The sequence below is a fragment of the Caballeronia sp. ATUFL_F2_KS9A genome, from assembly GCF_023630765.1.
Classification (GTDB): domain Bacteria; phylum Pseudomonadota; class Gammaproteobacteria; order Burkholderiales; family Burkholderiaceae; genus Caballeronia; species Caballeronia zhejiangensis.
Window position 1 is genome coordinate 57,672 of record NZ_JALQEK010000007.1, and the last position, 105,367, is coordinate 163,038.

General features: G+C 63.8%; 92 protein-coding genes, 7 tRNA genes and 1 pseudogene (1 of these 100 running past the window's edge). 39 read left to right on the forward strand and 61 right to left on the reverse strand.

Going from position 1 to position 105,367, the window contains the following annotated elements; translation table 11 throughout:
- The 4 genes from NCS67_RS07255 to NCS67_RS07270 all read left to right on the forward strand — a co-directional run.
- Positions 1 to 4,776, forward strand: partial view of an alpha-2-macroglobulin family protein gene (locus NCS67_RS07255; RefSeq protein WP_250434836.1) — the 3' portion only. It extends 1,248 nt beyond the left edge of the window; only the last 4,776 of its 6,024 coding nucleotides appear in the window; its start codon lies beyond the left edge, outside the window; the stop codon is at positions 4,774 to 4,776.
- Between the two features lie 4 nt (positions 4,777 to 4,780).
- On the forward strand, positions 4,781 to 6,994 hold the full coding sequence (gene pbpC, locus NCS67_RS07260) for a penicillin-binding protein 1C (protein ID WP_250434837.1): 2,214 nt from the start codon (positions 4,781 to 4,783) through the stop codon (positions 6,992 to 6,994).
- Positions 6,995 to 7,200: 206 nt separating this feature from the next.
- On the forward strand, positions 7,201 to 7,785 hold the full coding sequence (locus NCS67_RS07265) for a ComEA family DNA-binding protein (protein ID WP_175982271.1): 585 nt from the start codon (positions 7,201 to 7,203) through the stop codon (positions 7,783 to 7,785).
- Positions 7,786 to 7,938: 153 nt separating this feature from the next.
- A complete protein-coding gene (locus NCS67_RS07270) occupies positions 7,939 to 8,400 on the forward strand; it encodes a YidB family protein (RefSeq protein WP_008349311.1) in 462 nt (153 codons plus the stop codon).
- A 63-nt stretch (positions 8,401 to 8,463) separates the two neighbouring features.
- On the opposite strand, the gene NCS67_RS07275 is transcribed toward NCS67_RS07270, so the two are convergent.
- The 4 genes from NCS67_RS07275 to NCS67_RS07290 all read right to left on the reverse strand — a co-directional run bounded on the left by NCS67_RS07275 (position 8,464) and on the right by NCS67_RS07290 (position 13,609).
- The gene (locus NCS67_RS07275) at positions 8,464 to 9,810 is read right to left on the reverse strand and encodes a HipA domain-containing protein (RefSeq protein ID WP_008349309.1); all 1,347 of its coding nucleotides are present in this window, start codon (positions 9,808 to 9,810) and stop codon (positions 8,464 to 8,466) included.
- Positions 9,800 to 10,117 (reverse strand): helix-turn-helix domain-containing protein, encoded by a 318-nt coding sequence (locus tag NCS67_RS07280; protein WP_008349308.1) that lies wholly within the window; start codon positions 10,115 to 10,117, stop codon positions 9,800 to 9,802. Before NCS67_RS07280 ends, NCS67_RS07275 begins: the two co-directional genes overlap by 11 nt.
- A 210-nt stretch (positions 10,118 to 10,327) precedes the next feature.
- Positions 10,328 to 12,925, reverse strand: coding sequence for an ATP-dependent chaperone ClpB (clpB, locus tag NCS67_RS07285; RefSeq protein WP_250434838.1), 2,598 nt, complete (start codon positions 12,923 to 12,925; stop codon positions 10,328 to 10,330).
- A gap of 174 nt (positions 12,926 to 13,099) precedes the next feature.
- Positions 13,100 to 13,609, reverse strand: coding sequence for an Rrf2 family transcriptional regulator (locus NCS67_RS07290; protein WP_250434839.1), 510 nt, complete (start codon positions 13,607 to 13,609; stop codon positions 13,100 to 13,102).
- A gap of 290 nt (positions 13,610 to 13,899) precedes the next feature.
- On the opposite strand from NCS67_RS07290, the gene NCS67_RS07295 reads away from it, so the two are divergent.
- Positions 13,900 to 14,445 carry a group III truncated hemoglobin gene (locus NCS67_RS07295; protein WP_250434840.1) on the forward strand — a complete coding sequence of 182 codons (546 nt, stop codon included), beginning with the start codon at positions 13,900 to 13,902 and terminating at the stop codon, positions 14,443 to 14,445.
- A 6-nt stretch (positions 14,446 to 14,451) separates the two neighbouring features.
- Here the strand turns inward: NCS67_RS07295 and moaE are convergent, their stop codons facing one another.
- From moaE to NCS67_RS07310, 3 genes are read right to left on the reverse strand one after another with little or no spacing between them, the layout of a single operon-like run.
- Entirely contained in the window at positions 14,452 to 14,916 is a 465-nt protein-coding gene (moaE, locus tag NCS67_RS07300; protein WP_250434841.1) for a molybdopterin synthase catalytic subunit MoaE, read from the reverse strand.
- Between the two features lies 1 nt (position 14,917).
- Positions 14,918 to 15,175 carry a molybdopterin converting factor subunit 1 gene (gene moaD / locus NCS67_RS07305; RefSeq protein WP_008349297.1) on the reverse strand — a complete coding sequence of 86 codons (258 nt, stop codon included), beginning with the start codon at positions 15,173 to 15,175 and terminating at the stop codon, positions 14,918 to 14,920.
- 4 nt (positions 15,176 to 15,179) lie between these two features.
- Positions 15,180 to 16,409 carry a molybdopterin molybdotransferase MoeA gene (locus tag NCS67_RS07310; protein WP_350029131.1) on the reverse strand — a complete coding sequence of 410 codons (1,230 nt, stop codon included), beginning with the start codon at positions 16,407 to 16,409 and terminating at the stop codon, positions 15,180 to 15,182.
- A gap of 243 nt (positions 16,410 to 16,652) precedes the next feature.
- Here NCS67_RS07310 and NCS67_RS07315 point away from each other — a divergent pair, with 243 nt between their 5' ends.
- From NCS67_RS07315 to NCS67_RS07340, 6 genes are all read left to right on the forward strand, one after another.
- On the forward strand, positions 16,653 to 17,198 hold the full coding sequence (locus NCS67_RS07315; RefSeq protein WP_008349294.1) for an NUDIX hydrolase: 546 nt from the start codon (positions 16,653 to 16,655) through the stop codon (positions 17,196 to 17,198).
- A gap of 48 nt (positions 17,199 to 17,246) precedes the next feature.
- Positions 17,247 to 17,978 (forward strand): leucyl/phenylalanyl-tRNA--protein transferase, encoded by a 732-nt coding sequence (gene aat / locus NCS67_RS07320; protein WP_008349292.1) that lies wholly within the window; start codon positions 17,247 to 17,249, stop codon positions 17,976 to 17,978.
- A gap of 112 nt (positions 17,979 to 18,090) precedes the next feature.
- Complete coding sequence (locus NCS67_RS07325) at positions 18,091 to 18,918, forward strand: arginyltransferase (RefSeq protein WP_033536383.1); 828 nt, start codon at positions 18,091 to 18,093, stop codon at positions 18,916 to 18,918.
- A 96-nt stretch (positions 18,919 to 19,014) separates the two neighbouring features.
- Positions 19,015 to 20,037 carry a quinone-dependent dihydroorotate dehydrogenase gene (locus NCS67_RS07330; RefSeq protein ID WP_250434843.1) on the forward strand — a complete coding sequence of 341 codons (1,023 nt, stop codon included), beginning with the start codon at positions 19,015 to 19,017 and terminating at the stop codon, positions 20,035 to 20,037.
- Positions 20,038 to 20,150: 113 nt separating this feature from the next.
- Positions 20,151 to 20,951 carry a cystine ABC transporter substrate-binding protein gene (locus NCS67_RS07335; RefSeq protein ID WP_008349288.1) on the forward strand — a complete coding sequence of 267 codons (801 nt, stop codon included), beginning with the start codon at positions 20,151 to 20,153 and terminating at the stop codon, positions 20,949 to 20,951.
- A 125-nt stretch (positions 20,952 to 21,076) separates the two neighbouring features.
- Positions 21,077 to 21,736, forward strand: coding sequence for an amino acid ABC transporter permease (locus NCS67_RS07340; RefSeq protein ID WP_034473185.1), 660 nt, complete (start codon positions 21,077 to 21,079; stop codon positions 21,734 to 21,736).
- A gap of 35 nt (positions 21,737 to 21,771) precedes the next feature.
- Here NCS67_RS07340 and NCS67_RS07345 read toward each other — a convergent pair whose 3' ends face one another.
- The 4 genes from NCS67_RS07345 to NCS67_RS07360 all read right to left on the reverse strand — a co-directional run bounded on the left by NCS67_RS07345 (position 21,772) and on the right by NCS67_RS07360 (position 26,064).
- Positions 21,772 to 22,764, reverse strand: coding sequence for a Gfo/Idh/MocA family protein (locus NCS67_RS07345; RefSeq protein WP_250434844.1), 993 nt, complete (start codon positions 22,762 to 22,764; stop codon positions 21,772 to 21,774).
- 146 nt (positions 22,765 to 22,910) lie between these two features.
- A complete protein-coding gene (locus NCS67_RS07350; RefSeq protein WP_008349281.1) occupies positions 22,911 to 23,663 on the reverse strand; it encodes a FadR/GntR family transcriptional regulator in 753 nt (250 codons plus the stop codon).
- Between the two features lie 483 nt (positions 23,664 to 24,146).
- Positions 24,147 to 25,298 (reverse strand): glycosyltransferase family 4 protein, encoded by a 1,152-nt coding sequence (locus tag NCS67_RS07355; RefSeq protein ID WP_250434845.1) that lies wholly within the window; start codon positions 25,296 to 25,298, stop codon positions 24,147 to 24,149.
- A gap of 232 nt (positions 25,299 to 25,530) precedes the next feature.
- Positions 25,531 to 26,064 carry a GNAT family N-acetyltransferase gene (locus NCS67_RS07360; RefSeq protein WP_008349278.1) on the reverse strand — a complete coding sequence of 178 codons (534 nt, stop codon included), beginning with the start codon at positions 26,062 to 26,064 and terminating at the stop codon, positions 25,531 to 25,533.
- Positions 26,065 to 26,442: 378 nt separating this feature from the next.
- Between NCS67_RS07360 and NCS67_RS07365 the strand changes: the two genes are divergently transcribed.
- From NCS67_RS07365 to NCS67_RS07375, 3 genes are all read left to right on the forward strand, one after another.
- Positions 26,443 to 27,471, forward strand: coding sequence for a DUF1839 family protein (locus tag NCS67_RS07365; RefSeq protein WP_051079023.1), 1,029 nt, complete (start codon positions 26,443 to 26,445; stop codon positions 27,469 to 27,471).
- Between the two features lie 1,017 nt (positions 27,472 to 28,488).
- Positions 28,489 to 29,235 (forward strand): Crp/Fnr family transcriptional regulator, encoded by a 747-nt coding sequence (locus NCS67_RS07370; RefSeq protein WP_008349275.1) that lies wholly within the window; start codon positions 28,489 to 28,491, stop codon positions 29,233 to 29,235.
- A 33-nt stretch (positions 29,236 to 29,268) separates the two neighbouring features.
- Complete coding sequence (locus NCS67_RS07375; protein ID WP_034473220.1) at positions 29,269 to 30,690, forward strand: undecaprenyl-phosphate glucose phosphotransferase; 1,422 nt, start codon at positions 29,269 to 29,271, stop codon at positions 30,688 to 30,690.
- 69 nt (positions 30,691 to 30,759) lie between these two features.
- Here NCS67_RS07375 and rpiA read toward each other — a convergent pair whose 3' ends face one another.
- The 7 genes and pseudogenes from rpiA to rnr form a co-directional block, all read right to left on the reverse strand.
- Entirely contained in the window at positions 30,760 to 31,449 is a 690-nt protein-coding gene (gene rpiA, locus NCS67_RS07380) for a ribose-5-phosphate isomerase RpiA (RefSeq protein WP_008349271.1), read from the reverse strand.
- A 66-nt stretch (positions 31,450 to 31,515) separates the two neighbouring features.
- A complete protein-coding gene (locus NCS67_RS07385) occupies positions 31,516 to 31,911 on the reverse strand; it encodes a SirB2 family protein (RefSeq protein WP_008349269.1) in 396 nt (131 codons plus the stop codon).
- On the reverse strand, positions 31,908 to 32,675 hold the full coding sequence (locus tag NCS67_RS07390) for an N-acetylmuramoyl-L-alanine amidase (protein ID WP_250434873.1): 768 nt from the start codon (positions 32,673 to 32,675) through the stop codon (positions 31,908 to 31,910). Before NCS67_RS07390 ends, NCS67_RS07385 begins: the two co-directional genes overlap by 4 nt.
- 68 nt (positions 32,676 to 32,743) lie before the next feature.
- A complete protein-coding gene (locus NCS67_RS07395; protein WP_239295301.1) occupies positions 32,744 to 33,001 on the reverse strand; it encodes an HNH endonuclease signature motif containing protein in 258 nt (85 codons plus the stop codon).
- A gap of 327 nt (positions 33,002 to 33,328) precedes the next feature.
- Positions 33,329 to 33,544 (reverse strand): annotated as a pseudogene (locus tag NCS67_RS32090) (ScoMcrA-related endonuclease); the annotation flags it as partial.
- A gap of 22 nt (positions 33,545 to 33,566) precedes the next feature.
- The gene (gene rlmB, locus NCS67_RS07405; protein ID WP_008349264.1) at positions 33,567 to 34,310 is read right to left on the reverse strand and encodes a 23S rRNA (guanosine(2251)-2'-O)-methyltransferase RlmB; all 744 of its coding nucleotides are present in this window, start codon (positions 34,308 to 34,310) and stop codon (positions 33,567 to 33,569) included.
- Positions 34,311 to 34,413: 103 nt separating this feature from the next.
- Positions 34,414 to 36,876, reverse strand: a complete 2,463-nt coding sequence (gene rnr / locus NCS67_RS07410) for a ribonuclease R (protein ID WP_008349262.1) — start codon at positions 36,874 to 36,876, stop codon at positions 34,414 to 34,416.
- A 280-nt stretch (positions 36,877 to 37,156) separates the two neighbouring features.
- On the opposite strand from rnr, the gene NCS67_RS07415 reads away from it, so the two are divergent.
- Positions 37,157 to 37,243: transfer RNA gene (locus NCS67_RS07415), tRNA-Leu, on the forward strand.
- A 137-nt stretch (positions 37,244 to 37,380) separates the two neighbouring features.
- A tRNA-Leu gene (locus tag NCS67_RS07420) sits at positions 37,381 to 37,467 on the forward strand.
- A gap of 333 nt (positions 37,468 to 37,800) precedes the next feature.
- Here NCS67_RS07420 and NCS67_RS32000 read toward each other — a convergent pair.
- Together NCS67_RS32000 and NCS67_RS07430 are read right to left on the reverse strand one after the other, a co-directional pair.
- The gene (locus NCS67_RS32000) at positions 37,801 to 38,232 is read right to left on the reverse strand and encodes a helix-turn-helix domain-containing protein (RefSeq protein WP_250434847.1); all 432 of its coding nucleotides are present in this window, start codon (positions 38,230 to 38,232) and stop codon (positions 37,801 to 37,803) included.
- Positions 38,233 to 38,495: 263 nt separating this feature from the next.
- The gene (locus NCS67_RS07430) at positions 38,496 to 38,924 is read right to left on the reverse strand and encodes a hypothetical protein (protein ID WP_250434848.1); all 429 of its coding nucleotides are present in this window, start codon (positions 38,922 to 38,924) and stop codon (positions 38,496 to 38,498) included.
- A 356-nt stretch (positions 38,925 to 39,280) separates the two neighbouring features.
- Between NCS67_RS07430 and NCS67_RS07435 the strand changes: the two genes are divergently transcribed.
- The 9 genes from NCS67_RS07435 to NCS67_RS07475 all read left to right on the forward strand — a co-directional run bounded on the left by NCS67_RS07435 (position 39,281) and on the right by NCS67_RS07475 (position 50,014).
- The gene (locus NCS67_RS07435) at positions 39,281 to 41,773 is read left to right on the forward strand and encodes an acyl-CoA dehydrogenase (RefSeq protein WP_250434849.1); all 2,493 of its coding nucleotides are present in this window, start codon (positions 39,281 to 39,283) and stop codon (positions 41,771 to 41,773) included.
- 54 nt (positions 41,774 to 41,827) lie between these two features.
- Positions 41,828 to 43,255, forward strand: coding sequence for a 3-oxoacyl-ACP reductase (locus tag NCS67_RS07440; protein WP_034473190.1), 1,428 nt, complete (start codon positions 41,828 to 41,830; stop codon positions 43,253 to 43,255).
- A 14-nt stretch (positions 43,256 to 43,269) separates the two neighbouring features.
- Positions 43,270 to 44,175 carry a MaoC/PaaZ C-terminal domain-containing protein gene (locus NCS67_RS07445; RefSeq protein WP_008349253.1) on the forward strand — a complete coding sequence of 302 codons (906 nt, stop codon included), beginning with the start codon at positions 43,270 to 43,272 and terminating at the stop codon, positions 44,173 to 44,175.
- On the forward strand, positions 44,172 to 45,467 hold the full coding sequence (locus NCS67_RS07450) for an acetyl-CoA C-acetyltransferase (protein WP_250434851.1): 1,296 nt from the start codon (positions 44,172 to 44,174) through the stop codon (positions 45,465 to 45,467). Before NCS67_RS07445 ends, NCS67_RS07450 begins: the two co-directional genes overlap by 4 nt.
- 44 nt (positions 45,468 to 45,511) lie before the next feature.
- Positions 45,512 to 47,254: an AMP-binding protein gene (locus tag NCS67_RS07455; RefSeq protein ID WP_250434853.1), complete on the forward strand. Its 1,743-nt coding sequence runs from the start codon at positions 45,512 to 45,514 to the stop codon at positions 47,252 to 47,254.
- A 17-nt stretch (positions 47,255 to 47,271) separates the two neighbouring features.
- Positions 47,272 to 48,141, forward strand: coding sequence for a DUF1571 domain-containing protein (locus tag NCS67_RS07460; RefSeq protein WP_250434854.1), 870 nt, complete (start codon positions 47,272 to 47,274; stop codon positions 48,139 to 48,141).
- A 194-nt stretch (positions 48,142 to 48,335) separates the two neighbouring features.
- A complete protein-coding gene (locus tag NCS67_RS07465) occupies positions 48,336 to 48,578 on the forward strand; it encodes a hypothetical protein (RefSeq protein ID WP_008349248.1) in 243 nt (80 codons plus the stop codon).
- 95 nt (positions 48,579 to 48,673) lie between these two features.
- On the forward strand, positions 48,674 to 49,462 hold the full coding sequence (surE, locus tag NCS67_RS07470; RefSeq protein WP_250434855.1) for a 5'/3'-nucleotidase SurE: 789 nt from the start codon (positions 48,674 to 48,676) through the stop codon (positions 49,460 to 49,462).
- 90 nt (positions 49,463 to 49,552) lie between these two features.
- Positions 49,553 to 50,014, forward strand: a complete 462-nt coding sequence (locus NCS67_RS07475; protein ID WP_175982295.1) for a DUF2147 domain-containing protein — start codon at positions 49,553 to 49,555, stop codon at positions 50,012 to 50,014.
- Between the two features lie 78 nt (positions 50,015 to 50,092).
- Here the strand turns inward: NCS67_RS07475 and NCS67_RS07480 are convergent, their stop codons facing one another.
- The 6 genes from NCS67_RS07480 to typA all read right to left on the reverse strand — a co-directional run bounded on the left by NCS67_RS07480 (position 50,093) and on the right by typA (position 59,737).
- Entirely contained in the window at positions 50,093 to 50,485 is a 393-nt protein-coding gene (locus NCS67_RS07480) for a transposase (protein WP_250434856.1), read from the reverse strand.
- Between the two features lie 143 nt (positions 50,486 to 50,628).
- The gene (gene zapE, locus NCS67_RS07485) at positions 50,629 to 51,726 is read right to left on the reverse strand and encodes a cell division protein ZapE (RefSeq protein WP_034473201.1); all 1,098 of its coding nucleotides are present in this window, start codon (positions 51,724 to 51,726) and stop codon (positions 50,629 to 50,631) included.
- 82 nt (positions 51,727 to 51,808) lie between these two features.
- On the reverse strand, positions 51,809 to 53,239 hold the full coding sequence (lpdA, locus tag NCS67_RS07490) for a dihydrolipoyl dehydrogenase (RefSeq protein ID WP_008349243.1): 1,431 nt from the start codon (positions 53,237 to 53,239) through the stop codon (positions 51,809 to 51,811).
- Positions 53,240 to 53,328: 89 nt separating this feature from the next.
- The gene (odhB, locus tag NCS67_RS07495) at positions 53,329 to 54,633 is read right to left on the reverse strand and encodes a 2-oxoglutarate dehydrogenase complex dihydrolipoyllysine-residue succinyltransferase (protein WP_008349242.1); all 1,305 of its coding nucleotides are present in this window, start codon (positions 54,631 to 54,633) and stop codon (positions 53,329 to 53,331) included.
- Between the two features lie 84 nt (positions 54,634 to 54,717).
- Positions 54,718 to 57,576, reverse strand: a complete 2,859-nt coding sequence (locus NCS67_RS07500; RefSeq protein ID WP_008349241.1) for a 2-oxoglutarate dehydrogenase E1 component — start codon at positions 57,574 to 57,576, stop codon at positions 54,718 to 54,720.
- 334 nt (positions 57,577 to 57,910) lie between these two features.
- Positions 57,911 to 59,737, reverse strand: a complete 1,827-nt coding sequence (gene typA, locus NCS67_RS07505) for a translational GTPase TypA (protein ID WP_008349240.1) — start codon at positions 59,735 to 59,737, stop codon at positions 57,911 to 57,913.
- 341 nt (positions 59,738 to 60,078) lie between these two features.
- On the opposite strand from typA, the gene NCS67_RS07510 reads away from it, so the two are divergent.
- The 4 genes from NCS67_RS07510 to NCS67_RS07525 all read left to right on the forward strand — a co-directional run bounded on the left by NCS67_RS07510 (position 60,079) and on the right by NCS67_RS07525 (position 65,083).
- Complete coding sequence (locus NCS67_RS07510; RefSeq protein WP_008349239.1) at positions 60,079 to 60,594, forward strand: MarR family winged helix-turn-helix transcriptional regulator; 516 nt, start codon at positions 60,079 to 60,081, stop codon at positions 60,592 to 60,594.
- A gap of 75 nt (positions 60,595 to 60,669) precedes the next feature.
- Positions 60,670 to 62,196, forward strand: a complete 1,527-nt coding sequence (locus NCS67_RS07515) for an efflux transporter outer membrane subunit (RefSeq protein WP_250434857.1) — start codon at positions 60,670 to 60,672, stop codon at positions 62,194 to 62,196.
- A 51-nt stretch (positions 62,197 to 62,247) separates the two neighbouring features.
- Positions 62,248 to 63,510, forward strand: a complete 1,263-nt coding sequence (locus tag NCS67_RS07520) for an HlyD family secretion protein (RefSeq protein WP_250434858.1) — start codon at positions 62,248 to 62,250, stop codon at positions 63,508 to 63,510.
- A 13-nt stretch (positions 63,511 to 63,523) separates the two neighbouring features.
- Entirely contained in the window at positions 63,524 to 65,083 is a 1,560-nt protein-coding gene (locus tag NCS67_RS07525; RefSeq protein WP_034473204.1) for a DHA2 family efflux MFS transporter permease subunit, read from the forward strand.
- Positions 65,084 to 65,138: 55 nt separating this feature from the next.
- On the opposite strand, the gene truB is transcribed toward NCS67_RS07525, so the two are convergent.
- The 9 genes from truB to NCS67_RS07570 form a co-directional block, all read right to left on the reverse strand.
- The gene (gene truB / locus NCS67_RS07530) at positions 65,139 to 66,062 is read right to left on the reverse strand and encodes a tRNA pseudouridine(55) synthase TruB (protein WP_008349234.1); all 924 of its coding nucleotides are present in this window, start codon (positions 66,060 to 66,062) and stop codon (positions 65,139 to 65,141) included.
- A complete protein-coding gene (gene rbfA, locus NCS67_RS07535) occupies positions 66,063 to 66,440 on the reverse strand; it encodes a 30S ribosome-binding factor RbfA (RefSeq protein ID WP_008349233.1) in 378 nt (125 codons plus the stop codon). It abuts the gene before it with no gap.
- A gap of 94 nt (positions 66,441 to 66,534) precedes the next feature.
- Entirely contained in the window at positions 66,535 to 69,516 is a 2,982-nt protein-coding gene (infB, locus tag NCS67_RS07540; RefSeq protein ID WP_033536385.1) for a translation initiation factor IF-2, read from the reverse strand.
- A gap of 93 nt (positions 69,517 to 69,609) precedes the next feature.
- On the reverse strand, positions 69,610 to 71,085 hold the full coding sequence (nusA, locus tag NCS67_RS07545; RefSeq protein WP_008349231.1) for a transcription termination factor NusA: 1,476 nt from the start codon (positions 71,083 to 71,085) through the stop codon (positions 69,610 to 69,612).
- The gene (gene rimP / locus NCS67_RS07550; RefSeq protein WP_008349230.1) at positions 71,082 to 71,540 is read right to left on the reverse strand and encodes a ribosome maturation factor RimP; all 459 of its coding nucleotides are present in this window, start codon (positions 71,538 to 71,540) and stop codon (positions 71,082 to 71,084) included. The genes nusA and rimP overlap by 4 nt, the downstream gene beginning before the upstream one ends.
- Before the next feature lie 385 nt (positions 71,541 to 71,925).
- Positions 71,926 to 73,815, reverse strand: coding sequence for a 23S rRNA pseudouridine(2605) synthase RluB (gene rluB, locus NCS67_RS07555; RefSeq protein ID WP_250434859.1), 1,890 nt, complete (start codon positions 73,813 to 73,815; stop codon positions 71,926 to 71,928).
- A gap of 131 nt (positions 73,816 to 73,946) precedes the next feature.
- Positions 73,947 to 74,906, reverse strand: coding sequence for an SMC-Scp complex subunit ScpB (gene scpB / locus NCS67_RS07560; RefSeq protein ID WP_008349227.1), 960 nt, complete (start codon positions 74,904 to 74,906; stop codon positions 73,947 to 73,949).
- A 352-nt stretch (positions 74,907 to 75,258) separates the two neighbouring features.
- Positions 75,259 to 76,494 (reverse strand): pyridoxal phosphate-dependent aminotransferase, encoded by a 1,236-nt coding sequence (locus tag NCS67_RS07565; protein WP_250434860.1) that lies wholly within the window; start codon positions 76,492 to 76,494, stop codon positions 75,259 to 75,261.
- Between the two features lie 72 nt (positions 76,495 to 76,566).
- Positions 76,567 to 77,469, reverse strand: a complete 903-nt coding sequence (locus tag NCS67_RS07570) for a LysR family transcriptional regulator (protein ID WP_008349225.1) — start codon at positions 77,467 to 77,469, stop codon at positions 76,567 to 76,569.
- Between the two features lie 424 nt (positions 77,470 to 77,893).
- Between NCS67_RS07570 and NCS67_RS07575 the strand changes: the two genes are divergently transcribed.
- Both NCS67_RS07575 and NCS67_RS07580 read left to right on the forward strand, forming a co-directional pair.
- The gene (locus NCS67_RS07575; RefSeq protein WP_008349224.1) at positions 77,894 to 78,295 is read left to right on the forward strand and encodes a transposase; all 402 of its coding nucleotides are present in this window, start codon (positions 77,894 to 77,896) and stop codon (positions 78,293 to 78,295) included.
- A gap of 248 nt (positions 78,296 to 78,543) precedes the next feature.
- Positions 78,544 to 78,801 carry a hypothetical protein gene (locus NCS67_RS07580; protein WP_008349223.1) on the forward strand — a complete coding sequence of 86 codons (258 nt, stop codon included), beginning with the start codon at positions 78,544 to 78,546 and terminating at the stop codon, positions 78,799 to 78,801.
- Positions 78,802 to 79,049: 248 nt separating this feature from the next.
- Here the strand turns inward: NCS67_RS07580 and NCS67_RS07585 are convergent, their stop codons facing one another.
- Entirely contained in the window at positions 79,050 to 79,361 is a 312-nt protein-coding gene (locus NCS67_RS07585) for a hypothetical protein (protein ID WP_008349222.1), read from the reverse strand.
- A 354-nt stretch (positions 79,362 to 79,715) separates the two neighbouring features.
- On the opposite strand from NCS67_RS07585, the gene NCS67_RS07590 reads away from it, so the two are divergent.
- Both NCS67_RS07590 and NCS67_RS07595 read left to right on the forward strand, forming a co-directional pair.
- The gene (locus NCS67_RS07590; protein WP_235366243.1) at positions 79,716 to 80,351 is read left to right on the forward strand and encodes a YdcF family protein; all 636 of its coding nucleotides are present in this window, start codon (positions 79,716 to 79,718) and stop codon (positions 80,349 to 80,351) included.
- Between the two features lie 269 nt (positions 80,352 to 80,620).
- Complete coding sequence (locus NCS67_RS07595) at positions 80,621 to 80,863, forward strand: hypothetical protein (RefSeq protein ID WP_008349220.1); 243 nt, start codon at positions 80,621 to 80,623, stop codon at positions 80,861 to 80,863.
- Between the two features lie 100 nt (positions 80,864 to 80,963).
- On the opposite strand, the gene NCS67_RS07600 is transcribed toward NCS67_RS07595, so the two are convergent.
- Positions 80,964 to 81,380 carry a gamma-glutamylcyclotransferase family protein gene (locus NCS67_RS07600; RefSeq protein WP_034473211.1) on the reverse strand — a complete coding sequence of 139 codons (417 nt, stop codon included), beginning with the start codon at positions 81,378 to 81,380 and terminating at the stop codon, positions 80,964 to 80,966.
- Positions 81,381 to 81,530: 150 nt separating this feature from the next.
- Between NCS67_RS07600 and NCS67_RS07605 the strand changes: the two genes are divergently transcribed.
- Complete coding sequence (locus NCS67_RS07605; protein WP_008349217.1) at positions 81,531 to 82,364, forward strand: AraC family transcriptional regulator; 834 nt, start codon at positions 81,531 to 81,533, stop codon at positions 82,362 to 82,364.
- An 18-nt stretch (positions 82,365 to 82,382) separates the two neighbouring features.
- Here the strand turns inward: NCS67_RS07605 and NCS67_RS07610 are convergent, their stop codons facing one another.
- The 7 genes from NCS67_RS07610 to gltX all read right to left on the reverse strand — a co-directional run bounded on the left by NCS67_RS07610 (position 82,383) and on the right by gltX (position 85,324).
- Complete coding sequence (locus tag NCS67_RS07610) at positions 82,383 to 82,847, reverse strand: GNAT family N-acetyltransferase (protein ID WP_008349215.1); 465 nt, start codon at positions 82,845 to 82,847, stop codon at positions 82,383 to 82,385.
- Positions 82,848 to 83,022: 175 nt separating this feature from the next.
- Positions 83,023 to 83,099 (reverse strand) — tRNA-Asp (locus NCS67_RS07615).
- 69 nt (positions 83,100 to 83,168) lie between these two features.
- Positions 83,169 to 83,244: transfer RNA gene (locus NCS67_RS07620), tRNA-Glu, on the reverse strand.
- Between the two features lie 72 nt (positions 83,245 to 83,316).
- Positions 83,317 to 83,393: transfer RNA gene (locus NCS67_RS07625), tRNA-Asp, on the reverse strand.
- Between the two features lie 70 nt (positions 83,394 to 83,463).
- A tRNA-Glu gene (locus tag NCS67_RS07630) sits at positions 83,464 to 83,539 on the reverse strand.
- Between the two features lie 164 nt (positions 83,540 to 83,703).
- A tRNA-Ala gene (locus NCS67_RS07635) sits at positions 83,704 to 83,779 on the reverse strand.
- A 135-nt stretch (positions 83,780 to 83,914) separates the two neighbouring features.
- Positions 83,915 to 85,324 carry a glutamate--tRNA ligase gene (gltX, locus tag NCS67_RS07640; protein WP_244807395.1) on the reverse strand — a complete coding sequence of 470 codons (1,410 nt, stop codon included), beginning with the start codon at positions 85,322 to 85,324 and terminating at the stop codon, positions 83,915 to 83,917.
- A 158-nt stretch (positions 85,325 to 85,482) separates the two neighbouring features.
- On the opposite strand from gltX, the gene NCS67_RS07645 reads away from it, so the two are divergent.
- On the forward strand, positions 85,483 to 86,457 hold the full coding sequence (locus tag NCS67_RS07645; RefSeq protein ID WP_250439922.1) for a patatin-like phospholipase family protein: 975 nt from the start codon (positions 85,483 to 85,485) through the stop codon (positions 86,455 to 86,457).
- Positions 86,458 to 86,550: 93 nt separating this feature from the next.
- On the opposite strand, the gene iscX is transcribed toward NCS67_RS07645, so the two are convergent.
- From iscX to NCS67_RS07700, 11 genes are all read right to left on the reverse strand, one after another.
- The gene (gene iscX / locus NCS67_RS07650) at positions 86,551 to 86,748 is read right to left on the reverse strand and encodes a Fe-S cluster assembly protein IscX (protein WP_008349212.1); all 198 of its coding nucleotides are present in this window, start codon (positions 86,746 to 86,748) and stop codon (positions 86,551 to 86,553) included.
- A 14-nt stretch (positions 86,749 to 86,762) separates the two neighbouring features.
- On the reverse strand, positions 86,763 to 87,104 hold the full coding sequence (gene fdx / locus NCS67_RS07655; protein ID WP_250434862.1) for an ISC system 2Fe-2S type ferredoxin: 342 nt from the start codon (positions 87,102 to 87,104) through the stop codon (positions 86,763 to 86,765).
- Between the two features lie 26 nt (positions 87,105 to 87,130).
- The gene (hscA, locus tag NCS67_RS07660) at positions 87,131 to 88,996 is read right to left on the reverse strand and encodes a Fe-S protein assembly chaperone HscA (protein ID WP_250434865.1); all 1,866 of its coding nucleotides are present in this window, start codon (positions 88,994 to 88,996) and stop codon (positions 87,131 to 87,133) included.
- A 37-nt stretch (positions 88,997 to 89,033) separates the two neighbouring features.
- On the reverse strand, positions 89,034 to 89,561 hold the full coding sequence (hscB, locus tag NCS67_RS07665) for a Fe-S protein assembly co-chaperone HscB (protein ID WP_250434867.1): 528 nt from the start codon (positions 89,559 to 89,561) through the stop codon (positions 89,034 to 89,036).
- Positions 89,562 to 89,644: 83 nt separating this feature from the next.
- Entirely contained in the window at positions 89,645 to 89,968 is a 324-nt protein-coding gene (gene iscA / locus NCS67_RS07670) for an iron-sulfur cluster assembly protein IscA (protein WP_008349207.1), read from the reverse strand.
- Positions 89,969 to 90,018: 50 nt separating this feature from the next.
- Complete coding sequence (iscU, locus tag NCS67_RS07675) at positions 90,019 to 90,447, reverse strand: Fe-S cluster assembly scaffold IscU (RefSeq protein WP_008349206.1); 429 nt, start codon at positions 90,445 to 90,447, stop codon at positions 90,019 to 90,021.
- A 48-nt stretch (positions 90,448 to 90,495) separates the two neighbouring features.
- Positions 90,496 to 91,719, reverse strand: a complete 1,224-nt coding sequence (locus tag NCS67_RS07680; RefSeq protein ID WP_008349205.1) for an IscS subfamily cysteine desulfurase — start codon at positions 91,717 to 91,719, stop codon at positions 90,496 to 90,498.
- An 82-nt stretch (positions 91,720 to 91,801) separates the two neighbouring features.
- The gene (gene iscR, locus NCS67_RS07685) at positions 91,802 to 92,329 is read right to left on the reverse strand and encodes a Fe-S cluster assembly transcriptional regulator IscR (RefSeq protein WP_008349204.1); all 528 of its coding nucleotides are present in this window, start codon (positions 92,327 to 92,329) and stop codon (positions 91,802 to 91,804) included.
- A 130-nt stretch (positions 92,330 to 92,459) separates the two neighbouring features.
- A complete protein-coding gene (locus NCS67_RS07690) occupies positions 92,460 to 92,942 on the reverse strand; it encodes a low molecular weight protein-tyrosine-phosphatase (protein ID WP_008349203.1) in 483 nt (160 codons plus the stop codon).
- A gap of 121 nt (positions 92,943 to 93,063) precedes the next feature.
- A complete protein-coding gene (locus NCS67_RS07695) occupies positions 93,064 to 94,284 on the reverse strand; it encodes a DUF3734 domain-containing protein (RefSeq protein ID WP_250434868.1) in 1,221 nt (406 codons plus the stop codon).
- Between the two features lie 14 nt (positions 94,285 to 94,298).
- A complete protein-coding gene (locus NCS67_RS07700) occupies positions 94,299 to 95,093 on the reverse strand; it encodes a 3-hydroxybutyrate dehydrogenase (protein WP_008349201.1) in 795 nt (264 codons plus the stop codon).
- A gap of 289 nt (positions 95,094 to 95,382) precedes the next feature.
- Here NCS67_RS07700 and NCS67_RS07705 point away from each other — a divergent pair, with 289 nt between their 5' ends.
- A complete protein-coding gene (locus tag NCS67_RS07705; RefSeq protein WP_008349200.1) occupies positions 95,383 to 96,228 on the forward strand; it encodes a 23S rRNA (adenine(2030)-N(6))-methyltransferase RlmJ in 846 nt (281 codons plus the stop codon).
- Between the two features lie 14 nt (positions 96,229 to 96,242).
- On the opposite strand, the gene NCS67_RS07710 is transcribed toward NCS67_RS07705, so the two are convergent.
- Positions 96,243 to 96,614 carry a hypothetical protein gene (locus NCS67_RS07710; protein WP_250434869.1) on the reverse strand — a complete coding sequence of 124 codons (372 nt, stop codon included), beginning with the start codon at positions 96,612 to 96,614 and terminating at the stop codon, positions 96,243 to 96,245.
- Positions 96,615 to 96,727: 113 nt separating this feature from the next.
- On the opposite strand from NCS67_RS07710, the gene copM reads away from it, so the two are divergent.
- The gene (gene copM / locus NCS67_RS07715) at positions 96,728 to 97,126 is read left to right on the forward strand and encodes a CopM family metallochaperone (RefSeq protein WP_175982305.1); all 399 of its coding nucleotides are present in this window, start codon (positions 96,728 to 96,730) and stop codon (positions 97,124 to 97,126) included.
- Between the two features lie 96 nt (positions 97,127 to 97,222).
- On the opposite strand, the gene NCS67_RS07720 is transcribed toward copM, so the two are convergent.
- Together NCS67_RS07720 and cueR are read right to left on the reverse strand one after the other, a co-directional pair.
- Entirely contained in the window at positions 97,223 to 97,369 is a 147-nt protein-coding gene (locus tag NCS67_RS07720; protein ID WP_008349196.1) for a DUF3563 family protein, read from the reverse strand.
- Positions 97,370 to 97,603: 234 nt separating this feature from the next.
- Positions 97,604 to 97,990: a Cu(I)-responsive transcriptional regulator gene (gene cueR, locus NCS67_RS07725; protein ID WP_250434870.1), complete on the reverse strand. Its 387-nt coding sequence runs from the start codon at positions 97,988 to 97,990 to the stop codon at positions 97,604 to 97,606.
- Positions 97,991 to 98,087: 97 nt separating this feature from the next.
- On the opposite strand from cueR, the gene NCS67_RS07730 reads away from it, so the two are divergent.
- Together NCS67_RS07730 and NCS67_RS07735 are read left to right on the forward strand one after the other, a co-directional pair.
- Positions 98,088 to 98,294: a heavy-metal-associated domain-containing protein gene (locus NCS67_RS07730; protein WP_008349193.1), complete on the forward strand. Its 207-nt coding sequence runs from the start codon at positions 98,088 to 98,090 to the stop codon at positions 98,292 to 98,294.
- Positions 98,291 to 99,229: a dTDP-4-dehydrorhamnose reductase family protein gene (locus NCS67_RS07735; RefSeq protein ID WP_008349192.1), complete on the forward strand. Its 939-nt coding sequence runs from the start codon at positions 98,291 to 98,293 to the stop codon at positions 99,227 to 99,229. Before NCS67_RS07730 ends, NCS67_RS07735 begins: the two co-directional genes overlap by 4 nt.
- Here NCS67_RS07735 and NCS67_RS07740 read toward each other — a convergent pair.
- From NCS67_RS07740 to imuA, 3 genes are read right to left on the reverse strand one after another with little or no spacing between them, the layout of a single operon-like run.
- Positions 99,223 to 102,675 (reverse strand): error-prone DNA polymerase, encoded by a 3,453-nt coding sequence (locus NCS67_RS07740; RefSeq protein WP_425306881.1) that lies wholly within the window; start codon positions 102,673 to 102,675, stop codon positions 99,223 to 99,225. The two genes, NCS67_RS07735 and NCS67_RS07740, sit on opposite strands and share 7 nt — an antisense overlap.
- Positions 102,676 to 102,681: 6 nt before the next feature.
- A complete protein-coding gene (locus NCS67_RS07745; RefSeq protein ID WP_502801849.1) occupies positions 102,682 to 104,241 on the reverse strand; it encodes a Y-family DNA polymerase in 1,560 nt (519 codons plus the stop codon).
- Positions 104,186 to 105,049, reverse strand: a complete 864-nt coding sequence (gene imuA, locus NCS67_RS07750; RefSeq protein WP_008349189.1) for a translesion DNA synthesis-associated protein ImuA — start codon at positions 105,047 to 105,049, stop codon at positions 104,186 to 104,188. The genes NCS67_RS07745 and imuA overlap by 56 nt, the downstream gene beginning before the upstream one ends.
- Positions 105,050 to 105,367 lie beyond the last annotated feature (318 nt).

A 105,367-nucleotide genomic window follows, 5' to 3' on the forward strand; every position in this document is an offset into this window, starting at 1 on the left:
GACACGGACATCCGCGAGTGGATGCGCGCCGTCGACATGTTCGACGGCGTCTCGATGTCGCGCTCGTCCATCGAAAAGCTCATGCCCGCGATGCTGAACAACGGTATCGAGCCGGTCATCATCCCGAACAGCGACGGCTCGGTGTCGAACGATCCGCAAATCGACATTCGTTCGCTGTCGATGCTCGCGAAACAGCGCGGCGTCGAAACCCTCGCCTTGCCCGCCGCCGATCCGAAAGCGCTGCGTCCGTTCGAAGTCGTCGGCATTCCGCTGACAAAGCCGGGCTTCTATGTCGTCGAACTGAGTTCGCCGGCGCTCGGCGCATCGCTGCTCGACAAGAATCAGGCGATGTACGTGCGAACGTCGGTGCTCGTCACCAATCTCGGCGTGCATTTCAAAGAGGGACGCGAGAACAGCGTCGTCTGGGTCACGACGCTCGACAAGGGCAAGCCCGTCGCGAACGCCGACGTGCGCGTCACCGACTGCAACGGCGATGAAATCGCCACCGCGAAAACCGATGCGCAAGGCATCGCGAAAATCGGCAAGCCGCTCGCGTCCGTGCGCCGATGCAACGAGCGCAGTCTCGCGTGGGGCGGCTTTTTCGTGTCCGCGCGCGTGAACGATCCCGTGAGCGGTCCGGACATGGCGTTCGTGACATCGGACTGGGATCGCGGCATCGAATCGTGGCGCTTCAACGTGCCGACCGACATGAGCGCGGCGCGCACGACGCGCGCGCATACGGTGTTCGACCGCACGCTGCTGCGCGCGGGCGAAACCGTATCCATGAAGCACCTGCTGCGCGTGCAAACGCTCGGCGGCTTCGCGTTTCCGAAGAGCTATCCAACGCGCGTGACGATCCGGCACGTCGGCAGCGGACAGACGTGGCATTTGCCGCTCAAATGGGCCGCCGATCACAGCGCCGATTCGACCTTCGCCGTGCCCGCCGCCGCGAAGCTCGGCGAATACAGCGTGTCGCTCGACAACGGCACGGCTTCATCCGACGACGATAGCGGCAACGCCAACGACAACGACAACCCGGTGACGCAGTCGTACGAATCCGGCAGCTTCCGCGTGGAGGAATTCCGCCTGCCGGTGTTCAAAGGCTCGATCACGGCCGGCGAGGCCAAAGCGTCCGGTCTCGTCGCGGCGCAGGAAGCGCCGGTCGCGGTGCGGCTCGAATACGTGCAGGGCGGACCGGCATCGAATCTGCCGGTGCAGGTTTCCGCGCTCGTGCGCGATGCCGCGCCGCCCTTCGCTTCGCAATACGAAGCGTTCACTTTCGCGCCTTACCGCAAGCCGACGGACGACGGCGCGAGCGCGCCGGCCGAAGACGAAGACGAAGACAGCGAGCAGGAAGACCACGCGACGACGAAGCTCGTCGCCGACAAGCTGCGCGTCACGCTCGATCGCGAAGGCGCCGGCAAGGTCACGATCAAGCCGCTGCCGGCGCTCGAATCGCCGAAGCGTCTCACGCTCGAAGCGAGCTTCGCCGATCCGAACGGCGAGATTCAGACGATCAGCGGCGGCACGACGCTGTGGCCCGCCGACGTCGCGGTCGGCGTGAAAGCGGGACATTGGGTATCGGTCGGCGGCGCGCTGCCGGTGCAGGCGATCGCGCTAGATCTGCAGGGCAAGCCGCGCGCGGGCGTGTCGGTGGAGATCAAGGCCGTCGCTCGCGTGATGTCGAGCTCGAGAAAGCGCATGGTCGGCGGCTTCTACGCTTACGACAACCACACGGAAATCAAGGATCTCGGCACGCTGTGCAGCGGCAAGAGCGACGATCACGGCATCGTCTCGTGCGATGCGAAGCTGAAGGATGCCGGCAACGTCGATGTCATCGCGATCGCGAAAGACGGCGACGGCCGCGCGGCCAACGCGAGTACGTCCGTGTGGGTCACGCGCGCGGACGAGCTGTGGTTCGGCGGCGAGAACACTGACCGCATCGACGTGCTGCCGGAAAAGACGAGTTACGAGCCCGGCGAAACCGCGCGCTTCCAGGTCCGCATGCCGTTCCGCTCCGCGACGGCGCTCGTCGCCGTCGAGCGCGAGGGCATCGTCGAGACGCGCGTCGTCGAACTGAACGGCACCGATCCGAGCGTCGAGCTCAAAATCGAAGCGTCGTGGGCGCCGAACGTGTACATATCGGTGCTCGCGTTGCGCGGACGCATCCGCGAAGTGCCGTGGTATTCCTTCTTCACTTGGGGATGGAAGGCGCCGGTCGAATGGGCGCGCGCGTTCTGGTACGAAGGCCGTCAGTATCAGGCGCCGACGCCGCTCGTCGATTTGAGCAAGCCCGCGTTCCGCTACGGGCTGGCGTCGATCAAGGTCGGCACGGCGGCGCACAGGCTCGCGGTCAGCGTGAGCCCGGATGCGAAGTCGTACACCGTGCGAGGCAAGGCGCACGTCAAGGTGAAAGTCGCGCTGCCCGATGGCAAGCCCGCGCCCGCGGGCACGCAGATCGCCGTCGCGGCCGTCGATGAAGCCTTGCTCGAACTGATGCCGAATCGAAGCTGGGACGTGCTCGACGCGATGCTCGAACGGCGCGCGTACGGCGTCCAGACGGCGACCGCGCAGATGGAGATCGTCGGGCGGCGGCACTTCGGGCGCAAGGCGGTGCCTGCGGGCGGCGGCGGCGGACACAGCGCGACGCGCGAACTGTTCGACACGCTGCTGCTGTGGAATCCGCGCGTCACGCTCGATGCCAAAGGCGAAGCGACCATCGACGTTCCGCTGAACGACGCGCTCACGCGCTTTCGCATCGTCGCGGTGGCGGCGGTCGGGGCGGGACAGTTCGGCACCGGCAGCGCATCGATTCAGAGCACGCAGGACTTGCAACTGATATCGGGATTGCCGCCGCTCGTGCGTGTCGGCGATTCGTTCCGCGCGCAGTTCACGCTGCGCAACACGACCGCGCGGACGATGCGCGTCGTCATCACGCCGCATGCCGGCGCGCTGGCGCTCGATGCGCGCACGGTCGAGCTTGCGCCGGAATCGTCGCAGGAAGTCGCGTGGGAGGTCACGACGCCCGATGTGCTCGGCGCGAATTCATCCGCAGCGTTGGAATGGAACGTGACCGCGTCCGAACAGGCCGGACCCAGGGCGAGCGATGCCGTCAAACTGACGCAGAAAGTCGTCGCGGCGATTCCCGTCAATGTCCAGCAGGCGACCCTCGCGCAAGTCGACGGCACGCTCACGCTGCCCGTCGCGCCGCCCGCCGATGCAATCAAGTCGAGCGACGGCGCCGTGCGCGGCGGCATCGCGGTGTCGTTGCAATCGAAGCTCGCCGAAGGACTGCCCGGCGTGCGTCGCTGGTTCGAGCGCTATCCGTACAGTTGCCTCGAACAGCAGACTTCGCGCGCGCTCGGCCTGATGGACGCAGCGCTTTGGCAAGGCGTGCTCGCGCGGATGCCGTCGTATCTCGATCGCGACGGCCTCGCGAACTACTTCCCGCCCGCCGACGACGAGCGCCCGACCGGCAGCCCCGCCCTCACGGCCTATCTGCTCGCCGTCACCGATGAAGCCGCGAAACAGGATCGCCGTTTCGCGTTGCCCGACGATCTGCGCAATCAGATGGCGGCGGGCCTCGCGAATTTCGTCGACGGCAAGCTCGAGCGCAAGTTCTGGGCGCCGCGCAACGATCTCGACGATAGGAAGCTCGCCGCGATCGAAGCGCTCTCGCGCTATGGCCTTGCACAGCCGCGCATGCTCGGCTCGATCACGGTCGCGCCGGATCAGTGGCCGACATCGGCGGTGCTGGACTACTACGCAATCCTGTCGCGCGTCGACGGCATTCCTAATCGCGACGAGAAGCGTGCGCAGGCGGAGCAGATCATTCGCGCGCGTCTGACGTATCAGGGCACGCGACTCACGTTCTCGACCGAGCGCGACGACGATCTCTGGTGGCTCATGACCGGCACGGAAACCAACGCCGCGCGCACCGCGCTCATCTTCGCGGATGCGCCCGGCTGGAAGGACGAAATGCCGCGCGTCGTCGCGGGCCTGCTCGCGTTGCAGAAGCACGGCGCGTGGCAAACGACGACCGCCAATCTGTGGGGCGCGCTCGCCGTCGGCCGATTCTCGCAACTCTTCGAGAGCACGCCGGTGACGGGTCACACGTCGATCCAGCTGGGCGCATCGGCGCAAAGCGTGAATTGGAGCGCCGCTGTCATGTCCACGCCCGCGCCCGCCTCGGCCACGCCCGCGACGAAGAACGCGAACGCGCGCAGCGTGATGCTGCCGTGGAGCAGCGGTTCGCTCACGCTCTCGCAGGACGGCACGGGCAAGCCGTGGGCGACGATCGAAAGTCTCGCGGCTGTCGCGTTGAAGGCGCCGTTCGCGGCGGGCTATCGCATCGCGAAAACCGTCACGCCGATCGATCCCGCCGTGAAAGGCGTGATGTCGCGCGGCGATATCGTCCGCGTGCATCTCGACATCGACGCGCAAAGCGACATGACGTGGGTCGTCGTCAACGATCCGATTCCCGCGGGCGCGACGATCCTCGGCTCCGGTCTCGGACGCGATTCCGCTGCGGCGACCGAAGGCGAGAAGCGGGATGACGGCGCGTGGCCCGCGTTCGTCGAGCGTGGCTTCGATGGTTATCGCGCGTATTACGACTATCTGCCGAAGGGCAAGCTGAGCGTCGAATACACGATGCGCCTGAACAATCCGGGCACGTTCGGCCTGCCGCCGACGCGCGTCGAAGCGCTCTACGCGCCGTCGGCGTTCGGCGCGCTGCCGAATGCGCCGGTGGTCGTCAAGCCGCTCGCCGCGAAGTGATCCGATGAAACGCGCCGCCTGCCTTCTGATCGCATGCGCGCTATCGATGCCGGCGCAGGCGCAGCCGGGCTTCGACGAAGTGCGCGCGAACTGGCGCAGCTCCGACTGGGTGCTGCTCTCGCGCGACGGCGAGCCGCTCGCGCGCACGCGCGTCGACAAGAGCGCACGGCGCGGCGACTGGATCGCGTTGTCCGACGTGTCGCCCGCCTTGCGCGAAGCGATCGTCGTATCGGAGGACAGGCGTTTCTACGAGCACGCGGGCGTCGACTGGCGCGGCGCCGCGGCAGCCGCGTGGGGCAATTTGTGGAACACGCGTACGCGCGGTGCATCGACGGTGACGATGCAGCTCACCGGTCTCATCGACGATGACGGCAAGCGCGCCGGCCGCCGTTCGATCGGCGAAAAGGCCGGGCAGACAATCGGCGCGCTGTGGCTCGAACGCACCTGGCGCAAGGATCAGATTCTCGAGGCGTATCTGAATCTCGTGCCGTTTCGCGGCGAGATCGTCGGGTTGTCGGCGCTATCGCAGACGCTGTTCGGCAAGGCCCCTTCCGGTCTCGACGAACGCGAGTCGGCGCTCGCCGCCGCGCTGGTGCGCGCGCCGAACGCGCCCTTTGCGAAGGTCGCCGCGCGCGCGTGCGTGATTCTGCGCGACATGCAGACGCTGCACGGCGTCGCGCAGAGCGTCGATCCGTGCATCAATCTCGACAGCTACGTGCAGCTCACGTTGACCCGCACCGCGTCCGCGCCCGCCTTCGCTCAGGGCGACGACGCACTCGCGCCGCATCTCGCGCGACGCATCGCGGGCGAAGTGCATCCGAAGGCCGGCGCGCGCGTGCGCTCCACGCTCGACGCGCGCCTGCAACGCTTCGCCCGCGATACGCTCGCCCGCACGCTCGCCGAACTGAACGCGCGCGCGCATCCGCGCAATGTGCACGACGCGGCGGCCATCGTGATCGACAATCGTTCGGGCGACGTGCTCGCGTGGGTCGGCTCGGCGGGCGGCCTGTCGAACGCGCCGGAAGTCGACGCCGTGCTCTCGGCACGTCAGGCCGGCTCGACGCTCAAGCCCTTTCTGTATGCGCAGGCGATCGACGAAAAGCGCGTCACCGCCGCCACGCTGCTCGACGACGCGCCGCTCGATCTCGCGACCGGCGGCGGCCTCTACATTCCGCAAAACTACGATCACGACTTCAAGGGCTGGGTAAGCGTGCGAACCGCGCTCGGCTCGTCGCTCAACGTGCCGGCGGTGCGTACGCTCGTGATGGTCACGCCGCATCGCTTCGCGAAGACGCTCGTCGCGCTCGGGCTGCCTTTGTCGCAAGCTGGCGATTACTATGGCTTTTCCCTCGCGCTCGGCAGCGCGGACGTGACGCTGGCGACGCTCGCCAACGCGTATCGCACGCTCGCGAACGGCGGCGTCGCACAGCCCTTCTTCGATCTCGCGGACCATCGGCCGGCGCAGGCGGGCACGCGCGTCTTCAGCCCGGAAGCGAGCTTCATCGTCACCGACATCCTCGCGGACAACAACGCACGCACGCGCACGTTCGGCTTCGACAGCGTGCTCGCCACGCGCACCTTCAGCGCCGTGAAAACCGGCACCAGCAAGGACATGCGCGACAACTGGGCGATCGGTTTCACATCGCGCTACACCGTGGGCGTCTGGGTCGGCAATGCCGACGGCGCGCCGATGTGGGACGTTTCGGGCGTGACGGGCGCGGCGCCGGCGTGGAACGCGATCGTCAACTATCTGAACCGGCGATCGGATAGCCGCGCGCCGCAAGCGCCATCGGGCGTCGTGACGACGCGCGTCACGTATCAGAACGACATCGAACCGGCGCGCAGCGAGTGGTTCGTGCGCGGCACGCAGATGAGCGCCATCGGTCTCACGGCGAACGCGGCGCAGGCGGCGCGCGGCGCGAACGCCGACGCGCGGGCCGCACGCATCGGCGCACCGACGGACGGCACGATCTTCGCGCTCGACCCTGACATTCCGCCGGCGCGTCAGCGCGTGTGGTTCACCCGCGTGGACGGCAGCGCGCGCCTCGCGTGGCGGCTCGACGGCAAACCCTACGGTCACGACGCCCGAGCGGCATGGCTGCCGTGGCCGGGCCGACATGTGCTCGAACTGGTCGATGCAAAAGGCGAAGTCGTCGATAAAGTCGGCTTCGAGGTCCGCGGCGCTTTCGCGAAGACGTCCGCGCGCACATCGAAGTGATGCGCGCACGCCCGCTAAAACAGCGACGTCATCCGTGCAGCGTTTTGCAACGTTAAAGATTGTGCGCGGGCGCGGTGCGCGCGGCGGGGTCGTGCACAATGCGGGCGCCATCGTTCGGGACGGTTTTTTGCCCTATCCTTAACGGCATCTTCCCGATTGGCCCGAACTTATCGATTCATCCTTTCTCTCAAGCCTGGAGTGCCGTCATGCTGAAAAAGCTGCTGATGCTGTGCTTTGCGTTCGTGCTGTCGATGGGAGCGGCGTTCGCCGCGGTCGATGTCAATACCGCCGATCAAGCCGCGCTGGAATCGGTGAAGGGTCTGGGGCCGGTGAAGTCGAAGGCGATCATCGACGAGCGCACGAAGAACGGCCCCTTCAAGGACGCCGACGATCTCGCGACTCGCGTCAAGGGTCTCGGCGCCAAATCCGTGACGAATCTGGAACAGAACGGGCTGACGATCGGCGGCTCGTCGCTGCCGCCGACAGGCAAACCGTCGAAGCCCGCGACGCCGTCGACGCAAGGCGGCAGCGCCGCGCCGAACTCGACGGTCAAATCGTCGACCGCAGCCACCGGCGCGACCTCGCCCGCGGCCACGACGGCGCAGACGCCGGCCACGACGCCTGCCGCGCCCGCATCGGGAACGAAGGCGTCGAAAAAATCGAAAAAGGACAGCGCAGCGTCGGCAGCAGCGAGTGCGTCGAGCCCTTCCGCCGCGAGCGAAGCGAAGCCCGCAAAATCGAAACGCAGCAAGAAAGATAAGGCCGCCAGCGCCGCGGCTGCCAGTCAGTGATTCTTCGGGGAACCTTGTCGAAGGAAACTTGCCTTCGTATGACCATCGTCGAACGGCCGCTCGCGGCCGATGCCCGCGCCGCCGCGACCGGTTCCGAGCCGAATGCGGCGGCACAGGCGAATCCACCCCGCAACCTCTCGTAGTGAGACCGTCATGAGCCTACTCGATATCCTCGCCTCCACCCTCGGCAATTCGTCGCAACAACCGGGCGGCCAACCGGCTCAGTCCGGCCAGGCCGCGCTGATCGCAGCGGCGCTCGCTTTCGTCAACAGCCAGCCCGGCGGCCTCATGGGCCTGATCCAGCGCTTCCAGCAACACGGCGCGGGCGACGTGGTCCAGTCGTGGATCGGCACGGGCGAGAACAAGCCCATCAGCCCGGACACGCTCACGAACGTGCTCGGGCAGGACAACGTCGGCGCGCTCGCGCAGAAAGCAGGCGTCTCGGGCGACCAACTGTCCGGCATGCTCGCGGCGGTGCTGCCGCATATCGTCGATCGCGCAACGCCGAACGGTGAGGTGCCGCCCGAAGGCCAGCTCGATCTGACCGGCGTTCTGGGCTCGCTTGGCGGCCTCGCAGGTCTTTTTGGCAAGAGCGAAGAGCCCAAGCAAGGCTGAACGCGCTTTCACGCATTGAATCGAAAGCCCCGCCGGCGTTGAACCGAGCGGGGCTTTTGCGTTTCAGGCGGCTGCAAGCTTGCGTGTCATGTCCTCGATGATCGTGTAGCGGATCACACGCAGACACATCAGCTCGCCGCCGAGCGTCGCAGCGAGTCCCGGCCGCTCGGCGAGCAACGCCGCGTTTTTCTCTTCGACGCGCGCGTACAGATCGGCGGCCGCGCGCACGATCGAACCTGCGAGCGCATCCAGCAGCCGTTCGGCCGTCGTCCTGGCGATACCGAGCACTTCGCCCGCCCGCAGCATCAACGCGCGATCGAAGTCGTCGTAGTAGCGCGCGCCGAGGATGTCCCACGCGAACGATGCCCGCTTCGGCCATGCGTCCTTTTGATACGACGGCGTCGCGTATGCGGCTACGCTCAGCAGGTCGTAGAACGGCGCAAGCTGAATACCTTGGCGCGAGACGAGGAAACTCAGGTTTTTCAGATGCGCGTCCGAATTGCCCACCAGCACATTGAACACGAGCCACGAAAAGAGCCGCGTGCGTGCGGACGCCTGATTCCGGCAACGCGCGGCCAGTGTCGCGAGTTGCTCGACGCTGCCCTGCTCGTACTTGAACGTACGCGCGAGGTCGAGCAACTGGCAAGCGTCGATGCTATGCAGCCGGCGCCATTGTCCCGCCCGCGACTCGCGGTCGAAGCGATCCACGAGATACACGGGAGAAGGCACGTAGCGCCGATGCACGCCCGGAACGCCGAGGCGCAGCTTGTCGGCGAGCTTCATCACGAACCATTCGTTGATGACCGAGTGCGGATAGTCATCGGTGTCCTGATGATTCGGCTTGAGGATATGCGTCGACGGTGTGCGGCCTGCCGGCTCGAACAACGCGTCGTCGCGCAACACCACCGCCAGCTTGTGCTGCGCGCCGGCGAGCGACATGCGTTTGAGTGCGTCGTGCGTGAGCGGCAGGCGGGGCAACGCGTCGATCCGCGCCTGCAACGCTTCGTCGGGCAGCAAGCGCTCGGCGGGCGGTTGCTCGTCGCTTGCACCGGGTGGACGCAGCGTCACCGAACCCGCCGATTCGGCACCGTAGTGCGCGAGCAGCGCGAAGGCATCGGCTTCGTTGCGAATGGCCGCGTCGCGCGCGAGCAGCGTGCGTTGGCCTTCTTCCGGAAGGAGGTTGTCGAAGTACCACTGCACCGAGCGGCGCGTGCTGCCGTCGCGCAACGCGTTCGGTTGCAGCGGCAGCGCCGGACTCAGCGGATAACCGTCCACGCTGTCGCGCCACGCCGGCAGATAGGAGAAAGACCAGATGTCGTCGTCGGCGTTGAGCACGCCCACTTCGACGTCGTTGATGCTCGCGATCAGATTGCGGCGGCCTTCGAGCGTCGCGATGGTCTCAGGACTCATCCGCGTCCTCTCGTGCGCGACGACGTTTCTCGGCGCGCTCGACGCGGACGTAACGCTTGACCGCCTCTCCCGCGAAAAGCTCACCCGCTTCGTCCGGGATATCGACCGTCACGCGCACGCCCAAGCCTTCGAGCACTTGGAACAGCTTGCCCCAATGCACGCTCTCAGCGCCCTTCTCGACCTTGCCGAGAAAGCTCTCGCTGACGCCGATGCTGCCGGCCGCATCGTCCTGGCGAAGCCGTTGCGCTTTGCGCGCCGCACGCACTGCGACGCCGATTTCGCTCGCCGTTCGAATATCGATTTCCATAATTTGAATCCGTGCGATCGCAGGGATAAAACCGAGTCATTGTATGAGATCACGATAATCCATGCAAACGAATGGATTTTCATTCATCGCACGTGCTCCGCGCGGAAATCCGTGCGATCGCACGGATTATAGAAACAAAAAAGGCAACGAATCGCTCCGTTGCCTTTTTCGCCCGACCGCCGCCGCGCTACCGCTACGACCGAACCGCCCTCAATGCACCACGCGATCGAACACGAACTGGCCTTCCCGCACATCGACGGGAATGACGTCCTTCGGCCCGAACCGTCCCGCGAGAATCAGCTTGGCGACCGGATTCTCGATCTCCTGCTGGATCGCGCGCTTCAGCGGACGCGCGCCGAACAGCGGGTCGTACCCGACCTTGCCGATCTGCGCGAGCGCCGCATCCGAGACGTCGAGGTCCATATCGAGCTTGGCGAGCCGCTCGTGCAGACGCGCCAGCTGAATCTTCGCGATGGACTCGATGTTCGTGCGATCGAGCGCATGGAACACGACGACATCGTCGATACGGTTCAGGAATTCCGGCCGGAAGTGCAGCTTCACTTCTTCCCACACGGCGTCCTTCACCCTTTCCTGCGGCTCGCCGACCATGCCCTGAATGACCTGCGAGCCGAGGTTCGACGTCATCACGATCACCGTGTTCTTGAAGTCCACGGTGCGGCCTTGACCGTCCGTCATGCGCCCGTCGTCGAGCACTTGCAGCAGCACGTTGAACACGTCCGGATGCGCCTTCTCGATTTCATCAAGCAGAATCACGCTGTACGGCTTGCGGCGCACGGCCTCGGTCAAATAGCCGCCTTCCTCATAACCGACGTATCCCGGCGGCGCGCCGATCAGACGCGCGACGCTGTGCTTCTCCATGAACTCGCTCATGTCGATGCGGATCAGATGATCTTCCGAATCGAACAGGAACGCCGCGAGCGCCTTGCACAGTTCCGTCTTGCCGACGCCCGTCGGCCCGAGGAACAGGAACGAGCCATACGGACGATTCGGATCCGACAGACCCGCACGCGAGCGGCGAATCGCGTCAGCGACCGCGCCGATCGCCTCGTCCTGGCCGATCACGCGCTCATGCAGCTTCGCTTCGATCTGCAGCAGCTTCTCGCGCTCGCCCTGCATCATCCGCGAAACGGGAATGCCGGTGGAACGCGACACGACTTCCGCGATTTCCTCGGCGCCGACCTGCGTGCGCAGAAGACGCGGACGCGTCGGGTTGTTCTGCTCCTGCGATTCGGCCTGCGTCACCTGCTTCAGTCGCGCTTCGAGTTCCGGCAGCTTGCCGTACTGCAACTCGGCGACCTTCTCCAGCTTGCCTTCGCGCTGCAGACGCGTGATATCCGCGCGCACTTTCTCGATTTCTTCCTTCAGTTGCGCGCTGCCCTGCACCGCCGCTTTTTCGGCAGTCCAGATTTCCTCGAGATCGGAATACTCGCGATTGAGCCGGTCCATTTCCTCTTCGATGAGTTGCAGACGCTTCTGCGACGCCTCGTCCTTCTCCTTCTTCACGGCCTCGCGCTCGATTTTCAGCTGAATGAGACGACGATCCAGCTTGTCCATCTCTTCGGGCTTCGAATCGATTTCCATCTTGATGCGCGACGCGGCTTCGTCGATCAGATCGATGGCCTTGTCGGGCAAAAAGCGGTCCGTGATATAGCGATGCGACAACTCCGCCGCCGCGACGATAGCCGGATCGGTGATCTCGACGCCGTGATGCAGTTCGTACTTTTCCTGCAAGCCGCGCAGAATCGCGATGGTCGCCTCGACCGACGGTTCATCGACGAGCACTTTCTGGAAACGCCGCTCGAGCGCCGCGTCCTTTTCGATGTACTTGCGGTATTCGTCGAGCGTCGTCGCGCCGATGCAATGCAGCTCGCCGCGCGAGAGCGCCGGCTTGAGCATGTTGCCGGCGTCCATCGCGCCTTCGGCCTTGCCCGCGCCGACCATCGTGTGAATCTCGTCGATGAAGACGATGGTTTGCCCTTCGTCCTTCGCGATGTCGTGCAGCACGGCCTTCAGGCGCTCCTCGAACTCGCCGCGATACTTCGCGCCCGCGAGCAGCGCGGCCATGTCGAGCGAGAGCACGCGCTTGCCCTTGAGCGTTTCCGGCACTTCGCCATTGACGATGCGCTGCGCGAGTCCTTCGACGATCGCCGTCTTGCCGACGCCCGGCTCGCCGATCAGCACCGGATTGTTCTTCGTGCGGCGCTGGAGAATCTGGATCGAGCGGCGAATTTCATCGTCCCGGCCGATGACCGGATCGAGCTTGCCCGCACGGGCGCGTTCGGTCAGATCGACGGTGTATTTCTTGAGCGCCTCGCGCTGGCTTTCCGCGTCCTGGCTATTGACCTGCGCGCCGCCGCGCACGGCGTTGATCGCGGCTTCGAGCGCACGGCGCGTCAGGCCGTGCTGCTTCGCGAGACGGCCGGCTTCGCCACGGTCATCCGCGACGGCGATCAGGAACATCTCGCTCGCGATGTACGTGTCGTTGAGCTTCTGCGCTTCCTTGTCGGCGGCGTTGAGCAGGCCCGCGAGTTCGCGGCTGACTTGAACATTGCCGTCGGTGCCCTGGACTTGCGGCAGACGGTTGATCGCTTCGTTGAGCGCCGTTTGCAGCGCCTGAACCTGCACGCCCGCGTGCGACAGCAGCGAGCGCGCGGAGCCGTCCTGCTGCGCGATGAGCGCGGCAAGCAAATGCACCGGTTCGATGTACTGGTTGTCGCGCCCGACCGCGAGGCTCTGCGCGTCGGACAGCGCTTCCTGAAATTTGGTGGTGAGTTTGTCGATTCTCATTTTTTAAAAGCTCCGATTCTGAATACGACCAAAATGAGGCGCTTTTTGTCACTTTCAAGCATCGTTTGGGCCGGAAAGTGCTCTTTTTGCTCTTCGACAATGGCGGCAGCCAACCGCCCAGGCTCTGAATTGACCTACGGCGTCCGGGTTTCGTTCAACGCGTGCCGGCTGGAATCACGAAGGCGCGCGAAGCACCCCGGGCGCACCCGCCGCAATCGGCGCGATGCTGACGATGCCGAGCAGAGCCGCCAGATCGTTCGCGGGTTGAGCGAGCTCGCCGACCGTGTGCTTGTCGAGTTCGGCGAGAAAGGCGTCGCGCGCGGCTGCCAGCACGCCGCGCAACCGGCAGGCCGGCTGAATGACGCAGCGCGCGTGCGACGAGGCTTGCCGATCCGCCGGCTGATTCACGAGGCAGCCCACGAGCGCGAAATCGCTTTCGGTTCTGCGCACGATGTCGCCGATCGTGAGGTCGTTCGTCCGCGATGAAAGTCTCAGTCCGCCGTTGCGGCCGCGCACGGTCTCGACCCACCCGAGTTCGCCAAGCTGCTGGACGATTTTCATCAGATGGTTCTTCGAAATGCCATATGCATCCGAGATTTCCTGAATCGTCGAAAGGCCGGAAGGTCGAACCGAGAGATAGAGCAGGACGCGCAGCGAATAATCGGTGTAATCGGTGAGTCGCATGATCTCGCGCGGAGAAAGTGGACGCAAAAGCGCCTCGGGATTTCGACGAAACGCGCGTATCGTCAAGGAGTCCGCGTCAAGACGAGGGACGATGACACGAGCGGACGTGGCTGACTTACCATCGGCGCACCGCTCGCCCGCGTCGTACCAAAATGCACGGAATCCGTACAAGCGTGCTTTTCGTACGGCTTGAGACGCGCGTCGACGAATCGGCCGCATGGATGCGCCATTTTGCGGCATCTTTACATTCTTCGCCGGAAAATATCTGATCCGCCTTCACTGTTTCAAAGATGACGAACACCGAACACCTTTCCGCCGATGCCCCGCGCGAACGCGCACCCAGCGAAGCCAATGTCCGCGCGCTGGTCGAAGCCTTCTATCGGCGCGTCGATGACGATGCGCTCCTCGGGCCGATCTTTTCGCGCGCGCTCGCCGGCCGTTGGGACGAGCATCTCGCCAAAATGACCACCTTCTGGTCGAGTCTCGTGCTCGGATCGAAGCAATATCGCGGCAACGTGCAGGAAGCGCATCGCCCGATCGACGATATCGAGCCGCAACACTTCGCGCGCTGGCTGTCGCTGTTTCTCAACACGGTCGAGTCGCGCTATGAGCCGGCCGCGGCCGTGCAGTTCATGGAACCCGCGCTGCGCATCGCGCAGAGCTTGCAGTTGAGCAAGTTCGGCTGGGACTACGAGATTCCCGTCGAGCAGCAGGAACTCCTCGCGGCGCTGAAGCGGCAGCGCACGGGCGGCGCGCCCGAGCCGCGCTTCCCCGAGCGTCCCGACGCCGCGCCGTTTCCCGCGAAGTTCATCGGCAAATCGGCCGACGAAAAATGACGCCGGTCAGGTCTGCCAGCGCGCGAGCGCCGTATCGTCGGACTCGCGCGCGTCGACCCAGCGTTCGCCCGCTTCGGTCTTCTCCTTCTTCCAGAACGGCGCCTGCGTCTTGAGATAGTCCATCACGAAGGCGCAGGATTCGAACGCCTCCGCGCGATGCATCGCCGTCGTCGCGACGAGCACGATCTGATCGAGCGGCTTGAGTTTGCCCACGCGATGCACGATCAGCACGTCCGAGCCGCGCCAGCGCTTGCGCGCCTGATCGGCGATCGTTTCGAGCGATTTTTCGGTCATGCCGGGGTAATGCTCGAGTTCCATCGTCTCGACGGCGCTGCCTTCGTTCAGATCGCGCACCGTGCCGACGAAACACGCGACCGCGCCCACTTTCGGATTGTCGGCGCGCAACGCGGCCACTTCCGCGCTGATGTCGAAATCGGCTTCCTGCACGCGGATTTTCGAACGCATGTTCATCTCAGCCACCCGTCACAGGCGGAAAGAACGCCACTTCGCAACCCTCGGTGATGCGCTGTGACGGATTCGTCATCACGTGATTGCAGGCCATGCGCAATGCACGGCCTTCCGCGAGCGTCTCTTCCCACACGCCGCCGCGCATGCGCAGCCACGCGCGCACGTCGCCGACATTGACCACCGTGTCCGGCACGCTGACCGTCTCGTTCGCGACGCCCAGCGCCTCGCGCACGCTCGCAAAAAATCTCAAATCGATCTTCATTTCTCTACCGCGTCAGTTCTGAAAATGGGATGAAGCGCACGATCTCGCCCGCGCCGATCGCATGATTCGGCGGATTGTCGATGAGACCATCGCCCCAGACGGTCGATGTCAGCACGGCCGAGCTCTGATTCTCGAAGAGATCGAGGCCGCCCGACGCGTTCACGCGCGCGCGCAGGAATTCGTTGCGGCGATCGCCTTTTTTCTGGCTGAAGTCGGCGCGCATCGAATAGACGCGCGGCGCGACGTTCGTCACGCCCGCGAGCCGCAGCAGAAACGGCCGCACGAACAGCAGGAACGTGCAGAAACTCGAAACCGGATTGCCCGGCAAGCCGATGAAAAACGCCTCATCGCGAACCGCGCCGCCGCGCCGCACCGCGCCGAACGCGAGCGGCTTGCCCGGCTTCATCGCGATCTGCCACATCGAAATGCGTCCTTCGGCCTCGACCGCCGGCTTCACGTGATCTTCCTCGCCGACCGACACGCCGCCGCACGTCAGGATGAGATCGTGATCCGCCGCCGCGCGCCGCAAGGTTTCGCGTGTCGCGTCGAGCCGGTCCGGCACGATGCCGAGATCCGTCACCTCGCAGCCGAGCTTCGCGAGCAGCGCGCGCAGCGTGAAGCGGTTCGAGTTGTAGATCGCGCCGGGTTCGAGCGGCTCGCCCGGCATGCGCAGTTCGTCGCCGGTGAAGAAGATCGCGACGCGCACGCGCCGCACGACCTCGAGCTGCGCACATCCGACCGACGCCGCAAGCCCGAGCGCCTGCGGCGTCAGGCGCGTGCCCGCGGGCAGGATCACCGAGCCGCGCCGGATATCCGCGCCTTGTTGCGTGATCCACTCGCCCGCCGTGGGCGCCTGCCCGAACGCGACGCGCCCGTCGTCCGACGCTTGTGCCATTTCCTGCATGACGACGGCGTCCGCGCCGGGCGGCACCGTCGCGCCGGTGAAGATGCGCGCGGCCGTGCCCGCCGCGAGCGGCCCGGCCGCGTGTCCCGCCGGGATGCGCTGCGACACCCGCAACGTGACCGGCGCGCCTTCGCCCGCACCAGCGAGATCGGCGATGCGAACCGCGTAGCCATCCATCGCACTGGTGTGCATCGGCGGGACGTCGAGCGGCGAGGTCACGTCGGCGGCGAGCACGCGGTTCAGCGCATCGAGCGTGTCGACGCGCTCGCGGGCGTCGACCTGACGCGCGGCGTCGAGCAGACGGCCGAGCGCGTCGGCGGTGGCGAGCATCGGAGGACGGCTTGAAGCGGCTGGCGTGGATGACATGGCGTTCGGTTGGGACGCGCGCGGCGGCCTGATCGTGAAAGGGACATTGCAATTCCGGTCAACTATTGTAGCGAGAAGGCAGGCGTCGCACCTTCGCCCTCGGGCACGCCGGACATGCGCCGCGACCGATACCGCAATCCATTCGCGCGCCTCAAAGCCGCGGCGGTGCGGTGATACACTCGCAGCACACTTCCCACGTCCATTTCCATGAAATTCTGTTCCCTCTGCGGCCACGAGGTCGGTCTCGCCATTCCGCCCGGCGACAACCGCGAGCGCTTCGTCTGCAACAACTGCGGCACCGTTCACTATCAGAATCCGCGCAATGTCGTGGGCACCGTGCCGGTGTGGGACGACAAGGTGCTGCTGTGCCGTCGCGCGATCGAGCCGCGTTACGGCTACTGGACGCTGCCCGCGGGCTTCATGGAAATGCAGGAAACGACGAGCGAAGGCGCCGCGCGCGAGACGCTCGAGGAAGCGGGCGCGCGCGTGGAGATTCAGAGTCTCTTCACGCTGCTCAACGTGCCGCACGTGCATCAGGTGCATCTGTTCTATCTGGCGCGGCTGCTCGATATCGAAGTCGATCCCGGCGAAGAGAGTCTGGAAGTGAAGCTCTTCGAGGAAAGCGAGATTCCGTGGGACGAGATCGCCTTTCCGACGGTCGGACAGACGCTGCGATTCTTCTTCGCCGATCGCGCCGCCGGCAACTTCACGCTGCATACGGGCGACATCTTCCGCACGCTGCGCGACGGCTGATTCCGCCGCTGTCCGACGAATCTCACTGAACGCCGCCCTCCCGAGAACATGGTTCCCTGGCTCGCCGACGACGATCCCTTCCCGCCCGTCGAGCGCGCGCTCGGCGCGGCGAGCGGCGCGCCGGGCCTGCTCGCCGCGAGCGCCGATCTTCTGCCGTCGCGGCTCATCGATGCTTACGGGCGCGGCATCTTCCCGTGGTATTCCGACGGCCAGCCCGTGCTGTGGTGGAGTCCCGATCCGCGCATGGTGCTGTTTCCGGCCGAGTTCAAGGTGTCGGATTCGCTGCGCAAGACCTTGAAGCGCGTGGTGCGCGATCCGGTCTGGGAGATCCGCGTCGACGACGATTTTCCCGCCGTGATGCGCGCCTGCGCCGACACGCCACGCGACGGCCAGCGCGGAACGTGGATCACGTCGGATATCGTGGATGCCTACACGACCTTGCATCGCGCAGGCAACGCGCACAGCGTCGAGACGTGGTTCGACGGCGTGCGCGTGGGCGGACTGTACGGCGTGTCGTTCGGCCGCATGTTCTTCGGCGAGTCGATGTTCGCGCACAAGACCGACGCGTCGAAAATCGCGCTTGCGGCGCTCGTCGGACACTTGCGCCGCAATCAAATTGAGATGATAGACTGCCAGCAGAACACGTCGCATCTGGCGTCGCTGGGCGGCCGCGAGATCGCGCGCCGCGCGTTCGTCGCGCATCTGAGACGGGCGACGGCGGAACCGGCGATCGGCTGGCGCTTCGACAAATCCGTCCTTCTCGACGTGCTGGCACGCTAAACGCTACACGCGTGATGCCCGAGCGACACATGCAATGCAGCCGCCGCGCGCCTGAAGACGATCTCGCGCGCCGGCCGGCAACGACGAGACGACGCCTGCGAGAGCCGCCAACGTGACACATCCGAACGAGCTGCCGCTGTCACCGCTTTCCGCGCTGCAATTCTATGCAACAGCGCCCTACCCTTGCAGTTATCTGGAAGGGCGTGTTGCGCGCTCGCAGGTGGCCACGCCGAGCCATCTCATCAACTCCGACGTCTACACCGAACTCGTCAAGGCCGGCTTCCGGCGCTCGGGCGTCTTCACGTATCGACCGTATTGCGACGGCTGCCGCGCCTGCGTGCCGGTGCGCGTGCCGGTCGCGCGCTTCGTGCCGAACCGGGCGCAGCGGCGCGTCTGGAAGCTGCACGGCAATCTGATCGCGAGCGTCGCGCCGCTGCATTACGACGAAGAGCATTACGCGCTTTACATGCGCTATCAGTCGGCGCGTCACGCGGGCGGCGGCATGGACCGCGACAGCCGCGATCAGTACGAGCAGTTCCTGCTGCAAAGCCGGATCAATTCGCGGCTCGTCGAGTTTCGCGAACCCGCGCATCCGGGACATCCGGACGAGCCCGGCGAACTGCGCATGATCAGCATGATCGACATACTCGGCGACGGCTTGTCGTCCGTGTACACGTTCTTCGAACCCGATCTGCCGAAGACGAGCTACGGCACCTTCAACATCCTCTGGCAGATCGAGCAGGCGAAGAGTCTCGACTTGCCGCACGTCTACCTCGGCTACTGGATCCGCGAAAGCGAAAAAATGGCGTACAAGGCCAATTTCCGGCCGCTGGAAGGTCTGATCGACGGCCGCTGGACGCTGCTCGATCCCGCGAACACTCACTCCGCGGGCGCGCTGCCGATGCCCGGGCGCATCAACGGCCCGAGCCAGCCGAAATAGCCGCTGAAGTCCCTCCCGCGCGCCCGGACCGGCACGCCGTCCGAAACCGCTAAAATAGCGGTCTTAAAAAAATTCGCCGTCGCCGGCTTTCATTTCGTGTTCAGTTCCCTCTACCCGATCGCGCGTTCGCATCTCTTCAAGATGGATGCGGAAGACGCTCATCATCTGACGCTGCGCATGCTCGGCGCGGCTGGCCGCACCGGGCTCGCCGGCATGCTCGCCAAGCGCGGCCCCGATTCGCCCCGCACCGTCATGGGCATCACGTTCCGCAATCCGGTCGGACTCGCGGCGGGGCTCGACAAAGACGGCGCGTGCATCGACGGGCTCGCGGCGCTCGGCTTCGGCTTCATCGAAGTGGGCACCGTGACGCCGCGCGCGCAACCGGGCAATCCGCGCCCGCGCATCTTCCGGCTGCCCGAGGCGAACGCGCTCATCAACCGGATGGGCTTCAACAATCGCGGCGTCGATCAGTTCGTCGCGAACGTCAAGGCCGCGCATTATCGCGGCGTGCTGGGACTGAACATCGGCAAGAACGCCGATACGCCGATCGAACGCGCCGCCGAGGACTATCTGTATTGCCTCGAGCGCGTCTATCCGTTCGCGAGCTATGTGACGATCAACATTTCGTCGCCGAACACGAAGAACCTGCGGCAGCTCCAGGGCGCGGGCGAACTCGATTCGCTGCTCGGCGCGCTCAAGGAAAAGCAGGCGCGGCTGTCCGATCTGCACGGCAAGCTCGTGCCGCTCGCGCTGAAGATCGCACCCGATCTCGACGACGAGCAGATCAAGTCGATCGCGGGCACGTTGCTGGCTCACAAGATCGACGGCGTGATCGCGACCAACACCACGCTTTCGCGCACCGCCGTGACCGGCATGAAGCACGGCGACGAAGCGGGCGGCCTGTCCGGGCGTCCGGTCTTCGACGCGTCGAACGAGGTCATCCGCAAGCTGCACGCGGAGGTCGGGACCGACGTGCCGATCATCGGCGTAGGCGGAATTTTCTCGGGCGACGACGCGCGCGCGAAGCTCGCGGCGGGCGCGTCGCTGGTGCAGATTTATACGGGGCTGATCTATCGCGGTCCCGCGCTCGTGAAAGAGTGCGTCGAAGCGCTCGCGTGACGCCCCGATCCGGCATATAGACATAAGCAAACGATATTACGCAGCGATTGCGTTTTCACTATGATCGCCGCATCGAAAAAAGACGCTGTGCCCATCAAGAGGAAAACAACACGATGAAACTGTCCACGCTCAAGAAGCTCGTCGCCGCCAGCCTGATCGGCGCGGCATTCACGGCCGTCACGACCGCCGCCCACGCCGAAGATCTGCTCGATCAGGTCAAGCAGCGCGGCACGCTGCGCGTCGGTCTCGAAGGAACCTTCCCGCCGTTCAACTCGAAAGCGCCGAACGGTGAACTGGTCGGCTTCGACGTCGATATCGCCAAGGCCGTCGCGGCCAAGCTCGGCGTGAAGCCCGAGTTCGTCACGACCGAATGGAGCGGCATCATCGCGGGCCTGCAGGCGGGCAAGTTCGACGTGATCGTCAACCAGGTCGGCATCACCGATGCGCGCAAGCAGACGCTCGATTTCTCGCCCGCCTACACGTACTCGAACGCGCAACTGATCCAGCGCAGCGACGACAAGCGGGAGTTCAAGTCGCTCGAAGAACTGAAGGGCAAGAAGCTCGGCGTCGGCCTCGGCACGAACTATATGGACATGGCGAAGTCGGTGCCGGGCATCGACGTGAAGACGTATCCGGGCGCGCCCGAGTATCTGCGTGATCTCGCCGCCGGGCGTCTGGACGCCGCGCTCAACGACCGCCTGATGCTCGCGTACTTGCTGAAGAATTCGCAATTGCCGCTGCGCACCGGCGCGAATGTCGGCGCGGGCAATCCGTCCGGCATTCCGTTCAAGAAGGGCAATCCGAAGTTCGCCAAGGCGATCGACGACGCCATGACCCAGCTCGAAGCCGATGGCACGTTCTCGAAGATTTCGGACAAGTGGTTCGGCATCGACGTGACGAAGCCGGCGAAATAAGACGCGCCGTTTCCGGCGTCGCGAGGGCGGCATCGTAACGGTGCCGCCCTTCTCTTTTGCCGGCTCGGTTTAATATGTGCCGGTTTGTTTCACTTCAGCACCGTTTCAGTCAACGCGTCTCTTAAATGTCCACGACATCCCTGCTCGTTCAATCGGCGCCCGTGCTGGCGCAAGGCGCGCTGCTGACGATCAAGTTCGCGCTCTACTCGATGTTCTTCGGCCTCATCGCGGCCGTCGTACTGGCGTTGATGGGCATCAGCCAGAACCGCGCGCTCGTCGCGATCGGACGCTGCTATGTCAGCGTGATGCGCGGCACGCCGCTGCTCGTGCAGATCTTCGTCATCTACTACGGCCTGCCGAGCCTCGGCATCTCCCTCGAACCGACGCCCGCGGGCGTGATCGCGCTGTCGGCGAACGTGGCCGCGTATCTGTCGGAAAGCATGCGCGGCGCGATTCTCGGCATCCACGCCGGGCAGTGGCTCGCGTCCTATAGCCTCGGACTGTCGCGCGCGCAGACGCTGCGTTACGTGATCGGGCCGCAGGCACTGCGCATCGCGGTGCCGAGCCTGTCGAACAGTCTCATCAGTCTGATCAAGGACACATCGCTCGTGTCGGTCATCACGGTGACCGAACTGTTGCGCAGCGCGCAGGAAGTGATCGCGGCGACCTATCAGCCGTTGCCGCTTTATCTCGCGGCGGCGTTCGTCTACTGGATTCTTTGCAGCGTGCTCGAATTCGTGCAGCGGATTTTCGAGCGGCGTCTCGCGCTGCCGGGGCGGCACTGATCGAAAACAAGCCGCTGAAAAGCGGCTTTTTCGCATTAGTCGGTTTCGAACGGAAACCTGAGATTCAAATCGCGCCGCGCGGCGTCGATGATCGCGATCATCCGCATCGACGTTGCGTGCGGCATGACCGGGCTCTCGGTTTCGCCGGCGCGCAGCAGCTCGCAGAAATGCGCGGTTTCGTAGTTGAGGCCGCCGCCCGAGAACGGCTCGTCGAGTTCGGCCTTTCTTCCGTCCGTATAAGCGATCGTCGCGCGCGATGGATTCCACCAGTTCTCGTGGATCGTCACCGTGCCGAGCGTGCCGCCGATGAGCGCATCGCCGCGGCCTTGCAGATCGAGTCCGCAGAACAGTTGCGCGATGCCGCGTTCGTGGCGCACGTTCAGGCTCGCGAAGACGTCGACGCCGGTCGCGCCGAGCCGTCCGATGGTCTGCACGTCGAGCGCCTCGCCGAGCCAGTCGACCGCGAGAAACGCCTCGTAAATGCCGATATCGAGCAGCGCGCCGCCGCCCGCGTCCAGCGAGAACGACGGATGATCGAGCGGCACGTTCGCCATCGAGCAGCCGGCCCGAACGAGACCGATTTCACCGATCGGATCGCTCTGCAAATGCTCGCGCAAGCGGCGATACAGCGGATAGAACGGCGGCTTCATCGCTTCCATGAACAACACGTTCGCCGCGCGCGCCGCGTCGATCATGCGTTGCAGCTCGCGCGCATTCACGGCCGCGGGCTTTTCGCACAGCACGGGCTTGCCCGCCGCGAACGCGCGCAACGCGTACGCCGGATGGCTGTCCTGCAAGGTCGCGATGTAGAGCGCGTCGATGTTGGCGAGCAGCGCGTCGAAATCGGCGAATGCGCGGGCATCGAATGCATCGGCCAATGCGCGCGCCGGTTCTTCGCGGCGCGACCACACGCCCGCGAGCCGCGCGCCTTCGACGTGCGTGAGACTGTCGGCGAAGCGCCGCGCGATGCGTCCCGCGCCGACGATGCCCCAGCGGATCGTCTTTTCATCGATATTCGTATTGCTCAAGCCTGCCTCCGTGCGCCAGATTCGTCGTGCGACGCATTGTGCCTGATTGCGTCGCATGACGACTGCGCGCGGCGGGGCCAGACGGCAAAAAGCCGGGACATGTCCCGGCTCGATACATTCGATCGTCCGATGCGTTCGAGGACGCGCTACGCACCCGCGGACGCGTTCACGTTCGGCGACGCAGGCTGACTGTTCACGCGCTCCAGCGAGAACGCGCGGCCGACTTCTTCCGCGGCCAGGTCGACGAGCGCGCGCGTCGCGGCTTCGGCGGCGGCGGGATCTTTCGCCTCGATCGCCTCGACGACGCTCTTCTGCGCCGCGAGCGTCGCTTCGCGCACGGACTCGATGCCGTCGACGATCGGATTGACCGTCACCAGCGCGCCGCGCACGATCGCCGTCATCTGACGAAAGAACTGGTTGCCGCTCGCCGCCACGATGCGCGTATGCAGCACTTCGTCAGCCGCCTGATATTCCGGCTCGCCGACCTGCAGACGCGACAGTGTGTCGAATGCATCGCGAATCCCGGCGATTTCGTCGGGCGTCGCGCGGGCGGCGGCGAGCGCTGCGGCGCGCGGCTCGATCAGCATGCGGAATTCGATTACATCGCGTAAAAACGTCTGATCCGGCTTGGCGCGAAAACGCCAGCTCACCACGTCCTCGTCGATGAGACGCCAGTCGCTCATCGGACGAATGCGCGTGCCGGTTTTCGGCCGCACGTCCAGCATGTGCCGCGCGAGCAGCATCGAGAGCGCCTCGCGCATGACGGTGCGGCTCACGTCGAACTCCTTCGAGAGGATGTCCTGCGGTGGCAGTATCGCGCCATATTTTTGCTCGACGATCCCTGAGACGAGTCCGTCCATGACCTTCGCCACCAGCGATCGCTCTTTGTTGTCATCCATCTCGCTTCTCCCCTTCTCGCCTGTTCCGTAGCCGTGTGTATGAGCGCATCGCTTTCGCTTCCCGGGCTGCGAAAGGCACGACGGGTTCCCGACAGGTCCATTCGTCGTGCTTGATACGTTGCGTCTTCGTTGCTTCGAATGCCAGTTGGGAATTTCCTGACAGGGTAATCCCTCTGGCTTCGACGTCACTGTTTCGTTTTTTACTTCTTACCGCTTCACGTGCATCTCTTGCGCTCGCGCCGCGCGCGCGCAGGCATTCATCAGGGAAACTGAAGAATGGCTGCGTCGCGTCGCGGCGTGTGCGTTCTTTCGCGGCCCGCTGTTGCCATCGGACCGATCATGCACCCATTTGAGCAAGCATCTCGTAGGCTTTCTGTGCGAACGCGAACGGAAGCCGGCTCGCTTTTGCCTTTTGTATGATCGGATGGTTTGGACGAAAGTACCGTGGCGCGGTGCAAGCGGGGCGATTTGTCAGCCCTATGCTTAAATCGCGCCATCTGTCGTTCGGGGTGTGCGCGCGTCGAGATCGATCTGCCGGCGCTTCAATGCTTCGCGCTCCGTAAGCGCTTGCTGATACACCGCGAGGTACTCGTCGCAGACTCTTTCGACGGAAAGCTGCTGCAGGCCGTGACGCGCGCGCGCCGCCAGTTGGCCACGCGCCTGCCGGTCGAGCAGAAGCCAGCGCAGTTTTGCCGCTGCCTGCCCGATGTCGCCGGCGGGCACGAGCAGACCCGCAGCGCCGTCGTCGAGCATTTCGGCGATACCGCCCACGCGCGTCGCGACGATCGCGCAGCCGGCCTCGCGCGCCTCCGCGATCACGAGCGGACTCGGGTCCTGGCGCGAGAGCAGCGCGAATACATCGGCGCTCGCGAAATACGGCCGCGTATCGGCGACGAAACCCGTGAAGTGCGCGTTCTCCGCGATGCCGAGCTCGGCTGCCAGCGCTTCCATCGATCCGCGATCGGGGCCTTCGCCGACGAGATACAGATGCGGCTCCGCCAAGAATTCGCGCTCGCTCGCGGACTGCTCGCGCACCTGCGCGAACGCCTGCAGAAGATCCGCAATCCCTTTCCTGCGATACATCCCCGCCACGCAGACGATATTCGGATGCTTGAGCCGCACCGGCTTCGCGGGCGGCCGCGTGATGAGCCGCGGCGCGCCGACGGCGCCGTTGAGCACGGTCGACAACCGCGCCGGCCCGATGCCGCGCGCCTCCAGATCGAGCGCCAGCGCGCGGCTCACGGCCACCATGCGATCGCCCGCGCGCACCAGCGCCGCGCTTTTCTGCAGTTCGTGATGCACCGTGGTGACGAGCGCGAAGCGCCGCCGCATGCTGCCGAAACGCGAAATGAGCGCGCCGGTCATCATGTGCGCGTGCACGATGTCGGGATCGAAACGATCGATGAGACGATTGAATCCCGCGATCATCGACGGCACGCGCCACGGTTGCCGCGACTGCTGCAGCGAAACATGCGTGATGCCGTGGCGACGCAAAAGCGGCTCGAAGCCGCCGCCCGACGATGCGACCACGACGTCCTGCCCCATGCGCGCCTGCATGCAGGCGAGATCGACCATCATGTTGACGGTGCCGTTGCCGATCGTCTGCGCGTGATTGGCGAGATGGACTATTCGCATGAGATAGGCTGTTTGTGCGCTCGCCGGCCCATGCCGGCGGCGTCGATCTTATTGTTTCGAGGACGCGTCTCGAAGCGGCCTGCGCCGCGCCGATCGCGTTGTTATCGCGTTGTTATCGCTTTGTTATTGCCTCGATGCCCGGACGGTCCACGCCTTCGATGCTGCTGACTGCCGCGTTGGTTCTTTCGCCGCGCGCGCGGTTGCGGCGCACGCTGCGCGTCTCTGGTGGCGCTTACAGCAACTCGTACGTCGTGGCGTTGTCGCTCGCGGCGAACGGCGCCTTGCTCGCGCCCGATGCTTCGCGCGATTGCCGGCCCTTTCTCGTCAGACCGATGTACGGCATGCCGTGCTCGAGAAACGGCCCTTCGGTCTTGCGAAAGCCGAACGCCTCGTAGAAACCGCGCAGGCTCACCGGCGCGGTCAGCCGCACGCGGCGGCCGGGCCAACGCTCGGCGGTCACCGCGAGCACGCGTTCGATCAGGGCGTGCGCGGTGCCGTCGCCGCGACGCAGCGGGCTCGTCAAGATCTTGTCCACCACGACTTCCGGATCATCCGCGTCGCCCTCGTTGATGCGTGCATAGGCGAGCACGGGCATCGAACGGCTCATGTCCTCGGCGGCGAATACGTGCGTGCCGGTTTCATCGCGACCATCCGGGTCGAGATGGACATGCGACTGTTCGACGACGAACACCGCACTGCGCGCGCGCAAAATCAGATAAAGCTCCCGCGCAGTGAGTTGTTCGAAATCCAGCGTTTTCCAGTTCATCGATTATCTCCATGCTTTACCGGCAATTACCGGCGTTGCGACGATTGAACGTTACGTGCCGACCCGCCTGAATTCAGTGCGCCATCGCACCGACCCATGACGCGCGCGCCTTTCAAATAAGCTCGACCACACGCACAAAGGCGTCCCGGGGAAAAAAGACGCCTTTCCGACGATCAATGCGACCGCGCTACAGCCCGGGTTGCGGGCTGCCGCGCGCGCGTCGCATGGCGTCGATAGCACTCGCGTAATACGGCACCTTCATGGGAAAATCACAATGCATACCGCCATCGAACGCGATAGAGACGCACGATTAAAAGCACATTCGCTCCATTGCGCACGCGGTATCGAACGCCGGCCTTTCCGGCCCGAGGTCACGGCATGAGCGCGTTCCATACGAGCGGTGTGACGGATTCAGGAGCAAGTCGTTCCCGCGTCGTGTCACTCGATCCCTTGCGCATGCGTGCGCGGCGGCATCACGCGCACGCGCTGCATCGCGGCGAGCGCATCTGGCGTGAAGCGGTCGCGCCCGTCGATCTGTGGATCGAAATTCTGCACGGCAACGGGCTCGAACCGCGCGCTGCGCTCGCGTTCGCCGTCGCTCAGGACTTCGAAGCCGATCAGTTCACGCTCGGCAAGCTGCCGTTCGAAGACATCGAAAAACTCTACGGCCTGCAAGTGCAGGAGCTTTCCGTGTTCGATTCGCTCGAAGAGCGCGCGCTCGTGCAGACGCGCCGCGCGAATATCGTCCTCGTCGAAGTCGATGCGTTCTATCTGCCGGACACGCGCACTGCTTCGTATCGCCGCGAACATGCGAAGACGACCATCGGCATCGATGTGATCGATCGCGATGCGCGGCGTCTCGGCTACTTTCATCACACGGGTTATCACCTTCTCGACGGCGAAGACTACGACGGCGTGCTGCGCTCGAATGCGACGCCCGAGCCGGCGCTTTTTCCGCACGTCGAGTTTGTCAAGCGCGTGCGCGAGCCGCTGTCGGGCACGCCGCTCGCGGAAGTATCGGCGGATCTGCTGTGCGCGCATCTGTTGCGGCGTCCGATGCACAATCCGATCACGCGTTGGCGCGCGGCGTTTCCCGAGCATCTCGATACGATGATTGCGCGCGGCGAATCGTATGCGCGTCATTACGCCTTCAACGTGATGAGGCAACTCGGCGCGAACTTCGAATTGCTCGCGCATTATCTGCAGTGGATGCGCGAACAAGGCTTCGACATTCCCGTGCAGACGTATGCGGGCGCGCGCAAGATCGCGAGCGAAACCATGGTGATGCAGTGCCGCCTCGCGCGCGCCCTTTCGCGCGGACGACGAGAGCTGTGCGAGACATCGTTCGACGTGATCGAGGATGCGTACGAACGCGTGATTCCTCCGCTTGCGGATATCGTGTGCTGAACGTTGATGTCGAACCGCGATTCGCACGCGCTTTCATCTCGGCAGCGACTGTTTAAAAAGACACATTTCAACCCTTGTTTCAAGGGTTTTTTCACTCGCTTACGTTCGCGTCTTATGCGGGTTTTTATGACCTCGTGATGTCGCCGCGAGAATTTCTGCGCGCCGGTTTCTCCGCGTTAATGAGTTCCGCATGAGATTGTCCTCGATGAAACATTTCAGGGCATCGCGTGCACGACTGAAATGCGCTGCGCCCGACCATGAATCCGATGAATGACGCGCAAACGTTTCACGGCGGCTAGTCGCGTGCCGAACTCGCGAGAGGGCCGCTACAAGGCCTATGTGGGCTACTCCTCGCCGAAAGCCGCGCTATTGAGGCGCTTATGCGCGAGGAATCGCACACGCAGATTTCACTTCGTGCAACGGGCGCAACGTTTCCGCTTCACGCAACGCCGCGCGGAAGACTTTTCCCGATGCCGGCAAAGCCTTATCCGGCAAGGCTTCGTGGGGAATCAAGCAGCGCTCGGATAAAGACGCGTTCGCCAGCCCACGGAGCCGATGGAACACGGATGAATCATTTTCGATTGTCCCTACGAAAGAAGGTGGTATGTCGAAGGGATGTCGACCCGTGAGGCCTGTCGCACCGTGGTCAAAAAATCCTCAACCGCCATTCGAGGGGTATGCGCTGATGAAACTCATCGGGGCACGCACGTATTCCTAAGACCACCGATGTTCAAGACTGAAACAAAAACGCAGCGCTGCGCTGCATCACAAAAAGTGCACGAGTTATGAGGCCCCGCCAGCATTGCGATTGCCCGCATTGGCACAGTCCTCGCTAATAGAAGCACGCAACCCAGACCAGTGCGATCAACCAAAAGCAATCCAAGTACGAAACGGGCGGCTACGGGGCTGATGTCATCCTTCCTCGAGGAACCGGCGCAAGCGGCAATCTTCGAAAACGGTCACATCAGTAAATAAAAATTGAAGCGCAACGCGCGAAAGTTACGAGAGAGAACAATCATGCTGACCCTCCAGTCCGACCTGCACGGCAATCATCTGCTTGGCGCGCTTCCTGCGCACGAATGGCAGGCGCTCACGCCGCATCTGGAACTCGTGCAATTGCGCACCGAGCAACTGCTGTGCGACTCCGGCCAACGGATTCACCACGTCTACTTCCCGACGACCGCGATCATCTCGCTGCTGCACACGATGGAAGACGGCGGTTCGGTCGAGATTGCCGCGGTGGGACGCGAAGGCATGACTGGCGTGCCGGTTCTGACCGGCGGCGAAACGATGCCGACGCGCGTGCAGGTGCAATGCCCGGGCTTCGCGTATCGCATGAGCGCGCAAGCGTTGCGCGAGCAGTTCGGCCGCTCGGACTTCCTGCGCCGCCTGATGCTGCTCTATATGCAGGCGCTGCTCACGCAGGTCGCGCAGACGGCGGCATGCAACCGGCATCACTCGCTGAACAAGCAACTTTGCCGCTGGCTGCTGATCGAAATCGATCGCACGGCGTCGAACGAATTGCAGGTCACGCAGCAACTGATCGCGGACATGCTGGGCGTGCGCCGCGAAGGCGTGACCGAAGCGGCGGGCAAGCTTCACGACGCGGGTCTCATTCATCACAGCCGCGGCTGCATCAAGGTCGTGGATCGCGAGGGTCTGGAAGCACGCGCATGCGAGTGCTACGGGCTCGTCAAGCGGGAGTTCGACCGACTACTTCCGCGTCTTCGTGCAACCGAGGCGATATCGGCCTCAAGTGTCTAACGGCTAGGATTAATGCAAGAAAAAAACCTCGATCTGTTCTCATGGCTGGCGCGTGTTCTGGATGTCTGTCTCATCATCGCGGGCGGATTGATCGCGCATGACGTACGCTTTTCGTCGCTGGATTTCGTCAGCGATATCGAAAGGCTTCTGATCGCGTTCAACTCCGCACTCGCCCTCCTGCTCTTCCCTGCTTTCGGCGTGTATGAAACCTGGCGCGGCAAGCCGTTCGCCATGATGCTGGCGCGCGTCACTTTGGCGTGGATGGCGGTCGTCGCGGGCGCCCTGCTGCTCGCCTTCACGCTACATCGCATGGATACGGTGTCGCGACTCTGGTTCGCGTATTCGACGCTCATTTCCGGCGCGCTCATCATCGCTTCGAAGCTGATCGTGTACTCGGCCTTGCGCCTGATGCGCGGCCGCGGCCTGAATCAGCGCACCGTGGCGATCGTCGGCGCGCAGGGTTTCTCGCGGACCTTGCTCGCGCACCTGTGCAGCACGCCCGAACAGGGCTTTACTCCGGTGTGCATTCTCGATACGACCGGCGACGAGGAACTGCACGCGAGCGGCATCAGCGGCATGCCCACGCCGACGACCGCGATCGGCATGGGCGGCAATCGTTTGCCGGTGCTGAACGATTTCGACGAACTCGTCGAAAAGGTGCGCGCCGAGGAAATCAACGAAGTGTGGCTCGCGCTGCCGCTGTCGCAGGAGCACACGATCTACCGCTTCGTGCATGCGCTGCGGCACGATTTCGTGAATCTGCGGCTGATTCCGGACACGCGCAGCATTTCGCTCTTCAATCATTCGATGACGGATGTCGCCGGGCTCGCGACCATCAACCTGACGACGTCTCCGATCAGCACGCTGCAGATGTGGCCGAAGATGCTCTTCGACCGCCTGTTCGCGGCGGCCGCGCTGCTCGCGCTCTCGCCGCTGATGATCGCGATCGCGATCGCCGTGAAGACGACCTCGAAGGGTCCGGTGTTCTTCACGCAGCATCGCAAGGGCGCGGACGGACGGCCGTTTCGCATCTACAAGTTCCGTTCGATGGGCGTGCATCGCGAGCACGGTCAAGTGACGCAGGCGACGCGCAACGATCCGCGCGTGACGAAGGTCGGCGCGTTCCTGCGGCGCACGAGCCTCGACGAGCTGCCGCAGTTCCTGAACGTGCTGTTCGGGCATATGTCGGTGGTCGGTCCGCGCCCGCACGCGATCGAGCACGACGATCTGTACAAGGATCTCGTCTACGGCTACATGTTCCGCTACCGCATCAAGCCCGGCATTACCGGCTGGGCGCAGGTGAACGGCTATCGCGGCGCGACGGAAAAGGTCGAGAAGATGCAAAGCCGCGTGAAGTTCGACCTCTTCTACATTCACAACTGGTCGTTCTGGTTCGACATCAAGATCGTCGCGATGACGATGTTCAAGGGATTCATCGGACGCAACGCGTATTGATCGGCGTAAAAACGCGAAAGGCCCGGCGATTTTCGGATCGCCGGGCCTTTCGCTTGGTGCGCGCGTGACTTACTTGTAGTCGATGCGCTCGACGCCGTTCTCCGTGCCGAGCAGACAGATATTCGCGCCGCGCGCCGCGAACAGACCGACCGTCACGACGCCCGGCCAGGCGTTGATCTGCGCTTCGAGCGCACGCGGATCGGTGATCGACAGGCCCTTCACGTCGAGGATTTCGTTGCCGTTGTCCGTGATGAACGGCGAGCCGTCCTTCGTCACGCGCACGATCGGCACGCCGCCGAGCGCCGCGAGCTTGCGGCCGATCGCCGTGCGCGCCATCGGCACGACTTCGACGGGCAGCGGGAACGTGCCCATCACCGGGACGCGCTTGCTCGCGTCGGCGATGCACACGAACACGTCCGCCACCGACGCGACGATTTTCTCGCGCGTGAGCGCGCCGCCGCCGCCCTTGATCATCGCGCCGCTCGCGTCGATTTCATCGGCGCCGTCGACGTAAATGGACAGCGTTTCGATGTCGTTCAGATCGAACACCTTGAAACCGTGCGATTCGAGCCGCGCCGTGGTCGCGAGCGAACTCGACACCGCGCCGCGATAACGCGCCTTGGACTTCGCGATGGCGTCGATGAAGCAGTTCGCCGTCGATCCGGTGCCGACGCCGATGATCGCGCCTTCCGGCACGTTCGCGTTCACGTAGTCGGCGGCGGCCTGACCGACCAGTTGCTTGAGTTCGTCTTGAGTCATGGGAGCGGTGCTGCTGTATCGGTGAAAACTGAGATTTTATCGGAGCGCGGGCGACGGCCTCGCGGATCATGCCAACGCGTGCAGGAAGCCGAGCGGATCGTGCGTGCGCGCCACCGACGCGATGAACGCGAACACGACGATCGCCAGCACGCCATAAACGGCGCGCGCGCCCTTCGTGCGGCCGCGCTTGAGCGCGAACGTGCCGAGCACGATATAGACGACGAGCCCCGCGATTTTCGCGCCGAGCCACGCAGCGTTCGCCGAAAAGCCGATGATCGCGACCAGCGCGATGGCGCTCGCGAGCAAAAGCGTATCGACGATATGCGGCAGGATTTTCGTCGCGCGCGCGGCGAGGAGGCGCGAATTCGTCAGCATCCAGATCCAGCGCAGCACGAATCCGGCGATGGAAAGGCCGGCGCAGGTCATGTGGATCGCGCGCAGTGTCGGAAACCAGTCGTTCATTGTGGGAAGTATTTATCGAGCAGGGCCTGGGCGATCGCGTCGCTTTCTGCATCCGCGTTGCCCGCGTGATCCGACGGGCGAAAGTGCATCTGAAACGCGCTGAAGACGCGGCGGGTTTTGGCGTCGAGCACGCCGTCGGTCGCGACTTCGTAGCCGTAGCGCTTCAGCTTTTCCTGCAGCGCGCGCACGTCCGATGGCGCCTTCGGATCGCGGCCCGCGAGATGCGTGGCAACAGCCGCGTCGTCGGGCCATGCGCCCACGCCGGCGTCGTATAGCGCATGCCACGGGAAAAGCGGACCCGGATCGATCTTGCGTTGCGGCGCGATGTCGCTATGGCCGACGACGCGCGTCGGCGGGATGTGGTAGCGCGCGACGATATCGCGGGAGAGCTTGATGAGCGCATCGACTTGCGCGGGCGGATACGGCTGCCATTTTCCATCGCTCAGCGGGCCGATCGGACCGAGATTCACGTTCTCGATGCCGATCGACGACGCGTTCAGCTCCGTCGCGCCCTGCCACGAGCTCACGCCGGCGTGCCAGGCGCGCTTGTCTTCCGGCACCAGTTGATAGACGACCGGCTCGCCTTTCTCGATGCGCGGGGCGTCGGGGACGACGTAGTGCACGCTGACTTCATCGCCGGTCAGGACGGCGAGCGATCCCGCTTCGTCGATCTCCGTGTAGTGCATCACGAGGAAACGGATGCGGGAATCGGCGTTCTTCGCGTGGTACTGCGTGTCGGCGATGTAGGTGGTGCGGTCTTGCATCGCGGTGCAGGCGGTGAGCAGGCATGCGGAGATTGCTGCGGCAAGACGAATCGCGCGTGTGGTGCTCGTCACGATTGCATTTCTCGAAGCGAATGCACGTGCATCCAGTGGGTGAGAAGCGCGTCGCGGCTCGGCTGGCTTTTGGGATCTTTCGGAAGCCGAAGCCTTTTGCCGGCTAGCGCGGCGTACTCGCTGCCCTTCAGTTCCGGCGAAATCGACACTTCATAGGTCGCAGGGTCAATCGTAATCAGCATGCGGTCGTAAAGCGTGTGCAAGTCCGCACGAAGTAAAAGGCCGTTTCGAACGTCGTTGGTTTCAGTGCCCATGTAGCCGCAGATATGCGCGGCTTCGAGAACCGCTTCGACCGCGCAGTCCGTGAGCGCGCAACGGCGCTCGTAGGCTTTGAGCAGTCCATTGCGAAACGCGGGTTGGCCTTGCCTTACGACGATGGAAACGAGTGTCTTCTTGCGGGCGTCTTCGATGCACGATGGATCGAATGCGCCGCTCGATTCTGCCCGCGCCCGGGCTTCGCATTCCGCTTGCGCGAACGTACTGCTTACTCGCTGCGAAGCGCCCGGATTCGCTCCCGGGCTCGAAACCTGGAATCCCAAGCTTTCGAGCCTGCGCGCGACCGTGAGCGCGCCGCCACTGAAATCTTTCGCACGCAACGGTCCGACGGCGGGAAACTGGTAGCCGCAAGCCGCGCCAGCGACGGCCTTCGAATCGTAGCGTCGCCCATTCAAGACGACAAAATAGTCTCGCGCTTCCCTGAAACCGTATTTATCCAAAAACGCGGATCGGCCGATCTGATCGAATTCTTCCAGCGCGGCATGAACCGCCGAAGGATCACTGAGTCGCTTCAAAGCCATGAATGACGTTGGACGCTGACCCTTACTTCTTCACCGCCCGCTGCCTCACCGCCTCAAACAAACAAACCCCCGACGCCACCGACACATTCAAACTCTCGACCGTCCCCGCCATCGGGATATTCATGATTTCGTCGCACGTCTCGCGGGTCAGGCGACGCATGCCCTCGCCCTCCGCACCGACGACGATCGCCACCGGGCCATCCAGCTTGGTCTCGTAAAGCGATGCCGTCGCCTCGCCCGCCGTGCCGATCACCCAGACGCCCGCCTCCTTGAGTTCGCGCAGCGCGCGCGCCAGATTCGTCACGGTGATATACGGCACGCTCTCCGCCGCGCCGCTCGCCACCTTCGCCGCCGTCGCGTTCAGGCCCGCCGAGCGATCGCGCGGCGCGATCACCGCATGCGCGCCGGCCGCATCCGCGACGCGCAGACACGCGCCGAGATTATGCGGATCGGTGACGCCGTCGAGCACCAGCAGCAAAGGCGTGCCCGAAATGCCATCGAGCAGTTCGGCCAGATTCTGCGCGAGCGGCAGATCGTGCGCGCGCGCCACCACGCCCTGATGCTGGACGTTGCCCGACAGCCCCCAGAGACGCGCTTCATCGGCCGCGATCAGCCGCACGCCCGCTTCCTTCGCGGTCCGCAGAAAGTCCTGCATGCGCCGATCCTTGCGCGTGGGGTCGTACAGCACCTCCTCGATCGACGATGCATCCGCGCGCAAACGTGCGGTCACTGCGTGAAATCCGTATAGAACCTTGAGACGTGACATGACTGATCCGAACCTTCGGTGAAAACTTGAAAAGCACGACGCGGTCCGAAGCACGAAGCATCGGACCGCGCGTATTCGATGGCGGCTGTATTGACGCGCCGCCCTAACGTTTCTTGCGCGCCGGCCGTCCCTGCGATGCCGACTTTGACGCCGCTCCGCGCTTCTTCGCCGCGCCGCCGCGCGGACTCGCCGCAAGCGACGCGCCCTTCTTCGTGCCGCCGCGCGCGCGCGTGCTCGGGGCGTCGTCGTCGCCGAACGGACGGATACGCGGTCCCGCGCCGATGCCGGCAGCCGCTGCATCGCTCGCACCGGTCGACGGACGCGGCGACGGCGGCTTCACCGGCGTATCGCGAACCAGCCGGAAATCGATCTTGCGCGCATCGAGATCCACGCGGCTCACCTGCACGCGCACGCGATCGGACATCCGGTAGCGAATGCCCGTGCGCTCGCCGCGCAGTTCGTTCTTGATCTCGTCGTACTGGAAATAGTCCGAGCCGAGCTCGGTCACATGCACGAGTCCTTCGATGAAGAGCGAATCCAGTTGCACGAAAATGCCGAACGACGTCACGCCGTTCACCATGCCGCCGTATTCCTCGCCGAGCTTGTCGCGCATGAAGTAGCACTTGAGCCACGCTTCGACGTCGCGCGAGGCTTCGTCGGCGCGACGCTCGTTCGACGAGCAATGCAGCCCGAGCTCTTCCCAGATCGCGACGCTGTTGCGAGCGCGGCCACGCGCGGAGTCGTCGGCCTTCTGCAGTTCGCGCGCGGCTTTCGTGAGGCCCGTGCTCAGGAAAACATCGTGGCCGACGTCCGGCAGATACTTCTTGCCCTGCAAGATCGCGTAGATCGCGCGATGCGTGAGCAAGTCGGGATAGCGCCGGATCGGACTCGTGAAGTGCGCGTACGCCTCATAAGCGAGGCCGAAATGGCCGATGTTGTCCGGGCTATAGACGGCCTGCTGCATCGAACGCAGCACCATCGATTGCAGCATCTGCGCGTCGGGCCGGTCGCGAATCTGCGCGATGAGGGCGGCGTAATCGCTCGCGTGCGGCTTGTCGCCGCCGGTGAGCGTCAAGCCGACGCCGCGCAGGAACGCGCGCAGGTTTTCGAGCTTCTCTTCCGTCGGCCCCGCGTGCACGCGATACAAACCGGGATGCTTGTTGCGCTTCAGAAAGTCGGCCGCGCAGACGTTCGCGGCCAGCATGCATTCTTCGATCAGCCGATGCGCGTCGTTGCGATGACGCGGCACGATCTGCTCGATCTTGCCCTGCGAGTTCACGACGATATACGTCTCGGTCGTATCGAAGTCGATGGCGCCGCGCTTCTGGCGCGCGGCATGCAGCGACTTGTAGACGCCGTAGAGGTTCTGCAGCTGCGGCAGGATATCGGCGCGCTTCGCCGCTTCCGGACCCTTCGTGTTGGTGAGCACGGCCGCGACTTCGGTGTATGTCAGGCGCGCCGCCGAGTGCATCACGCCGGGATAAAACTGATACGCCTTGATCTCGCCGCGCGCGGTAATGACCATGTCGCACACGAGCACGCAGCGATCGACATCGGGGTTTAGCGAGCACAGGCCGTTCGACAGCTTCTCCGGCAGCATCGGAATCACGCGGCGCGGGAAATACACCGACGTGCTGCGATCGAGCGCATCGATATCGAGCGCTTCGTTCGGACGCACGTAATGCGATACGTCCGCGATCGCGACCAGCAGACGAAAACCCTGACCACGTCCGACGGCGACCGGCTCGCAATACACGGCGTCGTCGAAATCGCGCGCATCTTCGCCGTCGATGGTGACGAGCGGCACGTCGCGCAGATCGACGCGATGACGGATATCCGCCGCGCGCACTTCGTCGGGCAGCTTGGCGGCGGCGGCGAGCGCGGCGTCGCTGAATTCGTGCGGCACGCCGTACTTGCGCACCGCGATTTCGATTTCCATGCCGGGATCGTCGATATCGCCGATCACTTCGACCACGCGTCCGAGCGGCTGCGAATGGCGGCTCGGGAAATCCGTCAGATCGACGGACACGACCTGCCCGACCTTGGCCTTCTTCGGATTTTGCGTGATGAGGATGTCATGCCCGATGCGCTTGTCTTCGGGCACGAGAATCAGCGCGCCGTTCTCGTTGACGAGGCGCCCGATGACGCGCTTGTTGGCGCGATCCGTGACCTCGACGATGTGCCCTTCCGGCCGTCCGCGCCGGTCATAGCCGACGATGCGCGCGAGCACGCGATCGTTGTGCATGACCTTCTGCATTTCGCCATTGGGGAGGAAGAGATCGTCCTGGCCGTCATCGCGGATCAGAAAGCCGAAGCCGTCGCGATGCCCCTGCACGCGCCCCGCAACAAAATTCGACGGATGCGTGAGTTGATAGTGGCCGCGCTTGTCGAGGCGGATTTGCCCGTCGCGTTCCATGGCCGCCAGTCGCTTGAAAAATCCTTCGCGCTCCTGGCGCTTGATCGACAACGCTTCGGCGATGTCGTTCGCGGCATGCGGTGTCTCGCTCGTGCGCAGCACGCCGAGAATTTCTTCGCGGCTCGGAATCGGATACGGATATTTGCTCAAGGGCGTAGTCGTGTTTTTTCTCGTTGGACGGGACTTTTGCGGTGCTTTGCAACCAATAATGCGGTCATCGTTGCGGGTCATTCTAACACCCGTCTTTTAAGCGCCACGGGCGCGAGACGCCGACGCGGCGCGCTTCGCGGCTCGTTACAGGCATCGCATCGAAACGCTTGACAGATGCGTCAGGCTCGCTATAATTGCGTTCTCTGCTGCTGAACACTCATTCGAACAATCAGTCGAACGATCAGTAAAGCGCAGCAGATTTGAAGTAACACGCACCCTTGCCCAGGTGGCGGAATTGGTAGACGCACTAGGTTCAGGTCCTAGCGGTGGCAACACCGTGGAGGTTCGAGTCCTCTCTTGGGCACCAGATGTTTGAAAAAGCCACCTTCGGGTGGCTTTTTCTTTTTATGCGGAGACCGTGTTTTTGTCGTAGACGAGTCGTATGACTTTTCGATTGACACGGCGCCCGTTCCCGCTAGAATAGCGGGCTTGCTGTACCCCTTGGCCCAGGTGGCGGAATTGGTAGACGCACTAGGTTCAGGTCCTAGCGGTGGCAACACCGTGGAGGTTCGAGTCCTCTCCTGGGCACCAAGGTCCCTCTTTCGCGAGACGCTCGTTCGAGCGCATCGCACGCAAAAACCCCGCGCATCGTCGCGGGGTTTTTTGTTTTCCGCCTTCGCTTTCCGCCTTCACTTTCCGTTCGCAATTCCGTCTCCGATTCGGTCCCCGGATGTCGAATTGAAATCGAAACGAATCTGCGTTCGCCGATTCACCTTCGTGCGGACGCGGCGGCGCGCCAGTCCCCGCGGCGCTGGTTTTCTTCAGCCGCAAGTGCAGCAGCATCGATGCCCCGCTCCGCGCGCAAGCCGACGCGACGGACAACTGCGTTTCTCCGCCACCCGGCTCGCGTCCGACGCGCCTCGCTTATCGCGCTTCGTCGCCCCGAAAGGCAAGCATCCGCAGCAGCGAATTCGTGTTCTGCGGGCGCAATGCGACGAGGCCGTGCAGTTCCCTGCGATAGCGATAAGCCGTCGTCACCGACAAGTTGACCTCGCGCGAAACCTCGACGACCGGCGCGCCATCGTGCAGCAATGCCAGCGCCTGGAATTTCCTCTTGAAGTCGACGCGTCCTCGGACGCCGCCGCCCGGCGACGCCTCGACGACCCGAAACTCCTTGCGCAATTTCTTGGGCGCCGAGCAGTCCAGCGATATGGACCGATAGCTATAGCCGTCCGTGCCGTTGCTGAAGAGATAGAGCTTGCTGTCGAAAACGTAGCTCCGATCGATCGGCGCGGTCTCTCTGTACAGCGAGTTTATTTTTAGCTCGACTCGGTAAACACATTTATTTAGGAACACTTACTCTCCTGTTGCCGATTGTTAACGGCAGGTGATTGCTGCCTACAGGAGACGACTGTAGTTTGCGATCGTCGTGCGCGGGTCTGCAAACCCGATCACGGCATTCCTACGCGTCCTGGCTTCGCCTGAGCGGAGTCAGGACCGATACTCGCTCGCACCCCTCGACCAGGGCAATCGCGGTGCGAGTTCTCGATATTTTTAGCTCGTTTCACGGCCATCCCCACCAGATGTTTCCGAATTGGCGCTGCCGACGTTCCCACGAGCTAGACATCTCCGTTTCCCTCGAACGGCAGCGGGGGAATCAGTTGCAATCGGCTACCGCAATCGATGACGCCGACGGCAAAATGCCAGACAACGAGCAATAGATTCATCATCGCTTCGGACAGGCCGAGTTCGCGCCTGATAGCCTGAATCGGCACGTCCCGCTGCAGAAAAACGAAGGCCAGATACGTGGCAAGCAGTGTCGGCTCACCTCGACTATTCCGATACACGCCATCTCCCTTTCGCATGGTCGACTTCCGCACGTTATTGAGCAGTTCCAGATCCAGCGGCACACGCAGATAACTGACCTCGCCACTGCAACGGGCCAGCAAATACAGCACATCCCCCGTAAGCAGCATCCAGTCAGAAACACCGATGTCATCAGGAACGGCGCCCATGCTTAGCCTGACTAAGTGATCTCTCGTCTCCATTTCCAAATATGCTCCTATGGCCACCGTACGCGTGGCAGGTGGTCACACTAGAAGCCCTCCGATGTGACCTGCTGTGGCGCATCCCGCGAAGAACGACCCACAGCCCCTTTGACGCCCCGCGTACTGCGGGGAGTCAAGAATCCAATCGCTTTAATTTTGTTTAGTAAATCGAACTAATCATTCGATTTTGTCGGTGCTAATGCGAAACAAAAGCATAACGCCCGAATCTCGAATCCTTGAAGTGGACACATCCTAAAGAATGAGACTTCCGAATTAGAGTTCTAATCGGTCGTTATGCTCTTGTTTATTCTGTGGCATGGTGTGTGCTCCGAGTGTTGAAATACCGGAGATTCGTGATGCCTGCCCTGTATGTCATCGCTTTCCTCCTGCTCGCCGGCACGCTCGCCTTCCTGCAAGCGCCGGCGCTCGCATGGCTCGCCGGGTTCGCGGTCTGGGTCGCCGCCGGCGCGCTGACCGGTTTGACGGTCCCGCTCGGCGCGACGCTGCTCGCGATCGTCTTCGTGCTTCCGGCGCTCGCGCTCACGCTGACACCGATGCGTCGCGCGCTCGTCAGCCGCCGTGTAATCGCCGTGTTTCGCAAGATCCTGCCGGAGATGTCGTCGACGGAGCGTGACGCCATCGAAGCCGGCACGGTCTGGTGGGACGCCGAGCTTTTCTCGGGCCGCCCGCGATGGGACCGCCTGCTCGCACACGGCATGCCGAAGCTCACGCAGGAAGAGCAAAGCTTCATCGACAACGAATGCGCGCGTCTGTGCGACCTGTCGAACGACTGGGATACGACCGCCATCTGGCAAGACTTGTCGCCAGAAGCGTGGGCTTACCTCAAGGAACAGGGCTTTCTGGGCATGATCATTCCGAAGCGCTATGGCGGAAAGGCTTTCTCCGCGTACGCGCACTCGCAGGTCATCATGAAGCTCGCGACGCATTCGTCGGCGGCGGCCGTATCGGTGATGGTGCCGAATTCGCTCGGTCCCGCCGAGCTGCTTCTGCACTACGGCACCGAGGAACAAAAAGATCACTATCTGCCGCGGCTCGCGCGCGGCGATGAAATTCCGTGCTTCGCGCTGACCAGCCCATACGCCGGATCGGATGCCGCGGCGATCCCGGATATCGGCATCGTGTGTCGCGGCGTGCATGAGGGCCGCGAGACGCTCGGATTTCGCGTCACGTGGGAAAAGCGCTACATCACGCTCGGTCCGATCGCGACCGTGCTCGGCCTCGCCTTTCGCGCGCTCGATCCCGATCACCTGCTCGGCGACGACGACGCGCCCGGCATCACCTGCGCGCTCATTCCGACGAACCATCCCGGCGTGAACATCGGACGGCGGCACTGGCCGCTCAACGCCGTGTTCCAGAACGGCCCGAACTGGGGTAAGGACGTGTTCATCCCGATGGACTGGGTCATCGGCGGACGCGCGCAAGTGGGTAACGGCTGGCGCATGCTGATGGAATGCCTCGCCGCCGGCCGCGCGATCTCGCTGCCTTCGTCGAACGTCGGCATGGCGAAGCTCGCGGTGCGCGGCACCGGCGCGTATGCCGCCGCGCGCCGTCAGTTCCGCACGCCGATCGGCCGCTTCGAAGGCATACAGGAAGCGCTCGGGCGCATGGGCGGCAATCTCTATGTGATGGACGCGGCGCGGCGTCTTTCCGCGCAGGCCGTCGATCTCGGCGAGAAGCCGTCCGTCATCTCGGCGATCGCGAAGTATCACATCACCGAACGCGCGCGCAAGGTCATCAACGACGGCATGGATGTCGTCGCGGGCAAGGGCATCTGCATGGGACCGTCGAATTTTTTGGCGCGGGCGTATCAGCAGATGCCGATCTCGATCACCGTCGAAGGCGCGAATATCCTGACGCGCTGTCTCATCATCTTCGGACAGGGCGCGATCCGGTGTCACCCCTACGTGCTGAAGGAAATGGCAGCGACGCGCGACAACGATCTGCGCGCGTTCGACGCCGCGTTCTTCGGACACGCGGCGTTTCTGGCATCGAACGCGATGCGCGCCTTCGTGTACGCATGCGGCGGCGGCGTGTCCGTCGCGAAGCCCGCGCGCGCCGATGCGCGTCTCGTGCCGTACTATCGCGCGGCCACGCGTCTGTCGAGCGCGTTCGCGTTGTTCGCCGATGTGTCGATGCTCACGCTCGGCGGCGAGCTGAAACGCCGCGAACGTCTTTCGGCGCGTCTCGGCGACATCCTCTCGCAGTTGTATCTGCTCTCCGCGACGCTCAAGCGTTTCGAAGACGATGGCCGCCCTGAAAGCGATCTGCCGCTCGTGCGCTGGGGCGCCGAAGACGCGCTTTATCAGGCGCGCGCCGCGTTCGAGGGCTTGCTCGCGAACTATCCGAACCGCGCGGCGGCGGGGTTTCTGCGCATCGTCGCGTTCCCGTTCGGCTTGCCGCACGCCCCTAGCGTCGATGCGCTCGGCAACGACGTCGCGATACTGATGCAAGCACCCGGCGACGCGCGCGAGCGCCTCGTCGCAGGCTCGCACGTTTCGGCGCTCGAAGACGATCCGATCGCGCGCGGCGAAAAGCTGCTCGCGCTCACGCCTGCCGTCGCGGCGCTAGAGGCGCGTCTGCGCGACGCCGTCAAGGCGGGCGCCGCCGCCCCGCTGCCGCAAAGCCCGCACGACATCGAAGCCTGGTCGCAGACGGCGGCGGCGCGCGGTCTCATCGACGAAAACGAACGCGCGCTGCTCGCCGAATGGGCCGCTCATGCGAAGGAAGCGGTGAAAGTCGATGATTTTTCCGCAGACTTCGGTATCCTCGAAGCATTGCAAAAGCGCAGCGCGGCGCTCGAGCGGCACTTGCCCGAAGCCATTGCCTGAAGCATTCAGGACCAAAGGCACCGCCCCGCGCGCCCGACGACCGATCGACAATCGATGAAAGACCGCTATCTCGACTTCGTCAATTCGCCCTTCGGCACGAGCATTGCACGCTCGCTCGGCCTTCCGCGTCCCGAGGTTTTGCGCCGCCATCGCGCGGATCAGGCCGAATTCGGCGGCATGGCCGCCATCGGCGCGGGGCCGTCGCCCGCGCTCTTCGACGATCTGATGGCCGTGCTGTCGGCGATCGGCATGACGGGCATCGCGCACGAAAGCGCGTCCGGCTGGCTGCCGGTCGCCGCGCGGCACGGCGCGATGAGCGGCCGCTTCGAGCCGCGCTCGCGCGACGCTTCCGCGACCGACCGCGTCGAAGCGCTGATTTTCGATGCGACCGGCATCGGCGAAAGCGCGCAACTCCATTCGCTCTACGCGTTCTTCCACGATGCGCTGCGTTCGCTCGCGAAGAACGGGCGCATCGTCGTGCTCGGGCGTCCGCCCGCCACGCGCTCGAGCGTCCGCGCCGCGACCGCGCAGCATGCGCTCGAAGGCATGGTCCGCTCGCTCGGCAAGGAAGCGCGCAACGGCATTACGTCGAATCTGCTGCGCGCAGCCGATGGCGCGGATGTCGAGTCGGCGCTGCGCTTTTTCCTTTCGCCACGCTCGGCTTATGTCTCGGGCCAAGTCGTGACCATCGATGCGCCCGCCGACGCGCCGCCAAGCTGGGCCAAGCCGCTCGCCGGCAAACGCGCGCTCGTGACGGGCGCGGCGCGCGGCATCGGCGCGTCGATCGCGGCGGTGCTGGCCGAGCACGGCGCGATCGTCACCGGGCTCGATATCGACGCCGCCCGCGATGCGCTCGATCAGACCATGCTCGCGATCGAAGACGCGTCGCCGTCATCGGGCGCGCACGCGGCGCTCGTCGCGGATATCGCCGCGCCCGAAACGCCCGCCGAAATCGCGGCGGCGCTGGCTGCGTCGGGCGGCATCGATATCGTCGTGCATAACGCGGGCATCACGCGCGACAAGACCATCGCGCGCATGACCGCCGACATGTGGGACAGCGTCATCGACATCAATCTGCTCGCGCAGGAACGCATCGACGACGTGCTGCTCGCGCAGAACGTGTTGCGCGCGGGCGGGCGCATCGTCGCGGTGTCGTCGATCAGCGGCATCGCGGGCAATCGCGGGCAGACCAATTACGCGACGTCGAAAGCCGGCGTGATCGGCCGCGTGCACGCGATGGCGCCGTTGCTGCGCGAGCGCGGCATCACGATCAACGCGGTCGCGCCGGGCTTCATCGAAACGCATATGACCGCGCGTATGCCCTTTGGCGTGCGCGAGGCCGGCAGACGCCTCAATTCGATGGGACAAGGCGGCTTGCCCGTCGATGTCGCCGAGACCGTCGCGTGGCTCGCGAGTCCGGGCAGCGCGGGCATCACGGGCAACGTGGTGCGCGTGTGCGGCCAGAGCCTGATCGGCGCGTGAGGAGGCAGAACGCGATGCACGCACCGACCATGCCGCGCGCCCGCACCGTCGTCGTCGAAACGCTGCCGCCGCCCGCGAAGCTCTACGGCCGCGCGCTGCCCGCGCTTTTCCGGCGCGCGCGTGCGCCGGAGCTGCCCGCGTTGCGGCTCGTGCGCCCGAATGTGAGGATCGACGCCGAACAGGTCGGCCGATACGCGCGCGTGTGCGGCTTCATTCCCGAGCACGGCGTGCCGCTCACGTTTCCGCACGTTCTCGCTTTTCCCTTGCATCTGATGATGCTCACCGATCCGTCGTTTCCATGGTCCGCGCTCGGCGTCGTGCATCTGTCGAACAGCGTGCGGCTGCGGCGTCCGCTCGCGGCCGGTCAGGCGTTGCGCATCGAAGTGGAATGCGGGCCGCTCGTGCCGCATCAGAAGGGCCAGGCGTTCACGCTGCATACGCGCATCTATCGGCGCGGCGAGGCGGTGTGGGACGGCGACAGCGTGTATCTGAAGCGCGGCGCGCGCAGCGAGCGCGCGGCGCCGTCGATCGAGATCGCCGATGCCGCCGACGTACGCGTGCCGCTGCTCGCGCGCGAAGCGCGCTGGCAGCTTCCGCCGCAACTCGGACGCGACTACGCGAAGGCGTCGGGCGACTTCAATCCGATCCATCTGCACATGCTGAGCGCGAAAGCGTTCGGTTTTCCACGCGCCATCGCGCATGGCATGTGGACGCTCGCGCGCACGCTCGCCGCGTTGCATCCGGTCAAGGCGCTGGCTTCCGGTTACGCGCACGGCGATTTCAAGACGCCGCTATACATTCCCGGCGATGCGACGCTGTGGACCGCCGCGCCCTCGCCCGTCGCGCGCGATTTCGAAGTGCGCGATCTCGCCGGCGACCGGCCGCATCTGCGTGGCCATTTCGAATGGGAGCTGCCATGAGCGAAGCGCGTCGTGTCGCGGTAATCGGCAGCAATCGCATTCCGTTCGCGCGCTCGAACACGGCGTACGCGAGCGCGTCGAATCAGGACATGCTGAGCTTCACGCTGCAAGGACTCGTCGATCGCTTCGACCTGCACGGCATGCGCCTCGGCGAAGTGGCGGCGGGCGCGGTCGTCAAGCATTCGCGCGATTTCAATCTGACGCGCGAAGCCGCATTGTCGACGACGCTCGCGAAGGAAACGCCCGCCTACGACGTGCAGCAAGCCTGCGGCACCGGCCTTGAAACGGCGATTCTGGTCGCGAACAAGATCGCGCTCGGACAGATCGACGTGGGCATCGCGGGCGGCGTCGATACGGCGTCGGACGCGCCCATCGCGGTGAACGAGCGCATGCGCAGAATCCTGCTCGAAGCGAATCGCTCGCGCTCGGCGGGACAGCGCGTGGGCGCGCTCGCGAAACTGCGGCCCGGCATGTTCTTCAGGCCGCTCCTGCCGCGCAATGCGGAACCGCGCACGGGCCTTTCGATGGGCGAGCACTGCGAACTGATGGCCAAGCGCTGGAAGATTTCGCGCGAGGCGCAGGATGCGCTCGCGCAGGAGAGTCATCGCAAGCTCGCGGCGGCGTACGGGCGCGGCTTTTTCAACGATCTGATGACGCCGTACAAAGGCCTCGCGCGCGACAACACGCTGCGGCCCGACGTATCGCTCGATCAGTTGTCGGCGCTCAAGCCCGTCTTCGATCGCGACGCGGGCACGCTCACCGCGGGCAACTCGACGCCGCTCACCGACGGCGCATCGGCGGTGCTGCTCGCGTCCGAGCAATGGGCCGCCGAGCGTGGCTTGCCGGTGCAGGCGTTCTTGACGTTTTCCGCGACCGCCGCCGTCGATTTCTTCGACAAGCGCGAAGGCCTCCTGATGGCGCCCGTCTACGCGGTCCCGCCGATGCTCGCGCGCGCCGGAATCGCATTGCAGGACTTCGATTTCTACGAGATCCACGAAGCATTCGCGGCGCAGGTGCTGTGCACGCTCGCCGCGTGGGAAGACGACGAATACTGCCGCACCGCGCTCGGACTCGACGCGCCGCCCGGTTCGATCGACCGCGCGCGTCTGAACCTGAACGGCAGCTCGCTCGCGACGGGGCATCCGTTCGCGGCGACGGGCGGGCGCATTATCGGCACGCTGGCGAAGATGCTCGCGAACGCGCCCGCGCGCAGCGACGGCAAGCCGTTGCGCGGACTGATCTCGATCTGCGCGGCGGGCGGACAAGGCGTCGTCGCGATACTGGAGCGGTAGCCGGAAATATCGGCCAAAAAAATACAAGCCGACGGAGACACCACATGAGCCCGGGACAGGCAGCGCCGCGCGGGACTTCCGAGCCGCACGCGACGGACGGCATCTGGTATGCGTCGTATCCGCCGGATGTCGCGCATGAGATCGATCCTTCGCGCTATCGCTCGCTCGCGCATTTCTTCGACGAATGCGTCGCGCGTTTTGCCGATTATGTCGCGTTCGTGAGCCTCGGCTCGGAACTGAAGTTCGCGACGCTCGGCGAGAAGGCGCATGCGTTCGCGGCGTATCTGCAGGGCATCGGCGTGAAGCCCGGCGATCGCGTCGCGCTGATGATGCCGAACACGCTCGTCTATCCGGTGACGCTCTTCGGCACGCTGCTCGCGGGCGCGATCGTCGTCAACGTGAATCCGCTCTATACGGTGCGCGAGCTCGGCCTTCAGTTGAAGGACAGCGGCGCGCAGACGATCGTCGTATTCGAGAACTTCGCCAAGACCGTGCAGGACGCGCGGCCGGGATCGCGCGTAAGGAACATCGTCGTGACCGGGCTCGGCGATCTGCTCGGCAGCGGTCTCAACGTGAAAGGCCGCGCGATCGATCTGATCCTGCGCTATGTGAAAAAGCAGGTGCCCGCCTACGCGCTGCCCGATGCCGTGCGCCTGCCGCAAGCGCTCGCGCTCGGCGCGCGGCGCAAGTTCGAGCCGGTGCGCGTCGGTCACGGCGATATCGCGTTCATTCAGTACACCGGCGGCACCACAGGCATCGCCAAGGGCGCGATGCTCACGCATCGCAACGTGATCGCCAATCTGATGCAGGCGCTTGCATGGGCGGGCGCGCGGCTCGTCGAGGGCGAAGAGACCGTCGTCACGCCGTTGCCGCTGTATCACATCTATTCGCTCACGGTGAATGCGCTCGCGTTTCTTGCGATCGGCGCGCGCAACGTGCTGATCGTCAATCCGCGCGATATCGGCAGCCTCGTGCGCGCGCTGCGTCACGAGAATTTCACGGCGATCACCGCGCTCAACACGCTTTACAGCGCGCTGATGGACAACGAAGCCTTCCGTCAGCGCGACTTCTCGTCGCTCAAGCTCGCGATGGCGGGCGGCATGGCGACCCAGCGGGTGATCGCCGAGCGCTTCAGGGCGCTGACGGGCAAAACGCTCGTCGAAGGTTACGGCCTGACCGAGTGTTCGCCGCTCGTCGCCGCGACGCCGCTCGATACGCACGGCGACAGCGCTTTCGATGGAACCATCGGCGTGCCGGTGCCGTCCACGCTCGTGCGCCTGCGCCGCGAAGAGGGCGCGTGGGCGAACGTCGGCGAACCGGGCGAGCTTTGCGTCCAGGGTCCGCAAGTGATGAAGGGCTACTGGAACCGTCCGGAAGACACGGCGAAAGCCATCGACGCGAACGGCTGGCTCGCGACCGGGGACATCGGCGTGATGGATGCGCGCGGCATCATCCGGCTCATCGACCGCAAGAAGGACATGATGATCGTGTCGGGCTTCAACGTGTATCCGAACGAAATCGAGGACGTGCTCGCGGCGCATCCGAAAGTGCGCGCGGTCGCGGCCGTCGGCGTGCCCGATCCGGTGACGGGCGAGCGCGTGAAGGCATTCGTCGTGCGTCGCGACGACACGCTCACGGTGGAAGAACTGCTGAAGTTCGCCCGTTTACACCTGACCGGCTACAAGGTGCCTGCTTATGTCGAGTTCCGCGACGCGCTGCCGCTCACGCCGATCGGCAAGGTGCTCAGGCGCGAACTGCGCGACGCCGGATCCACATCGCAGGGCTAGCCCTCACGGAGATACCCATGCCGCGCTCGGCTTCCGGCTTGCGGTTCGCTTGCGCGAGCCTGTTGTGTCTCGCGCTCGCGTCTTTCGCGGCACGCGCCGATCCATCCGATGACGTTGCGCGCATCGGCGATCTCGGCGTCGAGCAGCAGGTGCAATGGCTGTCGCGATCGGCGGGAAGCGGCGCGCTCGCCAGTCTCGACGATGCGCAACTCGTCGCCCTCTTCCGCTCGCTCGACGCGCGCACGCTGCCGCGCTATCTGCAAGACGGCTTACGCGATTTCGATTCGTGCGAGTTCACGATGCGCCGCCGCGAGCGCATCAAAGGCAAATGGCCGAAGCGCGCGGATCACATGCTCGTGCGCGTCACGCGCGAGCCGCTGCGCATCTACGCGAAATGGCTGCCGGATGGCGGGCACGCGGGCCAGGAAGTCATCTACGACGATTCGAAGCGTCCCGATCAGCTTTACGGTCATCTCGGCGGCTTTCTGGGCGTCGTGCCGATGTGGGCATCGGTGAACGGCGCGCTCGCCCGCGCGCAGTCGAATCATTCGATCCGCGAGCTCGGCATCGACGCGATCACGCAACGCTTCATCGACGAAGGGCGCAAGTTCGCCGAAGCGGGCATCACGAAACCAACGAACATCGAAGTGAAGAACGTCGACGGACTGCGCGTGATCGCGCTCACCTACGAAACGGTCGAAGGCCAACCCACCTTCTATGCGAAAAAGGAAGTGCTCGGACTCGACCTCGAACGGCCGCTTTTCCGCACGCTGGAGTCCTACGACAACGACGGCGAGATTTTCGAAAGCGTCGTGTTCGAGCGCATCGAGACGAAACCCTTCGACGACCTGACGTTCGACCCGAAAAATCCCGACTATCGCTTCTGATTTCCTTCTGATTTGAAGCGCGCGCTGACTTCGTGACATCCCGTGTAACAACTCGTCGCACCGCGCGGCGCGCGTTTTAAGTTTCGCCTAAGAGTCGGCCGATAACCTGCCCGCACTCCATCGACATCAAGGTCCGCGCGAAGCGTCAAGCCGAAAGCGCCGCACATCGTCATGCAAACCTGAGGACATCGTTCATGAACCTCCGCCGTCCGGCTTCCGCACCCGTGCGAGCCATCAAAAAGCTTCTGAGCCATCACGAAATCGCCACGCTGCTCCTGCTGATGCACGCGCCGATCGATGTGATGGCCGCCACGCCCGATGTTGCCTCGCTGCAGGAATACGGCTATGTCGAGATCGTGTCGCCGGACGCCGGCACCCCGAAAGTGCGCCTGACCGAAGACGGCAACGCCGTGCTGCGCGGGCTCGGCGTCAAGTAAGGCTTCATTTCGATACGGGCCGCGGACGCCCGGGAACGCGAACTCTGTAATAATCGGTCGATACTTTTTCATCACCGACCAAGGAGTGATTCGCGATGTCCGCCCTCTCACCCATCGTGCAGCGTGTGCTCATCACCAACGACGACGGCATCGACGCGCCCGGCCTCGCCGTGCTCGAAGCGGTCGCCGCCGAACTCGCGCACGAAGTTTGGGTCATCGCGCCCGAGCACGATCAGAGCGGCACTTCGCATTCCATCAGCCTGCATTCGCCGCTGCGCATCTCGCGTCAGGGCGAACGGCGCTTCGGCGTACAGGGCACGCCAGGCGACTGCGTCGTGATGGGCGTGCGCCACATCATGAAAGACGCGCCGCCCACACTTGTCCTGTCCGGCATCAACCGCGGGGCGAATCTCGGCGTCGAAACGATGTTCTCCGGCACCGTCGGCGCGGCGATGACGGGCCTCTTGCTCGGCTTGCCGTCGATCGCGCTCAGTCAGGCTTTCACGGACCGCGAGAACGTGCGCTGGGACACGGCGCGCGCGCTGGCGCCGGGCGTGATCCGCCAATTGCTCTCGATTTCCCACGAGGCGCCGACGTGCCTGAACGTCAACTTCCCCGATTGCGACGCGTCTGCCGCGGGTCCGCTCACCGTGACGCGGCAAGGCATCGGGCTCGTGGAAGGCATCGACGTGTTGCCGCTCGTCGATCCGCGCGGCATCGACTATCACTGGCTGCGCTTTCAGCGTGCCCCGCGCCCGAATTCGACCGATAGCGAAACGGCGGTGGTGGCGGCAGGCAGCGTGTCGGTCACGCCGCTCCATTTCGATCGCACCGACGAGCGCACGTTCGCCACGCTCGAAGCGGGTCTTGAACGCGCCGTCTGAGTTTTCGGTCCGCGCGCGTCTAGAACGATTCTTCTCAGACGGGAACGGTCGCTTTCTCGTATGCTCGGCCGTTCACGACAAGGAGACGACATGACCCGTTTCATCGGCTCGCGCGGTGCACGCGTGACGCTCGGCGCGCTGTGCGCCACTTTCGCCGCGAGCGTTTTCGCGCAGGCGACGCCCGTCGGCACCTGGCAGACCATCGACGATCAGACCGGCAAAGCGAAAGCGATCATCCAGATCGCCGACGACGGCAACGGGCAGTTGTCGGGCAAGGTCGTGCGTGGCATCGGCGAATTCGATCATCCGGAACGGCGCTGCACGGCCTGCACGGACGAACGCAAGGATCAGTTGATCAAGGGCATGACGATCATCACTGGCATGCGTCAGGACGGCGACGAGTGGCAAGGCGGCCAGATTCTCGACCCGGACAGCGGCAAGCTCTACAAGTGCAAGATGAAACTCGAAGACGGTGGCAAGAAGCTCGTCGTGCGCGGGTATATCGGCGTTTCGCTGCTGGGGCGCTCGCAAACCTGGGTGCGCCAGCAATAGCTTTATACAAAGACAAAGCCGGTCGAAGACGTCGATCTTCGACCGGCTTTGCTCATCTCGCGAGCACGCTTCGAGCAATCATGCGGCGTGACGATGTTGCGCCTCTTCCGCTTGTGCTTCGGCGGGCAGGTTCGGCTGTTCCGGCTTGAATTCCCCCGGCACACGCATGCGCGATGTCATCAACGCATAGAGCGATTCGCCGGCCGGCCCGAACAACTGCGTCATGACGCGCAGCAGGACGCCCGATTCGTGCCACGCCTTGAAGCGCCGATGGCACGTTTGATACGACGGATATTTGCGCGGCAGCGTGGACCATGACGCCCCGCTGTACATGACCCAGAGCACACCGTTGAGCACGGCGCGGGTATTGGCGAGCGGCCGGCCCCGCAACTCCGAACGCGGACGCAGTTCGGGAAGCAGCGGTGCAACCATCTGCCATTCTTCGTCGGACATGTCGCGATAGGGCTTCACGGTAGTTTCTCCAATTTACTGACTGATAACCGGTATCGACGATACCGAGTACCTGAAAGCCAGCAAATCGGAGTGGTCCGAATCTTGAAATTGCTCGCAAAACCTTATGCCGATTGGCCTACCGCAGATTTTTGATACTCGTATTAGGTCAGCGAAATATCGGTGACGCGGCGCGGCGCCTCCAGATATTCCTTCGACTGCATCTCGACGATGCGCGACACCGTGCGCGTGAACTCGTTGGCCATCGGCCCTTCGACGTACAGTTCTTCCGCGGGCACGGCCGCCGACATCAGCAGCTTGACCTTGTGGTCGTAGAACACGTCGATGAGCCAGGTGAAGCGGCGCGCTTCCGATGCCATGCGCGGCGTCATTTGCGGCACGTCCGACAAGATGACCGCGTGAAAGCGGTTCGCCAGTTCGAGATAGTCGTTCTGCGAGCGCGGGCCGCCGCATAGCGTCGCAAAGTCGAACCAAACGACACCGTCGGCTTTGCGCAATGCCTTGATCTCGCGCTTCTCGATGTGCAGGATCGGGCTTTCGTCGGGCACGGCCGCGAGTTTCGCGAAATCCGCACGCAACGCCTCGCTCGCCGACGCACCAAGCGGCGTGTGATACGCCTTCACCGTCGAGAGCGTTTGCCTGCGGTAATCGGTGCCGGCATCGACGTTGAGCACGTCGAGATGCTCTTTGATGAGCTCGATCGCGGGCAGAAGACGATCGCGATGCAGCCCTTCCGGATACAGCGTGTCGGGCTGGTAATTGGACGTCATCACGAACTGCACGCCAGCCTTGAAAAGACGGTCGAGCAGGCGATACAGGATCATCGCGTCGGCGATATCGGAGACGTGAAACTCGTCGAAACAGATCAGCCGATAACGCTTCGCGATGCGTTTGGCGAGTTCGTCCAGCGGATCCGACTGCCCTTTCAGCTCCTCCAGTTCGCGATGCACCTCGCGCATGAATTCGTGAAAATGCAGACGCGTCTTGCGCTGCACCGGCACGACCGCATAGAAGCTGTCCATCAGGAAGCTCTTGCCGCGCCCGACGCCGCCCCACATGTAGACGCCGCGCGGCAACTCGGGACGCACGAGAAACTTCTTGAGCGCGTTCGAGCGGCGCGCCTTGTACGCGACCCACTCTTCATAGCACTGTTGAAGACGCGCGACCGCCGCGAGCTGCGCCTCGTCCGATTGATAACCCCGCGTGCGCAGTTCGTTTTCGTAGTATTCGGTGACGTTCATCTTCGGCCGTTCGATGTGACAAAGGCGAGCGGATCAACCCGCTCGCCTTTGTTGTGCTGCCTTACTGCCAAGGCAAACGGTATTACATGTTCAACGCGCGCTTGTCGACGGCGAGCGCCGCTTCGCGCATCACTTCAGACAGCGACGGATGCGGATGGCAGATGCGGCCGATATCTTCCGACGCCGCCTTGAACTCCATCGCCACGACCGCTTCCGCGATCAGATCCGACGCGTCCGCAGCAATGACGTGCACGCCGAGGATTTCGTCGGTCTTCGCGTCCGCGATCATCTTGACGAAGCCTTCGGCACGGCCGATGCCGAGCGCGCGGCCGTTGGCCATCATCGGGAACTGGCCGGTCTTGATCTCGCGGCCTTCGGCCTTGAGCTGCTGCTCGGTCTTGCCGACCCACGCGATTTCCGGTTCCGTGTAGATGACCCACGGCACGCAGTTGTAATCGATGTGCGGCTTCTGACCGTCGATGATCTCCGCCACCGCCACGCCTTCGTCTTCCGCCTTGTGCGCGAGCATCGGGCCGCGCACCACGTCGCCGATCGCGTACACGCCCGGCACGCTCGTCGCGCAATGATCGTCCACGTCGATGAAACCGCGCTCGTTCGCCTTCAGGCCGATGCTTTCCAGACCGAGGTTATCGGTGTTCGGCACGCGGCCGATCGACACGATCAAACGATCCGCTTCCAGCGTCTGCGCGTTGCCTGCGTTGTCCGTGTAAGCGATCGAAACGCCGTTGGCGCTCGTCTTCACTTCGCCGATCTTCACGCCGAGGTGAATGTCGAGACCCTGCTTCTTGAACTGCTTCGCGGCTTCCTTCGCGAGCGACTCGTCCGCCGCGCCGAGGAATTGCGGCAGCGCTTCGAGCACGGTCACTTCCGCGCCGAGACGACGCCACACCGAGCCGAGCTCCAGACCGATCACGCCCGCGCCGATCACGGCGAGCTTCTTCGGCACGGAATCGAACGACAGCGCGCCTTCGTTGTCGGCGATCAGCTTGTTGTCGACCGGAATGTTCGGCAGATGGCGCGCCTTCGAACCCGTCGCGATGATCACGTTCTTCGCCGTGACGACTTCGGTCTCGCCTTCGCCCGACACTTCGATCTGCACGCCGGCCGCGTTCTTCCCGGTGAACTTGCCATGACCCTTGAGCCACGTGATCTTGTTCTTGCGGAACAGGAACTCGATGCCCTTCGTCATCTTTTCGACGATGCCGTCTTTACGCGCGAGCATCTTCGATACATCGAGCTTCACGTCCGACACGCTGATGCCGTGATCGGCCAGATGCTTCGACGCATTCTCGAATTCTTCCGACGACGCCAGCAGCGCCTTCGACGGAATGCAGCCTACATTCAGGCACGTGCCGCCGAGCTTCAATGCGCCTGCCGGGTTCTTCCACTTCTCGATACACGCAACCGACTTGCCGAGCTGCGCTGCGCGAATCGCCGCGATATAGCCGCCAGGGCCCGCGCCGATCACGACGACATCAAATTCTTTGGACATGACTTTCCTTGGTGTGTCTCCGCTTTTGCGGAGCAGCCTCTTGCGATGCGCGCGAGCCTATCGCGCGCATCGAGGCAACTAAGCTTGTATTACAGGTCCAGCAGCAGACGAGCCGGATCTTCCAGCGCGTCCTTCATCGCGACCAGCGACAGCACGGCTTCGCGGCCGTCGATGATGCGGTGGTCGTACGACAGCGCGAGGTAGTTCATCGGACGGATCACGATCTGGCCGTTTTCGACGACCGCGCGTTCCTTCGTCGCGTGCACGCCGAGAATCGCGGATTGCGGCGGGTTGATGATCGGCGTCGAGAGCATCGAGCCGAACACGCCGCCGTTCGAGATCGAGAACGTGCCGCCGGTCATTTCTTCGATCGACAGCTTGCCGTCCTTCGCCTTCTGGCCGAATTCGGCGATCTTCTTCTCGATGTCGGCGAGGCTCATCTGATCCGCATTGCGCAGGATCGGCACGACGAGACCGCGCGGCGAACCGACCGCGATACCGATGTCGAAGTAGCCGTGATAGACGATGTCGTTACCGTCGATCGATGCGTTCACGAGCGGGAACTTCTTCAGCGCGTGGACGGCGGCCTTCACGAAGAACGACATGAAGCCGAGCTTCACGCCGTGTTCCTTCTCGAAGCGGTCCTTGTACTTGTTGCGCAGATCCATGACCGGCGCCATGTTGACTTCGTTGAACGTCGTCAGGATGGCGTTGGTTTGCTGCGATTCGAGCAGACGTTCGGCGATACGCGCACGCAGACGCGACATCGGCACGCGCTGTTCCGGGCGGTCCTTCAGCCACTGATCGGCCGATGCCGGTGCGCTGACTTGCGGCAGCGACGGCTTCGCGGCGCGCGCGGCGGCCGGAGCCGGTGCGGCGGCGGGCTTGGCCGGTGCGGCAGCCGGTGCGCCGGCTTGAGCGGCGAGCGCGTCGCCCTTCGTGATGCGGCCGTCGCGGCCCGAGCCCGACACCTGATCCGCCGACACGCCCTTCTCGGCCAAGATCTTCGTCGCGGCCGGCGATGCGGCGCCGCCTGCCGATGCTTGCGCAGCAGCCGGAGCCGACGTGGCAGCGGCGGTTTCCGCGACCGGCGCGGGCTTCACTTCGGCGTCGCCGGCAGCGGCGACGGCGGCAGGCGCTTCGCCCGCTTTCGCTTCGGTGTCGATCTTGGCGATGAGTTCGTCGGCGGTGACGATATCGCCGTCGTGCTTGATGACTTGCGCCAGCACGCCGGCCGACGGAGCCGGCACTTCGAGCACGACCTTGTCGGTCTCGATTTCGATGAGGATTTCGTCCTGGGCGACAGCCTCACCCGGCTTCTTCTTCCACTGCAGCATGGTCGCTTCCGAGACCGACTCGGAAAGCTGGGGAACCTTGACTTCTACGATAGCCATTTCTGTATTTTCCTGATGCGTGTCTGTGTGTACGAGCAGCGAAACCGGGGAACGTCCGTTCGCCCGGTTTCGATCAAGCAATGCTTACTTCGCGATGACCTGCGCGCCCTTGAGGCGGCCGAACGCGCCTTCCACGAGCACCTTCTGCTGCTCGTAGTGCTTCGCGTAGTAGCCGACCGCCGGCGATGCCGATGCAGGACGGCCGCTGTAGGCCAGCTTCATGCCTTCGCGCATGCCTTCGCGCAGATGGTGCTCGACGTAGAACCAGGCGCCCTGGTTCTGCGGCTCGTCCTGCACCCACACGACTTCGGTCGCGTTCTCGTACTTCTTGAGTTCCGCGTCGAACTGCTTGTGCGCGAACGGGTACAGCTGCTCGATACGCACGATCGCGACATCGTTGCTCTTCGCTTCGCGGCGATGCGCGATGAGGTCGTAATAGACACGGCCCGAGCACACGATCACGCGCTTGACCTTCTTCGCCTCGATGGCTTCGTCCGTTTCGCCGATGACCGGCTGGAACGAGCCCTTCGCCAGTTCCGACAGATCGGACACGGCTTCCTTGTGACGCAGCAGCGACTTCGGCGTGAAGATGATGAGCGGCTTGCGGAACAGGCGGATCATCTGACGGCGCAGCAGGTGGAAAACCTGCGCCGGCGTCGTCGGCTGGACCACTTGCATGTTGTGATCCGCGCACAGTTGCAGGAAACGCTCGATACGCGCCGACGAGTGCTCCGGACCCTGACCTTCGTAGCCGTGCGGGAGCATCATCGTGAGACCGGAGACACGGCCCCACTTCACTTCGCCCGACGAGATGAACTGGTCGATCACGACCTGCGCGCCGTTCACGAAGTCGCCGAACTGCGCTTCCCACGCGACGAACGTGTTCGGTTCAGCGGTCGAATAACCGTACTCGAAACCGAGCACCGCTTCTTCCGACAGCACCGAGTCGATCACCGTGAACTTGGCCTGGCCTTCCGCGATGTTCTGCAGCGGAATGTACGTGCCGTCGTTCCAGCGCTCGCGGTTCTGATCGTGCAGAACGGCGTGGCGGTGCGTGAACGTGCCGCGGCCCGAGTCCTGGCCCGTCAGACGCACGGCATAGCCCGATGCGACCAGCGATGCGAACGCGAGGTGCTCGCCCATGCCCCAGTCGAGCTTGGCTTCGCCGAGACCCATCGCGCGGCGGTCGTTGATGACGCGCTCGACGAGCGGGTGAACCTTGAAGTTTTCCGGAATGGTCGTGATGCGCTCGGCCAGACGCTTGAGTTCCGCGAGCGGCACCGCCGTGTCGGCCGCGTCGGTCCACTTGCGGTTCAGGAACGGCACCCAGTCGACCGCGTACTTGCTCTTGTAGTTCGAGAGCACCGGATCGATCGTGTGATGGCCTTCGTCCATCGCCTGACGATATTCCTTGACGAAGTTGTCCGCTTCCTCGGCCGTGATGACGCCCTGTTGCACCAGCTTTTCGGCGTAGACGGCGCGCGTGCCCGGATGCTTCGCAATCGTCTTGTACATCAGCGGCTGCGTGACCGCCGGCGTGTCCTGCTCGTTGTGACCGAGCTTGCGGAAGCAGATGATGTCGACGACCACGTCCTTGTGGAACTTCATGCGGAAGTCGATGGCGAGCTGCGTCGCCAGCACGACGGCTTCGGGATCGTCGCCGTTCACGTGCAGCACCGGCGCCTCGATCATCTTGACGACGTCCGAGCAATACAGCGTCGAGCGCGCATCGCGCGGATCCGACGTCGTGAAGCCGATCTGGTTGTTGATGACGATGTGCAGCGTGCCGTGCGTGCCGTAACCGCGCGTCTGCGCGAGGTTCAGCGTTTCCATCACGACGCCCTGGCCCGCGAAGGCCGCGTCGCCGTGCACTTGCACCGGCAGCACTTGCAGGCCTTCTTCGTCGCCGCGACGATCCATACGCGCCTTGGCCGAGCCTTCGACCACCGGATTCACGATTTCGAGGTGCGACGGGTTGAATGCGAGCGACAGGTGAACCGGGCCGCCTTCCGTGGCGACGTCCGACGAGAAGCCCTTGTGGTACTTCACGTCGCCGGCCGGCAGGTCATCGACGTGCTTGCCTTCGAATTCGGCGAAAAGGTCCGCCGGCATCTTGCCGAGCGTATTGACGAGCACGTTCAGACGCCCGCGGTGCGCCATGCCGATGACGATTTCCTGCACGCCGTTCTTGCCCGCGTGACGCACGACTTCGTCCATCGACGCGATGAAGCTCTCGCCGCCTTCCAGTGAGAAGCGCTTCTGGCCGACATACTTGGTGTGCAGGAAACGCTCGAGGCCTTCGGCAGCCGTCAGGCGATTCAGGATGTGCTTCTTCTTGTCGTTCGAGAAATTCGGCGTCGAGCGAATCGACTCGAGCTGCTCCTTCCACCAGCGCTTCTGTTCCGGATCGCTGATGTACATGAACTCGGCGCCGATCGTGCCGCAGTACGTGTCGCGCAGCGCCTTGACGATGTCGCGCAGCGATGCCTGCTCGAAACCGAAGTACAGGTTGTTCGCGTTGAACACCTGATCCATGTCGGCTTCGGTGAAGTCGTAGAAGCCGGGTTCGAGTTCGGGAATGGGGGGACGCTCGCGGCGCTTGAGCGGATCGAGATTGGCCCATTGCGTGCCAAGGAAGCGATACGCGCCGATCAGCGATTGGACGTAGACTTGCTTTCGCGCGGTGGTCAGATCACCGGTGCTTTCGCGCGGCAGAAAGGCGTTCGCCTTCGCGCGCTGAGCGAAAGATTCGACGATGGGGCCGTGAGCCACGTCGTTGTGAGCCGTGCCGTCCGAAGCGGGCACGTTCTGCAACGCGTCGAAGTAGGCGCGCCAGGTCTCGGGCACTGACGCGGGATTATCGAGATATTGCTCGTACAACTCTTCGACGTACGGAGCATTACCGCCGAACAGATAAGAGTTCGACTGGAATTGCTTCATCATTTTACGCTCACCTTTCTTCGAGTTTCTCGAGGAAGTGCGGGTTACGAAACCTTCCGCGCCACGGCCTGACCGTTTAGCGGATTGCGCGAATCAAGTCTGCTTGGAAGGACCTAAAAAGCGACAGCTAATCCGAGAAGCATAGCACAGAACGAATAGTCATATGACGTATCGCCGCATGTGCCCTCGCCTCGTCGTCGCCTCGCCATCCTTTACGCAACAAGGATGTGCGGGCGTTTCTGAGATAAGCAAGGGTCTCGTGCAGCGCGCCGAAGAATGACAAAAGCCGCCCGAAGGCGGCTTTTGTTCCGACGTTGCTCACAGATGCATGCGCAGCTTATTCGGCGTTGGCTTCGCGGCTTGCGCGGCGACGCTCGTGTTCCTTCAGATGACGCTTGCGCAGACGAATCGACTGCGGCGTGACTTCGACGAGCTCGTCGTCGTCGATGAACTCGACCGCGTATTCGAGCGAAAGCTGGATCGGCGGAACAAGACGCACGGCTTCGTCAGTGCCCGATGCGCGCACGTTCGTCAGCTGCTTGCCTTTGATCGGATTCACGACCAGGTCGTTGTCGCGGCTGTGAATGCCGATGATCATGCCTTCATAGAGCGCATCGCCCGGCGACACGAACATGCGGCCGCGATCCTGCAGCTTCCACAGCGCATAGGCGACGGCAGCGCCATCGTCCTGCGAGATCAGCACGCCGTTACGGCGCTCGCCGACCGAACCTTCCTTCACCGGCGCGTACGAATCGAAGGTGTGGCTCATCAGGCCCGTGCCGCGCGTGAGCGTCAGGAACTCGCTCTGGAAGCCGATCAGCCCGCGCGCCGAAATCTTGTACTCGAGACGCGTGCGGCCACGGCCATCCGAGGTCATGTCGAGCATTTCCCCCTTGCGGCGGCCGAGCTCTTCCATCACGCCGCCCTGATGCTGGTCTTCGATATCGACCGTCAGGTTTTCATACGGCTCGCACTTCACGCCGTCGATTTCCTGCAGCACCACGCGCGGACGCGACACGGCCAACTCGTAACCTTCACGGCGCATGTTCTCGACGAGAATCGTCAGATGCAGTTCGCCGCGGCCCGACACTTCGAACGTCGTTTCGTCGCCGGTGTCTTTCACGCGCAGCGCGACGTTGTGATTCAGTTCCTTCGTCAGACGATCGCGGATCTGGCGGCTCGTCACGAACTTGCCTTCCTTGCCTGCGAGCGGCGACGAGTTCACGAGGAAGTTCATCGTGAGCGTCGGCTCGTCAACGGTGATCATCGGCAGCGCTTCGGGATTGTCCGGCGAGCAGATGGTCACGCCGATGCCGATTTCCTCGATACCGTTGATGAGCACGATATCGCCGGCCTGCGCCTCTTCCACCTGCACGCGCTCGAGGCCGTGGAACGACAGCACCTGATTGATCTTGCGATTCAGGATCGCGCCGTCCGGACCCGAGCGCACGGCCACTTGCATGCCCGGGCGGATACGGCCACGCGCGACACGGCCCACGCCGATACGGCCGACGTACGAGTTGTAGTCGAGCGACGTGATCTGAAGCTGCAAAGGACCGTCCGGATCGGCCGGACGCACGGGAACGTGTTCGAGAATGGCTTCGAACAGCGGGCGCATCGTGCCTTCGCGGACATCGGGTTCGAGGCCGGCGAAGCCGTTGAGACCCGACGCGTAGACGATCGGGAAGTCGAGCTGCTCTTCGGTCGCGCCGAGCTTGTCGAACAGATCGAAGGTCTGGTTGATCACCCAGTCGATACGCGCGCCCGGACGGTCCACCTTGTTGACGACGACGATCGGCTTCAGGCCGAGCGCCAGCGCCTTCTTCGTGACGAAGCGCGTTTGCGGCATCGGGCCTTCGACGGCGTCGACGAGCAGCAGCACGGAGTCGACCATCGACAGCACGCGCTCCACTTCACCGCCGAAGTCCGCGTGTCCCGGCGTATCGACGATGTTGATGTGCGTGCCTTCGTATTCGACGGCGCAGTTCTTCGCCAGGATCGTGATGCCACGTTCCTTTTCGATGTCGTTCGAGTCCATGACCCGCTCGGCGACCTGTTGGTTTTCCCGGAAGGTGCCCGACTGGCGGAGCAACTGGTCGACGAGCGTGGTCTTGCCGTGGTCGACGTGGGCAATGATGGCGATATTGCGGAGGGCGCGAGTCATAGAAAGTGTCTTGGTTGTGCGCCGTAAGAGCGAGTCCCTTCTGTTGCGAGACTCCGTGGCTCGGCAAGCCCCCTCTGGAAAGCGTCATGCAAGCATGACTACGCGGGCCCGGCGCGGTGAGAACCGAAGAGTATAGCACGCACGGATGTCTAAACCTGGCAATAGGACTCAACCCGTAAATCGGGCCAGCAACCGCCGCATGTCCGCGGCGTCGGGTCGCGACGAACCGCAGGCCGGGCGCGGGCGGATTGTTAAGCATATTCAGAAAAGATCCTTGCACGCCGCGAAACGCCTCCCTATAATCCTGCCTAGTCAACTATTGCAATCGCACAAATATTCTCATGAGCGACGCTCCGAAATCCGCGGCGATCGGCGACTACGTGCTCGCCGAGAGCGTCGGCTATCTGATCAGCCGGGTCCGCTCGACCATGTGGAACATGGTCACGCAACACACGACGTCCGAACTGGGCATCACGAGCACGCAGGCAAGCATCCTGTTCATGCTGGCGGTCGGCAAATGCCTGACGGCGGCGGATATTGCCCGCGAATACGGCATCGATGCGAGCGCGGTCACGCGTCTCATCGACAGACTGGAAAAGCGTGGCCTGCTTTCGCGCGTGCGCAGCGAGGAAGACCGGCGCGTCGTGCGCCTCGCGCTGACGGACGAAGGTCACGCGACCGCGGAAAAGATACCCGCCATCTTCACGCGCGTACTGGACAACCTGCTTGCCGGTTTCACGCCGGAGGAAGTCGGCTTCCTCAAAAGCATGCTGCGGCGGATTCTCGCGAACTCGTGCGATCCATCCGTCGCGCCACTGCTGGGCGGCAACGATAAGCCTGGTACGTCATTGCGATGACAAGCAAATACGTCATCGCAACCCTACAAAAAGATTGCAACGTCCACCTTTAATTTGCATCTCGAGAGACGAGATATGAACCAGCACTTCCTGTCCGCTATGCGCGGCGAAAGCCGTGCGAAGCGCGCCGTCGCCGCCGCGGTGGCCGCGCTTGCGCTCGCCGGCTGCGCGAACTATTCGGGCATTTCGAGCGACAAGCAGATCGCCGCGCCGGAAAACTTCGAGGCCACGCAAAGCGTGCCGGGCCAAGGCGGCCAATGGCCCACGCTCGACTGGGCGAAGCAGTTCGGCGATCCGCAACTGCCGCAACTGATCGACGAAGCGCTCGCCGACAATCCGAGCATCGCGCAGGCGCAAGCGCGCATCGCGAAGGCGTCGTCGTATATCGAGACGTCGCGCTCGGCGCTTTATCCGAAGGTCACCGGCTCGTATTCGTGGACGCGCGAACTCTATTCCGCCAACGCCCTCTTCCCGCCGCCTTATGGCGGGACGTGGTTCAGCGAGAACAACGTGCTCGCGAGCGCGTCGTGGGAACTGGATCTGTGGGGCAAGAACCGCTCGCGCCTCAACATGGCGGTATCGCAGCAGAAAGCCGCCGAAGCCGACATGCAGCAGGCGCGCGTGACGCTTGCGGCGTCGGTCGCGCGCACGTACAACCAGCTCGCGCTGCTCTACGCGCTGCGTGACGTGGCGCAACGCGAAATCGCGAACCGTCAGGACGTCGGACGCATCACGAACGGGCGCGTCGCGGCCGGGCTCGACACCAACGTCGAGCGCCGAACGGCGGAGGGCAACGTCGCGACCAGCCAGACGAACTCGACGGAACTCGACGGCCAGATCGAAACCGTCCGCTATCAGCTCGCGGCGCTGCTCGGCAAAGGCCCGGATCGCGGCCTCAAGATCGCGAAACCCGTGATCGACCCGAACGTCAACGTGACGCTGCCCGACAACGTGCCCGCCGATCTCGTCGCGCGCCGCCCGGATATCGTCGCCGCGCGCTGGCAGGTCGAAGCCGCGACCCACAACATCAAGGAAGCGAAGGCCGAGTTCTTCCCGGACATCAACCTCGCGGCGGCCTTCGGTTTCGACGCGTTCGGCTGGAGCCGCTTCCTGCAGGCGAGCAGCCGCCAGATCCAGGCCGGTCCGGCGATCCATCTGCCGATCTTCGACGCCGGCGCCTTGCGCGCGCAGTTGAAAGGCCGTTACGCGGACTTCGAAGGCGACGTCGCGAACTACAACCAGACGCTCATCAACGCGATGAACGATGTCGCGACCAACATCTCCGCAATCCGCTCGCTCGACAAGCAAATGGCCGACGCCCAGCGCGCGCTCGCGGCGGCGTCGAGCGCGTATCAGCTCGCCGTGATCCGCTACAAGGCCGGCCTGTCGCCGCAATTGCAGGTGCTCAACGCCGACGAAAACCGCCTCGCCAACGAGCAGACCGTGACGAATCTGCGCCTGAAGCGCACCGATCTGCAGATCGCGCTGATCAAGGCGCTCGGCGGCGGATTCGACGCGACGATCAGCGATCTCGCGATCGACGGCAGCGGACAAAGTCAGACGACGACGCAGGCGGCCAATCAGGCCACGCCGTCGAACTAAGCGCCCACAAGAACACGCATCGGACCAAAAACGGAATTTTCGGAGTCTTTCATGAGCGACCCTCAACAAAACGCAGCCGCGGCCGCCGCGCCCGCGCCGAAACAGAGCAACGGCAAACGCCGAGCGCTGATGACGCTGATCGTGCTCGTCATCATCATCGCGGCTATCGCGTACGGGCTGTACTACTTCCTCGTCGCGCGCTTCCACGAAGCCACCGACGACGCCTACGTGAATGGCAACGTCGTGCAGATCACGCCGCAGGTCGTGGGCACGGTGATCTCGGTGAACGCCGACGACACGCAGACCGTGAAGATAGGCGATCCGCTCGTCGCGCTCGATCCGGCCGACTCCAAGGTCGCGCTCGATCAGGCCGAGGCAAATCTCGCGCAGACTGTGCGCCAGGTACGCACGTTCTTCGTCAACAACAACCAGTACGAAGCGCAGATCGCGTTGCGCCGGTCCGATCTGTCGCGCGCGCAGGACGATTTGAAGCGCCGCATGCAGGTCGCGCAGACGGGTGCGGTCTCGCAGGAAGAAATCTCGCACGCCCGCGACGCGGTGCGCAGCGCGCAGGCCGCGCTCGACGCCGCCGAGCAGGAGCTCGCGTCGAACCGCTCGCTCACGGCCAACACGACGATCGCCGATCACCCGAACGTGCTCGCCGCCGCCGCGAAGGTCCGCGATTCCTACATCAACTACGCGCGCAACACGCTGCCCGCGCCGGTCACGGGCTATGTCGCCAAGCGCTCGGTGCAAGTCGGCCAGCGCGTGTCGCCGGGCAATCCGCTGATGGCGATCGTGCCGCTCAACGCCGTGTGGGTCGATGCGAACTTCAAGGAAGTGCAGCTCAAGCACATGCGGATCGGCCAGCCGGTTGAGCTGACGGCCGATCTGTACGGTTCGGGCGTCGTGTATCACGGCAAGGTGGTCGGTTTCTCGGCCGGCACGGGCTCGGCTTTCTCGCTGCTGCCCGCGCAGAATGCGACCGGCAACTGGATCAAGGTCGTGCAGCGCCTGCCGGTGCGCATCCAGCTCGATCCGAAGGAACTGGAAGCGCATCCGCTGCGTATCGGCCTGTCGATGAACGTCGACGTCACCATCAAGGACGAGCAAGGCGGCCAGCTCGGCAACGCGCAGAACACGGTCTACCAGACGAATGTGTTCGACAACTACGGCGCGCAGGCCGATCAGGAAATCGCGCGCATCATCCAGCAGAACGCGGGTACGGGTGCGGGCGCACGGTCGTCGGCGCAGAGCGCGTCGCCGGCGCACGGGCGCGCGACGAAGTCGGCGTCGGCCGCCAAGCTGATGTAAGCGGACTCGCCACATGTCTTCGCAAAACGTCGTACATCCGCCGCTGTCGGGCGGAAAGCTCGTCATCGGGACGATCGCCGTATCGCTCGCGGTGTTCATGAACGTGCTCGACACGTCGATCGCGAACGTCTCGATTCCGTCGATCTCCGGCGATCTCGGCGTGTCGTCGGATCAGGGCACGTGGGTCATTACGTCGTTCGCGGTCGCCAACGCGATCTCGGTGCCGTTGACCGGCTGGCTCACGCAGCGTCTCGGGCAGGTGCGGCTCTTTCTCGGCTCGATCATCCTGTTCGTGATCGCGTCGTGGCTCTGCGGTCTCGCGCCGACGCTCCCCTTCCTGCTCGCCGCGCGCGTATTCCAGGGCGCCGTCGCCGGCCCGATGATCCCGCTGTCGCAAACGCTGCTGCTCGCGAGCTATCCGCGCGAAAAAGCGCCGATGGCGCTATCGATGTGGTCGATGACCACGCTGATCGCGCCGGTCGCGGGGCCAGTCCTCGGCGGATGGATCTCGGACAACATCTCGTGGCCATGGATCTTCTACGTGAACATTCCGGTCGGCATCGCGGCGGCGCTCGCTACGTTCGCGATCTTCCGCGACCGCGATTCCGCGATCCGCAAGGCGCCGATCGACACGGTCGGGCTCGGGCTGCTCGTCGTCTGGGTCGGCTCGCTGCAGATCATGCTCGACAAAGGCAAGGATCTCGACTGGTTCAACTCGACGACGATCGTCGTGCTCGCGCTCATCGCCGTGATCGCGTTCGCGTTCTTCATCGTGTGGGAGCTGACGGCGGAGCATCCGGTCGTGGATTTGTCGCTCTTCGAGCTGCGCAACTTCACCGGCGGAACGATCGCGCTGTCGATCGGATACGGGCTCTACTTCGGCAATCTCGTTCTGCTCCCGCTGTGGCTGCAGACGGATATCGGCTACACGGCGACGAACGCCGGTCTCGTGATGGCGCCCGTCGGCGTGTTCGCGATCCTGCTTTCTCCGATCACCGGCAAATTCCTGCCGCGCACCGATCCGCGTTACATCGCGACCGCCGCGTTCCTCGTCTTCGCGCTGTGTTTCTGGATGCGTTCACGCTACACGACCGGCGTCGACACTTGGGCGCTCACGATACCGACGCTGATTCAGGGCATCGGCATGGCGGGCTTCTTCATTCCGCTCGTGTCGATCACGCTGTCGGGCTTGCCGGGACATCGAATTCCGGCGGCGTCGGGGCTGTCGAACTTCGTGCGGATCATGTGCGGCGGCATCGGCACGTCGATCTTCTCGACGGCGTGGGAGCATCGTTCGATCGTGCATCACGCGCAACTCGTCGAAAGCGCCAATTCGTACAACCCGGTGTTCGCGAATTCGATGCAGCAGATGGGCGCGCTCGGCCTGACGCACGAGCAGACCGTCGGCCTCTATAACAGCATGGCGACGCAGCAGGCCGCGCAGCTCGGCGTGAACGACATGTTCTATATTTCGGCGGGGATTTTCGTCGCGCTGATCGTGCTGATCTGGATCACGCGGCCCGAGCGTTCGGGCGGTGGAGATTCGGCGGCGGCGGCATCGGCGGCGCACTGATCGCCTGACTGCTCCCAAAAGAACAGAGCCCGGTCGACATCGACCGGGCTCTTTTTCATTGCGCCGTGACGATGAGCCGTTCCGGCGCGAGCACACCCTCGCCCGCGCGCGCCACGCCCAGCAGACGGCCGCCTTCTTGCGCATAAACGCGCACGCGGCCTGCTTCGAGACGCGTTTTCACGACGTCCGCGAGCTTCAGACGTTGGCCGTGCAGGAAGCGCTGCGTCGCTTCGTCGTTCAACTGAACCGCGGGAAACGTGGATAGCAGTGCATCGACGGGCTGAAGCCGCTCGTCGCGCTCCGCTTCGCTCAGGCTCGCGAGCTGATCGAGCGTGACCGCGTGTTCGAGCGTCAGCGCGCCGACACCGGTGCGCCGCAACGCCGTCAGATGCGCGCCGCAGCCGAGCGCTTCGCCGATGTCCTCGGCCAGCGTCCGTACGTAAGTGCCCTTGCTGCACGTCACGCGAAACGTCACGAGGGGCAGCGCGCACGCGATCAACTGCAGCGCGTGAATCGTCACTTGCCTGCCCTCACGCTCGACCGTCTGACCGGCGCGCGCGTATTCGTAGAGCGGCTTGCCGTCGCGCTTGAGCGCCGAGTACATCGGCGGGACTTGCACGATTTCGCCGATGAACCGCGTCATCGCTTCGACGACGGCAGCTTCGTCGCACGTCACGTCGCGGGTATCCACCGCCTCGCCTTCGGCATCGCCGGTCGTCGTGCGGATACCGAGGCGCATCGTCGCTTCGTAAGTCTTGTCGGCGTCGAGCAGGTCTTGCGAGAACTTCGTCGCTTCGCCGAAGCACAACGGCAGCAGACCGGTTGCGAGCGGATCGAGCGTACCCGTGTGGCCCGCCTTCTTCGCCAGATAAATCCGCTTTGCCTTGATGAGCGCATCGTTGCTCGACAGCCCGAGCGGCTTGTCCAGCAAGAGCACGCCGTCGAGCGCGCGACGGGGAATCTTCGGACCGCCCTTCACTCACGCACCTTCTTCGTCATCTTTTGCGCGCGTCGCGTTTGCCTCGTCGATCAGGCGCGACATCTCGACGGCCTTCTCGATCGTCTGGTCATAGTGGAAATGCAGCGTCGGCACCGTGTGGATGTGCAGGCGCTTGAACAGCATATTGTGCAGATGTCCCGCCGCATGATTGAGCCCTTCCTGCGTCTGCTTCGGATCGCCCGTCAGCGTCGTGAAGTAGACCTTCGCGTGCGCGTAGTCAGGCGTGAGCTCGACGCTCTGAATCGTCACGAGTCCGACGCGCGGGTCTTTCACCTCGCGCATCAGTTCCGAAAGATCGCGCTGGATCTGATCCGCAATCTGCACGTTGCGGTTCGCGGATGTCCGTTTTTTAGCCATGATTTCGTTTCCGTATTCTTGTCGCGCCGCCTGAAGCAAAAAGGGCGGAGCGAGCCGCAAGGCTCACCCCGCCCTTTTTTCAGCGGCTAGCGCATTACAGCGTGCGAGCCACTTCCGTCACTTCGAAGACTTCGAACTGATCGCCTTCGACGATATCGCTGAAGTTCTTGATCGACATACCGCACTCGAAGCCCTGACGCACTTCCTTGACGTCGTCCTTGAAGCGCTTGAGCGAATCGAGCTCGCCGGTGTGAATCACGACGTTGTTGCGGATCACGCGCACCGACGAGGAACGCTTGACCACGCCGTCCGTGACCATACAGCCCGCGATCAGGCCGACCTTCGGCACGCGGATGACCTGGCGCACCTCGACCATGCCCGTCACCGTTTCGCGCTTCTCCGGCGCGAGCATGCCGGACATCGCCGCCTTCACCTCATCCACTGCGTCATAGATGATGTTGTAGTAGCGGATGTCGATGCCGTTCGCCTCGGCCACCTTGCGCGCCTGAGCATCCGCACGCGTGTTGAAGCCGATGATGACCGCCTTCGATGCCGTCGCCAGGTTGACGTCCGATTCGCTGATCGCGCCGACCGCGCTGTGCACGATCTGCACGCGCACCTCGTTGGTCGACAGCTTCTGCAGCGACTGGACCAGCGCTTCCTGTGAGCCCTGCACGTCGGCCTTGACGATGAGCGGCAGGTTCTGCACTTCGCCTTCGCCCATCTGCTCGAGCATGTTCTCGAGCTTGGCGGCCTGTTGCTTCGCAAGCTTGACGTCGCGGAACTTGCCCTGACGGAACAGCGCGATTTCGCGCGCCTTGCGCTCGTCCGGCAGCACGATGACTTCCTCGCCCGCCGCCGGCACTTCCGACAGACCCTGGATTTCCACCGGGATCGACGGACCCGCCGTCTTCGTCGGCTTGCCGGTTTCGTCGAGCATGGCTCGCACGCGACCGTAGGCGCTGCCCGCGAGAACCACGTCGCCGCGGTTCAGCGTGCCCGACTGCACCAGAATGGTCGCGACCGGGCCCTTGCCCTTGTCCAGCTTCGCTTCGATGACGAGACCCTTCGCAGCGGCTTCCACCGGCGCGGTGAGTTCCAGCACTTCGGCTTGCAGCGACACGTTTTCGAGCAGATCGTCGATGCCCCGGCCGGTCTTCGCCGACACTTCGATGAACGGCGAATCGCCGCCGTACTCTTCCGGCACCACGCCTTCCGCGACGAGTTCCTGCTTCACGCGGTCGGGGTTCGCTTCCGGCTTGTCGATCTTGTTGATCGCAACGACGATCGGCACGCCGCCCGCCTTCGCGTGAGCGATCGCTTCCTTCGTCTGCGGCATCACGCCGTCGTCGGCTGCGACCACCAGAATGACGATGTCGGTCGCTTTCGCGCCGCGCGCACGCATGGCCGTGAAGGCCTCGTGACCCGGCGTGTCGAGGAAGGTGATGACGCCGCGCGGCGTATCGACGTGATATGCGCCGATATGCTGCGTGATGCCGCCCGCTTCGCCCGCCGCCACTTTCGCGCGACGGATGTAGTCCAGCAGCGAGGTCTTGCCGTGGTCGACGTGACCCATGACGGTGACAACCGGCGGACGCGGCAGCTTCTCTGCCGTTTCCTCGGTGGTTTCGCCTTCGATCAACAACGCTTCCGGGTCGTCCAGCTTCGCCGCGACCGCGCGATGGCCCAGTTCCTCGACGACGATCATCGCCGTTTCCTGGTCCAGCACCTGGTTGATCGTGACCATCTGGCCGAGCTTCATCATCACCTTGATGACTTCCGAAGCCTTCACCGACATCTTGTGCGCGAGGTCCGCGACGGAAATGGTTTCCGGCACGTGCACTTCACGGACGATCGGCTCGGTCGGCGCCTGGAATGACGTCTGTTCCTGATGCTTGCCGCGACCCTTCGGACCGCCGCGCCAGCCGCGATCGACACCACCGCTCGAATCGCCACGCGTCTTCATGCCGCGACGCTTCGATGCGTCGTCTTGCTGCCAGCCGCCCTTGCCAGCCTTCTTCTTGTCGCCGGCGCCTGCGGGAGCCGTCGATGCGGGTGCCGGCGCGCCTGCAGCCGGCTTCTTCGCCGCTGCGGGACGTGCCGCCTGCGCGCCTTCCGGCTTCGCGGGCTTGTGCAGCGTGCCCTTCGCTTCGGCGGCCTTCGCCGCTTCGGCGGGCTTCGGTGCAGGCGCGGGTTCCGGCGCCTTTACTTGCGCCTTGCGCGGGGTGTTCATCATTTCGCGGATCGCGCGGGCTTCGGCTTCCGCCGCCGCACGGCGCTTCGCGATGGCTTCCTGCTCGAGGCGAGCCTTTTCGGCCTTCGCCTTCGCGTCTTCTTCCGCCTTCTTCGCGGCTTCACGCTGCGCGGCACGCTCGCTCGCAGCCTTCTCTTCCGCTGCCTTTTCGGCGGCTTCGCGCTGCGCGGTGTCGTCCTGCTTCGGTTCCGGCTTCGCTTCGACGGCCGGTTGCGTGCGCGCTTCCTGACGCGCAGCCTGCGCCGCACGCGAGATTTCGGCAGCCTGAGCCGCAGCCGCCGCGCGGCGCGCCGCTTCCTCTTCCTGCTTCTTGCGCTCGGCTTCCGCCGCTTCCTCGCGAGCGCGGCGCTCGGCTTCTTCGCGCTCCAGCTTCGCCTGCTGTTCCTTCAGCTCGCGCTCTTCGCGCTCGAGCTGCTCGGCGGCACGGCGCGCTTCTTCCTCGCGACGCTGCAGTTCGGCTTCGTCGACTTCCGGCTCTTCGACGTGATTCGGCGCGGCCTCGGCCTGCTCCACACCGGTTTCGTCGCGTTTCACGAAAACACGCTTCTTGCGCACCTCGACCTGAATGGTGCGAGCTTTACCCGTTGCGTCGGATTGCTTGATTTCCGACGTATGCCGGCGGGTCAAAGTGATCTTGCGCTTGTCGGCGTCGGCGGAACCGTGCGACTTGCGCAAATGATCGAGCAGACGCGCCTTGTCCGTCTCGGACAGGTCGTCGTTCGCGCTCGCTTTCTGGACGCCAGCCGCCTGCAACTGCTCGAGCAGGACGCCCGCAGGCATTTTGAGTTCCGCGGCAAATTGGGCTACGTTGTTACTCGCCATTCATTCCTCTTGATGCAAGGACCAATCCTTGCGGTTAGATCGGGGTCACGCGGCCAGACAGGCCGCCAAATATCAGTGCGCCATGGTCATTTCTCACTGGAACCAGTGTTCACGTGCTTTCATGATCAACGCCTTAGCGGCATCCTCTTGCATTCCGGTCATTTCGACCAGTTCATCTACTGCCAGCTCCGCGAGATCGTCGCGGGTCTGAATCTGGTGCTCGGCGAGCTTTGCGAGAAGCTCATTGTCCATGCCGTCGAGGCTCTTCAAATCGAGCGCGACGCCTTCCACCTTCTCTTCGTTGGCGATCGCCATCGTGAGGAGCGCGTCGCGCGAGCGATTGCGCAGCTCGTGCACGGTGTCTTCGTCGAACGCTTCGATTTCGAGCATTTCGTTGAGCGGCACGTAGGCGATTTCTTCGAGACTCGTGAAGCCTTCGTCGATCAGGATGTCGGCGACTTCCTCGTCCACATCCAGACGCGCCATGAAGAGGTCGCGCAACTTGCCACGCTCTTCGTTCTGCTTCAGCGCGGACTCGTCCGGCGTCATGATATTGATTTGCCAGCCGGTGAGTTCGCTTGCGAGCCTCACGTTCTGGCCGGCGCGGCCGATGGCGACGGCGAGCTCGTTTTCGTCCACCACGACGTCCATCGAATGCTTTTCTTCATCGACGACGATCGACTGGACGGCCGCCGGCGCGAGAGCGCCGATCACGAACTGCGCGGGATCTTCCGACCATAGCACGATGTCGACGTTCTCGCCACCGAGCTCGTTACGCACGGCCTGCACGCGCGAACCGCGGATGCCGACGCAAGTGCCGATAGGATCGATCCGCTTGTCGTAGGCGATCACGCCGATTTTCGCACGCACGCCGGGATCGCGCGCGGCGGCCTTGATTTCCAGCAGACCTTGCTCGATTTCCGGCACTTCGAGTTCGAACAGCTTCATCAGGAACTCGGGCGCGGTGCGCGAGAGTTCGATCTGCGGGCCGCGCGCGGTGCGGTCGACCTTCGCGATGTACGCGCGCACGCGGTCGCCCACGCGCAGGTTTTCCTTCGGAATCAGCTGGTCGCGGCGCAGCAGCGCTTCGACACGGCCCGACTCGACAATGAAATTACCCTTGTCCAGGCGCTTCACCGAGCCGGTCATGATCTTTTCGCCGCGCTCGAGGAAGTCGTTCAGAATCTGTTCGCGCTCGGCGTCGCGCACCTTCTGCAGGATCACCTGCTTGGCGGCCTGCGCGCCGATACGGCCGAATTCGATCGACGGAATCGGCTCCTCGATGAATTCGTCAACTTGCGCGTCGGGCTTTTGCTCCTTCGCTTCGAACAGCAGGATTTCCTGATCCGGCTCTTGCAGGCCGGCCTCGTCCGGCACGACGCGCCAGCGGCGGAAAGTCTCGTGTTCGCCGCTCTCACGGTCGATGGCGACACGAATATCCACGTCTTCCTCGAAGAGCTTCTTCGTTGCCGAAGCAAGCGCAGCTTCCAGCGCTGCGTACACGACGTCCTTGTTGACGTTCTTTTCGCGTGCCAGCGCATCCGCCAGCATCAATACTTCGCGACTCATTGTTTGCGGCTCCTAAAGTCAACCTTGGGGACGAGACGTGCCTTATCGAGGTCCGCGAGCGTGAAATCGAGCATCGCAGCGCCGTCCTTCCCTTCAAATTCCAATCCGATCGTTTCGCCGTCAGGGGCGTGCAGGATGCCGCGGAACGACTTGCGCCCGTCCAGCGGCTTCTTCAATGTAATGGCGACTTCGCTCCCCGCGAAGCGCTCGAAATCCGCCAGTTTCTTGAGCGGGCGGTCGAGCCCCGGCGACGATACTTCGAGCCGGTCGTAGTCGATGTTCTCGACTTCAAACAAATATTGGAGCTGACGGGTGACCTTCTCGCAGTCTTCGATCGCGATACCAGCCGGCTGGTCGATGTAGACACGCAGCATGCCGCCTCCCGAACGCTCGAGATCGACAAGCTCGTAGCCAAGGCTCGAGACCGTGGTTTCAATCAATTCCGTCAGTTGCACAGTAACTCCAAGGTGTTCGCGCGCTCCACGCCGAAACACCTGCGGGCGAGCGCCTTCATGCGGGCGCGCACCCCTGCTCCCGAGATGCCGAACCGAATAGCCAAAAAAAAATGGGCGCAACGCCCACATTTTTCAACCGAGGTCGCACTCAGGGCAGCGAAAGAAAACTACGTGCCCAGCGACTTCATGATTTTAGCCATTTTTCAGGATAAACGCAAACGTAACGCGCACTTTCGCCCCTGTTGGACCCGGTTTCACGCCGGTTTGTCCTAACGATCAGAAAGAGCGAAACGCGAGATTTTCGTCGCCGGGGGCGGACCGATGCTTCGCATCCCGCTTTTGGACTTCCCCCGGCGACGTCTTTGCGATTTTTTACGTATCGCGCTCAGCGGCCGCGCGAGCGATTACGCGCGCCCCGGCCCGCGCCGCCGGCTTTGTTCTGGCCAGCGCCCTGCTGTCCGCCGCCCTGGCGATTGCCCCGCGGTGCGTTGCCACCGGCGGCACGGTTGCCGGCGCCGCCCGTGCCCTGCGGACCGCCGCCTTGCGGACGCGCGCCGCGCGGACCCAGCCGTGCGCCGTTAGCGCGATTGCCGTTGGGCTCGTTGCCGATGCGGTTGCCGTTCGGCTCCCGGCCGCCGCGACGGCCCATGCCGCCCCCGTTGCCTGCATTGCCCGTGTTGCCGCCGAATCCGCCCATGCCGCCGAGCCCGAAGCTGCCCGACACACCGCCCGGCTGGCCGCGCCGGCCGCCGCGTCCCGGCGTCTGCTGCTGCGTCATGCGCGAGTGCGAGCTCAGCACCGGCTCGCGCGTGATGAAGCCCATCGACGTCTGCATCGGATCGGGTTGCACACGCGGCGCGGCGCTGCGTCCGCCCTTCTCGGCCGTCGGCAATTTCAGCCCGACCGACGCCATCAGGCTGCGCACCTGATTGTCCTCGAGCTCTTCCCAGCGGCCGCGCTTCAGGCCGCGCGGCAGCGCGATCGGACCATGACGCGTGCGGATCAGGCGGCTCACCATCAAGCCGGCCGCCTCGAACATACGACGCACTTCGCGATTCCGGCCTTCCGCCAGCGCGACGTGATACCAGTGATTCGTGCCTTCGCCGCCGCCGTCCTGGATGCGCAAGAAGTTGGCGGGACCGTCGTCGAGCTCGACGCCTTTCAGCAGCTTCTGCTTCATCGCCTCGGACAGTTGTCCGACCACGCGCACCGCGTACTCACGCTCGACGCTGTAGCGCGGATGCATGAAGCGGTTCGCCAGATCGCCGGACGTCGTGAGCAACAGCAGGCCTTCCGTATTGAAGTCGAGACGCCCGACCGCGAGCCATTTGGCGGTTTTCATCGACGGCAGCTTGTCGAACACGGACGGACGCCCTTCCGGGTCGGCATGGCTGACGATCTCGCCCGTCGGCTTGTGATACAGCAGGATGCGCGGCGGCTTGCTCGCGAGCTTGCGCTTGAGCGGCTTGCCGTTGATGCGCACCTGATCGGTCGGCATGATGCGCTGGCCGATATGCGCCGGCTCGCCGTTCACCGATACGCGCCCGGCGATGATCAACTCTTCCATGTCGCGCCGCGAACCCATGCCCGCATCCGCGAGCACCTTGTGCAGCTTCGGCGCGTCTTCGTCCGGTTCCAGCACGCGCTTTTGCGGTGCATTGCGGCCGCGTCGCAGCATCGGGGCGCGCACGCCGGCCGAACCGTTGTCGGCGTCGAAGGCCGGCGAGGTCACGTAGGCGAACACGTCGTCGACGGCTGCAGCAGCCGCGCTCTCGACGGTCGCCGGTCCCGCGTCGCTGCGCTTGCCGCGCTTTTGCTGCGGCGGATTCTTGCGCCGGCCGCCTTCGCGCGGCGCGGGCGCGGCGGCCTGTACGCCGGCCTCGTCCGCTGCTTCGACGCCGGTTTCGCCCGCTTCCGCGCGCGCGCTCTTGCGGCCGCGCGGACTCGCCCCTTCGCCCTTGCGCGGCTTCGCGCCCGGATCCTTGCGCGGGGTACGCACTTGTGCCGCCACGACGCCATCGGGCGGCGTCTCGTTGACGGCGCCCGGCGCGCCTGGCGCAGCGTCCGCGCCCTTGGTCTTCGCGACAGCGCGACGCCGTGCGATCAGGCTGCGCGGCCCGCGGCGCAATCCGCGGCGCGGACGGTCATCGCCCTCGCCGCCTTCATCGGCGCGGTCGGTGCGCGTGCTGTCGCCGGCATCGGCCGACTCAGGTGCGTCCGCGGCGTGCACGGGGCGCGCGGATTCAGGCGAATCGCTGTCGTGGGAGTGTGTCAAAACAACCTCAAATGTCGAATCGCGCGCCCGTCGCGGGCGCGTCAAAAAATCCGCTGACCGGTCCGGCTGGTCGTCTCGAAATAATCTTTATGGAGAGCCGGATTGCCAGATCAGGGGCCATGCAAATTGCGTCAGGCGCGGCGCGCCTTCGGTTCTTCGGAGTCGTCGTCCAGTTCGGCTTCGTTCGATGGACTCGCATCTCTTTCGTCTTCACGCGGCATCGGAACGGGCGCATCGTGCGCGGTGCCCAAAGGCTGTGCGTGAATCCCGGCTGTCGACGCGGCGCGCTCGTCCAGCGCATCCGCACGTTCCGTTCCGAGTCTTTCCTGCTGTTCTTCTGTCTGTTCTTGCTCCGCCGGCCCGGCGGCCGCGCGCTCATCGGCCGAAGCGTCGGGTTCGGCGGATTCCGCCGATTCCAGCGCTTCAACGGCGAAGACCTGCGCCGGGGCGTCAGGTTCCCCGTCATTCGACGCTTGTGGCGTGGCCGGCGGCTCGATGCCCGCCGGCGGCGCATTCCCGGCGATGCTGTCGGGAAATTCGATCGAATGCTGCGCGAGCAGCGATGCTTCGAGCTGCGCCGACGGATTGTCCAGCGCGGGCAACTCGTCGAGCGCGGTCAGGCCGAGATCGTCGAGAAACTGCTTGGTCGTCGCGTACAGTGCCGGGCGGCCCGGCACGTCGCGATGACCGATCACCTCGATCCAGCCACGGTCCTCCAGTTGCTTCACGACCTGCGTGTTCACCGTCACGCCGCGGATCTCTTCGATATCGCCCCGCGTCACTGGTTGCCGATAGGCAATGATCGCCAGCGTTTCGAGTACGGCCCGCGAATACTTGGGCGGCTTTTCCGGGTGCAGCCTGTCGAGATAGGCCCGCATCGCGGGCTTGCTCTGAAAACGCCAGCCCGAGGCAAGCGCGACCAGTTCCACGCCGCGTCCCGACCAGTCGGCCTTGAGCGCTTCGAGCAACGTGCGAACGGTATCCGCCGAAATGTCGTCGGCGAACAGCTTGCGCAATTCATTCAGCCTCAGCGGTTCCTGCGCGCAAATCAAAGCAGTCTCGAGGACGATCTTCGCCTCTTGGGTATTCATGCAGCTTGGGTCAACCCTATATGGTCAATGATTCAATTCAAATCGAGCTTGCGCAGGACCGAACGCCACCAAAATGGTGCGAACGATAAAGCTGGACGCGGAGTTTCAAGACGCGCTCGCCCGATTGTAATCGGTCATATTGATTGGGAGCACGCACCGGGGAGAGGCGTAAAGGGCGATCGGTGAGCGAACGCCGGGCCATCCAGCCGGACGAGGTGGCGCTTTCCTAGGCGAAAGCGCGTGACTGAGCGCCATATTACGCAAAAACAACCGGGGCGTAAAGGTGATCGATTGATCGGCGCCCGGACTCACTCGACGCCGGTCGTGCGCGGCCGACGTCGATCGGCACGGCTCAGGCGACGCCGCGCGCCGTCAGGAATCGCTGCAGGCGTTCGACGCCCGCGTCCAGCCGTGCGGGATCGCACGCGTAGCACCAGCGCACGAAGCCTTCGCCTTCCGGGCCGAACGCGCTGCCCGGCGCAAGTCCGAGACGGGCTTCGCGCACCAGCGATTTGCCCAGTTCGAGGCTGTTTTGCGCGCCCGGTAGCGAGAAAAACAGGTACATCGCGCCGTCGGGCGTGCGCACGTCGACGCCCTCGATCGCCTGAAGCGCCCGCACGAGATGATCGCGGCTTGCACGCAGATCCGCGACGAGCGCCTGAGTAAAGCGCTCGCCCTCTTCCACCGCGACGACGCCCGCCTGCTGCACGAACGACGGCGCGCACGACGTGTTGTACTCGACCAGCTTGCCGAGATCGTCCATCAGTTGCGTCGGGGCGACGAGCCAGCCGAGGCGCCAGCCGGTCATCAGCCACGCCTTCGAAAACGAATTCACCGCGATCACGCGCTCGTCGCGCGCGGCGAGATCGAGAAAGGACGGCGCGACGCGAGCGTCATCGCCGTAGTACAGGCGTTCGTAGACTTCGTCCGCGACGATCCAGATTCCGTGACGGCGGCAATGCGCGAGCACGGCGCGCTGCTGATCGCGCGTCATCGTCCAGCCGGTCGGGTTGTTCGGCGAGTTGATCATCAGCATGCGCGTGTTGGGCGTGAGCGCCGCGAGCAGGCGGTCGAGATCGAGCGTCCAGCCACGCGGGCCGTAAGTCAGCGAAACGGTATCGACGCTCGCGCCGAGGATTTTCGGAATCTCGACGAGATTCGGCCATAGCGGCGTCACGGCGACGACGCGATCGCCCGCACCGACCACGAGTTGCGCCGCGAGCATCAGCGCGTTCACGCCGGCGCTCGTCACGGCGATGTGCGCCGGCGTCGTCGCGCCGTGCAGCGCGCTCACGTAGCGGCTGAGCGATTCGCGCAGCGGGGCGATGCCGAGATTGTGCGTGTAGAACGTGGCGCCATCGGCAAGCGCGCGGCTTGCGGCATCGCGGATGAATTGCGGCGTCACGCGATCCGATTCGCCGAACCAGAACGGCAGCACATCGGCGACGCCGAAACCCGCGTTTGCGACCTCGCGGATCTGCGACGGCCTCAACGCCCGCACGGCGTCGCGCGCATTCGGCGCACCCGATGCGTGCGCGCCCGCCAATTGACTCAGTTCGCTGACCACCGCGCCTTCCGATTCACTCATCGCTCGCCCCGTCGTCTTGTCTTAAAAAAGAAGTCTAACGCGCGCGCCGTGATTTTCGCGATGAACGGAGGCTTATCCGAGGTCTTCCGCACGCGGCGGCAGCGAGGCGATCAGCGACCACACCGATTCCGCCGCGGGCGACAGCGAGCGATCGCGCCGCCGCACGAGCTCCACGGTCCGTTCGGCGCGCGGTTCGAGCGGCAACGCGACCAGCGACGAATCCGCCGGCAGCGGCAGCGCGAGCCACGGCAGCACGCTCACGCCGACGCCCGCTTCCACGAGCCCGAACACCGTCGCCGAGTGTCCGAGTTCCTGCACCACTTGCGCCTCGACGCCGTGCTCCTGCATGACGGCATCGATGATCGGCCGGCTGCCCGACGCGTAGTCGAGCATCACGAGCCGCTCGCCCGCGAGCGCTTCCCACGGCACCGCCGTCTCGCGCCCGAGCGGATGATCGCGCCGCGCGACGAGACAGAACGAATCGGTCATCACGGGTTCGCCGTGGAGTTCGTCGGAGGAAAACGGGCCGATCACGACGCCGAAATCGACCTCGCCCGACTTCACCTTGCGCAGGACATCTGACTGGACGTCGTCGCGCAGACTCAGCGTGATGAGCGGAAACTGCCGCAAGCACGACGCGATCACGCGCGGCATCAGCCGGCAGGCGACCGTCGGACTCGCCGCGACGATCACGCGTCCGCGGCGCTGCTGGCCGAGATCGCGCACCTCGCGCAGCGCTTCGTCCAGGTCGGCCAGCAGGCGCGACACCGTGCCGACGAGATTCACGCCGACATCGGTCAGCTGAACTTCGCGCGTCGTCCGGTCGATCAGCTTGAGACCAATTTCCCCTTCCAATTCGCGCACGCACCGGCTGACCGCCGACTGCGTGAGGCCGATTTCATCGCCTGCGCGGCTGAAGCTGCGCAGCCTCGATACTTCGATGAAGACGCGCAGTTGCCGCAACGTCACGTTCAATGGCGCGTTCATTCAGAATGCTCATCAATATCCACAATTCATGCTTGAATTATAGCGAGCATTGGTCTGACTCATGCCCGAACGCGCGTTTCGCTGCGGTGCAGCAAATCCTCACGACGCACGCCGGATGGGCCTATTGCACTTGATTGGTGATTGTCCCGATTTCTTAATCAGTGTGTTTCGGGTCTGATACGGGCCATGCTGGCATCGCGTCAGCCTACTGCCATGCGGGTTTCCCGGATTTAGCAACATGCATGGCACGGTTCTCGCATTTCATTGCGCACAGAGGTTGGAGCCATTCGCGGTTACATCGAACATCGTCCGCCGCAATCGCTCTGGCCTTTCCAGGTATTCGTTCATCGGATTCCGACCAGAGTGCGCGGCGCGGGGCAGCGCACCGGGGTTAGCTTCGCTGAGGTGAGATATGGTGCTGTTCGACGATTTGAGAGATAACGAGTGGGCGCTGGTTGAGGCGTTGTTCTGTTCCGAGCCGGCGCGCAGCGAACGGCGCGGCCGTCCGCGCGTCGAAGCGCGGGCCGTGGTCAACGCGGTTTTGTGGGTGCTGTCGACGGGCGAAGGCTGGTCGAAGCTGCCCGGACGCTACCCGTCCCCGCCGACCTGCCGCCGCCGCTTCGACGAGTGGCAGGCAGACGGCACGCTGGCCGAGATCGTGAAGCGCCTGTCCAGCAACGGCCGTGAAGTGTCGCTGCGCGGACGCATCGGTTCCAGCGCCGCCAAACCGCCCGCGCCGCCGAGCCGCGATCGCCTGCGTGGCGCGTTCTGGACGAACCCGGAATCGTGGCGCGCTCCGGCCAAGATGGCCTGAACGGTTCTTTGCATCGACCGAAGCCGGCGCTCGCTGGCTTCACCCAGACATTTCACCTCTCGCGCGGGCCGCGGCCTGCGCGAATCTTTCTCCTCTTTGCGTTGCCGCATTCGGATGTCGTAGCACAGTCGCGCGCACTGCGTCGTCGACGAAACAACTCTTTACGATTCCTTACAGCGCCCCGGCGGATCGCAGCATAGCTTGGTGATTAATCGAACAAGCCCCACGAAGGCTTCGAGGATTTCACCATGAAGGCATCGACTCTGCTCGCTCATGGCGCCTTCGTCGCGCTGACGAGCACTGCGGCGATGAGCCAGGCGCAGCCGCCACCTCCCGCATCCGACTTTCACGTCAGCACGAAGGCTTCGATGGCCGCGCCGCAGAATGCCGGCCGCAATCGCGATGCGACGCCGCCCGCGCCACGCGGCGACCTGCGCGGCGATATCGCGAGCAACGTGCGCGCGCGTCCCGATACCGAACGCGATGCGCGTTCACAACATCATTGAGTTCGTCTGAACGATGCGCGTTTGACGGAACCACTCCGGCGCGCGGCAGTCACACCTCGTGCCATGAGCACAGCATGGCGACAGTGAGATCCGGTATGCCCGTGTCGTTCGCGATACGGGCACTTTTTTGGGGTATTGCCGTTGGCTGCAGGCAGATTGTCGGCTCTTTCATCCGACGACAACGCTCCCTCGACCCATGCGTCGACTGTCGACCGCTGCCGGCCTCGCTGCCGACGTGTCCGGCAGTGCTAGACTCGCGCCTCCAGGACCGCTTCCTGACCACCGAACGTATAAGGTTCCATGCGGCGCAAGTCCCAGTCGCTGCCACGTTCGTCGCGCGAAAGACGCGTGAATTCGTGCTTGCCGCGTTCGGTCACGACCGCGATATCGACCGGTGCGTGAAATCCGGGCGCGGGCGCCACGGTGCGCTGCCGGGCGAGTTCGAGCAAACCGAGCGCGCGCAAGAGATCGAAAACGTTGGGGCGTTTCGCCCAAGGAACCTGACGATACTGCGCTCGGCGAAGTGCTTCGAGTACAACTTCGTTGGAATACGTGGTCATCTCGTTGTTTCTTCCTGTGCAGCCATGACGACGCTCGTGACGGTCGCAAGACGGTCCGCGACGTCGACTAAACGCGGCGCGCCGAATTCCGATTGCGACGAACGACTCGCAGCCGAATGTTTGGCCACCGCTTGCGTTAGGTGCTGCTTTCTATTACAAGCCCCCGTTGACAGCGCGCTAATCACGCGCTCTGCTGCGACATCCGCCGATGCGTTCCGAAGCACGCGATGACGGAACGAATTGCCCTTAAACCAATACGTTACCCCAATCAAATTGGTTCTATTCACTTTATTGCTGCTTTTTTTTGCGTTATTCGCACTATGGCGACGCCGCCGCATCCAGATTGCGATCATCGTGGCGGCGCTCGCATGGGCGATCGGCGCGGGATGGTTCGCAACGCCTTTGCTCGATCTCGCCCAGCACGGCTATCGTCACACGGACGTGCCTTCGTTCGCACCGAAGACGACGATCGTGCTGATGGGCGGCGGCACGCATCGCAGCGAAGCGGGGCTCGTTCCGAAGTCCAACGCGGTGCGGCGCATCGACGCCGTGGCAACGCTGTATCGCGAATGCCGCGAAACCGGCGCGTCGTGCAAGGTGATTCTGAGCGGCGGCGATCCGGAACATCACGGGCAGGCCGAAGCCGACAATTACGCGCCATACGTGCTTGCGCAAGGCGTCGCTGCGGACGACCTCGTGCGCGAGAATCAAAGCCTCAATACTTACCAGAACGCGCGAAACGTGGCCGGTATTCTCGGCCACGCACATGACAACCGTTTGATCGTCGTCACATCCGCGTATCACATGCGCCGCGCGTTGCGTGCTTTCGAGGCTTTCGGCTATGCGCCGGTGCCGTATGTGTCGGATGTATGGCCCACTCGCCCGACGTTCTTTCCCCGTGTGCGGGGCTTCACGAACAGCGAGCTCGCGATGCACGAACTCGTCGGGCTCGCGCGCTTCGACGTGTATCGCTGGCTGCATCTCTATTAGCGCCTCGTGATTCGGGAGCGAAGCGCATTGATAAGCACTGGAAAATAATTCGACGCTTGTGCTCGATCATGCGCGTCCGCTTTTCGGACAGACGCACGACACACCCTTGCCCGATTCAAGGCTTATGATTCAGGTTGTCTGATCGTCAGACGCGCGAGGTTAGCGGCTGACTTCCCGCACAGCGGGAGCGATTTTTGCTCAGACACAAGTGTCGTTCCAACGGATCGGACAGACGATTCCCAGGTTCCAACTGCCACTCGGAGGTAACAATGAAGAAAGTGTCCCTGGCTGTTCTGTTGTCCCTCAGCGCGGTCGCATCGGCCGCGTATGCCCAGAGCGATCAAGGCGTGACCATGAGCACCGATCCCGCCAAAATTGCTGATGTCGAGTCGCGCGCGCAGGCTCTGCAGTCGCGTCAGGAAAGCCAAAAGATGACCGAGCAGACGCCTTCTTCGCACAAGTCGATGCATCACAAGAAATCGCACAGCAAGCCGGCGGCCCCGAGCCAGTAAGCCGGTTCCCGCTGCAAGGCGCGGGGCCATTCACGCCGCGGTGAGTCGACGCATCGGCTCACCGCGGCGCGAGCAAAATCAGTTTCCCTGCTTCGCGCATTCAGGCGCGTTCGGCGCGATGCGTCACCCAGTCGCCGCCTTCGATGCACGGCAGCCCGGCAGCGGACGCAGCCCCGACGGGATAGATCAGGCAATCGACCCGATCCTTTCTCCCCTCGATTTCCACCTCCACATGCAGGCGATGCGAGCGGAATAAGCCTTCCACGCCCGGATACACATGTTCGATCTCGTCGAGCACGGGCACGAGCGCGTCCTCGATCCGGTAGACATCGCCGCGAATCGGCGCGCCCTTCTCATCGATCACGAGGCCCGGATAGTTGCCGAAGTCGAAAAGCTGACCCCGAACGTGGGCGGCACCGATCCATTCGGGCGTAGCGATGCCGTTTCGCGCGGCTGCGTGGTTGATATCGTTGGCCTCGCCCGCGCGCAGCGTGCCGTAGACAAAAACGTATTGCATTGGGAAAAACGCTCCTGTTGTCGCAAAAGGTGACGACGGGCATTATGCGCCGGGCAATATTCGCGGTGCGCCCGGGCGAGCGCTTTCGGCTACCATCGGCGCGTGGCGGTCGATGAATCCGGCCGCCTGCAACCATCAACTCGAGCGAACATGGCCACCTTTGTCGAATCGAACTCGTCGGGCGAAGAAGTCGAGCATCTCGACATTCCCGTCGAGCATTCGCCGACGCTCGATCATCCGATTCGCGTGCGCTCGCGGCCCGTTCCCTACGGCGTGCGGATCGCGCTGCATACGCATCCGTGGGCGCAGGTCGCCTATACGTCGCGCGGGGTCTTGCGTGTCGCGACAGCGGATTCGACTTGGATGGTGCCGCCTTCGCGCGCGATCTGGGTGCCGCCCAATGTCACGCACGAGGTCGTGATCGTCGAGGACGCTTATCTGCGGACGCTTTACGTCGACGCGAGCGTCGTGCCGGCGGGTCTCGGCGCGTGTCGCGTCGTCGAGGTGTCGCCGCTTTTGCGCGAAGTCATCGCGGCGCTCGATGAAGAACCGATTTCGCGTCAGCGCGAGCGACTGCTGGGCACGCTCGCGCTCGATGAAATCATCCGCTCGCAGCCGCTGCCGCTCTCCGTGCCGATGCCGAACGAGAAGCGCCTGCGCGCCCTGTGCAACGCCGTGCTCGCCGATCCGTCGCATTCCGATCTGGAGCGGTGGTCATCGGAGGCCGGCGCGAGTTCGCGCACCATCGCGCGGCTTTTCAGACGCGAACTCGGCGTGAGCTTTTCCCAGTGGCGTCAGCAGGCCGTTCTTGCGCGCGCCATTCCGCTGCTCAGCCAGGGCCGTCCGCTCGCGCAAGTTGCGCGTGAACTGGGCTATCAGAGCCAGAGCGCATTCTCCGCGATGTTTCGCCGTGCGTTCGGCGAAAGCCCGCGCGCATTTTTCGCCCGCGATGGCCGCGACGAGCGCGACATCGACGGCTCTTAGCGCGTGTGCGCGCTCTCTTCAGACGCGCCGCACCATGTGCCGGATTGCGCCGAGCTGCGCGAGCCGCGGTCCGGCCGGCCGGTATCCGAGCCGAATGTAAAGACGCGCCGCGGGGTTATCGACGAACACGCGCAACTGACATTCGGCGAGCCCGCGCGCCCTCGCCCATCGATGCGCCGTGTTGAGCAGAAAGGTCCCGGCGCCGTGTCCACGATAGCCCTTCGCGATCTGCACGTCGCGAATATGCAGCGAATTGTCTTCCTCGGTGACACGCATGACGCCAATGGGAACGCCATCCGCCTGCAGGATGAAATTTTCGGACTCGCGCCAGCTGGAAAGGAAAAGATCGCCGCGCCACACGAGATTGTGACGCCGATAGTAGCCCACCATGTTGTCGTGCGTGAGCGCTTCGGCGAAGGCGAAGTCCGCCATGTTCGCCTGGCGCAGTTGATAGAGCGAGAGGTCTTCGGTCGGGTCGAGCATCGCACGGGCACGAGAAACAGGTGCCTAAACACTAAGACAGTGTGCGCGGGCTGGCAATGGCCATTATCACGGTCGAATGCGCAGGGAACGCGTACGAAAGGGAATCGGATATGGCGAGCGGCGGAAAGCGGGCAAAAAAAATCCAGCCCGAAGGCTGGATTTCCTTAAAACAACTTGGCGGAGCGGACGGGGCTCGAACCCGCGACCCCCGGCGTGACAGGCCGGTATTCTAACCAACTGAACTACCGCTCCACTTCTTTTCATCGTTCACAGTGTCACTTGTGAACTTGCAGCGCTTTTGACTAGCAGCCGCCGATGTTCTGGCGTCCCCTAGGGGATTCGAACCCCTGTACTCACCGTGAAAGGGTGATGTCCTAGGCCTCTAGACGAAGGGGACTTTAACTTCTGCACACCCTGCGGCGAAAAAAAACCGGCTCTCATTAGCCGGAGCGTTTCTGCTCGCAAGTGTTGGCGGAGCGGACGGGGCTCGAACCCGCGACCCCCGGCGTGACAGGCCGGTATTCTAACCAACTGAACTACCGCTCCACTTCTTTTCATCCGTTCACAGTGTCACCTGCGAACTTGCAGCGCTTTGTACTAGCAGCCGCCGATGTTCTGGCGTCCCCTAGGGGATTCGAACCCCTGTACTCACCGTGAAAGGGTGATGTCCTAGGCCTCTAGACGAAGGGGACAGAAACTTGTGATTCTGTCTTTACTACTGCTCCGCTGATCTACTTGCCGCCGATCAGCGAAGACCGAAATTCTATACAACTTCGTGTTACTTGTGAAGTATTTTTTGCGACTTCCGTTTCCGGAGAACAAGCTTCGCACTACTTCAACTGCTTTCTGCTGTTCTTGGTGGAGGTAAGCGGGATCGAACCGCTGACCTCTTGCATGCCATGCAAGCGCTCTCCCAGCTGAGCTATACCCCCTTGCAGAACAGAAACGAGATTGTATAGGGCGTTTTCGAAGTTGTAAATACCCTCTGACGACTTCAGTGAAACTTTTTGCCTCGACAGACGCCGATGCGCGCAATGGATCACGCCCCGCGATCCATTGCGCGGACCTCAACCCGCCGCCTTTTCCAGACGCGCCAACACGACATCGCGTCCGAAGAGCATCAGGACGGCATCGATCGACGGCGTGTGGGTCGTGCCCGCGACCAGCAGGCGCACCGGCATCGCGAGTTGCGGCATTTTCAGCTTGTGCGCGGCGAGCGTCGCCTTGAGCGCGGCCGCGATCGCTTCCTTGGTCCACTCGACGTTCGCGAGCGCCGCACGCAGGTCCGCGATAGCCGGACGCACCGCATCGGTGACGTGCTGCGCGAAGGCGTCCGCATCGATCACCGGCTCACGATAGAACATGGCGGCGTTATCGGCGATTTCCTTCACCGTCGATGCGCGGTCCTTCAAGAGCCCGATCACCTGATCGAGCGGCGCGCCGCCGTCGATCGCCGCGGCATCGATACCGGCCTGCAGCAGGAACGGCTTCGTCAGCTCGGCGAGACGCGCGTTGTCCGCTTCCTTGATGTAGTGCGCGTTGAGCCAGTTCAGCTTGTCGTGGTCGTACTGCGCGGGCGACTTACCGAGATGCTCGAGATCGAACCATTCGACGAACTGCTCGCGCGAGAAAATCTCCGCATCGCCATGCGACCAGCCTAGGCGCGCCAGATAGTTGACCACTGCTTCCGGCAGATAGCCATTGTCGCGATAGCCCGTCACGCTCATCGCGCCGTGGCGCTTGCTCATCTTCTCGCCCTGCTCGTTCAGCACGGTCGGCAGATGCGCGTACACCGGCACCTCGCCGCCGAGCGCGCGCAGAATGTTGATCTGGCGCGGCGTGTTGTTGACGTGATCGTCGCCGCGAATCACATGCGTGATCTTCATGTCGAGATCGTCGACGACCACGCAGAAGTTATACGTCGGCGTGCCGTCGGGGCGCGCGATCACGAGGTCGTCGAGTTCCTCGTTCGAAATTTCGATGTGGCCTTTCACCGCGTCGTCCCATGCGACCGTGCCCGAGAGCGGATTGCGAAAGCGCACGACAGGCTTCACGCCTTCCGGAACCGGCGGCAGCACCTTGCCCGGCTCGGGGCGCCACGTACCGTCGTAGCGCGGCTTCTCGCCCGCGGCGCGCTGACGCTCGCGCAGCGCGTCGAGCTCTTCCGTCGACATGTAGCAGTGATACGCGAGCCCCTTTTCCATCATCTGCGCGATGACCTCGCGATAACGGTCCATGCGCTGCATCTGATAGAACGGGCCTTCGTCGAAATCGAGCCCGAGCCACGCCATGCCTTCGAGAATCGCATCGACCGACGCATCGGTGGAGCGCTCGAGATCGGTGTCCTCGATGCGCAGCACGAAAGTGCCCTTCATCTTGCGCGCGAACGCCCACGGATAGAGCGCGGAGCGGATGTTGCCGAGATGGATGAAGCCGGTCGGACTCGGAGCGAAGCGTGTGCGGACTTGGGTGGTCATTGCTGTTTACTCGATGAATGGCAGTGCGCCAGGCGCTGAAATGCCGCGCAAAATGAGACGAAATTATACTCGCCGCCCGCTTCGCGCCGGTCCGCGCGCCTTTTGTTTTATGATGTGCGCGCTTTTCAAGATCTCCCCGACCGCCCGCATCGACGGGCCTGCCGGAACCCGCCGCACCGCTGGAGCACACTTTGAGTTCATCGTCACCCCGTCTTTCGCGCCGCGCGTTTTCGCTCGCGGCCGCGTCGTCCGTTCTCGCCGCCTGCACCACCACGAGCGGCGGCAATTCAGGCGAAACGGCAATCGTCACGCCGCCGGCGCCGCCGAAGGCAGAACCGCAACAACCGATGCGTATCGGGCTCGCGCTCGGCGGCGGCGCCGCGCGCGGCTTCGCGCATATCGGCGTGATCAAGGCGCTCGAGGCGCGCAACGTGCGCGTGGATCTCGTCGCGGGCACGAGCGCCGGCTCGGTCATCGCGGCGCTGTACGCATCGGGGATGAGCGGCATCGCGATCAACAAGCTCGCCCTCACGATGGACGAAGCCTCGATCAGCGACTGGGCGATGCCCTTTCGCGCGCGCGGCATCCTGCAAGGCGTCGCGCTGCAGAACTACCTGAACAGGACGCTCGACAACCGTCCGATCGAAAAGATGGCGAAGCCGCTCGGCATCGTCGCCACGGATCTGAAGAGCGGCCAGCCGATTCTCTTTCAGCGCGGCAACACGGGCGTCGCTGTGCGGGCGTCGTGCAGCGTGCCGTCGATTTTCGAGCCGGTGAAGATCGGCGATCGCGAGTATGTCGACGGCGGGCTCGTGAGTCCGGTGCCAGCGGCGTTCGCGCACAAGATGGGCGCGGATTTCGTGATCGCGGTCGATATTTCGGCGCGGCCGGAAAGCGGGCTGACATCGAGCTCGTTCGACGTGCTGATGCAGACCTTCACGATCATGGGCCAGACCATCAAGGCCTACGAGCTCGACAAATACGCGAACGCGGTCGTCCGCCCCAACCTCAACGCGATGAGCAGCAGCGATTTCAGCCAGCGCAATGCATCGATTCTCGCGGGCGAGGAAGCCGTCGCCAAGATGTGGCCGACGTTGCAGCGACAGCTCGCGGAGCGCGGCGCGAAGGTCTGAACTTCTGCAATGCGAAGCATCGGCGCAAAAGAATGCCCGCAAAACAAAACGGCGGCTTCTCACGAAGCCGCCGTCATGGCGAATCAGAACCGGTCAGTAGTCCGCGTCCTCGATCCAGGCCGCCTGGATTGCCTCGAGAATCTTCTCGTTGGACTTTTCGGGATCGTCGTCGAAACCGTCGAGTTCGGTGATCCAGCGATGCAGGTCAGTGAAACGCACATATTGGGGATCGACATCCTGATGCGCGTCGGTGAGTGCCATCGCGATCTCCTGGGTATCTGTCCACTTCATGGGCGAGCCTCCTGTCAGTGATTTTCTTTGGCGTGATTGATGGAGTAGCGCGGGATCTCGACCACCAGATCCTCGTCGGCAGGCACCATTGCCTGACATGATAACCGCGATGTCGGTTCGAGACCCCACGCTTTATCGAGCAGATCGTCCTCGTCTTCCTCGGACGGCTCGAGCGCGTTGAAGCCCTCGCGAATGATGACGTGGCACGTCGTGCACGCGCACGATTTCTCGCAGGCGTGCTCGATCTCGATGCCGTGATCCAGCAGATTGTCGCAGATGCTCTTGCCGGTGTCGGCGTCGATCACCGCGCCGTCCGGGCAAAGCTCCACGTGAGGCAGCACAACGATTTGAGGCATGTTTCGTATTTCTCGAATAGGATGATTTAGACGTCGTCGAGCTTGCGGCCCGCGAGCGCGCGGCGGATGCTCTTGTTCATGCGGCGCGCGGCGAATTCATCGGTGCCGGTGGCGAGCGTCTTCGTCGCATCTTCGATCTTCTCGACCGAATCGCCGTTCGCGAGCGCCGCCAGTTCGGTCACGAGCGCGACGATTTGCGCGCGTTCATCGTCGTCGAGCAGTTCGCCGTCAGTTTCGAGCGCAACGTGCGTCGCTTCGATGAGACGCTCCGCTTCCACCTGCGCCTCGCGCAACGCACGCGCGCGCATGTCCGTCTCGGCGGTCTTGAAGCTCTCTTCGAGCATGCGGGCGACTTCGTCGTCGGCGAGTCCGTACGACGGCTTCACGACCACCGACGCCTCCACGCCCGACATCTGCTCGCGCGCGAACACGGACAAGAGACCGTCCGCGTCGACCTGATAGGTCACACGAATGCGCGCCGCGCCCGCCGCCATCGGCGGAATGCCGCGCAACTCGAAGCGCGCGAGCGACCGGCAATCGGACACGAGTTCGCGCTCGCCCTGCACGACATGGATCGCCATCGCGGTCTGGCCGTCCTTGAAGGTCGTGAAATCCTGCGCGCGCGCGGTCGGGATCGTCGAATTGCGCGGGATGATTTTCTCGGTGAGGCCGCCCATCGTTTCGACGCCGAGCGACAGCGGAATCACGTCGAGCAGCAGCCAGTCGTCGCCTTCGCCGCGACGGTTGCCCGCGAGCAGATCGGCCTGAATCGCAGCGCCCAGCGCGACGACCTGATCTGGATCGAGATTGATGAGCGGCGGCTGGCCGAAGAACGTTTCGACCGCGCGGCGGATCACCGGCATGCGCGTGGCGCCGCCAACCAGTACGACGCCCTTGATGTCCTTCGCGGCGACCTTCGCATCGCGCAGCGCCTTTTTCGTCGGCGTGAGCGTGCGCGCGACGAGCGCCTCGGTCAGCGCGGCGAACTCGGCTTCGGTCACGGCGACATCGATCTGCTGGCCGGTCGAGAGCGTCGCCTGGACGCGCGTTTCGTTCGTCGACGACAGCGCTTCCTTCGCGTTGCGAACGAGATCGAGCAGCAAGCGCACGTCTTCCGGCGCATCGACCGACACGCCCGCCGCCGTCAAGACGTGCCGATACAGCGCGTGATCGAAATCGTCGCCGCCGAGCGCGGAATCGCCGCCCGCCGCGAGCACTTCGAAGACGCCTTTCGTGAGCTTGAGAATCGACAGATCGAATGTGCCGCCGCCGAGGTCGTAGACGGCGTAGAGGCCTTCCGCGCCGTTATCGAGACCGTAAGCGATCGCGGCTGCGGTCGGCTCGTTGAGCAGGCGCAGCACGTTCAGGCCGGCGAGCTTCGCCGCGTCCTTCGTCGCCTGACGCTGGGCTTCGTCGAAATAGGCGGGCACCGTGATCACCGCGCCGACGAGATCCTCGCCGAGCGTGTCTTCCGCGCGATAACGCAGCGTCGCGAGAATTTCCGCCGATACTTCGACCGGGCTTTTCACGCCGTCGACGGTGCGAATCTGCACCATGCCCGGCGCGTCGATGAAATCGTACGGCGCGTTCTCCGCGCCCTCGACCTCGCTCTTGCCGCGGCCCATGAAACGCTTGACCGAGACGATCGTATTGCGCGGATCGATGACCGCTTCTTCCTTGGCGGCGCGGCCGATGCGCCGTCCGCCGTTCTCCAGATAGCGCACGACCGACGGCAGCAGCACGTGGCCGTCCTCGTCGGGCAGCGCTTCGGGCACGCTGCTGCGCACGGCCGCGACGAGCGAGTTCGTCGTGCCGAGATCGATGCCGACCGCCACGCGCCTTTGATGCGGCGCCGGCGCCATGCCGGGTTCTGAGATTTGCAGTAAAGCCATCGTTGGTCTTATGGGGTTGTATGCGGCGCGTTTGCCTTTAGTGTTCGAGCCGTTCGATCTGCGTGCCGATTTCATGCGCCACGCGTTCGATGAACATCAACTGACGCACGGCCTCGCCCGCCGCCTGATCCGACTTGCTGTCGATCAGCGCCTCGAGCTTGATGAAGCGAATGCGCTCTTCGTCGCGCAGTTCGTCGAGCAGCGCTTCGAGCGCACCGATGTTCTTCGCGTTCGCCGCATCCTCGATATTTTCGCGCCATTCCATCTGCTGCATCAGGAACGCCGGCTCCATCGCGGTGTTGTTCTCCGCGCCGACGTCGATGCCGCGCTGCGCGAGCATATAGCGCGCGCGCTTCAGCGGATCGCGCAGCGTCTGATACGCCTCGTTCGCGTGCGTGGCCCACTGCATCGCGAGACGCTTCTGCGCATCGCCGGCCGCGGCGAAACGGTCCGGATGCACTTGCGCCTGCACGGTGCGATAAGCGTCGTCGAGCTTCTGCTGGTCGACGGCGAAGGTCTGCGGCAGATCGAAGAGATCGAAGTGACTGTCGGTGAGCGTGGCCATGCTATGTCTGTGAATTCAGTGTGCGCGAATGAAAAAGGCGGCACGCGCCGCCTCTTTTGCCGATACCGCCGGCGTCATTCCCGTCAGACGCGGAACGATTCGCCGCAGCCGCATTCGTCCTTCGCGTTCGGATTGTTGAACTTGAAGCCTTCGTTCAGGCCTTCGCGGGCGAAGTCCAGCTCGGTGCCGTCGAGATACGGAAGACTCTTCGGATCGATCACGATCTTCACGCCCGACGACTCGAACACGGTGTCTTCCGGTGCGAGCTCGTCGACATACTCGAGCTTGTAGGCGAGGCCCGAACAGCCCGTCGTCCGCACGCCCAGCCGCAAGCCGACGCCCTTGCCGCGCCGCGTCAGATACTTCTGCACGTGTTGTGCCGCTTTATCCGTCAACGTGATTGCCATAGTCTTCGCTTCTCTCTTCGGGGCGCCGCCCCGGACGCCCGTCGTCACAATTACGCCGCTGCCTGCTTCGATTCAGCCGCTGCCGCTTCCGGCGCCGCGACGCCATGACGCTGCTTGTAGTCCGCAACCGCCGCCTTGATCGCGTCTTCCGCGAGGATCGAGCAGTGGATCTTCACCGGCGGCAGCGCCAGTTCTTCGGCGATCTGCGTGTTCTTGATGGTGAGCGCCTGATCCAGCGTCTTGCCCTTCACCCATTCGGTGACGAGCGAGCTCGATGCGATCGCCGAGCCGCAGCCGTAGGTCTTGAACTTCGCGTCCTCGATCACGCCATCCGCGCCCACGCGGATCTGCAGCTTCATCACGTCGCCGCACGCCGGCGCGCCGACCATGCCGGTGCCGACGGTGTCGTCGTCCTTCGAGAACGAGCCGACGTTACGCGGGTTTTCGTAGTGGTCCAGAACCTTGTCGCTATAAGCCATGATTCAAACTCTCCTAATATTCGGTGTCGCGTGGCGCTCAGTGGTCGCTTAGTGCGCAGCCCACTGGATGGTCGAGATGTCGATGCCGTCCTTGTGCATTTCCCAGAGCGGCGACAGATCGCGCAGTTTCGCGATCTTGTTCTTCAGCAGGTTGATCACATAGTCGACGTCCTGCTCGGTGGTGAAGCGGCCGACCGTGAAGCGGATCGAGCTGTGCGCGAGTTCGTCGTTACGGCCGAGCGCGCGCAGCACATAAGAAGGCTCGAGCGACGCCGACGTGCACGCCGAACCCGACGACACCGCGACGTCCTTCACCGCCATGATCAGCGATTCGCCTTCGACGAAGTTGAAGCTGATGTTGAGGTTGTGCGGCACGCGGCGTTCCATGTCGCCGTTGACGTACACCTCTTCGATGTCCTGCAGCCCCTTCAGCAGACGGTCGCGCAGCATGCGGATGCGCTCGTTCTCCGTCGCCATTTCCTCACGCGCGATGCGGAACGCTTCGCCCATGCCGACGATCTGATGCGTCGCGAGCGTGCCCGAACGCATGCCGCGCTCGTGACCGCCGCCGTGCATCTGCGCTTCGATGCGCACGCGCGGCTTGCGACGCACGTACAGCGCGCCGATGCCCTTCGGACCGTACGTCTTGTGAGCCGAAAACGACATCAGATCGACCTTCAGCTTTTGCAGATCGATTTCGATCTTGCCGGTGGCTTGCGCCGCATCGACGTGAAAAATGATGCCCTTCTCGCGCGTGATCTCGCCGATCGCCTCGATGTCCTGAATCACGCCGATTTCGTTGTTCACGCTCATCACGGAGACGAGGATCGTGTCCGGACGGATCGCCGCCTTGAACTTTTCCAGATCGATGAGACCGTCGTCCTTCACGTCGAGATACGTGACTTCGTAGCCTTCGCGCTCCAGCTCACGCGTGGTGTCGAGCACGGCCTTGTGCTCGGTCTTCACGGTGATGATGTGCTTGCCCTTGCTCTTGTAGAAGTGCGCCGCGCCCTTGATGGCGAGGTTGTCCGATTCCGTCGCACCCGACGTCCAGATGATCTCGCGCGGATCGCAATTCACGAGCGCCGCGACGTTCTCGCGCGCTTCCTCGACCGCACGCTCCGCATCCCAGCCGTACTGGTGGCTGCGCGAGGCCGGATTGCCGAACTGCTCGCGAAGATACGGAATCATCTTGTCCACCACGCGCGGATCGACGGGGGTCGTCGCGCTGTAGTCCATGTAAATGGGCAGGTGGGGAATATCGTTGTTCATCAGTCGCTCCGGGAAAATCGGTCAAAGCTCTTGGCTGGGACGCTTTCGTCTGCGCGCGCGGCTCGCGCCGGCGCGGTTTATGTCATCCGGCCAGATTGAAAATGGAATTCGGCCCCTTGGGCACGACACGCGCGGCCTCGACGCCAGCCGATTCCGCGCGCCGGTCGCGCAGCACCGCCGACGAACCTTCGCGCGCACGCTGCTGGTCGACCAGATCCTTCAACGAGACGGAATCGAGATACTCGACCATCTTCTGGTTCAGTGTCGCCCAGAGCTCGTGCGTCATGCAGTGGCCGTCGTGCTGCTTCGTGCCTTCGCACGTGCCCTTGCCGCCGCACTGCGTGGCGTCGATCGGCTCGTCGACCGCGATGATGATGTCGGCAACCGTGACGTTCTCCGCGCGGCGCGCGAGGTTGTAGCCGCCGCCCGGTCCGCGAACCGATTCGACGATCTCATGCCGCCGCAGCTTGCCGAAGAGCTGTTCGAGGTAGGAAAGCGAGATGCGCTGGCGCTGACTGATGCCTGCCAGCGTCACCGGGCCCTGCTCCTGGCGCAGCGCCAGGTCGATCATCGCCGTGACGGCGAAACGGCCTTTCGTGGTGAGTCTCATAATTGGGAGCTAACGCTAATACTCGATGGTTTTCGTCAAGTATAAATAGCCCACGTTTTTAGTCAAGTATCCGGGGCGAGATAAGTAGTCTTTTAACGCGTTTTTTTGGATCGCGCGGCCGCGCCGCCGCTCAGGCAGTCAACTGAGCGCGTAAGGCTTTCAGCAAGCCTTCACATGCGTCCTCGCATTGGTCGAGCACTTTTTCGAAGCCCTCTTCGCCACCGAAATAGGGATCGACCACCACGCGGCTGTCGTCGCGCGTCGCGAACTCCATCAGCAGGCGAATCTTGTCGCGGTGCTCGGACGGGCAGACTTCCGCCAAGGCGGCGGCGTTGGCGTCGTCCATGACGATGAACAGATCGAAGCGCGCGAAATCGGCCGCGGCGACCTGACGGCCGCGCAACTTCGACAGATCGTAGCCGCGCTTCTTCGCTGCCTTTTGCGCGCGTTCGTCCGGTGGCTCGCCGATGTGCCAGTCGCCGGTGCCCGCCGAATCGATCACGATGCGCTCAGCCAGTTTCGCGCGCTCGACGAGATCGCGCATCACCGCTTCCGCGCTGGGCGAGCGGCAGATATTGCCGAGACAGACGAAGCAGACCGCGATCGAGTTCATCTAAAGCCGGGAAAAGTCGTGATGTCCGGCGTCGATAGAAACAGCACCGGAATGCGTCCCGAATTATACAAAGGGGCACAAATTCTCGCCCACACGGCTCATTCCATCTTGCGCAACGCTTTCATCGCTCGTCCCGATGGATGTCGTGCGTGATGAAGCGCGACTCGCCGTTGGGCATGTCGAGCCAGTCGCGATTCGCAAGCGTGCGGCGCATATCGGAGAGACCGCTTTCCCAGTGTTCGCGCATCGTCGAAAAGCCGAACTGGTAGTCCTTGAAATGCCCCTCGTACTCTTTTTGCCGGTATATCAGGTGGATGATGTTGTAACGCTTCGAACATGCCAGTTGGGCGGCGAGCCTGCACCATTCGTCGCTCTCGCGGACGTCTTCGGGCACGAGATCGAGAACGTGCTGCAACACGTTACGGTAGCGCTGCGCGCGCTGCATCTGATCCGTGACGAGACGCGTGCGGCTCGAATACTGCACGTCCTTCACGCGCCCCATCACGTCGACGATGCTGTCGGGCACCGGCCCGCGCGCGCTCCACAGATCGACCTGGAAGGCGAGCGTGTCGCGGCGCGGCGTCGCCTGCGCGATTTCGTAGAGCGGCGTGTTCGACATGAGACCGCCGTCCCAATAGAACTGGCCGTCGATCTCGACTGCGGCGAAGCCCGGCGGCAAGGCGCCCGAGGCAATGAAATGCTCGGCGCGCAAGCGGATCTGCGTGTTGTCGAAATACGCGAAGTTGCCGGTCGCGACGTTCACCGCGCCTACCGACACGCGCGTTTCGCCGGAATTGATGCGGTCGAAATCGCAAAGCCGCTCGAGCGTGGCCTTGAGCGGCGTGGTGTCGTAATAGCTCGCGGTCTGCGGCGAGCTCGACGCGATCGGCGACGGCGGCGGAAAGCGCGGGATGAAAAATCCCTTCTGCCCTTCGACGATCGCACCGAAAGCCTGCATCGCGGTGAACGCCTTGCGGATTTCGTCGACGGAATCGAATAGCGCGCGCTCGAGGAACGCGGGCAACGGGAAACCGAACGCGGGCCGGCAGATCGTCTCCCAGAATTCAAGCAGACGCGTCACGCGATGCTCGGGCGCGTTGCCCGCGATGATCGCCGTGTTAAGCGCGCCGATCGAGATGCCGGCGATCCAGTTCGGATGGATGTCCGCCTCGTGCAACCCTTGATAGACGCCCGCCTGATAGGCGCCGAGCGCGCCCCCGCCCTGGAGCATGAGCGCGATCGTCTCGTAGGGAGGCAGGTGCACGCGGGCTTGCCGCCCGGCGGACGCCCGAGTCCGCGCGCTTTCCCGTCCTATGACTTCTTCGTTCTCGATTTCCGACATCCCGCGCGTTCTCCTTATTGCATGAACCAGCCGTGACTCACGACGAACGATTGCCCCGTCAGCGCCGCCGTTTCGAACGCGGAAAGGAAGAGCACGGTCTGAGCGACGTCCTCGACGGTCGTGAATACGCCATCGACCGTGCCACCGAGCATCACGCGCCTGACGACTTCTTCCTCGCTGATTTTCAACTCCTTGGCCTGCTCGGGAATTTGCTTGTCGACGAGCGGCGTACGCACGAAGCCCGGACAGACGACGTGCGAGCGCACGTTGTGCTTCGCGCCTTCCTTCGCCAGCACGCGCGCGAGGCCGAGCAGTCCGTGTTTCGCGGTCACATAGGCGGACTTCAGCGGCGACGCCTCGTGCGAATGCACCGAACCCATATAGATCACTACCCCGCCGCGATCGTCCTTGTACATATGCTTGAGCGCGGCTTTGGTGGTGAGAAACGCGCCGTCGACGTGGATCGCCATCATCTTCTTCCAGTCGGCGTACGCGTAGTTTTCGATGGGATTGACGATCTGAATGCCCGCGTTCGACACGAGGATGTCCACAGAGCCCAGTTCCGCAGCGACGCGATCGATGCCCTGATTGACGGCGTCTTCGTTCGTCACGTCCATCGCGATGCCGATAGCCTTGCCGCCCTTGCCGCGGATCTCTTCGGCGACCGCGTCCGCGCCCGCCTGATTCAGATCGGCGATGGCGACCGCCGCGCCCGCGCCGGCGAGCGTGAACGCGATAGCCTTGCCGATACCGCTCGCCGCGCCCGTCACGATCGCGGCCTTGCCGTCGAGCTTACCGTTTGATGACATGCGAACCTCCTATCCAGTGGGAAGACATCGGGTGTATGACAACATCCGTCGGCACGGCTATCAAGCTGGCCGTTCGGCATAGGAAAAGTCGGGCGAAACTCAGAACGCTTAGGCCATTCGGCCGACTGTTCATGAAAGTCCGGGAGCGGTTATTGTGCATGAAGGACGCAATGCGCCGCAGCACGCGCTGGGCGTCGTGAGTCATGCAGCGCACGGGGTCGGCTAGAATAGGCGCCCTTCCGCCGCACCTTTTCATTTTGCTTCTCGCGCCCGACGCGGGCCTCCTGTCATGCTCAGTTACCGTCACGCCTTTCATGCGGGCAACCACGCCGATGTGCTGAAACACGCGATCGTCATTCAGATGCTTCGCTATCTCGGCCAGAAGGACAAATCGTATTGGTATGTCGACACGCACGCCGGCGCCGGAGTGTATTCGCTCACCGAAGGCTTCGCGACGAAGAACGCCGAGTTCGAGACGGGCATCGGCAAGCTTTGGGATCGCGGCGACCTGCCGGCGCTGCTCGCCGACTATGTCGACGAAGTGAAGGCATTGAATCCCGATGGCGGTCTGCGTTTCTATCCCGGCTCGCCCTATCTGGCCTGGCGCACGATGCGCGAGCAGGATCGCATGCGGCTTTTCGAGTTGCACAGCACGGAAATCGACGTGCTGCGCCACAATTTCCGCGATGCCGGCCGGCGCGCGATGATCTACGAAGGCGACGGCTTCGACGGCATCAAGGCGATTCTTCCGCCGCCGCCGAGGCGTGCGCTCGTGCTGATCGATCCGTCGTACGAGGACAAGCGCGACTACGCCCGCACGATTACGTGCCTCGAAGAAAGTATCAAGCGCTTCTCGACCGGAACGTATGCGGTCTGGTACCCGATCGTCACGCGCCAGGAGTCGCAGCGTTTCGCCGATCAGCTGAAGGCGATCCAGCCGAACGGCTGGCTGCATGCGGCCCTCACGGTGAGGAAACCGCCGACGGACGGCTTCGGGTTGTTCGGCAGCGGCATGTTCGTAATCAACCCGCCCTACACGCTGGCGAAGGAACTGAAGGAATCACTGCCCTACCTCGTCGACGCGCTCGGCGAGGATGGCAACGCTTCGTTCAAGCTTGAACATCGCGCCGACTGAGCACGGTTTCGGGGTCAGGGATAAGGCGCGCGCGGAGTTCTGGGGCGCACGCCGCCGCCAGGCTGAACGGGCACCATGTTCTGTCCGCTTGAATATTCGACGTATGGTGAAACGACGATGGGCGGTTGAGCCTCCTGCGGGATGCCGGGCAATGTCGCCATCGGCACCATGCCCGGGCCGCCGAGCGGGCCGCTCTGGAGCACCGTGCCGCTCACGCCGCTGTGGATACCGGTTTGCGTATCGAGTACGAGCGGTTCGCCGCCCGGCTTGGCGAGCGCCGGTTGCGAGCCGGGCAAGACTGCGGCGAGCGCGATGCAAACCTGCGTGACTTTCGTGATTCGATGGCGGAACCCGATATTCGTCGTGTCATTGATATGGCCTGGCATCGCGCGCGCTTTTGTGTAGACGAAACCGCTTTACCTTACCCCGGTGGCAAGCTTTAGGCTAGGTGGTTCGACACATAAGCAGCCTTGCAACCGCCCCTTCCACAGGAGATACGATGAAATCAACAAGAATCGCACTTGCCATCTTCACCATCCTCTGCAGCGCAAGCGTGAATGCCCAGACCGCCGCGCCGGCGAGCGATGCAATGCCAGGCATGAATATGGAACAGCACGAGCCGAAGCCGACGGACGTCTCGTCCACCGCCGCGTTCCAGGCCGCCGATCAGAAAATGATGTCGGGCATGTCGAGCATCGAGTACACGGGGGACGCCGACCGGGATTTCGTCGCGCACATGATTCCGCATCATCAGGGCGCGGTGGAAATGGCGAAGGTCCAACTGAAGTACGGCAAGGACGCCAAGCTGCGCAAGCTGGCGAAGGACATCATCGCCGCGCAGAACAAGGAAATCGCATTCATGAAACAGTGGCTGGAGCAGCATCCGCACAAGCAGTAAAACGCTCCGCTCACGTGACGAGCAAAAAGCAAAAGCCCCGCAATTGCGGGGCTTTTGCTTTCACATCGGGCGTGTTCGACGCCAGGAACGAAACGCTTAAGCGTTGTAGCCGTTCGTTTCCAGCGAGCGGATGCGCTGTTCAAGCTGGACGATGTCCGTCGATTGCGCAAGATAGGCTTCGCGGCGGCGCTGCTCGGCGGCTTCAAACCAGATGCTCAGTTTTTCGATGAGGAATGCAAACATGGTGTTCTCCAAGGTCTTCGAAAGATCCCTGGCGGTTCGGGTCAGGGATTACCCGCGTTAGGGAATACCCGGATTATAGGGGAGAACGTCCGTGCCGGGGTAGTGAAATGCTTGAATAGTGTGCATTCGGATTCGGAATGGTGCAGGCCGCATTCTTGCTTAAACCACTGATTTCTCGTATCAATTTGCTCATTATCAACGATCTGGTCGTTGCACACGCACCATTTTCGTGCATTACTGCGCCAGCTTGTCCAATATCGGGCAATCCGGCCGCGCGTCGCCGTGACAATGATTAGCCAGATGCGACAGCGTGTCGCGTATCTCGGTTAATTCGGCGATCCGCCGGTCCAGTTCCGCAACATGTTCCAGCGCAATCGACTTCACCTCCGCGCTCGCCCGCGACCGGTCCTGCCACAAGGCGAGCAGCTTGCGGATATCGTCGACGAGAAAACCGAGCCGGCGTGCCTGCCGCACGAAACGCAGCGCGTGGACCTCGTGATCGCCATACACGCGATATCCCGATGACGTCCGTCCGACCGGATTGAGCAATCCGACGCTCTCGTAGTAGCGGATCATTTTCGCGGTCACGCCCGAGGCGCGGGCCGCTTCGCCGATATTCATCGTCTGCTCCTGAAAAATGTCATTCCGACTCTACACCTTCCCATGATGGCAAGGTATACGATGTCGTTGATCCGGACTTTTTCAAGGGGAAACAGCAATGACCGAATTCGAAGTTCAGGGCATGAGTTGCCAGCACTGCGTCGCCGCTGTGACGCGCTCGATTCAGGAAATCGATCCGCAAGCGCAAGTTCGCGTCGATCTGGAGCGAGGCAAGGTCGCCGTCGAATCCGCAAAATCGAACGATGCGCTCAAGGAAGCCATCGACGAGGCCGGCTATACGGTCGTCGGCGTCGCTTCGGCATGAGGCAAAACGAGCGCTTTACCGTCGCGCTGATCGGGGCGTCGGGGTTGCTGGGCCGGGCGGTTGCCACGGAACTGGCGAGCGCGGCCAGCACGCAGACGTGGCGCGTCGTGCATACGGCTCACCGGCGCGCCGACGCCGCGAGCGTGAAGCTCGACCTGCTCGACCATGACGCGGTACGCGCGTTCGTGCGCGATCTCGCGCCGGATGCGATCGTGGTCGCGGCAGCGGAGCGGCGTCCGGACATCTGCGAAAACGATCCGGCGCTCGCGCGCGCGTTGAATGTCGAGGCGTTGAGCGTGATCGCCACCGAAGCGCGCGCGCTCGGCACATGGGTATTGTCGATTTCGACCGACTACGTCTTCGACGGCGCGTCGCCGCCCTATTTGCCCGACGACGCGCCCGCGCCGCTCAACGCCTACGGCCAGAGCAAGCTCGACGGCGAACGCGCGCTGCTCGCGAGCGATCCGATGTCCTGCGTGCTGCGTCTGCCGCTGCTTTACGGGCCGTTCACCGACTGGAGCGAATCTGCGGTGACGAGCCTCACGCCCGCGATCGTGAAATCGTCCGAGGCTGCCGGCGCGCCCGCCTCGATGGACGCCTGGGCGACGCGTTATCCGACATACACGCCCGATGTCGCCGTGGTGATTCGCGGCATGCTCGAACATCACGCGAAAGGCGCGACGATCTCCGGGATCACGCAATGGTCCGGCGACGAGCCGATGACGAAGTTCGATATCGCCGAACGCATCGCGCGAGCACTGAAAGTGGACGCGAAGCTCGTTGCGCAGCGCACGCCCGCGGACGCGACGCCGCGCCCGCGCGACTGTCATCTCGATTCCGGCCGGCTGGAAGCGCTGGGCATCGGCCGGCGCACGCCGTTCGACATCGCGATCGGCAGACTGCTCGCGAAGTATCCGGACGTCTCATCTCAGTGAAAATCGCGGCTCGGCGCGGCCAGGCGGCCGAGCAAAGCACTATGGTCTTCGAGCCGCTGCGCCACCAGATGGCGCACCTCGCCTTCCATTTGCCAGACGCCGTGCACGCCGAGCAGCGACGCGCCTAGCAGCACCTTGCGCTGTTTCTCGACGAGCCCCGGCCAGACGATCACGTTGATTGCGCCCGTTTCGTCCTCGATCGATACGAAAATCGTGCCGTTGGCCGTGCCCGGCCGCTGCCGCACCGTCACGATGCCGCACGCCCGCACGAAGCGCCCGTTTCTGATATCCGCGAGTTCGGCCGCGGTCTTGAAGCGCATACGCGCGAGCTTCGCGCGCAAAAGCGCGAGCGGATGCCGATTGAGCGTGAGCCCGAGACTCGCGTAATCGTCGACGATTTCGCGACCTTCCGATGCTTCCGGCAGCAGCAGCGGCGCCTCGCTCATCGGCGCGTCGCGCAGCAATTCCGGCGCGCGCTGCTGTGCGGTGACCGCCCACCACGCCTGACGCCGGTGTCCTGCAATGCTCGCGAGCGCATTGCCCGCCGCGAGCGCTTCGAGTTCGCGGCGCGACAACGCGGCACGGCGCGTGAGATCGTCGACATCGATGAACGGCGCTTCTGCGCGCGCGGCCATGATCCGCTCGGCCGCCGCTTGCGGCAGACCTTTGATCAGTTGCAGGCCGATCCGCACGCCTGGCCCTTTCGCGCCGTATTGCCGTCCATCCAGCTCGACGCGCTTTCTGAGCCTGCGCGCCGCTCGCTGCACGGTCTTCCGGAACACGCGATCCGACTCTGCCGCGCCGTAAAACTGTTGACGCCGCCGCTCCTTGCCGGCATCGAACCCGATGCGCTCGCCATCGCCGGCGCGCGCTTCCAGCACCGACTCCCAATCGCTCAGCGAAACATCGGGCGCGAACACCGGCACGCCGTGACGCCGCGCGTCCTGCACGAGTTGCGACGGCGAATAAAAGCCGAGCGGCTGGCTGTTCAGCAGGCCGGCCAGAAACGCCGCGGGCTCGTAACGCTTGATCCACGCGCTGAAGTAGACGAGCAGCGCGAAGCTCGCCGAGTGACTCTCAGGAAAGCCGTATTCGCCGAAACCCTCGATCTGCTTGCACACGCGCGCGGCGAAATCGTGCTCGTAGCCGCGCGCGAGCATCTTCTGCATGAGATCGGCTTGATACTTTTCCAGATGACTGCCGCGGCGCCACGCGGCCATCGCGCGGCGCAACTGATCGGCCTGTTCCGCCGTGTAGCCCGCCGCGACCATCGCGAGCTTCATCACCTGCTCCTGAAAGATCGGCACGCCGAGCGTGCGGCCGAGCACCGGCCGCAGTTCCTCTTTCGGATAATCCTCCTCTTCCAGGCCCTGCTTGCGGCGCAAATACGGATGCACCATGCCGCCCTGGATCGGGCCGGGCCGCACGATCGCCACTTCGATGACGAGGTCGTAATACTTCTGAGGCCGCAAGCGCGGCAGCATGCTCTGCTGCGCACGCGATTCGATCTGAAACACGCCGATGGTGTCCGCGCGGCAGCACATTTCGTAGACGGCCTTGTCCTCGCGACGAATATGCGACAGCCCGAAGCCCGGCACGCCGCGCCGCAGCGCGACGAATTCGAGCGCGCGCCGGATCGCCGAAAGCATGCCGAGCGCGAGCACGTCGACTTTCAGGAGCTTCAGCTGATCGATGTCGTCCTTGTCCCATTGAATCACGCAGCGGTCCTTCATCGCGGCGTTTTCGATCGGCACGAGCCGCGACAGACGTTCCCGCGCGATCACGAAGCCACCGACATGCTGCGACAAATGCCGCGGAAAGCCGCGCAACTCGCGCGTGAGCCGGATCAGATGCTTCGTGACGTGCGAATCGTCGCTGAAGCCGGCTTCCCGGAGATAACCCGCCACCGCCGACGGCCCGTCCCACCATTGCTGCGATTTGCCGATGCGCTCGATCAGCGATGCATCGAGCCCGAGCGCCTTGCCGACATCCTTCAGCGCGCTGCGCGTGTGATACGTGATGAGCGACGCCGCCAGCGACGCGCGATGCCGCCCGTACTTCTGATAGATGTACTGGATGACTTCCTCGCGCCGCTGATGCTCGAAATCGACATCGATGTCGGGGGGCTCGTTGCGCGCTTGCGAGATGAAGCGCTCGATCAGGAGACCCATCCGCACCGGATCGAGCTCGGTGATGAAGAGGCAATAACAAATGATCGAATTCGCCGCCGAGCCGCGTCCCTGACACAAAATCCCTTTGCTGCGCGCGAACGCGACGATGTCGTAGACCGTCAGGAAGTACTTCTCGTATTCCAGCTTCGCGACGAGCGCCAGTTCCTTGTCGATGAGACCGATCGTCTCGGCGTCCATGCCGTTCGGCCAGCGCTGCAGCGCGCCCGCCATCACCCGCTTGCGCAGATAGCTCGCGGGCGTCTCGCCGGGCGGCACCAGTTCCTCGGGATATTCGTACTTGAGTTCGTCGAGCGAGAAGGTGCAGCGCGCGGCCACCTTCAACGTTTCCCGGATCGCCTCTTTCGGATAAAGCGCGCCGATGCGCAACCGCGTGCGCAGATGCCGCTCCGCGTTCGCTTCGAGCGCATAGCCGCATTCGGCGAGCGGCCGGTTCAGGCGAATCGCGGTGAGCGTGTCCTGCAAGGGCTTGCGCGAGCGCGCGTGCATCAGCGCACCGCTTGCCGCGATGAGCGGCAATCCGCTCGCCTGCGCGATCACGCGGCACGAAGCGAGACGCTCGTCGTCGCTGCCGTCCTGCCAGAGCTCCAGCGCGAGCCACGCGCGGCCCGCGGCGAAACCGGCCAGCCAGTGCGCGCGATCGAGCGTATCGGCGAGCGTCGCTGCGCGCTGCGGCACGAGAATCAGCAGGCAATCGGGCAAGTGCTTCAGATGCGCGATATCGCCGCGCAAGTCCGATGTATCGGATGAAGCGGCGGGATCGGTGAAGTCTTCCGGACCGATCCGATAGCTGCCCTTCGGCGAACGCGCGCGCGCGTGCGAAATCAGCTCGGACAGGTTGCCGTAGCCCGCCCGATTCGTCGCGAGCGCGATAAGCGTGCAGAACGGCTCGCCATCGGCGTCCGTGAGATGCAGTTCGCTGCCGATGATCAGCTTCAGATCCTGCCTCTTGGGCGGCGGCTCGCCGGCAAGCCGCGCGGCTTCGGCGTCGGCTTGCGCCTTCGCCTCGATGTCCTTGATCGCGGCATGCGCGCGCACGACGCCCGCGAGCGAGCATTCATCCGTAATCGCGAGCGCGGTGTAGCCGTGTTCGAGCGCGGCCGCCGCCAGTTCCTGCGGATGCGATGCGCCGCGCAGAAACGAAAAGTTACTCAGGCAATGCAGTTCGGCATAACCGGGCAACAACGCCGACGCCGACATCGAGCCGGGAAACGCGTTGTCTCCATGCAGACCGATGATGTCGTTCAGATCATCCATCGCGCATCATCCGAAAAAACCGTGCAGGAACCAGTCGCCCGTAAGACGTTCGCGATAGAGCCAGAACATGCGCCCGCGATCGTCGGCGGCGACGTAGTAATCGCGCTGGACGCCGTTGCCGTCCCACCATCCCGCCTCGATACGCTCGGTCCGGCTGATCAGCTTCAACGGACGCCGATAGAACGGCCGCTCGTTGCGCAGCATCAGCTTTTGCGGCGTTTCGAGTATCCACGACGGACGCGGCTGCTGGGGCACGGCGAGATCGGGAAGTTCGAGCGGTTCGTCTGACTCCGTTTGCACTTCGGGTTCTGCTTCTGCCCTTGCCGTTTGCGTCTTCGGCGACTTTTTTCCACGCTTGGGTTTCGTTTCGCTTGCGGGCTTATAAGGTTCGACGGTCATCGCCGCCTCGGGCCGATGATCGTCGCGCGCGACCAGTTGCACCACGTTCTCCGCGCCAAGCCGCGCGCTCAGGCGTTCGAGCAGTTGCGCCATCGATTCGCTGTCGGAACCAGGCATCGGAAACAAGGTGTCGGGCGGCGGCGCATGCTCGCTGACCTTGTCGGCCAGGAGTTTCATCTCGATGACGGGCGCGGCGAGCGTCGTCTGATTCAGCTTCTCGCGCAAGAGCCACAGGATGTGGTCGGCGTCGCGCGTCGGCACGGCCCACGCCACCTTGAATGTCGACGTTTTCGGCGCGTGACGGGCGGCCAGTTCGTGTTCGAGCAAGAGCGAAAATTCGCTGACCGCCGCATGATGCGCAGAGAGCCAGCCGGCGAGTTGCAGCACGAGCCGGCGCGCGGCGAACAGCAGCGCCTCGGCGCTTTCCACGCGCGCCTGCAATTCGAGCCGCGCTTCGAACGACGCCGGCGCACAAAATGCCTCACGCGGGTCGGGCGCCTGTCCGTACGCTTGCGCGAGCCATTGCAGAACGCCTTGCCCGAAGCGGCGCGCGACGCCCTTGCGCGGCAGACGACGCAAATCGGCGAGCGTCGCGCAACCGATCTGCTCGAACACGTTGCCGTGCGAATGCGCCGATGGGATGAGCGATACGGGCAACTCATCGAGTACGTGCACGAGCGTCGTCTCTTTCACGATGCGTACGCGCCGCGCGACCCGGCGCGTGCGCGCGTGCGCCAGCAGCCACGCGCCCCACGCTGTCGGCGCGCAGCCCATGCGGGACGTGAAGCCACATCCTTTAACCGTCGATGTCACTCTGGACAGCAACGCGCGCAATCCGCCGAAGAGCCGCATGCTGGCGCCGACTTCGAGCAGTACCGTATTCGCATGCGCGAGCACGACTTTGGGCGTGAACGCGAGCAGCGCCAGCGCAACGGCTTCGAGCGCGTTCTGCTCCTCGCGAATGTCGACGGCAAGCAGCGTCAGTTGGGGCGCGAGCGCGAACGCATGCGAGCGCGTGCTGCCGGGCCGCACGCCGAGCCGAAACGCGACGAGATCGGGCATCAGGACGCGCGCGTGATCGGCTAGCGCGAAGCATGACTGATCGATATTGTCATTCGCCGTCGAGCTCGCTCCAGGCGATGTCGAGTTCGCCGGCGCTGAGGGCATCGAAGGCGGCCTGACGGCTTCGAGCGATAAAAGCGGCAATGTCACCGCTATCCACAACATGTTTGACCTCTCGTGCTTTCCTTGCCTGATGCGCCCGACGAATATGTTCGGGCAGCGCAGGCATCTGCAGCGGCAAGTTCAACTGCAAGGGCTTGCCGAGCAATGGGCCGCGCCGCTTGATGATGTCGATTTCGAGCATGACGGCCTGCATCCATTCGCGACGGTTCATCGTCTGCGCGTTGGCGGGAAGTATCGGCTTGCAGACCATGCGCAGCGGCGCAGCGGAGGATTGCTTCGCCGCTTTGAGCGGGCGGAACAGAAATGCCAGCGACTGCGCTTCCTGAGCCGCCACCTGCAGTCTTCGCAAGGCTTTGGCATCGACTTGTGGTAGCCAGATCAGCACTGCGCCGATGCCTTCCTGCTTCAACGACTGCTCCGCGGCCCAGAGCACCTGATCCTCGGCCGCTTTGACCCAGACCAGCTTGTTCACCGCGATGTTCATCGTCCGAAGCGCGGCCAGATTGGGCTTCCACGGTGGCGCGACGAAGATGACGGAGCGGCCTTTGCTTGCTGTCAGTTCGCGGATCGAGTGCGCGAGCAGTCTGATTTCGCCTACGCCACTCTCTTCGATCAGCAACTCGGTGACTGAGCCGGGCATCCAGCCTGCGCCGGGCAAGGCCAAGTCGAGCGCTCGAAAGCCGCTCGAGATGATGTTCGAATCGGGATCGTTGACCGGACTGCCCTGCCAGACCTGACGCTGCAGATGCGATGTCAGCCCGATGTCGAGCAATGAAAGTGCTGCACCCATGAGTTTTCCCCGTCCGACGCGAATACAGGGGCCTGCTCATGGCGCAAGCGCTCGGTGGGCCTCCGGTTTACTGTATATTTATACAGTATTTTTGCGGGCGAGGGTAAACAGCTGGGCGGATGGAAGGATGCGCCGATGGGGCGCGAGGCGAGTCGCAGCGCGGGTTATCCGGATTCACGGATACCGCGCTTCAAACGCAAAAAGCCCCAACTCGTTGGAGTTGGGGCTTTCGCTTGCTTTCAGCATGAGGAGCCTGACGATTACCTACTTTCACACGGGTATCCGCACTATCATCGGCGTGGAGTCGTTTCACGGTCC

Excerpts from the sequence above, each read along its gene's own strand:
- NCS67_RS07265 (WP_175982271.1), top strand. The coding sequence starts at position 7,201 with ATGCTGAAAAAGCTGCTGATGCTGTGCTTTGCGTTCGTGCTGTCGATG.
- rbfA (WP_008349233.1), bottom strand. The coding sequence starts at position 66,440 with ATGGCTAAAAAACGGACATCCGCGAACCGCAACGTGCAGATTGCGGAT.
- NCS67_RS07565 (WP_250434860.1), bottom strand. The coding sequence starts at position 76,494 with ATGAGTGAATCGGAAGGCGCGGTGGTCAGCGAACTGAGTCAATTGGCG.
- NCS67_RS07710 (WP_250434869.1), bottom strand. The coding sequence starts at position 96,614 with ATGCCAGGCCATATCAATGACACGACGAATATCGGGTTCCGCCATCGA.
- NCS67_RS07275 (WP_008349309.1), bottom strand. The coding sequence starts at position 9,810 with ATGAGTCCTGAGACCATCGCGACGCTCGAAGGCCGCCGCAATCTGATC.
- zapE (WP_034473201.1), bottom strand. The coding sequence starts at position 51,726 with ATGAACGTCACCGAATACTACGAAAACGAACTGCGCACGCGGGGTTAT.
- NCS67_RS07385 (WP_008349269.1), bottom strand. The coding sequence starts at position 31,911 with ATGAACGACTGGTTTCCGACACTGCGCGCGATCCACATGACCTGCGCC.
- NCS67_RS07720 (WP_008349196.1), bottom strand. The coding sequence starts at position 97,369 with ATGTTTGCATTCCTCATCGAAAAACTGAGCATCTGGTTTGAAGCCGCC.
- NCS67_RS07500 (WP_008349241.1), bottom strand. The coding sequence starts at position 57,576 with ATGATGAAGCAATTCCAGTCGAACTCTTATCTGTTCGGCGGTAATGCT.
- NCS67_RS07735 (WP_008349192.1), top strand. The coding sequence starts at position 98,291 with ATGAGGCAAAACGAGCGCTTTACCGTCGCGCTGATCGGGGCGTCGGGG.
- NCS67_RS07430 (WP_250434848.1), bottom strand. The coding sequence starts at position 38,924 with ATGGAGACGAGAGATCACTTAGTCAGGCTAAGCATGGGCGCCGTTCCT.
- NCS67_RS07460 (WP_250434854.1), top strand. The coding sequence starts at position 47,272 with ATGCCGCGCTCGGCTTCCGGCTTGCGGTTCGCTTGCGCGAGCCTGTTG.
- NCS67_RS07600 (WP_034473211.1), bottom strand. The coding sequence starts at position 81,380 with ATGCAATACGTTTTTGTCTACGGCACGCTGCGCGCGGGCGAGGCCAAC.
- NCS67_RS07525 (WP_034473204.1), top strand. The coding sequence starts at position 63,524 with ATGTCTTCGCAAAACGTCGTACATCCGCCGCTGTCGGGCGGAAAGCTC.
- NCS67_RS07365 (WP_051079023.1), top strand. The coding sequence starts at position 26,443 with ATGAGCGCGTTCCATACGAGCGGTGTGACGGATTCAGGAGCAAGTCGT.
- iscX (WP_008349212.1), bottom strand. The coding sequence starts at position 86,748 with ATGAAGTGGACAGATACCCAGGAGATCGCGATGGCACTCACCGACGCG.
- NCS67_RS07355 (WP_250434845.1), bottom strand. The coding sequence starts at position 25,298 with ATGCGAATAGTCCATCTCGCCAATCACGCGCAGACGATCGGCAACGGC.
- NCS67_RS07390 (WP_250434873.1), bottom strand. The coding sequence starts at position 32,675 with ATGCAAGACCGCACCACCTACATCGCCGACACGCAGTACCACGCGAAG.
- NCS67_RS07690 (WP_008349203.1), bottom strand. The coding sequence starts at position 92,942 with ATGAACTCGATCGCGGTCTGCTTCGTCTGTCTCGGCAATATCTGCCGC.
- NCS67_RS07395 (WP_239295301.1), bottom strand. The coding sequence starts at position 33,001 with ATGGGCACTGAAACCAACGACGTTCGAAACGGCCTTTTACTTCGTGCG.
- iscU (WP_008349206.1), bottom strand. The coding sequence starts at position 90,447 with ATGGCTTATAGCGACAAGGTTCTGGACCACTACGAAAACCCGCGTAAC.
- hscA (WP_250434865.1), bottom strand. The coding sequence starts at position 88,996 with ATGGCTTTACTGCAAATCTCAGAACCCGGCATGGCGCCGGCGCCGCAT.
- imuA (WP_008349189.1), bottom strand. The coding sequence starts at position 105,049 with ATGGGTGCAGCACTTTCATTGCTCGACATCGGGCTGACATCGCATCTG.
- NCS67_RS07510 (WP_008349239.1), top strand. The coding sequence starts at position 60,079 with ATGAGCGACGCTCCGAAATCCGCGGCGATCGGCGACTACGTGCTCGCC.
- NCS67_RS07455 (WP_250434853.1), top strand. The coding sequence starts at position 45,512 with ATGAGCCCGGGACAGGCAGCGCCGCGCGGGACTTCCGAGCCGCACGCG.
- moaE (WP_250434841.1), bottom strand. The coding sequence starts at position 14,916 with ATGAACATGCGTTCGAAAATCCGCGTGCAGGAAGCCGATTTCGACATC.
- NCS67_RS07610 (WP_008349215.1), bottom strand. The coding sequence starts at position 82,847 with ATGCTCGACCCGACCGAAGACCTCTCGCTCTATCAACTGCGCCAGGCG.
- NCS67_RS07360 (WP_008349278.1), bottom strand. The coding sequence starts at position 26,064 with ATGAACTGGAAAACGCTGGATTTCGAACAACTCACTGCGCGGGAGCTT.
- rpiA (WP_008349271.1), bottom strand. The coding sequence starts at position 31,449 with ATGACTCAAGACGAACTCAAGCAACTGGTCGGTCAGGCCGCCGCCGAC.
- NCS67_RS07595 (WP_008349220.1), top strand. The coding sequence starts at position 80,621 with ATGAAGAAAGTGTCCCTGGCTGTTCTGTTGTCCCTCAGCGCGGTCGCA.
- infB (WP_033536385.1), bottom strand. The coding sequence starts at position 69,516 with ATGGCGAGTAACAACGTAGCCCAATTTGCCGCGGAACTCAAAATGCCT.
- aat (WP_008349292.1), top strand. The coding sequence starts at position 17,247 with ATGGTTCCCTGGCTCGCCGACGACGATCCCTTCCCGCCCGTCGAGCGC.
- NCS67_RS07580 (WP_008349223.1), top strand. The coding sequence starts at position 78,544 with ATGAAGGCATCGACTCTGCTCGCTCATGGCGCCTTCGTCGCGCTGACG.
- typA (WP_008349240.1), bottom strand. The coding sequence starts at position 59,737 with ATGACTCGCGCCCTCCGCAATATCGCCATCATTGCCCACGTCGACCAC.
- NCS67_RS07435 (WP_250434849.1), top strand. The coding sequence starts at position 39,281 with ATGCCTGCCCTGTATGTCATCGCTTTCCTCCTGCTCGCCGGCACGCTC.
- scpB (WP_008349227.1), bottom strand. The coding sequence starts at position 74,906 with ATGAATACCCAAGAGGCGAAGATCGTCCTCGAGACTGCTTTGATTTGC.
- fdx (WP_250434862.1), bottom strand. The coding sequence starts at position 87,104 with ATGCCTCAAATCGTTGTGCTGCCTCACGTGGAGCTTTGCCCGGACGGC.
- rlmB (WP_008349264.1), bottom strand. The coding sequence starts at position 34,310 with ATGTCACGTCTCAAGGTTCTATACGGATTTCACGCAGTGACCGCACGT.
- NCS67_RS07680 (WP_008349205.1), bottom strand. The coding sequence starts at position 91,719 with ATGAACAACGATATTCCCCACCTGCCCATTTACATGGACTACAGCGCG.
- NCS67_RS07695 (WP_250434868.1), bottom strand. The coding sequence starts at position 94,284 with ATGTCGGAAATCGAGAACGAAGAAGTCATAGGACGGGAAAGCGCGCGG.
- NCS67_RS07705 (WP_008349200.1), top strand. The coding sequence starts at position 95,383 with ATGCTCAGTTACCGTCACGCCTTTCATGCGGGCAACCACGCCGATGTG.
- NCS67_RS07295 (WP_250434840.1), top strand. The coding sequence starts at position 13,900 with ATGACGAACACCGAACACCTTTCCGCCGATGCCCCGCGCGAACGCGCA.
- NCS67_RS07475 (WP_175982295.1), top strand. The coding sequence starts at position 49,553 with ATGACCCGTTTCATCGGCTCGCGCGGTGCACGCGTGACGCTCGGCGCG.
- clpB (WP_250434838.1), bottom strand. The coding sequence starts at position 12,925 with ATGAGAATCGACAAACTCACCACCAAATTTCAGGAAGCGCTGTCCGAC.
- NCS67_RS07745 (WP_502801849.1), bottom strand. The coding sequence starts at position 104,241 with ATGCCCTCAGCGCCGGCGAACTCGACATCGCCTGGAGCGAGCTCGACG.
- iscR (WP_008349204.1), bottom strand. The coding sequence starts at position 92,329 with ATGAGACTCACCACGAAAGGCCGTTTCGCCGTCACGGCGATGATCGAC.
- NCS67_RS07290 (WP_250434839.1), bottom strand. The coding sequence starts at position 13,609 with ATGCGACTCACCGATTACACCGATTATTCGCTGCGCGTCCTGCTCTAT.
- iscA (WP_008349207.1), bottom strand. The coding sequence starts at position 89,968 with ATGGCAATCACGTTGACGGATAAAGCGGCACAACACGTGCAGAAGTAT.
- surE (WP_250434855.1), top strand. The coding sequence starts at position 48,674 with ATGTCCGCCCTCTCACCCATCGTGCAGCGTGTGCTCATCACCAACGAC.
- NCS67_RS07450 (WP_250434851.1), top strand. The coding sequence starts at position 44,172 with ATGAGCGAAGCGCGTCGTGTCGCGGTAATCGGCAGCAATCGCATTCCG.
- NCS67_RS07370 (WP_008349275.1), top strand. The coding sequence starts at position 28,489 with ATGCTGACCCTCCAGTCCGACCTGCACGGCAATCATCTGCTTGGCGCG.
- NCS67_RS07270 (WP_008349311.1), top strand. The coding sequence starts at position 7,939 with ATGAGCCTACTCGATATCCTCGCCTCCACCCTCGGCAATTCGTCGCAA.
- odhB (WP_008349242.1), bottom strand. The coding sequence starts at position 54,633 with ATGGCTATCGTAGAAGTCAAGGTTCCCCAGCTTTCCGAGTCGGTCTCG.
- NCS67_RS07605 (WP_008349217.1), top strand. The coding sequence starts at position 81,531 with ATGGCCACCTTTGTCGAATCGAACTCGTCGGGCGAAGAAGTCGAGCAT.
- cueR (WP_250434870.1), bottom strand. The coding sequence starts at position 97,990 with ATGAATATCGGCGAAGCGGCCCGCGCCTCGGGCGTGACCGCGAAAATG.
- NCS67_RS07585 (WP_008349222.1), bottom strand. The coding sequence starts at position 79,361 with ATGACCACGTATTCCAACGAAGTTGTACTCGAAGCACTTCGCCGAGCG.
- NCS67_RS07575 (WP_008349224.1), top strand. The coding sequence starts at position 77,894 with ATGGTGCTGTTCGACGATTTGAGAGATAACGAGTGGGCGCTGGTTGAG.
- moaD (WP_008349297.1), bottom strand. The coding sequence starts at position 15,175 with ATGAAGATCGATTTGAGATTTTTTGCGAGCGTGCGCGAGGCGCTGGGC.
- NCS67_RS07515 (WP_250434857.1), top strand. The coding sequence starts at position 60,670 with ATGAACCAGCACTTCCTGTCCGCTATGCGCGGCGAAAGCCGTGCGAAG.
- nusA (WP_008349231.1), bottom strand. The coding sequence starts at position 71,085 with ATGAGTCGCGAAGTATTGATGCTGGCGGATGCGCTGGCACGCGAAAAG.
- NCS67_RS07335 (WP_008349288.1), top strand. The coding sequence starts at position 20,151 with ATGAAACTGTCCACGCTCAAGAAGCTCGTCGCCGCCAGCCTGATCGGC.
- pbpC (WP_250434837.1), top strand. The coding sequence starts at position 4,781 with ATGAAACGCGCCGCCTGCCTTCTGATCGCATGCGCGCTATCGATGCCG.
- NCS67_RS07730 (WP_008349193.1), top strand. The coding sequence starts at position 98,088 with ATGACCGAATTCGAAGTTCAGGGCATGAGTTGCCAGCACTGCGTCGCC.
- hscB (WP_250434867.1), bottom strand. The coding sequence starts at position 89,561 with ATGGCCACGCTCACCGACAGTCACTTCGATCTCTTCGATCTGCCGCAG.
- NCS67_RS07310 (WP_350029131.1), bottom strand. The coding sequence starts at position 16,409 with ATGCTCGCCACCGCCGACGCGCTCGGCCGTCTGCTCGACGCCGCGCGT.
- NCS67_RS07350 (WP_008349281.1), bottom strand. The coding sequence starts at position 23,663 with ATGGATGACAACAAAGAGCGATCGCTGGTGGCGAAGGTCATGGACGGA.
- NCS67_RS07520 (WP_250434858.1), top strand. The coding sequence starts at position 62,248 with ATGAGCGACCCTCAACAAAACGCAGCCGCGGCCGCCGCGCCCGCGCCG.
- NCS67_RS07445 (WP_008349253.1), top strand. The coding sequence starts at position 43,270 with ATGCACGCACCGACCATGCCGCGCGCCCGCACCGTCGTCGTCGAAACG.
- gltX (WP_244807395.1), bottom strand. The coding sequence starts at position 85,324 with ATGACCACCCAAGTCCGCACACGCTTCGCTCCGAGTCCGACCGGCTTC.
- NCS67_RS07700 (WP_008349201.1), bottom strand. The coding sequence starts at position 95,093 with ATGTCATCAAACGGTAAGCTCGACGGCAAGGCCGCGATCGTGACGGGC.
- NCS67_RS07340 (WP_034473185.1), top strand. The coding sequence starts at position 21,077 with ATGTCCACGACATCCCTGCTCGTTCAATCGGCGCCCGTGCTGGCGCAA.
- NCS67_RS07740 (WP_425306881.1), bottom strand. The coding sequence starts at position 102,675 with ATGGATGATCTGAACGACATCATCGGTCTGCATGGAGACAACGCGTTT.
- NCS67_RS07315 (WP_008349294.1), top strand. The coding sequence starts at position 16,653 with ATGAAATTCTGTTCCCTCTGCGGCCACGAGGTCGGTCTCGCCATTCCG.
- NCS67_RS07465 (WP_008349248.1), top strand. The coding sequence starts at position 48,336 with ATGAACCTCCGCCGTCCGGCTTCCGCACCCGTGCGAGCCATCAAAAAG.
- copM (WP_175982305.1), top strand. The coding sequence starts at position 96,728 with ATGAAATCAACAAGAATCGCACTTGCCATCTTCACCATCCTCTGCAGC.
- NCS67_RS07440 (WP_034473190.1), top strand. The coding sequence starts at position 41,828 with ATGAAAGACCGCTATCTCGACTTCGTCAATTCGCCCTTCGGCACGAGC.
- lpdA (WP_008349243.1), bottom strand. The coding sequence starts at position 53,239 with ATGTCCAAAGAATTTGATGTCGTCGTGATCGGCGCGGGCCCTGGCGGC.
- NCS67_RS07280 (WP_008349308.1), bottom strand. The coding sequence starts at position 10,117 with ATGGAAATCGATATTCGAACGGCGAGCGAAATCGGCGTCGCAGTGCGT.